Source organism: Phocaeicola oris, from assembly GCF_021295095.1.
In the GTDB taxonomy this organism is placed as follows: Bacteria; Bacteroidota; Bacteroidia; order Bacteroidales; family Bacteroidaceae; genus Phocaeicola; species Phocaeicola oris.
This window is the reverse complement of sequence record NZ_JAJLQX010000011.1, coordinates 1-102347: the sequence shown is the minus strand read 5'-3', so window position 1 is coordinate 102347 and position 102347 is coordinate 1. Positions and strand designations below refer to the sequence as shown.

At 38.9% G+C, this 102347-nt stretch carries 78 protein-coding genes and 1 pseudogene; 42 read left to right on the top strand and 37 right to left on the bottom strand.

Annotated elements, in window-relative coordinates; all coding sequences use genetic code 11:
* Positions 1–89: 89 nt before the first annotated feature.
* The 4 genes from LO761_RS07285 to LO761_RS07270 form a co-directional block, all read right to left on the bottom strand.
* A complete protein-coding gene (locus LO761_RS07285) occupies positions 90–1133 on the bottom strand; it encodes a TonB-dependent receptor (RefSeq protein WP_272817624.1) in 1044 nt (347 codons plus the stop codon).
* Between the two features lie 605 nt (positions 1134–1738).
* A complete protein-coding gene (gene metH, locus LO761_RS07280; protein WP_272817623.1) occupies positions 1739–4480 on the bottom strand; it encodes a methionine synthase in 2742 nt (913 codons plus the stop codon).
* A 3-nt stretch (positions 4481–4483) separates the two neighbouring features.
* Positions 4484–4936: an SsrA-binding protein gene (gene smpB / locus LO761_RS07275; protein ID WP_272817622.1), complete on the bottom strand. Its 453-nt coding sequence runs from the start codon at positions 4934–4936 to the stop codon at positions 4484–4486.
* Positions 4936–5505, bottom strand: a complete 570-nt coding sequence (locus LO761_RS07270; RefSeq protein WP_272817621.1) for a YIP1 family protein — start codon at positions 5503–5505, stop codon at positions 4936–4938. The genes smpB and LO761_RS07270 overlap by 1 nt, the downstream gene beginning before the upstream one ends.
* 206 nt (positions 5506–5711) lie before the next feature.
* Between LO761_RS07270 and LO761_RS07265 the strand changes: the two genes are divergently transcribed.
* Both LO761_RS07265 and LO761_RS07260 read left to right on the top strand, forming a co-directional pair.
* Positions 5712–8948 (top strand): FAD-dependent oxidoreductase, encoded by a 3237-nt coding sequence (locus LO761_RS07265; RefSeq protein WP_272817620.1) that lies wholly within the window; start codon positions 5712–5714, stop codon positions 8946–8948.
* A 686-nt stretch (positions 8949–9634) separates the two neighbouring features.
* Positions 9635–11962 (top strand): outer membrane beta-barrel family protein, encoded by a 2328-nt coding sequence (locus tag LO761_RS07260; RefSeq protein WP_272817619.1) that lies wholly within the window; start codon positions 9635–9637, stop codon positions 11960–11962.
* Positions 11963–12073: 111 nt separating this feature from the next.
* Here LO761_RS07260 and LO761_RS07255 read toward each other — a convergent pair whose 3' ends face one another.
* A complete protein-coding gene (locus LO761_RS07255; protein WP_272817618.1) occupies positions 12074–12814 on the bottom strand; it encodes a hypothetical protein in 741 nt (246 codons plus the stop codon).
* A 121-nt stretch (positions 12815–12935) separates the two neighbouring features.
* Positions 12936–13451, bottom strand: a complete 516-nt coding sequence (locus LO761_RS07250; protein ID WP_272817617.1) for a DMP19 family protein — start codon at positions 13449–13451, stop codon at positions 12936–12938.
* A 117-nt stretch (positions 13452–13568) separates the two neighbouring features.
* On the opposite strand from LO761_RS07250, the gene LO761_RS07245 reads away from it, so the two are divergent.
* Complete coding sequence (locus tag LO761_RS07245) at positions 13569–14738, top strand: DUF3843 family protein (RefSeq protein WP_272817616.1); 1170 nt, start codon at positions 13569–13571, stop codon at positions 14736–14738.
* Here the strand turns inward: LO761_RS07245 and LO761_RS07240 are convergent, their stop codons facing one another.
* Together LO761_RS07240 and LO761_RS07235 are read right to left on the bottom strand one after the other, a co-directional pair.
* On the bottom strand, positions 14739–15323 hold the full coding sequence (locus LO761_RS07240; protein ID WP_272817615.1) for a Maf-like protein: 585 nt from the start codon (positions 15321–15323) through the stop codon (positions 14739–14741).
* A 12-nt stretch (positions 15324–15335) separates the two neighbouring features.
* Positions 15336–15854, bottom strand: a complete 519-nt coding sequence (locus LO761_RS07235; RefSeq protein WP_272817614.1) for a KdsC family phosphatase — start codon at positions 15852–15854, stop codon at positions 15336–15338.
* A 303-nt stretch (positions 15855–16157) separates the two neighbouring features.
* Between LO761_RS07235 and LO761_RS07230 the strand changes: the two genes are divergently transcribed.
* The 6 genes from LO761_RS07230 to LO761_RS07205 all read left to right on the top strand — a co-directional run bounded on the left by LO761_RS07230 (position 16158) and on the right by LO761_RS07205 (position 22632).
* The gene (locus LO761_RS07230; protein WP_272817628.1) at positions 16158–17249 is read left to right on the top strand and encodes a BPL-N domain-containing protein; all 1092 of its coding nucleotides are present in this window, start codon (positions 16158–16160) and stop codon (positions 17247–17249) included.
* A gap of 1076 nt (positions 17250–18325) precedes the next feature.
* The gene (gene rpsA, locus LO761_RS07225; RefSeq protein ID WP_272817613.1) at positions 18326–20113 is read left to right on the top strand and encodes a 30S ribosomal protein S1; all 1788 of its coding nucleotides are present in this window, start codon (positions 18326–18328) and stop codon (positions 20111–20113) included.
* 134 nt (positions 20114–20247) lie between these two features.
* Positions 20248–21162 carry a ribonuclease Z gene (locus LO761_RS07220; protein WP_272817612.1) on the top strand — a complete coding sequence of 305 codons (915 nt, stop codon included), beginning with the start codon at positions 20248–20250 and terminating at the stop codon, positions 21160–21162.
* Between the two features lie 9 nt (positions 21163–21171).
* On the top strand, positions 21172–21723 hold the full coding sequence (locus tag LO761_RS07215) for an RNA polymerase sigma factor (RefSeq protein ID WP_272817611.1): 552 nt from the start codon (positions 21172–21174) through the stop codon (positions 21721–21723).
* Positions 21724–21766: 43 nt separating this feature from the next.
* Positions 21767–22165, top strand: a complete 399-nt coding sequence (locus LO761_RS07210; RefSeq protein WP_272817610.1) for a hypothetical protein — start codon at positions 21767–21769, stop codon at positions 22163–22165.
* An 11-nt stretch (positions 22166–22176) separates the two neighbouring features.
* Positions 22177–22632: a hypothetical protein gene (locus tag LO761_RS07205; protein ID WP_272817609.1), complete on the top strand. Its 456-nt coding sequence runs from the start codon at positions 22177–22179 to the stop codon at positions 22630–22632.
* Between the two features lie 219 nt (positions 22633–22851).
* On the opposite strand, the gene mazG is transcribed toward LO761_RS07205, so the two are convergent.
* Positions 22852–23637, bottom strand: coding sequence for a nucleoside triphosphate pyrophosphohydrolase (gene mazG, locus LO761_RS07200; RefSeq protein ID WP_272817608.1), 786 nt, complete (start codon positions 23635–23637; stop codon positions 22852–22854).
* Between the two features lie 108 nt (positions 23638–23745).
* Here mazG and LO761_RS07195 point away from each other — a divergent pair, with 108 nt between their 5' ends.
* Complete coding sequence (locus tag LO761_RS07195; RefSeq protein WP_272817607.1) at positions 23746–26424, top strand: valine--tRNA ligase; 2679 nt, start codon at positions 23746–23748, stop codon at positions 26422–26424.
* A gap of 269 nt (positions 26425–26693) precedes the next feature.
* Here the strand turns inward: LO761_RS07195 and LO761_RS07190 are convergent, their stop codons facing one another.
* The 7 genes from LO761_RS07190 to LO761_RS07160 all read right to left on the bottom strand — a co-directional run bounded on the left by LO761_RS07190 (position 26694) and on the right by LO761_RS07160 (position 36637).
* The gene (locus tag LO761_RS07190) at positions 26694–27131 is read right to left on the bottom strand and encodes a M13-type metalloendopeptidase (protein ID WP_272817606.1); all 438 of its coding nucleotides are present in this window, start codon (positions 27129–27131) and stop codon (positions 26694–26696) included.
* Positions 27047–28738, bottom strand: coding sequence for a M13 family metallopeptidase (locus tag LO761_RS07185; RefSeq protein ID WP_272817605.1), 1692 nt, complete (start codon positions 28736–28738; stop codon positions 27047–27049). Before LO761_RS07185 ends, LO761_RS07190 begins: the two co-directional genes overlap by 85 nt.
* 92 nt (positions 28739–28830) lie before the next feature.
* Entirely contained in the window at positions 28831–29283 is a 453-nt protein-coding gene (locus LO761_RS07180) for a hypothetical protein (RefSeq protein ID WP_272817604.1), read from the bottom strand.
* Positions 29284–29359: 76 nt separating this feature from the next.
* Positions 29360–30376 (bottom strand): DUF6340 family protein, encoded by a 1017-nt coding sequence (locus LO761_RS07175; RefSeq protein ID WP_272817603.1) that lies wholly within the window; start codon positions 30374–30376, stop codon positions 29360–29362.
* A gap of 122 nt (positions 30377–30498) precedes the next feature.
* Positions 30499–33807, bottom strand: a complete 3309-nt coding sequence (secA, locus tag LO761_RS07170; RefSeq protein ID WP_272817602.1) for a preprotein translocase subunit SecA — start codon at positions 33805–33807, stop codon at positions 30499–30501.
* A gap of 83 nt (positions 33808–33890) precedes the next feature.
* On the bottom strand, positions 33891–35474 hold the full coding sequence (locus LO761_RS07165; RefSeq protein ID WP_272817601.1) for an alkaline phosphatase family protein: 1584 nt from the start codon (positions 35472–35474) through the stop codon (positions 33891–33893).
* The gene (locus tag LO761_RS07160) at positions 35471–36637 is read right to left on the bottom strand and encodes a lipoprotein N-acyltransferase Lnb domain-containing protein (protein ID WP_272817600.1); all 1167 of its coding nucleotides are present in this window, start codon (positions 36635–36637) and stop codon (positions 35471–35473) included. Before LO761_RS07160 ends, LO761_RS07165 begins: the two co-directional genes overlap by 4 nt.
* A 328-nt stretch (positions 36638–36965) precedes the next feature.
* On the opposite strand from LO761_RS07160, the gene LO761_RS07155 reads away from it, so the two are divergent.
* From LO761_RS07155 to LO761_RS07120, 8 genes and pseudogenes are all read left to right on the top strand, one after another.
* Positions 36966–38267, top strand: coding sequence for a hypothetical protein (locus tag LO761_RS07155; RefSeq protein ID WP_272817599.1), 1302 nt, complete (start codon positions 36966–36968; stop codon positions 38265–38267).
* Between the two features lie 48 nt (positions 38268–38315).
* Complete coding sequence (locus LO761_RS07150) at positions 38316–39668, top strand: tetratricopeptide repeat protein (RefSeq protein ID WP_272817598.1); 1353 nt, start codon at positions 38316–38318, stop codon at positions 39666–39668.
* A pseudogene (gene lptC, locus LO761_RS07145) lies at positions 39668–40315 on the top strand (LPS export ABC transporter periplasmic protein LptC); the annotation flags it as partial. The gene LO761_RS07150 and the pseudogene lptC, both read left to right, overlap by 1 nt.
* 110 nt (positions 40316–40425) lie before the next feature.
* Positions 40426–41688: a hemolysin family protein gene (locus tag LO761_RS07140; RefSeq protein WP_272817597.1), complete on the top strand. Its 1263-nt coding sequence runs from the start codon at positions 40426–40428 to the stop codon at positions 41686–41688.
* A 104-nt stretch (positions 41689–41792) separates the two neighbouring features.
* Positions 41793–43928 (top strand): peptidylprolyl isomerase, encoded by a 2136-nt coding sequence (locus LO761_RS07135; RefSeq protein WP_272817596.1) that lies wholly within the window; start codon positions 41793–41795, stop codon positions 43926–43928.
* A gap of 151 nt (positions 43929–44079) precedes the next feature.
* Positions 44080–44547 (top strand): nucleoside deaminase, encoded by a 468-nt coding sequence (locus LO761_RS07130; protein WP_272817595.1) that lies wholly within the window; start codon positions 44080–44082, stop codon positions 44545–44547.
* Entirely contained in the window at positions 44547–45191 is a 645-nt protein-coding gene (locus LO761_RS07125; protein WP_272817594.1) for an HD domain-containing protein, read from the top strand. The genes LO761_RS07130 and LO761_RS07125 overlap by 1 nt, the downstream gene beginning before the upstream one ends.
* A gap of 4 nt (positions 45192–45195) precedes the next feature.
* Entirely contained in the window at positions 45196–46320 is a 1125-nt protein-coding gene (locus LO761_RS07120) for a TlpA disulfide reductase family protein (RefSeq protein WP_272817593.1), read from the top strand.
* 217 nt (positions 46321–46537) lie between these two features.
* Here the strand turns inward: LO761_RS07120 and LO761_RS07115 are convergent, their stop codons facing one another.
* Both LO761_RS07115 and LO761_RS07110 read right to left on the bottom strand, forming a co-directional pair.
* The gene (locus LO761_RS07115) at positions 46538–47545 is read right to left on the bottom strand and encodes an endonuclease/exonuclease/phosphatase family protein (protein WP_272817592.1); all 1008 of its coding nucleotides are present in this window, start codon (positions 47543–47545) and stop codon (positions 46538–46540) included.
* Positions 47545–49002, bottom strand: coding sequence for an aminoacyl-histidine dipeptidase (locus LO761_RS07110; protein WP_272817591.1), 1458 nt, complete (start codon positions 49000–49002; stop codon positions 47545–47547). Before LO761_RS07110 ends, LO761_RS07115 begins: the two co-directional genes overlap by 1 nt.
* A gap of 191 nt (positions 49003–49193) precedes the next feature.
* Between LO761_RS07110 and LO761_RS07105 the strand changes: the two genes are divergently transcribed.
* Both LO761_RS07105 and LO761_RS07100 read left to right on the top strand, forming a co-directional pair.
* Complete coding sequence (locus LO761_RS07105) at positions 49194–49400, top strand: hypothetical protein (RefSeq protein WP_272817590.1); 207 nt, start codon at positions 49194–49196, stop codon at positions 49398–49400.
* 31 nt (positions 49401–49431) lie between these two features.
* Complete coding sequence (locus tag LO761_RS07100) at positions 49432–50037, top strand: OmpH family outer membrane protein (protein ID WP_272817589.1); 606 nt, start codon at positions 49432–49434, stop codon at positions 50035–50037.
* Positions 50038–50179: 142 nt separating this feature from the next.
* On the opposite strand, the gene LO761_RS07095 is transcribed toward LO761_RS07100, so the two are convergent.
* The gene (locus tag LO761_RS07095; RefSeq protein WP_272817588.1) at positions 50180–50731 is read right to left on the bottom strand and encodes an NADH peroxidase; all 552 of its coding nucleotides are present in this window, start codon (positions 50729–50731) and stop codon (positions 50180–50182) included.
* A 33-nt stretch (positions 50732–50764) separates the two neighbouring features.
* Entirely contained in the window at positions 50765–51190 is a 426-nt protein-coding gene (locus LO761_RS07090; protein WP_272817587.1) for a Fur family transcriptional regulator, read from the bottom strand.
* Between the two features lie 152 nt (positions 51191–51342).
* Here LO761_RS07090 and LO761_RS07085 point away from each other — a divergent pair, with 152 nt between their 5' ends.
* Positions 51343–53271, top strand: coding sequence for an NAD(+) synthase (locus LO761_RS07085; protein WP_272817586.1), 1929 nt, complete (start codon positions 51343–51345; stop codon positions 53269–53271).
* Here LO761_RS07085 and hisB read toward each other — a convergent pair.
* The 5 genes from hisB to LO761_RS07060 all read right to left on the bottom strand — a co-directional run bounded on the left by hisB (position 53266) and on the right by LO761_RS07060 (position 58246).
* Positions 53266–54381, bottom strand: coding sequence for a bifunctional histidinol-phosphatase/imidazoleglycerol-phosphate dehydratase HisB (hisB, locus tag LO761_RS07080; protein WP_272817585.1), 1116 nt, complete (start codon positions 54379–54381; stop codon positions 53266–53268). The genes LO761_RS07085 and hisB overlap by 6 nt on opposite strands.
* A 171-nt stretch (positions 54382–54552) precedes the next feature.
* Positions 54553–55593: a histidinol-phosphate transaminase gene (hisC, locus tag LO761_RS07075; RefSeq protein WP_272817584.1), complete on the bottom strand. Its 1041-nt coding sequence runs from the start codon at positions 55591–55593 to the stop codon at positions 54553–54555.
* A 1-nt stretch (position 55594) separates the two neighbouring features.
* Positions 55595–56875 (bottom strand): histidinol dehydrogenase, encoded by a 1281-nt coding sequence (gene hisD, locus LO761_RS07070; protein ID WP_272817583.1) that lies wholly within the window; start codon positions 56873–56875, stop codon positions 55595–55597.
* Positions 56876–56885: 10 nt separating this feature from the next.
* Positions 56886–57737, bottom strand: coding sequence for an ATP phosphoribosyltransferase (hisG, locus tag LO761_RS07065; RefSeq protein WP_272817582.1), 852 nt, complete (start codon positions 57735–57737; stop codon positions 56886–56888).
* A gap of 209 nt (positions 57738–57946) precedes the next feature.
* Positions 57947–58246, bottom strand: coding sequence for a Dabb family protein (locus tag LO761_RS07060; protein ID WP_272817581.1), 300 nt, complete (start codon positions 58244–58246; stop codon positions 57947–57949).
* Between the two features lie 76 nt (positions 58247–58322).
* Between LO761_RS07060 and udk the strand changes: the two genes are divergently transcribed.
* From udk to LO761_RS07045, 3 genes are all read left to right on the top strand, one after another.
* Positions 58323–58934 carry a uridine kinase gene (gene udk, locus LO761_RS07055; protein WP_272817580.1) on the top strand — a complete coding sequence of 204 codons (612 nt, stop codon included), beginning with the start codon at positions 58323–58325 and terminating at the stop codon, positions 58932–58934.
* Entirely contained in the window at positions 58931–60313 is a 1383-nt protein-coding gene (locus LO761_RS07050) for an MltF family protein (RefSeq protein WP_407951550.1), read from the top strand. Before udk ends, LO761_RS07050 begins: the two co-directional genes overlap by 4 nt.
* Positions 60314–60619: 306 nt before the next feature.
* Complete coding sequence (locus LO761_RS07045; RefSeq protein ID WP_272817579.1) at positions 60620–61150, top strand: nitroreductase family protein; 531 nt, start codon at positions 60620–60622, stop codon at positions 61148–61150.
* A 10-nt stretch (positions 61151–61160) separates the two neighbouring features.
* On the opposite strand, the gene LO761_RS07040 is transcribed toward LO761_RS07045, so the two are convergent.
* On the bottom strand, positions 61161–62078 hold the full coding sequence (locus tag LO761_RS07040; RefSeq protein ID WP_272817578.1) for a DMT family transporter: 918 nt from the start codon (positions 62076–62078) through the stop codon (positions 61161–61163).
* A gap of 86 nt (positions 62079–62164) precedes the next feature.
* Here LO761_RS07040 and LO761_RS07035 point away from each other — a divergent pair, with 86 nt between their 5' ends.
* Positions 62165–63424, top strand: a complete 1260-nt coding sequence (locus tag LO761_RS07035; protein ID WP_272817577.1) for a putative DNA modification/repair radical SAM protein — start codon at positions 62165–62167, stop codon at positions 63422–63424.
* Positions 63425–63436: 12 nt separating this feature from the next.
* Positions 63437–64210, top strand: coding sequence for a TIGR03915 family putative DNA repair protein (locus tag LO761_RS07030; protein WP_272817576.1), 774 nt, complete (start codon positions 63437–63439; stop codon positions 64208–64210).
* Here the strand turns inward: LO761_RS07030 and truA are convergent.
* Positions 64207–64953, bottom strand: coding sequence for a tRNA pseudouridine(38-40) synthase TruA (gene truA / locus LO761_RS07025; protein ID WP_272817575.1), 747 nt, complete (start codon positions 64951–64953; stop codon positions 64207–64209). The two genes, LO761_RS07030 and truA, sit on opposite strands and share 4 nt — an antisense overlap.
* A complete protein-coding gene (locus LO761_RS07020; protein ID WP_407951551.1) occupies positions 64950–65534 on the bottom strand; it encodes a DUF5715 family protein in 585 nt (194 codons plus the stop codon). Before LO761_RS07020 ends, truA begins: the two co-directional genes overlap by 4 nt.
* Before the next feature lie 231 nt (positions 65535–65765).
* Here LO761_RS07020 and LO761_RS07015 point away from each other — a divergent pair, with 231 nt between their 5' ends.
* From LO761_RS07015 to LO761_RS06970, 10 genes are all read left to right on the top strand, one after another.
* Entirely contained in the window at positions 65766–66809 is a 1044-nt protein-coding gene (locus LO761_RS07015) for a PhoH family protein (RefSeq protein WP_272817573.1), read from the top strand.
* 30 nt (positions 66810–66839) lie between these two features.
* Positions 66840–67784, top strand: a complete 945-nt coding sequence (locus LO761_RS07010; RefSeq protein WP_272817572.1) for a phosphoribosylaminoimidazolesuccinocarboxamide synthase — start codon at positions 66840–66842, stop codon at positions 67782–67784.
* Positions 67785–67849: 65 nt separating this feature from the next.
* Positions 67850–68584 (top strand): bifunctional demethylmenaquinone methyltransferase/2-methoxy-6-polyprenyl-1,4-benzoquinol methylase UbiE, encoded by a 735-nt coding sequence (ubiE, locus tag LO761_RS07005; protein WP_272817571.1) that lies wholly within the window; start codon positions 67850–67852, stop codon positions 68582–68584.
* 12 nt (positions 68585–68596) lie between these two features.
* Positions 68597–69340 (top strand): shikimate dehydrogenase family protein, encoded by a 744-nt coding sequence (locus tag LO761_RS07000; RefSeq protein WP_272817570.1) that lies wholly within the window; start codon positions 68597–68599, stop codon positions 69338–69340.
* A gap of 15 nt (positions 69341–69355) precedes the next feature.
* Complete coding sequence (locus LO761_RS06995; protein ID WP_272817569.1) at positions 69356–70306, top strand: alpha/beta hydrolase; 951 nt, start codon at positions 69356–69358, stop codon at positions 70304–70306.
* Between the two features lie 183 nt (positions 70307–70489).
* A complete protein-coding gene (locus tag LO761_RS06990; protein WP_407951549.1) occupies positions 70490–71395 on the top strand; it encodes a TPM domain-containing protein in 906 nt (301 codons plus the stop codon).
* A 40-nt stretch (positions 71396–71435) separates the two neighbouring features.
* Positions 71436–72014 carry a LemA family protein gene (locus tag LO761_RS06985; protein ID WP_272817568.1) on the top strand — a complete coding sequence of 193 codons (579 nt, stop codon included), beginning with the start codon at positions 71436–71438 and terminating at the stop codon, positions 72012–72014.
* A gap of 9 nt (positions 72015–72023) precedes the next feature.
* Positions 72024–73100, top strand: coding sequence for a chorismate synthase (aroC, locus tag LO761_RS06980; RefSeq protein WP_272817567.1), 1077 nt, complete (start codon positions 72024–72026; stop codon positions 73098–73100).
* 498 nt (positions 73101–73598) lie between these two features.
* Positions 73599–76889: a hypothetical protein gene (locus LO761_RS06975; protein ID WP_272817566.1), complete on the top strand. Its 3291-nt coding sequence runs from the start codon at positions 73599–73601 to the stop codon at positions 76887–76889.
* A gap of 85 nt (positions 76890–76974) precedes the next feature.
* Complete coding sequence (locus LO761_RS06970; RefSeq protein ID WP_272817565.1) at positions 76975–77319, top strand: hypothetical protein; 345 nt, start codon at positions 76975–76977, stop codon at positions 77317–77319.
* A gap of 282 nt (positions 77320–77601) precedes the next feature.
* Here LO761_RS06970 and LO761_RS06965 read toward each other — a convergent pair whose 3' ends face one another.
* Complete coding sequence (locus LO761_RS06965; RefSeq protein WP_272817564.1) at positions 77602–78948, bottom strand: tetratricopeptide repeat protein; 1347 nt, start codon at positions 78946–78948, stop codon at positions 77602–77604.
* Between the two features lie 27 nt (positions 78949–78975).
* The gene (locus LO761_RS06960; RefSeq protein ID WP_272817563.1) at positions 78976–84774 is read right to left on the bottom strand and encodes a DUF4011 domain-containing protein; all 5799 of its coding nucleotides are present in this window, start codon (positions 84772–84774) and stop codon (positions 78976–78978) included.
* Between the two features lie 468 nt (positions 84775–85242).
* On the opposite strand from LO761_RS06960, the gene xpt reads away from it, so the two are divergent.
* The 5 genes from xpt to LO761_RS06935 all read left to right on the top strand — a co-directional run bounded on the left by xpt (position 85243) and on the right by LO761_RS06935 (position 90340).
* Positions 85243–85815, top strand: a complete 573-nt coding sequence (gene xpt, locus LO761_RS06955) for a xanthine phosphoribosyltransferase (RefSeq protein WP_272817562.1) — start codon at positions 85243–85245, stop codon at positions 85813–85815.
* A 130-nt stretch (positions 85816–85945) separates the two neighbouring features.
* Positions 85946–86833, top strand: a complete 888-nt coding sequence (fabD, locus tag LO761_RS06950; RefSeq protein WP_272817561.1) for an ACP S-malonyltransferase — start codon at positions 85946–85948, stop codon at positions 86831–86833.
* 143 nt (positions 86834–86976) lie between these two features.
* On the top strand, positions 86977–87747 hold the full coding sequence (locus LO761_RS06945) for a patatin-like phospholipase family protein (RefSeq protein ID WP_272817560.1): 771 nt from the start codon (positions 86977–86979) through the stop codon (positions 87745–87747).
* A gap of 7 nt (positions 87748–87754) precedes the next feature.
* Entirely contained in the window at positions 87755–89455 is a 1701-nt protein-coding gene (locus LO761_RS06940; RefSeq protein WP_272817559.1) for an alpha-amylase family protein, read from the top strand.
* Between the two features lie 426 nt (positions 89456–89881).
* The gene (locus LO761_RS06935) at positions 89882–90340 is read left to right on the top strand and encodes an Hsp20/alpha crystallin family protein (protein ID WP_272817625.1); all 459 of its coding nucleotides are present in this window, start codon (positions 89882–89884) and stop codon (positions 90338–90340) included.
* 61 nt (positions 90341–90401) lie between these two features.
* Here the strand turns inward: LO761_RS06935 and LO761_RS06930 are convergent, their stop codons facing one another.
* From LO761_RS06930 to LO761_RS06915, 4 genes are all read right to left on the bottom strand, one after another.
* Positions 90402–91424, bottom strand: coding sequence for an esterase-like activity of phytase family protein (locus LO761_RS06930; protein WP_272817558.1), 1023 nt, complete (start codon positions 91422–91424; stop codon positions 90402–90404).
* Between the two features lie 54 nt (positions 91425–91478).
* Positions 91479–93368 (bottom strand): heavy metal translocating P-type ATPase, encoded by a 1890-nt coding sequence (locus LO761_RS06925; RefSeq protein WP_272817557.1) that lies wholly within the window; start codon positions 93366–93368, stop codon positions 91479–91481.
* 130 nt (positions 93369–93498) lie between these two features.
* The gene (locus LO761_RS06920; protein ID WP_272817556.1) at positions 93499–94659 is read right to left on the bottom strand and encodes an AAA family ATPase; all 1161 of its coding nucleotides are present in this window, start codon (positions 94657–94659) and stop codon (positions 93499–93501) included.
* Between the two features lie 135 nt (positions 94660–94794).
* A complete protein-coding gene (locus LO761_RS06915; RefSeq protein WP_272817555.1) occupies positions 94795–95019 on the bottom strand; it encodes a hypothetical protein in 225 nt (74 codons plus the stop codon).
* A gap of 206 nt (positions 95020–95225) precedes the next feature.
* Here LO761_RS06915 and LO761_RS06910 point away from each other — a divergent pair, with 206 nt between their 5' ends.
* Positions 95226–95705, top strand: coding sequence for an alanyl-tRNA editing protein (locus tag LO761_RS06910; protein WP_272817554.1), 480 nt, complete (start codon positions 95226–95228; stop codon positions 95703–95705).
* A 241-nt stretch (positions 95706–95946) separates the two neighbouring features.
* On the opposite strand, the gene LO761_RS06905 is transcribed toward LO761_RS06910, so the two are convergent.
* The 3 genes from LO761_RS06905 to LO761_RS06895 all read right to left on the bottom strand — a co-directional run bounded on the left by LO761_RS06905 (position 95947) and on the right by LO761_RS06895 (position 102139).
* The gene (locus tag LO761_RS06905) at positions 95947–96630 is read right to left on the bottom strand and encodes a hypothetical protein (RefSeq protein ID WP_272817553.1); all 684 of its coding nucleotides are present in this window, start codon (positions 96628–96630) and stop codon (positions 95947–95949) included.
* Between the two features lie 81 nt (positions 96631–96711).
* Entirely contained in the window at positions 96712–98601 is a 1890-nt protein-coding gene (locus LO761_RS06900) for a SusD/RagB family nutrient-binding outer membrane lipoprotein (RefSeq protein ID WP_272817552.1), read from the bottom strand.
* 37 nt (positions 98602–98638) lie between these two features.
* Positions 98639–102139 carry a SusC/RagA family TonB-linked outer membrane protein gene (locus LO761_RS06895; RefSeq protein ID WP_272817551.1) on the bottom strand — a complete coding sequence of 1167 codons (3501 nt, stop codon included), beginning with the start codon at positions 102137–102139 and terminating at the stop codon, positions 98639–98641.
* Positions 102140–102347 lie beyond the last annotated feature (208 nt).

Here is a 102347-nt window from a genome sequence, read left to right as displayed (position 1 = left end):
CTTTGCTTTCGGTGATCATAGCGATTGTTGTTAGTATTTTTTGTATTTCAGCACTATAAAAATATAACAATTTTCGCTAATCACCAATTTTATAGACAGTTATAATTCATCGAACTCACGTTAAATAAGGTATTCGAGTATAGTGCTTTGGTCGTGAATCGTTGATAATGATCATAGCTTTCTGTCGGATTTTTGATATTATAAGCATAGTCACCACTGAGGTTGAGGATACCTCCTCTTTTTCCTAATCCGATACCGGAACCTATACTTCCTTGATAAACATTTGGATTAGCCTTTGCTTTGATATGGAGAGGCTCTTTTCCTGCTTTAGAATGAATAATGACCGCGCCGGAAGTTAAATCTCCGTATTCTGCTGAGGGTATTCCTCGAATGATTTCTACCTTTTCAACGTTTTCTATGGATATCGACCGTACGTCAAAGCCTGAGTTCGGAGAACTTCCTCCTGCCAATGCGCCGGCAGATCCATTGACGGTTGGGTTTAGGGCACTGAGGTTGGCATTGTTTGAGATGGGCGAACCGTCTTGAATAATAGCTGCTCCCAGCGAATTCAGTGTTGTTCCTGCCCCTCCCATTACCTGACGGATTTTAATAGTTTTGGAATTGTTTAAATCATAATTCTCGCTAATGCCTCCGGGGGCCAACGACAACAAATCAGAAAGACTTGTTGCTTGCAGGTGATCCATCGCTTGACGAGAAATACTACTCGATGTAGCTTTACCGGAAACATTATTCTTTGCCGTAACGACCACTTCTTCCAATCGGAAGTCCTCATCCTTCATAACAAAACTTAAGTCTGTTATATTGCTTTGGATGGAGACGTGTGTCTCAATTTGAATTTTACCCACGTACGATATGGTTATTTTTGCCATGCCTGCCGGCAGATTGTTAATCGTGAACCGACCGCCTTTAGCTGTCGTGGTTGCTGCCCCGTAATCGGGGAGATAAACCGTAGCAAAATCTAAAGGTATTTGTTGTCCTTTGGAGAGTTCATACACAACCCCTGATATGCTGTACTTTTGTTGGGCATTGGCTGTAGAAATGAAAGCGAACATTAGCAGTATCGCTATCAAAGGGAATGCCCTCATTTTGTTCCAGTTGTTCTTTTTTATCATACTGAATCTGTTTTTAGAGATGTATAATTTATGTTTATTTCAAAATTTTTGCAAAAATACAGGTTTTTTATCTTATTTACAATACCTATTATTAGGTATTTCCTGATATAGGCTTACCTCTGTTCAGAATAAGAACGAATGATATAGTTTCTGTAAAAGTTAGTAATCATGCCAACTCATGTTATTCTACTCTGAACTTTTACAATAGAACGTATTTTATGGTAATTTCACAAAAAAGAATTACATTTTATACATTATCAACAGAAAGGAAGTACAGGACTCAAACATTAAATAAAAACGATCTTATAATACATTTAAAAGATGTTTTTATCCTTTCGTCAGGTCTATTAAGTTTGTCATCAAAAGAATCTGAAAAAGTGACGCGTATAAGCCGAGAAAGTCATCAGCATGAATCAGCAAACTCATCCGCATCAATCGAGAAAGTCATCAGCATGAATTGAGAAACTCATACGTATCACTTTCCATGTTCCTACGTATCGGGATAATAACTTTCTATGATTGATTTTCAAAAAGACTTAGTAATAAACGACATGCATTATTTTAAATTCGCGGAACTCGTGTTATCTTCAAGAAGACGCATGAGTTTACTCAAACAAATTGAGTCGTTTTCTTCTTGCCTCTTCAATGGCAACTGTTTTATCACCTTTCCGTGCATTCTGTTCGCGAAGCTCTTCGTATTCCTTATTCAACTGAGAGACAAAAGATTCTTTCTGCTTAGGATTCAACAACTTCTGAGCAGCAAGCGCATTCTGAGAAGCATCTTTTATATATACTACCGGACCACCGTAAACGGGAGCAATCTTCAAGGCTGTGTGCAATTTAGAGGTTGTGGCGCCACCAATCATAATAGGAATGTCGAGTCCGGCTTTACGTAACTCGGAAGCCACATGAACCATTTCCTCTAACGATGGGGTTATCAATCCGCTCAAACCAATTATGTCTACCTTTTGCCGTATAGCTTCTTCTACAATTTTATCAGCAGGAACCATTACCCCCAAATCAATTATTTCATAATTGTTACAAGCCATCACAACCGCCACTATATTCTTTCCAATATCATGCACATCGCCCTTTACAGTCGCGACAAGTACTTTACCGTTACTCTTCGCGTCTTCCTGCTTATCTGCTTCAATTAAGGGTTGTAGAATAGCGACAGCTTTCTTCATGGTTCGGGCTGTCTTTACCACTTGTGGAAGAAACATTTTGCCCACTCCGAACAGTGTGCCTACTGTATTCATACCATCCATCAGCGGACCTTCTATAATGTCGACAGCTTTTGGATAGCATTTCACTGCCTCAGCTAAATCCTGCTCCAAATAATCACCAATTCCCTTAACCAAAGCATATTGTAATCGTTTATTGACATCTTGTTCCTCACGCCAAGCATCTTTTTTATTCGGGTCTGATTGCATATTAGCCAACTCGTTCTTCTGTTTTTCCGCAAACTCTATCAACCGCTCTGCTGCATCGGGACGGCGATTAAGTATCACATCTTCAATACATTTCAAGACTTCATCAGGAAGTTCGCTATATAAAACCGAAGTTGACGGGTTCACGATGCCCATATCCATACCTTTTTGAATGGCGTGGTAAAGAAACACAGCGTGCATAGCTTCCCGAATATAGTTATTCCCACGAAAAGAAAAAGACAAATTGCTTACCCCACCACTGACATGAGTGCCAAGGAGATTCTTCCTAATCCATTCGGTAGCAAGAATATAGTCGACTGCGTATTTGTTATGTTCCTCCATACCGGTCGCGACAGACAAGACATTAGGATCAAAAATAATATCGTATGGATTGAAATGTACTATTTCTGTAAGAATTTTATAAGCTCTGGCGCAAACTTCTATCTTCCGTTCATACGTTACAGCCTGTCCTTGCTCATCAAAAGCCATCACAACCACAGCCGCGCCCAAACGTTTTATCTTTCTCGCGTGATCAATAAACTTTTGCTCACCTTCTTTTAACGATATAGAATTGACTATTGACTTTCCTTGCAGACACTTAAGTCCGGCTTCTATCACTTCGAACTTAGAAGAGTCAATCATAATCGGCACTTTCGCAATATCAGGATCCGACATCACCAGATTCAAGAAATTGACCATCTCTTTCTTTGTGTCAAGAAGTCCGTCATCCATGTTTATATCAATAGCAAGTGCTCCGTCTTCCACTTGTTTTCTGGCAATACTCAGAGCCTCCTCATAATTTTTCTCATTAATTAAGCGGAGGAACTTTCGAGATCCGGCTACATTGCAACGTTCTCCCACGTTGATAAAATTAATTTCCGAATTCTGTTCCAACAATTCCAAGCCGGAAAGCCAAAGTGTTTCCGGCTTCTTCACCGGAATATGAGGTTTTACATTCCGAGTTAACGGAACATATTTCTCAATATATTTTTCTGTTGTACCACAACAACCACCTATTATATTAACTATTTCCTTATCAAGATACTCTTTTATTTCCGAGGCCATGTGGTTCGGAGTCTCATCATATAAACCAAGGCTGTTTGGAAGTCCGGCATTCGGATATACACTTATATAATAAGGAGCTTTCTCTGCCAAATGTTCTAAAAATGGAAACATTTGCTTTGCTCCAAACGAGCAATTCAATCCGATCGAAAATATATCGGCATGCATTACAGAAGCGAGAAAAGCATCCAGTGTTTGACCGGATAAAGTCCTTCCCGCAATATCAGATATGGTAGCGGAAAGCATCAATGGAACTTTTCTCCCAGTGCTCTTCATGGCATCTTCGGCTGCGTAAATAGCAGCTTTCGCATTCAACGTATCAAAAATAGTCTCTATTAATAAGGTATCAACACCACCTTCAAGAAGTGCTTCCATCTGCTCACGATAAGCCTCAACCAACTCATCAAAGGTGAGAGAGCGGAATGCCGGATTATTAATATCCGGACTGATGGAACATGCCTTATTTGTCGGTCCGACAGAACCGGCAACAAAACGAGGCTTATCGGAAGTAGAATATTTATCTGCCATTTGACATGCAATTTTTGCTGCAGTCAAATTTATTTCACGTACCAAATGTTCTGTATGATAATCGGCCATAGAAATACGCTGGGCATTAAACGTATTCGTTTCAATAATGTCCGCCCCCACCGATAAATATCTGCAATGAATCTCCGTTATAATATCCGGACGAGACAAACAAAGCAAATCGTTATTACCCTTTTGAAGTCCAGGCAAATCTTTAAATCGCTCACCACGGAATTCTTTTTCAGATAAATTATAAGTCTGTATTAACGTGCCAATAGCCCCGTCAAGAATCAGGATACGTTGTTTGATCAACTCCTGTATTGTAGCCATAAATCAATGTTTAAACATACGAGCCATTTCTCGTTTATCATCCTGTTCCCGCAGAGATTGACGCTTATCATATTCTTTCTTTCCTTTAGCTAACGCTATGACCATCTTAGCTAAGCCTCGCTCATTGATAAACACTCTAACCGGAACAATCGTGAATCCCGGATTTTTCTCTGCCTCTCTCAACTTACGAAGTTCTTTTTTAGAAAGTAATAATTTACGATCACGGCGGGTGGAGTGATTATTGTAAGAGCCGTAGAAATACTCTGAAATATGCATATTCTTCACCCATAGTTCTCCACCTATAAAATAACAATAGGTATCGACAAGGCTCACTTTCCCCAAACGAATAGACTTAATCTCAGTACCTGTCAATACAATACCTGCCGTATAAGTATCTATAAACTCGTAATCAAACGAGGCTTTCTTATTCTTAATATTTATATCTGACGATTTCATCAATTCAATATAACAGACAATTCATTAAAAATAAATAAAATAATCTTCGGGCATAACATGATTGCCAATGCAGTGACAATAGCATACAGATTAATTTTCGAATCTTCTACCCTTACCAATACTTTCGCTCCCTGATAAGTCACGTAAACCGTATAAAACATCAAAATCCAAAAGAATATTGATATACTGAAAAACCCGCTGACAAATAAAAGAACAAACAGAACTACCATAGAATAACCAACATAACACTGTGCCTGAACAGTATTCTCTTCTCTATGCAAATATCGTTGATTTAATTTTTGAACGATATAAGAAACTAAAAAGAAACCTGCAAACAATGATACAAACAGCCCTCCTACTTTCATCAATGCAGATTGGAAGACTGATGGTCCTTCTGTATTACCTATCAAACAACCAATAAAAGCTGAAATACCGCATAATGCGATGAGCGGAAATACAAAATTTCCTTGAACGTTTCGATAATCGTTCTCTTTATATATTTCTTTCCACGCTTTCTCAGGGTCAGAAACTAATAAGCTTATTCTCTTAAATAATTGGATATAGTTCAAAATCGTACTCTATTATAACATTTCAATGTGAATGCAAACTTACATAAAAAAAATACGATTCGTGAGAATTTTTCCATCTTAATTATATAAAATGTCTAAAAAGTTTATATTTTTGTCATATTAAATCTCAATAAGACGCAGTAAACCTTTTTGACTTTTAAAAAGATTAAAAAATAAATCTATAACTAATTTGTAAAACGCACTATATGAGTAACAGAATTACAAAACATCCAATTCTTCAAGTTCCGGATGGCAAAGAATGTACCTTTATTTATAATGGTACGGAAATAAAAGGAATCAAAGGAGAAACTATTGCCGCTGCTTTGCACCAAGCAGGATTTCCCGTCCACAGTCATAGTGTTGAAGGGCGTAACCGTTCAATGAATTGCGGTATCGGTAAATGCGGTGCTTGTCAGATGTTAGTTGACGGTGAAGTCAAAAGAATCTGCATCACCAAAGTCGATGATGTGAAGGAAGTAGCAGAAATTGATCCGAAAGCTTACGATACAACAAAAGCGCCAAAAATTCCGGAAGAAGCTACAAAGGTATATATGACCGATGTAGCAATCATTGGTGCCGGACCTGCCGGATTAGCCTGCCGTGAGGAATTAAAAGAACTTGGAATCAGTTCCATCGTTGTTGACGCAAATGAGAAAATTGGCGGTCAGTTTATTATGCAAACTCATGCGTTCTTCTTCTTCGAGAAAGAGAAACGTTTCGGCGATATGCGCGGATTCGATATCGCTACCAAACTTGCCGGAGACAATCATGATGGAATTCTCTTGCATTCAACTGTTTGTGATATTCTCCAAGACCGCCGTCTGATGGTTAAAGACATTCTATCCAATGAGACATTCTATATAGACGCAAAAGCATTGGTTGTCGCTACCGGTGCTGTTCCATTTATGCCTACTTTCGAAAACGATGATATCCCAGGTGTATATACCGCCGCTGTCGTTCAGAAAATGATGAATGCTGAATTCACATTGCTTGGCAAAAATGTCTTAACTGTCGGTGCCGGTAATATTGGTTATCTGACTTCTTATCAGCTAATGCAGGCCGGTGCTCATGTGAAAGCTATTATTGAAGGAATGGACCATGAAGGCGGATTTCCTGTTCAAGCCAATCGTGTACGTCGTTTAGGAATCCCTATTTATACATCGCATACACTTATAAAAGCTATCCCTAACGATGATAAGACCGGTATTGTTGGCGCGGTCATCGCGGAATGTAAGAACTTTAAGCCCATCCCCGGGACTGAGAAAGTAATTGACGGTATTGATTTAATCAATATATGTACAGGTTTAATACCTGATAATCAGTTGCTCAGCAAAGGTGAATTAGCCTTTGGAAAACGTTGTTTAGGCGCAGGAGATTCCGTCCGTATTGGAGAAGGTACAAGTGCTGTACTTCGTGGTAAACAAGTAGCGTATGAAATAGCTCAAGAATTAGGTACGCGCTTTAACTATAATGATTATCTGGCCGTCTCCAAACAATACATCGATTCTCAGCAACGTCCTATTAAATTAAAAGAAGAACCGGATTTGCCAACTCTGGAACGTCAAGCTGCCAAACCGTTTGTCCGCATGGATTGTTTGTATGGATTTGCTTGTAATCCTTGTTCTTTTGCTTGTCCGCATGAAGCTATTACAAAAAGTTCTACTTCGGTCACTCCATCCATCGATTATACTAAATGCATCGGTTGTATGCAATGTATTTCCCAATGTCCGGGTTTGGCCATCTTCGGATACGATACCAATAAAGATATGCTCTTCTTGCCGGTTGAATACGAAATTTACGAAGGCACAGAAGTTTATCTCGTCAACAACCAAGGGCAGAAAATGGGTGAAGGTGTCATTGAGAAAATTCTGAAGAAACCTACGAAAACAAATGTTGCTCGTATAAAAGCCCTGAATGTCGATAAAGATACTTTCTTAAAAGTGACCGGATTCATCGCCAAAGAGAGCTATCCGGAACCTATCGTATTCAAGCCTGTAACAGAATGTGATTCAAAGACCTATGTATGTCATTGTGAGGATGTATCATTAGACGCTTTACTTACCGCCATCGGTGATAGAAAATATATATCTATTGATGAAATTAAACATATCACTCGCTTGGGAATGGGACCTTGTCGCGGCAAACGGTGCATTCCACGTCTGCGTTCCAAATTGCGCGAATATGGAATCGAGTTGGTAGGCGATTCAACTCCTCGTGCTCCGCTGTCAAACCGTTATACCTTAGGTGAGGCTTATCCTAACCGTACAATAGCCGACCATTATGTAGTAGAAAACAAAGAGGAGAAACATATTGAAGTTCTTATTGCCGGAGGTGGCATGGGGGGCAGCTCGCTATTCCGTTACTTCTGTGAAGCCGGGAAAAAGACTGTTTTAATCAATGCTAACTGTGGCTCTTCATGGCGATGCATTGCCGGTGGACGCCCAGCTTTCTCTGTTCCTGAATTGGCTGATATTGCTAAACATAATCAAGCCATCTTTAAGGAAAATCAGGAAGAATATGATATTAATTATCGAGAAATCAGATACATCACTTTTGCTCACGATGACGCTACTTATCAATCATTGGAAGCAAGTTGCGCATGGTCAAACGCTTATCTCGTTGACAAAAAAGATTTTGTAAAAGAAGTCTCTCTGTATTTCAATCCGAACCAAAAAACTTATTTCGCCGCGCAAATCAGTGAGCATTGCTGGCAAGCAACACCCGGACGTACCATCGACTTTATCCGTAATAAAGGCGTTGAAAAGGGAGGTACTGTTCTGGAAGATACCACATTAATCGAAGTCCATCGGGATGGCAAAAAATATCGTGCTTTAGTTTATACACACGATCATAAATATGTGGAATATGTATGTGACCACTTTGTGAACGCATTAGGTTACAACGCGGAAAAATTCTGCCAGATGTTGGGCTATAACACCGGATTCTATCCGGTAAAGCATCAGGCGTTCATTACTCATCGACTTCCTATGTTAGGCAAAGATGGAGATATTCTTGACATGTTGATTGACCGCCAAAACAGAAACGATTTCTCCGCGGTATATGGGCAGCAATTGGCGAGCACCGGTCAAATTATTGCCTGTGCCTCTCCTGCAGTTGACGCAAAAGCTGCTATAAGCAGTTACAATCAGATGAAATTTAATACACGTGAGTTCCTGAATATAGTCAGTGAAGTCTTCTGCGATTGGATTCCTTCCTTAGCCGATATTCCATTACAAGCTTGTTGGTCGGGCAACTACTTGGAGCCTCATTATGTCATTGACCCGGAACACGGACTGTTTGTAGGATTACAAGGACATGGATTTATGTTGGCACAATATTTGGCCAAGTTGTATGTCGACAAGGCTTGTGGCAAGAATGTTCCTGAATACATGGACCGTTTGGTTCTCGGAGGTAAAGGTATTAGTGAGAATGCTTTTAAATAAAAAGAGTGTGGTAAAATAAAAAGCTTTCGAAAATTGAACGTTCAATTCAACGTCAATAACTAAGTTATCTACATTGAGCTCGGTATTTATGCCGGGTTCAATGCTTTTTAATCTTTCCTTTATCCTCTATCATTTATACTAACATGGGCTCAATGAAATAACAGAGAGATTACGCAGAAACCTACGAAGGTAGAATATGGCCTTATAGCAGGTTGGTGAGGCATTTTTCCCTTTTTGTTTGGTTCATTGACATGGTCATAAAGAGATGGATAAAAAGTCATACGTATGAATCAACCAACTCATCCGCATCACTTGAGCAACTCATACGCATGAACCGAGCAACTCATACGCATGAACCGAGCAACTCATACGCATGAGCTGAGCAATACTTCTGATGAATATGGCAACTCAACCGATTCTCTTTACCCCGTATTCAGGATAGATAATACAGCCCAATAAGTGTGTCTGCTTATAGAGAACAAAATAAGGCTCACCCTTCGAGTCAGCCCTAAAGTTGGTAATTGAAGATTACATCAACAATTTCCGCCATGCTTCTTGATGAACAGTGAACCGGAGTGGAGCTTTTACTTTATAAATTGATAATTATTAAGAGACATAAATGGTGTAATGATCGAAATTTATCACTATATTGGGAACAAAGAGTTTAATACTTAAATTTTGTAGCAATGAAAACAATCTCCTATCTTTTTATGATGTTTTTTACAACATTTCCTTTCGTTGCCCAAGCACAACAAATCAAAGGGAAATTAGTTGACAAAGCAGGCGTAGGCATAGCTAACGCCACACTTGTATTTCAACAAGTACAAGATTCTACATTCATCTGTGCAACGACAAGCAATCAGGTAGGAGAGTTTGCTGTTTCACAAAGCATAATTCCTTGCCGGATTATCATACAGCATCTTGCATTCAATACCAAAATCATCACCGGAGAGAAAAATGAATTGGGGAATATTACTTTGGACGAGAGAGCGGAACTGTTGGACGAAGTAGTGATAAAAGCCTCACGTCCCATAATGAAAGTCAGCGACGACGGAGCATTGGCATACAATACCAAAGAAATAAGAAGGAATCGCCCCGTACGGAATGCGCTGGATATACTTGATGAAGTCCCTATCATACAAAAGACAGAAAGCAATTACGAAATCATCGGCGCAGGAAAGACTTCCGTCATATTGAACGGACGAAAAAGCAACATGAGCGCAGAACAGCTAAGGCAATATCTTATGACCGTTCCCCCGGAGCAAGTGAAAAGCGTCGAAGTCTTTTATAACACTCCTCCACAATATGGTGTGAAAGGAGCCTCTATTAATGTCGTTTTAGAAAAACAAAGAAGTGACAAACTGCAAATAAAAGGAGACATCTATACCACTTTGAGCCAGAAGTTTTATTATTCGCAAAATGGAGGATTTAACTTATCCATGTCGCAAGACTGCTGGTCGTGGAATTTAGGGTATTCCATAGACAAGTCGGTAAGCCACTATGAATTACAACTGAATTCCCTGCACACGATAAAGGATGAAACGACATACGATATTGCCCAAAGCACCCATCAAAAATATGACCATTTGTCTCATCGCATTTACTCGGACTTTAGCTTTGATTTAAAAAACAAAGATTCATTCCGACTGTTATACACCGGAAAATTCACTGACAATCAAAATAAAGCTCTTTCAGACATGAGCATCACGAATATAAAGCAAATGAAAAGCGAAAACAATATTGACGGGAACAATGGATTACATAATATCAGTGCCGAGTATGCACATAAATCGTGGAATATCGGACTCGATTATATGCACTACCAACAAGAAAGTAATCAGAATCTTGCCAATACGGATGCCGAGACAGATAAAGACAGACTCCTTTCCGGATCGGAACAGAAGGTCAATAAAGTAAACTTATATGTACATCACGGAACCCAATTGAATAAAGGTCGTTTGTCCTATGGGATAGATGCTTCCTTATCGAACACCGACAACACCCATGATGTCATTTCCAATGCAGAGATTTATGATGATGGTTCATTCCGGACGAGCCAGAAAGAAAAATCTTTTTCCGCTTTCATCGGGTACAACCAACACATAGGCAAGAAAGGGATGTTCAACATTGCTTTAAAGGGTGAATATTTCAATTCAAAGATTGAAACAGAAAAGCAAAAGAGCACGCTCTGGAATGAATTTCATCTTTTCCCGAGCCTGACATTCGTATACAAAGTACGTCCAGACAGAACATGGCAAATATCTTTTTCCAGCCAAAAAAACTATCCTGCCTATTGGAAAACAACTCCCAGCAAAATCTATATGAATCCATATTGCATATCAGAGGGAAATCCGTCATTAAAACCTTATGAAACTTATCAACTCAATGCAAATCATATCATCAAAAACAAGTATATCATTGGAGTGTTCGGGGATATAAATCCTAATTACTCAACCCAACTAATGTATCAAAATCCTCAGAGGCTATGGGCTGTTTATAAATATGTCAACTTTGACTACAGCGGAAAAGTAGGAATTATGGGAATTGTCCCTGTCAAATGGAACGACTACATCAATACACGATTAAGCATGACTTTCTTTGCCATGAAGCAAAAAGGCGAACTGGAAAACATATCGTTTAATCGGGATAAAATCAGTGGAAGAATCAACATGGCGAACAATGTCACATTAAACCGATCCCGTACCCTCTCCTTTCAACTATCCGGATGGTATCAGCTGCCAATGATACAAGGCATATACGATGTGGAAAATATGTATAACACTTCCGCTGCTCTTTCTTGGCTGTCCAAACAAGGGAATTGGAATGTTACACTAAAAGCCGAAGACCTGTTCAACTGCTATCGGATGAAGACAAAGGTTGAAGGATATTCGCAACACTACTCCTTCAACAATCAAGTTGACAGCCAATCGTTTTCATTGACAGTCCGATACATCTTAGGAAAATATAAAGAGGGGAAGAAGAAAGAAACAGATGCATCCAGATTGGGAATTTGAAAGTCCGTTGGATACATATCAGCATTATGAGACCAACATAAATACCCCCGAAAGTTGGATGTAAACTTTCGGGAGGTGATATCAATCTTTTTGTTCCAAAAGTAAATCTGATTATAATACAGGAACTCTCACCGTACGAGATTCTTCCCTATTGCTTCCTTGTGGTTGCACAAATTCAGGGGAATTTATCTTCACAGTTACATAAATAGAATCCTGTTTGGGAACAATCTTCTCATATCCTAAAGAATGAAGCGTAGTGATATCCTGCAAATCATAACAATTCAGCTGATTGCCGGAAGTGTACGCGTTTCCTTCCTTTTTAATTAATAAATCAAGATAGATGGTATCGTTACTCACATGATTAGCATACATCGCAGTATTCCCCACTTTATTCGCATAATAATTATAACCAACGTTTAAGTAACGTCCCTTTGCCACATTAACTGCATGATAAGTATAATAACCGACAACATAATCAACGAAACCGATAAAAGCTCCATTGTAAGCACTTAACGTATCCTTCACCGTTGTAAACTTTGACATTTTCACCGCTCCGCTATTCGAAGTAAGAACGATTTTTAACGTTGGAGAAGAAGTATCCTGTCCTTCAACAAGTGAATAAGAAATCACCGCTCTTTTCGCGTTATCAAAATCGTTTGTCGCATTGGTAGGAACCAACATCTGTTTGGGGCTTTCATCCGGATAAAATACTACGCCAGACGTGGCATGTTCCACCGTACACAAACTCATAAATGTATTAGAGTTGCTATCATTGTCACTGTTAAGACAAGATGTAAATACAAATGCAGCAACGAACGCAACTGCAAACATTAAGAATTTCATTTTTTTCATTGCTATTATATTTAATTGTTTTCTATGTATAATCTTTTCTAACTTTATATCCATGTAAAGTAAACACAAACCTTATTGAAATACTGCATCTATATTTCAACTTTAACTATAATAAACATTTCTATTCGTTCTTTACCGTGGCAAATTCTCCTATATGTTCATCAACAAAATGTGCCAACATTTCCGTAACATCATCTTGCATTTCAAGGAACTCATCATCTAAATCACCTAATTTATCGTATTGTTCATACATAGCCATAAACTCTTCTTCCGTCCGTTCCTTTTCCAAATCTTCCTTATGCTTATCATAAATGGCTTTAGCATCATATATTAATTTAGAGAAATCCTTTGCTCCCATCAGACGCATAGCTTTGGCAAAAGGGTTATCAAAGATATATGGTCCGTAACCATTCTGAATTAATTGGATAAAACCTCCCGTTTCCACTTCATCGACAAAAATTCTAAAGCTGAGCAACGCATGTTGGTATCCGTTAAGTAAAGACATGGTTTGAGTATTAATTTGTCCACCTATAGTCTCTAAGTATTTATCCGTAAATACTTTAAGGAATGCAGACATGCTGTCTTCCGCTGCATGCTTCAAAACCTTATCGGACACTTCTATTCGACTTGTCACCATATAGTTTGATTCTTGATTTTTAATTCTTTTTCTCACGCACAAATGTAGGAATATTTTCTCATACTCTTGAATCTTTTATTTGGAAATCCTATATTTGCGTAAAAATATAATTAAGTAATGAGCAACATAAAAATATTTATGAACGATTGGTTGGAAATACATCCATACAATCGGCAACAAGATTCAGATATCTATTTCGTAGAGTTAGCTAACGACTTATATAATACCTATTATTTTACCAACGTTCCTCCTTTCTACCATAAAAAATTATGCTTGAATGTAGCAGCATACTTCGAGGATGTCATCTCAAAATTCGGTTTATGGGCGGCTTTCATTAAGAAGCATAAAGAACTTTACGGCAAACCTCTTCCTTTCTTTCGCATAAGCAATGACTATCTGGAAGACGAAATTAACGAAGAAGATATTCGTTTCATCATTTGGAATACTATTATTAAGATTCCCGGAAACCAAGGATATGTAAATCCTTTAGCATCCGAAATCAAGGAAATGGCAAAAGCATACTATCAGGTATTACGAGAAGAGTATGAGTCGGCTCCTGCAAACGATGTACTTACTAATTATTTAAACGATTTTAGTGACCGTAATGAAGCAAACTATAAACTGTTTTGGCTATTTGCCCGAACTTATCTAAATCAGCCTTCAGTGCAAGAATTCTCAGGAAGAGTTACGGTACAAGATAAGTTTGTCATTCCCTGCGGACCACTTGCGCTTTATCTGAAAGAATGGATGGAACTGCTTGTCCCCGATTATTTGTGTCAATGGAAAACTGTAGATGGGCTATTCTTTGAAACTCCTCAAATATCAGATGACATAAAAAACAGAAGCAAAGAAACGTATGAAAACTTTATCGAAGGAACGAATGGGAATACGATTAAATATTTTGTTAGCTACGATGAATTGAAACAGTTCTTTGTGGAAGTTCTAAAATGGCCAAACAATGATGACCATACAATGCCACAGTTGAAAAGCTCACGAAACTTTATAATGATGACCCATCCTGAAAAAGGTGTGTTGTTAGCGAAAGATCTGAACGAATATATAAAAGATCCTTTGAATGCTCAATATGATGAACAAAAAGCTAAGAAGAACGCGTTTAAACTTTTAATCACTCCAATGCTTTGTCCACCCGATTTGCTTCGTTATATTTTAAGCAATCATTTTCTACCCGATGCAGAGCTACCGGTCAATGGTGAAAAAGAAATGGTTCAAAACAACGCGGACTTTATAGCCAGACATACCTTATTATACTATTATCGTGGAGATTAATCACTCCATTTTCTTCAATTCCTGATAAAGCCGATGGATAGGAAGTCCCATGACGTTGAAATATGATCCGTGGATACTTTCTACTCCGGCATAGCCTATCCATTCTTGAATGCCATAAGCGCCTGCCTTGTCTAATGGACTGTACGTTTCAACATAATAACCAATCTCATCATCCGATAAATCCGCAAACTTTACATCTGTTGCCGACGTAAAGCTACGACGATTGTACTTCGTCATCAAAGTAACTCCCGTATACACCTGATGTACCTTACCCGATAATTCCCTAAGCATACGCTCGGCATCTTCCGCGTTCTTTGGCTTACCCATGATTTCTTTGCCAAGCACAACAACAGTATCCGCGGTAATCAGTAATTCGTTTTCCTCTATTTGGTCTTTATAAGCCATGGCCTTTTCCAGAGAAATATATTCCGCCACTTCTGAAGGTGGTAACGTGTCGGGATACGACTCTTCTATTCCCTGCAATGTCTTTACTTCATACGAAATGCCCAATCCTCCTAACAATTCCTTTCGCCTTGGAGAATTAGAAGCTAAAACTATATGATACTTCTTTAAATTATCCAACATACTCGTTCTATTTTACCAACCAAAAGCTTTCGCATGAGCCATCCATTTACCTTGAGCTTTCAAAACTTGCTCAATGACATCACGTCCGCAACCATGACCTCCCTTTTTATGAGAGATATAGGTTGATATCTCTTTTATTTCAGGCGCGGCATCCGCCGGACAACAAGGGAGTCCACACTGTTTCATCAACTCATAATCAGGAATATCATCACCCATATACAAAATCTCTTCATCTTTCAATCCGTATTTCTTTTTCAGTTGATCATATTCCTTCGTCTTATAGGCGGCTCCCATAAATATTTCTTTTACTCCAAGCCCCTCATATCTATGTTGTACTGCTTCCGAACGTCCTCCTGAAATAATAGCGACAACAAATCCTAACTTAACAGCCAACTGAATAGCATATCCGTCTTTTATATTAATAGTACGAGCCGGTTGTCCATCTTGGTATATATTGATCGTTTCACAACTCAACACTCCATCCACATCAAACACAATGGCTTTTATTTTGTTTAAATCGTAATTAATCATTTATCTTAAATTTCTCAGTCAGTAAATTCCAGCCTATTCTCATTATCTGATTGGTATAATTCTCCGACAAATATAACAAAAATTACTATATCTGTTCACTCCTGTCCGTTGAAATCCATTAACCTATCCTATGACACCATGAAAATACTGTGAAATACCGCTATACTCGGCAATCCTTTCGTCGTGTTTTAAACATAATTTTCCCATAAAGTAATGCATTTTTTCCCGAATATACTATCTTTGCACTTAAACCTTTTAATAATTACCATTATGAGAAAAAGACTACAGCTACTAATTGTGGTTATGCTATATATTCTTCCGCTTACCGCCCAGTCAGTTAAACAAAAAATCAGAGTAGGCGTCTTTGACGGGCACGGTGGAGCACAAACCTGCGTTTGGGAGGCTGTAGATGCTTGCAAGCTCGATGCTGATATAGATGTACGTACCATCACTACGGCAGATATTGCCGCGGGCGTGCTTTCGCGTCTCGATGCCATCATCGTGCCGGGCGGTGGCGGTTCTACCCAATACCTCAACATGGGTGAGGAAAATGTAAAGCGTATCAAAGCATTTATCGCGTCAGGCAAGGGAACTGTGGGTATCTGCGCAGGTGCTTACCTCTACTCCGACACGCCGGAATATGCCTGTATGCGTATCAATGGTGCCAAGGCAATAGATATCGAACACGATAATCGCGGACATGGCATCGCGGCCTTCTCCCTCAATGATGAAGGAAAAAAGATATTCCCTGAGATAGCCAACCGCCCTCTTTCCTATGTACTTTATTACGAAGGACCGATCTTTGTGCCTGCCGACAATGCACCAATCAAGTATCAATCGTTTGCCACCATGGAAAGTGATGTCCACGAAGAGGGCGATGCTCCTACCAACATGACCAATGACAAACCCTTCTTCATAGGTAATGAGTATGGCAAAGGACGTGTATTTAGCAGCATCGCTCATCCTGAAGCTACCCCCGGCATGATGTGGATGATACCTCGAATGGTACGCTGGACATTACACTTACCTTACAAGAAATATGGCAACAACGTGGTGCGCCCTGATGTTTACAACAAGGAAATGCTCATGACCAAAGCTGATTTGAAACAGGAAAGCAGCTATTACAAAACATTTCTCTATGGCAAACCCGAGGAAAAAGTATCAGCACTCGACTGGCTGCAAGCTCACCGATCGTGGGATGCCAAACGATGGGTGCAAGGGTTACTGTTCGATAATAGTCCGATGGTACGTGTGCGGGCAGCCAAATATATTGCCGAAACCGATTATATTCGCTATCTCCCCGACATGGAGGCTGCCTGGCAGACAGAACAGGATGGCAACTCCAAGGCACAGATTAAACACTATCTTGAAATGCTTAAGGCATTGATGCCATAGTCAATAAAACAACTACCACTCCGATACGTATGAATGTTTAAAATGATACGTATGAATTGTTTTATTGATACGTATGAGTTCCCGTATTCATCAGAAGAATTTGTCCGCTCACGCGTATAAGTAAACCGATTCATACGTGTCAATTTCTCTCCGTCTACGGATAATAAATTTAATAAACAAATAGGTTCGCAAGGTTCGGGAGGTTCACTTATGCACCTTTCGGAAGTAGAAAACCGTATAGAAAACACATAAAATATTGAATAAGAATAATATACAACATATAGACTATTAGTACACTGTCTTACATGTCAGATTCTATTTGGAGCAATATTAATCATTTTTTTCTTACAATAAAAAATGCTTCGAACATTAAAATGGAACAAGGTGGTTTGTTTTGTGCCCTGCACGATTCATCATGCTGTCTGCGGGAATAAAGAAAATGCAGCCAGCTAAAAATCAAAGGGAATATTTTCTCAGTCTTATTATCTATGACGGATAAATTTTATAGGGTGAATTCCGGATTACCTTGAAAAAAGCACTTTTTCTTGAGAAATGTTTACAATATAATTTTGAAATAATTTGTCAGAAAATAAATTTATCACACCCAATACAGCAAGTATATAAAGAGCAAAAAAGTTCTAAAAATAGCAATAAAAAGTGCATAGGTGAACCTCCCGAACCTTGCGAACCTAAAAAGATGCAAAAATGATGTTTTAGTATATTCAGAGTACGCTTTTTCGGAAATTAGAAAAAAATCGAACGGGTTATGCTCTTCGTTTACGAATACGGACCCCAACCTAAAAATCTGAAAAAGCAGGCTCTTCAACGACAAGGCGTGATGGTAACGAATTTTGATAAATAGAGAGATTGTTACACATTCATGTAAGTTGAACGAATTGATTTCTTCGAATTCACGATAATCAAGATTCAACAAACAGCTATAATAATATCGGGGTAACAAATAAAAAAGAAGAACACAAATAATTTGGAAGTCAATAATTTGTTATATCTTTGCACCCGGATTTATAGCAATATAATGTCTAACATAATTAAATTATTAACTAACAAATTTTTTAATGGCAGATTTAAAAGAAATCAAACCTGTTGGAGATTTCAACTGGGATGCTTACGAACATGGTGAAACAAACACTACCGTAAGTCGTGAAGATCAGGAAAAAGCGTATGATAATACGCTAAACAAGGTGACTGACCGTGAGGTTGTTGAAGGCAAAGTCATCGCAATGAACAAACGAGAAGTAGTCGTTAATATAGGCTACAAATCAGATGGTATTATTCCTCTAAACGAGTTTCGTTACAATCCTGAACTGAAAGTCGGTGATACTGTTGAAGTATATATCGAGAATCAGGAAGACAAAAAGGGACAATTAATCCTTTCTCACAAGAAAGCTCGTGCAACTAAGGCTTGGGACCGCATTAATGCCGCTCTTGAAAATCAAGAAATTATCAAAGGCTTCATAAAATGCCGTACTAAAGGCGGTATGATTGTGGATGTATTTGGTATTGAAGCATTTTTACCGGGATCACAAATTGATGTAAAACCTATTCGCGATTACGATGTATTCGTAGGCAAGACCATGGAATTCAAGGTTGTAAAAATCAATCAAGAATTCAAGAATGTTGTTGTTTCTCACAAAGCTCTTATCGAGGCAGAATTAGAACAGCAGAAGAAAGAAATTATCGGTAAGCTGCAGAAAGGTCAGGTTCTCGAAGGAACAGTCAAGAATATCACATCTTACGGTGTATTCATTGACCTTGGTGGTGTAGATGGTTTGATTCATATAACCGACCTCTCTTGGGGACGCGTAAGCGATCCACATGAAGTCGTACAGCTTGATCAGAAGTTGAATGTCGTTATCCTTGATTTCGACGAAGACCGCAAGCGTATTGCATTAGGCTTGAAACAGTTAACTCCACATCCATGGGATGCTTTGGATGCTAATTTAAAGGTTGGCGATGTTGTTAAGGGGAAAGTTGTTGTTATGGCCGACTATGGTGCTTTCGTTGAGATTGCTCCGGGAGTAGAAGGTTTGATACACGTATCAGAAATGTCTTGGTCACAACACTTACGCTCAGCACAAGACTTTTTGAAAGTTGGTGATGAAGTAGAAGCTGTTATTCTTACTTTAGACCGCGAGGAGCGTAAAATGTCTTTGGGCATCAAACAACTTAAACCGGATCCATGGGAAACCATTGAAGAGAAATATCCGGTTGGATCTAAACATGTAGCTAAAGTACGCAATTTCACCAACTTCGGTGTATTCGTTGAATTAGAAGAAGGCGTTGACGGATTGATTCACATCTCCGACCTTTCATGGACTAAGAAAATCAAACATCCGAGTGAGTTCACTCAAATTGGCGCGGACATCGACGTTATCGTTCTTGAGATAGATAAGGAAAATCGTCGTTTGAGCTTAGGACATAAGCAGTTGGAAGAGAATCCTTGGGATGTATTCGAAACAGTCTTCACAGTAGGTTCTGTTCATGACGGTCAGATTGTTGAAATGCTCGATAAAGGTGCTGTAGTTTCTTTGCCTTACGGTGTAGAAGGTTTTGCTACTCCGAAACATTTGGTTAAGGAAGACGGAACTCAAGCACACATGGATGAGAAATTACCATTCAAGGTTATTGAGTTCAACAAAGACGCTAAGCGTATTATCCTCTCTCACAGTCGTACTTGGGAAGAAGCTAAGGGTAGCGAGCAAAAGGTAGAACGTAAGTCAAAGAGAGCTTCTAAGAAAGATGAAACTCCACAGATCCAAAACCAAGCTGCTACAACAACTTTAGGCGACTTGGATACATTGGCTGCTCTGAAAGAACAAATGGAAAAAGATAATGCTAAATAATTAAGTTTTCCACACATATATAAAAAGGCTGTACTATTGACGTGCAGCCTTTTTTATATTCTATAAACTCCCCTTAACGATGTTTTCCTCATATTTGCCTTTCAGAGTAAAGAAAAAGAATTATATTTGTGCACATGGAAAAATTCGAAGTAAACATTCTTGGGTGTGGGTCTGCCCTCCCTACCATCCGTCATTTCGCGTCATCTCAGGTTATAAATATCCGCGAGAAGCTATTTATGATTGATTGTGGTGAAGGAACTCAAATGCAGCTTCGGCGTAGCAATCTGAAGTTTACCCGACTCAACCATATTTTTATCTCGCATCTCCATGGCGATCATTGCTTTGGTTTAATTGGCATGCTGTCAACATTCGACCTGTTAGGAAGAATCGCGCCGATACACATCTATGCATATAAGGATTTGGAAACACAACTAAAACCTCAACTCAATTACTTTTGCAAAGGAATGAGCTATAAGGTGGAATTCCATCATATAGATCCAAACAAAACGGAAGTGATTTATGAGGACCGCTCAGTCAGTGTTACTACTATTCCTTTAAAGCATCGTGTACCGACTTGCGGATTTCTCTTTCAAGAAAAGAAAACACCTGATCACATTAAACGCGATATGATAGACTATTATGAGATACCCATAGCCTACATCAATACCATTAAAAATGGCGGAGATTATACACTCCCCGATGGCAGAGTGATTTCACATGAGGAATTGACCACCCCATCGAATGAACCTCGCAGCTATGCGTATTGTTCAGACACCATATACTACAAAAAAATAACGGAACAAATAAAAGGTGTTACCCTGCTCTATCATGAAGCAACCTTAGCAAATGAAGATTTAGCACGAGCAAAAGAAGTGTTTCACACCACAGCCGGACAAGCCGGAAAAATTGCAAAGATCGCAAAGGTAAAGCAATTGGTCATTGGTCATTTCTCTGCCCGTTATCAAGATGAAAGTTTGTTGTTGGAAGAGGCTAAAGCCGTTTTTCCAAATACGATATTAGCCTCCGAGAATTTAAAGATTATATTATAGCAACCGACGATGGATGACTTTAACGAAAAAGAAGTGTTAGCTCTGCTTCAGGATCCGGCTCGATACCGCGATGCCTTTGAAAAGATTGTAAAACATTACAATGAACAGTTATATTGGCAGATTCGTCGTATGGTACTCGATCACGATGATGCCAACGACATTCTGCAAAATACATTTCTTCGGGCATGGGACAATATTGAATATTTTCGTGGCGAAGCTAAACTTTCTACATGGCTCTATCGAATCGCATTTAATGAATGCCTCAGCTTTCTGAATAAGAAAAAGGCCGAAAATAATACTTCCATTGATGATCAAGGAGCACAGATGGTCAATCAATTGGAAAGTGATGCTAATTTTGAAGGTGATGAAATACAAATACTCTTTCAAAAAGCTCTTCATACCTTGCCTGAAAAGCAACGTATAGTCTTTAACATGAAATATTTTCAAAATATGAAATATGAGCAAATTTCCGATATTGTAGGCACCAGTGTTGGAGCCTTGAAAGCATCGTATCATCATGCAGTAAAAAAAATTACAGATTTTTTAAAGGAACAAGTTTAAACCTTTTGCCATAAAATATATCATAAGATTATAAAAGAAAAAAATGAAACAAGAAGATGATTTGCTGAAAAAGGTTGGAACGAAGAATCCTTTCAAAGTTCCAGACAACTATTTCGAAAACTTCAACAAAAATATTATGGAGAAGCTTCCGGAGAAGAATGTTACGCCTGAGAAAGAAATTACTCTTTGGGATAAAGTAAAACCGTGGATATACATGGCAGCTATGTTTGCCGGTATCATGCTGATGTTCAAAATGTTTAATTCCATCAGCGAAAAAGCTCAGGTCGCAAATAATAAAGAAACTGCTCCCATTGAAGCAGTGGATAGTAACAATACGATAACGGATATCTCAGATCAATATATTGAGACAATGACCGACTACGCTCGAATGGACGATTATACATTATATCAATACCTCACAGAGGCTGATACCAATTATTGACAATTAACGATATGAAAAAATTAGTTTCACTTATTTGCATGTTGCTTTGCTGTATTTCTCTGACAATTGCACAAAATAAGCGCTTAAGTAAAGAGGAATTCAGAGCAAAACAAGAAGCTTTTCTTACCGAAAAAGCAGAATTGACTCCCGACGAAGCTAAAGCATTTTTCCCTGTTTATTACGAGTTGCAAGAGAAAAAGCAAAAAATCAACGATAGTGCCTGGCATAAAGGAAAAAAAATGAAAGAAATGTCAGACTCTGAATGTGAAAAAGCAATGAAAGATATGGCCAACTCAAAAATAGAGTGCGCTAAGCTTGATTTAGAGTATATCGACCAATTTAAAAAGGTCCTTCCCATAAAGAAAATTTGCGCTATTCAGTGGGCAGAAGTCCAATTCCATCGTCACATGCTAAAAATTATGCATGGTCGCGTACAAGGGCGCGAAGCGAAAAACAAACACAAATAAAACAGCAATAAATAAAAATTTTTTCAAAATCAGAGCCGATACTGTCGAGAGAAAGGATCGGCTCCATTTTTTATATAATACCTCTGTTCGGGATAAGGGAATTATTATATTATGCATTCTTATAATTTACAATCAATAAGTTATAAAAATACACGATAAAATAGCCTTTCCTAATCACCCGATTGATAGATACTTATATCCCATCGAACACATGTTAGTCTATTTCTCCTTTCTTTTCGCTTCGTCCCAAATCTTATCCATCTCTTCAAGCGACATATCTTTCAGGTTCTTTCCTTCTTTAATAGTATGTTGTTCCAGATAATTAAAACGACGGATAAATTTCTGATTAGTATGTTCCAACGCATTATCCGGATTCAAATGGTAAAGACGAGCTGCATTAATCAGACTGAACATCACATCGCCCAATTCCGCCTCTGCTTTCTCCTTATCCATACTCTCCACCTCTGTCTCAAACTCACGAATCTCCTCTTTCACTTTATTCCACACCTGAGAGCGATCTTCCCAATCGAATCCCACTGCACGAGCTTTATCCTGAATACGGTACGCTTTGATAACCGATGGTAATGATGACGGCACACCACTCAACACCATTTTATTACCATCTTTTTCTTTCATCTTCAGCTGTTCCCAATTATTTACGACTTGCTCGGCTGTATCGGCAGCAGCCTGACCGTAAACATGCGGATGGCGATAAATTAGTTTATCACAAAGCTTGTCACATACATCTTTAATATCAAAATCGCCACTCTCGCTACCTATCTTCGCATAGAAAACGACATGAAGCAACACATCACCTAACTCCTTACAAATGTTTCTTTCATCCCGATTAAGAATGGCTTCACTTAATTCATACGTCTCTTCTATCGTATTCGGACGCAAACTCTCATTTGTTTGCTTATGATCCCACGGACACTTCACACGAAGCGTATCCATAATATCTAACAGCCTTCCGAAGGCTTGCATTTGTTCTTCCCTTGTATGCATATCTAACTTTATTTGTTAAACAAAAGTAGCAATAATTTCTCCAATTATGCGCCATTTTTATTAATTTTGCAACTTGTTATGTGATAATCGTTATTAACAATATACAAAATGGAATTAGCAAGTAAGTACAATCCCACGGATGTGGAAGGGAAATGGTATCAGTATTGGCTGGACCATAAATTGTTTAGTAGCAAACCCGACAGTCGTGAACCTTATACCGTCGTCATTCCTCCGCCAAACGTAACAGGAGTGCTCCACATGGGACATATGCTTAACAATACTATACAAGATATCTTAGTCCGTAGAGCCAGAATGGAAGGCAAAAACGCATGTTGGGTTCCGGGTACCGACCACGCTTCTATCGCTACCGAAGCTAAAGTTGTAAATAAACTTGCAGAACAAGGTATCAAGAAAACCGACCTTACCCGCGATGAATTCTTAAAACATGCTTGGGCATGGACCGATGAACACGGAGGCATCATTCTGAAACAACTTAGAAAACTCGGTTGCTCGTGCGACTGGGATCGTACATCTTTCACCATGGACGAAGTTCGCAGTAAAAGCGTTATCCGCGTATTTGTCGATCTATACAACAAAGGGCTTATTTACAGAGGCGTACGTATGGTCAACTGGGATCCGAAAGCACTAACTGCACTAAGTGATGAGGAAGTTATCTATAAAGAAGAAAACAGTAAACTGTACTACCTGAAATATTACGTTGCTGAAGATGACGGTACCGGTGAGACCGGTGACGAAAAGGAAATAGTTCATCGCGACGCAAACGGAAAGCGGTATGCTGTGGTTGCGACCACCCGCCCTGAAACTATCATGGGTGATACCGCTATGTGTATCAATCCGAACGATCCGAAGAATCGCTGGTTACGAGGAAAGAAAGTCATCGTTCCATTGGTTAACCGTGTTATTCCGGTTATTGAGGACGACTATGTTGACATTGAATTTGGTACAGGCTGTTTGAAAGTTACTCCTGCTCACGATGTAAACGACCATATATTGGGTGAAAAATATAATCTGAAAACCATCGACATCTTTAATGATAACGGAACCATCAGCGAGGAAGCCGGAATATATGTCGGCATGGATCGTTTTGATGTCCGCAAACAGATTGAACTCGACCTTGAAGCTGCCAACTTGATGGAAAAGGTGGAAGCTTACACCAATAAAGTTGGTTTTTCCGAAAGAACCAATGTGCCTATCGAACCCAAACTTTCTATGCAATGGTTCCTGAAGATGCAACATTTCGCCAATTTGGCAACCGATCCGGTGATGAATGATGATATTCAATTTGTTCCGGCTAAATATAAAAATACATACAAGCATTGGATGGATAACATTAAAGACTGGTGCATCAGTCGCCAACTTTGGTGGGGACATCGCATCCCTGCGTACTTCCTTCCACAAGGGGGATATGTGGTTGCCGAGACAAAGGATGAAGCCGTAAAGATAGCCCAAGAAAAGACCGGCGATAAAGAATTAAAAGCTTCCGATTTGCGTCAGGATTCCGACTGTTTGGATACATGGTTCTCTTCATGGTTATGGCCTATATCGTTGTTCAACGGTATACTCAACCCTGATAATGAGGAAATAAACTACTACTATCCGACATCCGATTTGGTAACCGGTCCGGATATCATTTTCTTCTGGGTTGCCAGAATGATTATGGCAGGTTACGAATATCAGCACAAAATGCCTTTCAAAAATGTATACTTCACCGGTATTGTTCGTGATAAGTTGGGCAGAAAGATGTCTAAGTCGTTAGGCAACTCACCCGACCCGTTAATGCTGATGGAGAAGTACGGGGCTGATGGAGTCCGTATGGGTATGATGCTCTCCGCTCCTGCAGGAAACGATATCTTATTCGACGAAGCTCTTTGCGAACAAGGCCGTAACTTCAATAACAAAATATGGAATGCTTTCCGTCTGGTTAAGGGATGGCAAGTTGCTGATACTGAACAACCTAAATATAATGAGTTAGCTGCCCAATGGTTCGAAAGCATACTAACAAAAACAGCTGCCGAAGTTGCCGACTTGTTCAGTAAGTACCGTATCAGCGAGGCTTTAATGGCTATATATCGCCTGTTCTGGGATGAGTTTTCGGCATGGTACTTGGAAATGATTAAACCGGCTTATGGCGCGCCTATTGACAAAATCACATACGAAAAGACGTTAGAATTCTTCGATGGATTATTGAAGTTATTGCACCCGTTTATGCCATTCATCACGGAAGAGTTATGGCAGCATTTGGCCGACCGTAAAGACGGCGAAAGTTTAATGATAGAGAAGATGGAATTTGCTTCATCTTGGAATGAGCAAGTTATTAACGAGTTTGAAATGGTTAAGGGTATTATCAGCGGTATTCGTAACATCCGTACTCAAAAGCAGATTGCTCAAAAAGAAGTGCTCAACCTGCAAGTGGTTGGCGATAACGCCGTTGCAGAATATAATGACATCATGACCAAACTTTGTAACTTAAGAAGCATTCAAGTTGTTGAAAACAAGGCTGATGGCGCTGTTAACTTCATGGTTGGGACGACAGAATACGCTGTTCCGTTGGGCAACTTAATTGATGCCGACGAGGAGATAAAGAAGCTTGAAGCAGAATTAACTTACGAGGAAGGCTTCTTAAAAAGCGTTCTGAAAAAGTTAAGCAACGAGAACTTTGTAAGCAAAGCCCCGGCTAAAGTCATTGAAATGGAGCGCAAGAAACAGAGCGACGCGGAAAACCGTATCGCTGTTATTAAAGAGAGTATTGCCGTATTGAAAAAGTAATCTTATAATAGAACTTACTGTTGGCCGTTACTTGGCAAAGTGATGCGTATGAGTTGCTAAACTCATACGCATCATTCACTGAAAAGATACGCATAAACTCACTCACTGATACGCATCACTTTGACGGATGATACGCATCACTTGGCTTTACTCTCTTTTTAAACCTTATGCGTTATAAAGTCCTATTGTTGCATTCATTTAGAACAGCATAAACGGAATTGCCGGTCATCTGCCCTTAGAGACTATACAAAAGACTAAAACAAGAGCCTTTACCAAAGGCTGACACGCTCTGATTCCGAACGCCACATCTTATCGCCTTCCCTTACATTAAAAGCCTCATAGAATGCCGGCATAACAGACAACGGACCCAACACACGCCATTTCGCAGGGGAATGTTCGTTACTTTTAACCTGCGATGCCATAGCTTCAGGACGCATCTGCTCCATCCATGCCAATGCATAACCCAAGAAGAAACGTTGTGCAGGGGTATAGCCGGAAATAATCTCATTATGCTTGTATTGTGCCGTACGTTGAAAAGCCTCAAATGCCATGATTGTACCACCCAAATCTGCAATATTCTCACCCAAGGTGAGCTTTCCGTTGATATGCAAACTGTCAACTGTTACATAATCACTATACATCTTAACCACCTGCTCGGCTTTGACATCAAACTTTTCCTTATCTTCCTTTGTCCACCAATTACGCAAGTTACCTTGCGCGTCATAATTACAACTCCATCATCGAATCCGTGGGTAATCTCATGTCCGAAAGTACTCCCGATAATAGCATACAAAATAGCATCGTCCGGCATACGATTGCCGAATCCGGGAACAATAATATTACATCCCGGAATACAAATTTCATTATTCGACGGACTATAGTAAGCATTATAAGTCTGCGGCTGCATACCCCACTCCCATCGCTCAACCGGTTTACCATATTTACTTATCATACGGGCAAAACTCCATTGACGAACATTAATCATATTCTGTACATAAGAATCACGAGTAATCTCCAACTTGCTCATATCTTTCCAACGGTCGGGATAAGCCAATTTTTCATTCATGGCATTCAATTTCTGAAGTGCTTTCTCTTTGGTGGAATCACTCATCCAGTCGAGTTTCTTGATATGCTCAGCAAAAACTTCTTTCACTGCATTGCCTATCTCTGTAAACTTTTCCTTTACACCCTTCGGTAAATATTTCTCCACATAAACTTGGCCAACCAAATCTCCCAATGTTCTGTTGGTAGTGTTGACAACCCGTTTCCAACGAGGTTGTGGTTCCGGAATACCGTTCAAAGTCTTGGAATAAAAATTAAAACTCTTCATGTAAAGATCATCATTCAGATAATTGGCATAACCATCGATCAACATAAACTTCATAAAGTTCTTCCAATCTTCTATCGGATACTCGCGAAGCGTCATATTCAGCGCGATAAAAAATTCCGGTTGCCCGACAATGACCGTATCCACTTTCTCTAAACCTGCTTCTTTAAAATAAGTAACAAAGTCGAACGACGGAGTCATGGCACTGACTTTGGCCGTTGTCATTTTATGATAGTTCTCGTACGGATCACGCATATCTTCAGGATTTCGCGAAGCCTTAGCCATAGCAGTTTCTATCTCCAATTGTTTCTTTGCGGCAGCCTCAGCCTTATCAACATCATATCCCATCAACCGAAATACACTCTTTGTGTAGGTAACAAAGGCATCACGTATAGCTTTCGACTGATCATCCTGATTAAAATAATAGTTCTTACTCGGAAGAGATGTTCCTCCCTGCCCTAAAGAAACAGCTATGACATCACTGTTCATATCATCCTGTCCGACATAAAAGCTGAAGAATGGATTTTCACTAATAGAAGACAAATAGGCTGTCAACGCGCCGAGATTCCTCATATCCGACCATTGGTCAATCCTATCCAAATAATCTTTTAGCTCTGAAAGTCCTTTTTTATTCAGATTGACACTATCCATTCCGGAATAGTATAAGTCACCTATTTTTTGCTCGTTGCTTCCTTTTTCAAAATCCTTTCCGGATAAGCTCCTGCAAAGTTCCAACACCTGAGCTTTCACCGTATCGGCTACTATCGTAAAGATTCCATTCTCCTTCTCACTTGAAGGAATAGGATTCTCTTTAAACCACTGACCATTGGCAAACGACCAGAAATCATCTTGCGGACGAACCGTAGTATCGATATGCGCCACCAACGGATCAATAAAAACCTGTTGATCGCTCTTTCGGAGAGAACAAGAGAAAAAAGAAGCTGATAAAGCACAGCACCCTAACAAATAACCAATATTCTTCTTCATTATTATATACGTGTCTTTAGTAAAACCATTTTGAAAAGAGAAGGCATTTGTTCCGAACGGATCAAATGCCTCTCACTTATTTACATTCAAACTTATTTCTTCATCAAATCATCCAAGAATTTATCCAAATCCTCATCCAATCCTTTCATCAATTCTTCGTCTATTACAACCGTATCATTTTCATCCATAACAAGCAATTCGGTAACACTTTCTTTTTCATCGTCAACATAAACGAATGAATAAGGTTTCATTATATTCAAATCATCGAATGCTCCGCCCGATTTCATCTCATTAAGGATATTTCTTAAAATACGCTCTACCTCTGTATCGAAATCATCCTCATCATAGTCAACCCAGTCTTCAACAATGGCACGTGACAATTCACTATCATCATCATTATATATAATCAGTTCACCCACATCCTGCCTTGGCTGCAAATGGATATCGGTCACCACTTGATTTTCCTCAGAACCTCCCATGTATCTGCTGATAGCTTCTTTGATACATGAAATGATTGAAGCTTTAGACTGCTCACTGAATTTCATACTTAACTCCTATCTGTTAATCAATTCTCAAAAATACAAAGAAAAAAGGGACTTGCAACAAACTTTATCATTTTTTTTAATTTGACGTATCATTCTGTTTATTGAATCGTCGCATTTGAATATTCAATTGCACGATATCCTTTTGACGACTCAACAAAGCCACTTTATAATAATGAATCATATTCCGATCATTATCATTCAGTTCCTTTACCAACGATTCTGCCTTGCCAATAAACTCAACAGCCTTTTCTAAATCATCCTTCATCTCATAATAGAGCGCAATGTTAAAAGCCGCACGTGCCTTTATTTTCCCTTTCTTTGACGTATATACCTTGTTCCAAAGACGGTATGCCTCATCTAAATTATTCTCACGAAAAGCAACTCCGGCATCACGCATATCACTTATTCCTCCATCGTAATATGTACGTTGAATATTCAACCAGTAAGGAATCAGCGCGTCCGACAGTTTATACCCTGCATGCTTAGCTACCTCATCGGCAATTTCCCTATCTTTCAAACTTCCATATAAAACAAAAGTAAGAGAATCTTTTTCTGTTAAAGTCATAAAAGGTTTCTCTCTTCCCGGAATATACAGATGCACCAAAGAAACATATTTGGCCTCAGCAGCAGATTCAATAGAATCGAATAAATCATCATATACCTGAACATCCTTATTTTTAATATACAGGCGGTCGGCAGATATAATCATATCCGCGTCCAAATCATTCACCAATTGTTCCACTTGTTCTTGATGCAAAGGGTGATAGGTTTGCGAATCCTCAAGACTGTTTTGATAAAGTAAAGAATCACAGATAACCACTTTATCAAAATATTTTCCTTCAGCCAAAGCTGTTGCCAAATCTTGCGTTAACACACTTCCATTTCCCTCATACTCCCGTTTTCCGGAACGAACATAATAAGCTGAATCATATTCAGCCGGAGGCACATTATTTACGACAGCCACATTCCTCACCTGTTCGGGAAACGCGATTTTTGCCGGTTGAAGCTGGTCTATCTGAATCAACCCAATACTTCCACACGATGTCAACATTATGGCAACCACAGCAGCAATAAGAAACTGTAATCTCCTCATATATGCATATCTTTTCTTATTTTTCACAAATGTAATTCATTTATGATAAACAATGCGTTAAAAGGATTTAAAATGAAAAGAGCGGGCTAAATAACCCGCTCTTCTTAAGTATATAACTTCTATTATAAACCTCTTCCGTGACAATTCTTATACTTCTTACCACTTCCGCAAGGACAAGGATCGTTTCGTCCAATCTTCTTTTCAACACGAATCGGCTCCCGTTTAATATCCTGCTGGTTACGGGTATCCTGTGCAGCAGCTGCCTGCTGATTTGGATCGTTCAAGTCAACCTTAGTTTCATGATATTGTTGACGAGGAGTCGGCTGTTCAGGAGCTGCTGCCCTTATCTGTTCCGGTTCTTGCTGAACCGGAATTTGTCCACGCATCAATACGGAAATGGTATTATTATTGATGATATTAACCATATTATCAAACAAGTTGACAGATTCCAACTTAAAGATCAACAGCGGATCTTTCTGCTCATAGCTTGCGTTCTGCACAGAATGACGAAGATCATCCAACTCACGCAGATTCTCTTTCCATGCCTCATCAATGGTATGTAGCAGAATAGCTTTTTCAAAGCTCTTAACAATCTCTTTACCTTCTGTATTATAAGCGTCTTTTAAGTTAACCGGAATATTATACATGTGACGCCCGTCGGTAATAGGAATCAGGATATTTTCATACATCTCACCCTGATTTTCTTCTACCTGCTTAATAACCGGATAAGCTATTTGAGCCATACGGTCGGTCTTACGTTTAAAGTTGGCCATAGCTGTATCAAAGGTCTTTTCTGTCAGCTTATCATGATCGGTCTCATTATATTCATCCTCTGTAAATGGAATCTCCATCGCTAAAGTATGGAACATTTCTTCACGTACATTATTATAATCACCCAACTCAACTGCATACGCGCAACGATCCCAAATCATGTTGACAATATCCATACCGATACGCTCTCCCATCAAAGCATGACGACGTTTCGCGTAAATGACAACACGTTGCTTATTCATGACATCATCGTACTCCAACAAACGTTTACGAATACCGAAATTATTCTCTTCAACTTTCTTCTGAGCGCGTTCAATAGACTTGGATATCATCTTATGCTCTATCATCTCACCTTCCTTGAAACCTAATTTATCCATTACACCGGCTATTCTATCGGACGAGAAAAGACGCATCAGGTCATCTTCCAAAGAAACATAGAATACAGATGATCCCGGATCGCCTTGGCGTCCTGCACGACCACGCAACTGACGGTCAACCCGACGGCTTTCATGACGTTCAGTACCAATGATAGCCAAACCGCCGGCCTTACGGACCTCTTCGCTCAGTTTGATATCTGTACCACGACCCGCCATATTGGTAGCAATAGTTACCGTACTTGACTGACCTGCTTTAGCAACAATATCCGCCTCTTTCTGATGTAACTTTGCATTCAATACGTTATGAGGAATTTTACGCATATCAAGCATCTTACTCAACATTTCAGAAATCTCAACTGAAGTTGTTCCAACTAAAACAGGACGCCCCTCAGCAACAGTCTTCTCAATTTCCTCAATAACAGCTTTATATTTCTCACGCTTCGTACGATATACGCGATCGTTCATATCTTTACGTATAACCGGACGGTTAGTAGGAATGACCACTACATCCAGTTTATAAATATCCCAAAACTCACCGGCTTCAGTCTCTGCTGTACCTGTCATACCTGCCAACTTGTGATACATACGGAAATAATTCTGCAAAGTAATCGTCGCGAAAGTTTGAGTCGCGGCCTCAATCTTCACACCTTCCTTGGCCTCAACTGCCTGATGTAAACCATCTGACCAGCGGCGACCTTCCATAATACGCCCCGTCTGCTCATCAACAATCTTCACCTGACCATCAATAACAACATACTCATCATCCTTATCAAACATAGCATACGCTTTCAACAGCTGAAGAATAGTATGAACACGTTCCGATTTAACAGCATAGTTCGTGAGTAACTCATCTTTCTTTGCCAACTTATCCTCTTCTGAAAGGTCTTTTTCATTCTCCAGTTCCGCTAACTGGGCTGTAATATCAGGTAAAACGAACAAATATGGATCCGGATCATTACCTGTTAACTTATCAATACCCTTATCTGTCAAATCTACACTGTTTAGTTTCTCATCAATAACAAAAAGTAAAGGATCAGTAACCTCATGCATACGTTTATTGTTCTGCTCCATGTAAATCTCTTCAGTCTTCAACATTCCGGTTTTTATACCCGGTTCACTCAAAAACTTGATGAGAGCTTTGTTTTTCGGATAGGCCTTATGACTGCGATACAAAGCTAAAAAACCATTATCTATATCTTTTTGCTCAGAAGAAGCAATCAAACGCTTCGCTTCAACCAAATAATTTGTCGCTAACTGTTTCTGTAGTTCAAACAATTTCTCAACCACCGGTTTGTATTGTTCATACATCTGATCATCACCCTTAGGAACAGGGCCTGAAATGATTAACGGAGTACGGGCATCATCAATCAATACAGAGTCAACTTCGTCGACAATGGCATAGTTATGCGCACGTTGAACCAAATCCTTTGGGCTAATGGCCATGTTATCACGCAGATAGTCAAAGCCAAATTCATTATTAGTACCAAATGTAATATCTGCCATGTAAGCCTTACGGCGAGATTCAGAATTTGGCTGATGTTTATCAATACAATCGACACTCAATCCATGGAATTCATAAATTGGCCCCATCCACTCAGAATCTCGTTTTGCCAAATAATCATTGACCGTAACCATGTGAACACCATTACCGGTCAAAGCATTTAAAAATACCGGTAAAGTAGCTACCAACGTTTTACCTTCACCGGTTGCCATCTCCGCAATTTTTCCCTGATGAAGGACAACGCCACCAAATAACTGTACGTCATAATGAATCATATTCCAAACGATTTCATTACCTCCGGCCATCCAATGGTTAACATAAATAGCCTTGTCCCCTTCTATACGCAAAAAGTCCTTACCTTCTGCCGCCAACTGACGGTCAAAATCAGAAGCCGTAACAATAATTTCTTCATTCTCTGTAAAACGGCGGGCTGTATCCTTGACAATAGCAAAAGCCTCAGGCAATACTTCATTCAAAACCTTTTCATAAATTTCAAGGACTTCTTTTTCTAACTTATCTATCTCATTGAATACAGGCTCACGTTCTTCAATCTCCAGCGTTTCAACCTTAGCCTTTAATTCCACAATTTTCTTCTTATCATCCACTACAGGAGCTTGAATACGTTCTTTCAACTCTAAAGTCTTGGCACGAAGCTCATCATTACTTAATTTAGAGATATTAGGATATACAGCCTTTATCTTATCAACCCACGGTTTAATCTCTTTCATATCGCGGGTAGCTTTGTTTCCAAACAACTTCCCGACAAATTCATTAAATCCCATTGTATGTATTATTTTTATTTTCTAATTAATTTTGAGAGCACAAAGTTACAACAAATTACAAATAATAGCTTGATGTAACTCGCTTATTTTTTGAAATTTGAAATCGGAGATAAAGTAGAAGCGTTGGGTGCCCGTATTCTTAATGATTGTGCTACGGTAGGTGCTATATGACCTATTTTAATCGGAGTCTCAATAATTTCAGGTCTTACATCCCACCCCACTATATATAAAGGTACAGATGTATAAGCATGACGAACAACTTGTTTTATTCCTGTCTGATCATTAACAATAACCCATCCCGGTAATATTTCAACCCAAATATCACCCGAACAGGCAGCATTATAATGATTTTTTATTTTTTCCAAATCAGGAGTCCATGACCCCAATTGCATACGCTGTGAGGTATATACTTCTTTTACACCACTGAACTGCACCAAAAAATCTGCGCACTCGTTCATAATAGCTGTCAGATTCAGATTTTTCCTCTCCAACAATTTATGATTCAGATATATTTCCTGATTAGTAAAAGTTTCTACATATTGTCCATCTCCATGAAGTGCTACTAAATACATATTTAATAACGCAGCACATCGATTCATGTGAAATTCTCCACCGGGAATTCTATATTGAACAGGATAAGCAGATTCAGAATCCGAGAATCCGGTAGAAGTAATAAAAAACAATATATTACGAAGCCCCACCCTCCTATCAAGCATTTCTAACAAATCAGCTAAACTATTATCCAAACGCGCATACGTGTCCTGCATCTCCATTGCATAATCTTCTGCAGGGAGGTGATTATAATTTCCTGCGTAATATGCGATTGAAATAAAATCGGGAACTTCATCATTACCTATATTCGCCCCGCTTAAACAAGCATTAACCAATTTATTCACCTCGTCATTAACCATCGGGCTTGTTTTAAATCGGCGGTACTTATTCACCTTTTCATCTTTAAAATTATGCTTGAATGTTTGTTGATTAGCCTCCACCGTAAGATAATGATAGACCCCGACAGGTAAAGAAGGTACCCAACTTATATTGTCAATCCGAGTATCCAAACCATCATTGTCATTGATATTAGTCACCCAATTTGGAAAAGAACCATAAAAAGTACTACCACTCCATTTTCCTGTATCATCATTAATCCAAAAGGCGCCTTTCGCGGCATGTCCGGCAGCAATAACTGCCATTTCACGAGTCGGAGCAATAGAATACACTTCCGACTTACCTTGAGTAGCAACCATCAGTTCATCAGATAAATTTGACACTTTTAAATTTACAGGAGACGTAGACTCTGACGAATAAATTCCCATATAATGTGAATCATCAACACAGTCTACATTTCGAAGTGTATTACGATCCATATACATATTCCCCACAATACCATTCATGTAAGGAACTGTTCCTGTATGAATTGCAGCAACTGCAGATGCCTGATCTACACCTATAAAATCATACTCAACATGCTGATAAATCCGTGCCTCTTTTTTTAAACGCTTGAACCCTCTAGAGCCATACAATGCCTGAAATGCATCCAAATAATCTGACCGTAATTGGTCAATAGTTAATCCGACCACCAATTTTGGAACTTCAGACACATTTTGTGCTTGTAAGCTCAAAGCAAAAAAAGCAAAAAGAGACGTGAGTATATAATCCTTTTTCATTTATATATTCTGTAAACAATCAAATGACCTATCGAAGTAACAAGCAAGCTACATGCCAAAAGTATAACGGAAGCGTTAAAAGTTTGTGGCACAAGGCTCATTAAAATCAAAAAAATTATTAAATAGACAATGTTTATATAATGATATCTATCTTTTTTCTTCTTTATATCCTTATATATCATCCATGGGAGATACATTAATGGAATAGGATTAAGCAATACAAACAACCAATTACTGTTCACTGTTGGATGGGAAGAAAAGAACATGAGAAAGAATATTATTCCCCCCGCAATACCCTGCAGACCAAAGAAGAATAGATCCCAAATCCATATAATTTTTTTTCGTTTCCACTCTATAGCAACAATTATTATGGTAATAATCAACAATAGTATAGTACATATCAATGGAGAGAAAACAAACCCTTGGGGTAAAGATTTGTTAGTAAAAAGTTCTAAATATCCTTCACTTAGAACCAAATTACGAGTAGCAACAGACGTTACAATTTGAGCATCCCTCATATAGCTTAACAGATAAAATGGAGCAAACATTTGTAAGCGCATATCTATTGGCTTGTCTGCATCTTGTCCTAATAAAAGGTCAATGCCAAATTCATCCCATTTACTATCCTTTGTAAATTCATGAATAATAGAACGAAACGACTTCACTTCCTCTCTCTTTTGATAAACAACATTTCCATCTATACATGCTTCAAACATATCGCGAGCACGAGTAGTACAATTGTTATAAAAATAATTATACCTATATGTCCGGTTCTCTGGTTTATAGTTTTCTATTAATCCATTCCATAGCCGGGCAGACTCACTTTGGGTTAAATTTAAAGTCTGATAATAGATTCCCGTTCCTCGAAACTTATATTGGGAAACAAAATCACAGAATTTTTCCACACCCAATTCATAATCAGTCTTCCCTTCTACAAAACGTATCACGAAATTCGGCGCATTAAAACTGAACATACCATAATTGAATACGACATCCATCTTTTTAGTAAAGTTCTGACATCGTAATGCAGTATGACCAAAGAGTTGATATATCTCCTGCCCGGGTTGGCATGTCAACAAGCTCCACTGCAAACTATCTTGTTCAATAGCATAAATCGGTACGAATGAGAAGAAATAAACTATATATAGGATAAGCTTTTTCATGCAATAAGACATTCCATTTTAAGAAGACAAAGATACTTCAAACGTTTGATTTTTGCTCTATGCTTTAGTTAAAATCTATCCTATCGAACTAAAAAATCCATTAAAATATCATTAAATCTACACAAATAGTCAAATTTGATGCCCAAGTTATTCATTTTTTAATTTACTTTGTATCCGAATTAAATTCAATTTTAGAAAAAAGAATAATAACTCTTTTTGTTTTTTTAACTGAGAGGAAGTGTTTTTTTTTGATAGAAAGGTAAAAAAGTAGCATATTTGCAACTAAATTTATTTTTGAGTTGTTTATAGATAGAAAGAATATAAGGTAATGATCAATTTAAAAAAACTGATAAGTGCTGCGCTCCTAAGCACATTAGCATTAACAAGCTTTGCACAAAACGGAGTGTCTCCAAGCACAAATTCACCTTATACCCGTTATGGATTTGGTCAACTGACAGACCAAGGATTTGGTAGCAATAAGGCAATGGGAGGTATTGGCTATGGTTTACGCAATGGTTATCACATAAATGCAATGAACCCTGCGTCCTATTCTGCAGTTGATTCATTAACTTTTATTTTTGATGTAGGATTTTCTCTTCAAAATGCAAATTTTAAAGAAAAAGCCTATCAATCGAATGTGAAGAATGGTCGTTTTGATTACGTTGGTATGCAATTTAGACTATTAAAAGGATTGGGTATGACAATTGGATATTTACCCTACTCGAATGTAGGTTATAATTTCTCAACGTCGAAAAACATAACCGATAAAGCTACAGATGAAGTAATAACTTCCACTTCCACCTATGATGGTAATGGAGGCTTGCAACAAGCTTTTGTGGGATTAGGTTATAATGTTTTGAAAAATTTATCGATAGGAATAAATACAGCATATTTCTATGGGACAATTGATCATACTATAACTAACGGATTCAGTAATTCGAATGCGTACTTAAGTATGAAAGGACATGAAATAACAGTGCGTGACCTTAAATTTGATTTAGGTCTTCAATACACTCAGAACATTAATAAAAATAATAAGTTCACTATTGGCGCAATTTATGGAATAGGGAAAAAATTGAATAGCAAAGGCATAAACTTCAATGAATTGGAATACTATAATTCTAAAGGCTCCTTGTCTGTGCTTAGCTATTCTGCCGATACATTAAAAAATTGTTTTGAAATACCTAAAACAATCGGCGCAGGTTTAACTTATATATATAAGGACAAGCTGACTATTGGAGCTGACTTCACTTTACAGAAATGGGGAAATGCATTGTTTTTCAATAAAAGTGGAGAATTTGTTGATCGCAAGAAAATATCTCTTGGCATTGAATACCTTCCAAATAAAATTGGAAGGAAATACTTTAAAAGAATATATTATAGAGCCGGTGCTTATTATTCACAGCCATATACAAAAATCAATGGCAAAGAAGGCACAGAAGAATTTGGTGCCAGTATTGGGTTAGGTTTGCCGTTATTCTTATATAACTACAAATCTTTCTTGAACATCTCTGGACAATATGTACATATAAAATCTAAAGTTAGTGGCATGCTTGAGGAAAACTATTTGAGAATCAACATCGGATTAACGTTCAATGAACGTTGGTTCATGAAATGGAAAGTTGATTAATACGAAAGAATTTGAGTGAATTAATAACAAATTAAATTTAATATAACGATGAAAATGAAGATTTTTACAGCATTGTTTATCCTGTCTTTGGGAGCAACAAGTGCATTTGCTCAGACTGGAGCATCTGATGGTTCTCGTTTCGGTCATGGCGAAGATAGCTTAAGATGCTTACAAAACATTAGTATCTATACAGAGTACGTAAAGACTGAAAACTACAAAGACGCTTACACTCCATGGAAAACAGTATTTACCGAAGCTCCTTGGGCTCAGGTAGCGACTTATACTAACGGTGCCAAAATTTTACGTTGGTTCATTGCCAATGAAAAAGAGGCTGCTAAACAGAAAACATACTTTGATGAATTAATGAATGTATACGATCAACGTATTAAATATCTGGACAAGTTGAACTCCATTATTAAGAACCCTCAAACTGAAGGTGAAATCTTAGGAATGAAGGCTCATGATTATTATACTATGGGGGGGACGGATGTTAAAACTGCATACAATATGTACAAGCAATGCTTAGACCTTGAGAAATCCAAAGCAGAATACTTTGTAATGACTGAGTTCATTGATATATCTTCCCAGTTAGTTAAAGCTGACCCGAATCATAAAGAACAATTTATTCAGGATTATTTGCTTGATTCAAGTTTAGCAGATGAAGCATACAATAATGCTAAACCTGCAAAAAAAGAACAGATGAAGCAAACTAAAGAAAATATCGATGCATACTTTATCAATTCCGGAGTTGCTACTTGCGATAATTTACAGTCTATTTATGGTCCTAAAGTGGAAGCTAACAAGACTAACCTTGAGTATCTGAAACAAGTCATTAGTGTTATGCAGATGTTAGGATGCACAGAACAGGATGCCTACTTTGAAGCGTCTGAAGCTGCACATGCTATCCAACCAACTTCAGCTACAGCTCTTGGTTGCGGTTATATGTATTATCAGAAAGGCGACCTTAACAAGTGCATTGATTACTTTGATCAAGCCATTGACCTTGAATCAGACAATGCTAAAAAAGCAGATATCTCATACAAAACTGCTGTTATTCTTCTTTCCAAAAATCAATTGTCTCGTGCTAAGTCATATTGCCAAAAGGCTATCAGTTTAAATTCTAATTATGGAAAACCATACTTACTGATTGCTCAGATGTATGCTCAAAGTCCACGTTGGAGTGATGAAGGTGCATTAAATATGTGTACTTATTTCGTTTGTATTGATAAATGTCAACGAGCAAAATCTGTTGACCCAAGTTGTACAGAAGAAGCAAATAAGTTAATCTCAACTTATTCTCGTCATACTCCTAAAGATGAAGATTTATTCTTCCTTGGCATGAAAAAGGGTGATTCAGTAACAGTTGGCGGATGGATTGGTGAAACAACAACCATCAGATAATGAAACATACGGTTGATACACATAAGTTAAACCTATTTATATTAAACATAACAGTCACTTGCTGGGTGGCTGTTATGTTTATTTTATTCCCAGCTTGTTCTGGCAAAAATAAAAACCTTATAAAAAATCTTTCTATAAAAGATACTTTGCCGACAATGACTACTCTAGGTGTTACGACTTATATTTCCGATTCCGGCTTAATCAGATACAAAATTGTAGCAGATAAATGGGAAATATTCAGTACAAAGAATCCACCTTACTGGTCGTTTGAACATGGGATTTATTTAGAAAAATTCGATACCTTATTTCATATTGATGCCAGTATTAAATCAGACACTGCCTATTACTATAATAAGACAAGACTTTGGGAACTTAGAAACAATGTCCACATTCAAAACTTACAAGGGGATAAGTTCGATACACAATTACTTTTTTGGGACGAAGGCAAACAAAAAATTTATTCTAATAAATTCATTCATATCGAACAAGCCGACCAAAGTATGATTGACGGACAATTTGGTTTTGAATCAAATCAACAACTTACAGAATATACTATATATAATAGCTCCGGTATGTTCACTGTTGCTAATTCTGATAGTACTCAAAACAATAACTCTGAAACTAATACAACCTCTGACAGTTTAAATATCAGACCATCAAGCATAGCCCGACCTTCAATAAGAAAAGACTATGGAAGTGAGTTGCGATCGCTGAAAGATACCATCAACGCCAAAACTCCTTCTAAAAATTAATATATATGAGTCTCTTTATAGAATTACTGATTACAATGGCTTTTTCTGCATTCTTCTCAGGAATGGAGATTGCCTTTGTATCTTCAAACAAGCTTCTCTTTGAAATGGATAAAAGCGGAAGTAACAGTCTCACTTCAAAAATTCTGTCCATATTCTATAAACGCCCTAATGACTTTATTTCAACTATGTTGGTTGGCAATAATGTGGTTCTGGTTATTTACGGCATTCTGATGGCCCGACTTATTGACCAACATTTTCTGTATGGTTTAATATCGAATGACTTCCTTAAAGTTCTGATTGAGACAGTTATCTCTACACTAATTATTCTTGTTACCGGAGAATTCATGCCAAAAGAACTTTTTAAGATTAATCCGAATTTTACATTAAATCTATTCGCTATACCTGCCTATATATGCCATATCTTGCTCTATCCTATCAGTAAAATATCATCCGGATTATCCGGAATCTTTTTAAGAATGACCGGAATAAAAGTAAATAAAGAAGTAAGTGATAAAGCATTCTCAAAGGTAGACTTGGATTACCTTATTCAAAGCAGTATCGATAATACAGATAAAAAAGAAGATATTGATACTGATGTGCAGATTTTCCAAAATGCACTCGACTTTACTAACATCAAAATACGTGATTGCATGGTTCCACGTACTGAAATTGTTGCAGTCCCATATAGTGCATCAACAGATGAACTAATGGCAAAATTTGTAGAGAGTGGAATCAGCAAAATCCTTATCTTTCAAGATAATATTGACAATATCATCGGATATATTCACTCTTCTGAAATGTTTCGTAATCCAACTACATGGAAAGAACATCTGCGGAAACTCCCCATTGTCCCGGAGACAATGGGTGCCCATAAATTATTAAAGTTATTTATCCAGCAAAAGAAATCCTTGGCAGTGGTGGTTGATGAATTTGGTGGAACAAGTGGTATTATAGCATTGGAGGATTTAGTAGAAGAAATTTTTGGCGACATAGAAGATGAACATGATACAAGTAACTATGTAGCAAAAGATTTAGGTAATAACGAATATGTTATGTCCGGACGTATGGAAATAGAAAAAGCCAATGAGATGTTCTCCCTCGATTTGCCTGAGAGTGATGAATATCAAACCATTGCAGGACTTATTTTAGATCAATATCAGAGTTTTCCAAAAATGTACGAAGTTGTGAAAATCGGTAAATATGAGTTCAAGATTATCAACGTTTCTACTACCAGAATAGAATTAGTTCGATTAAAAGTAGTTGAATAAACTATTTTTTTAAGAAAAATATAGTTAGTAAGTTCCTTTTTTTGTATCTTTGGGCGCGATTTACGGATTTTAATAAGAAATAATAATAAAAATTAATTCATAAAATGGCAACATTACAGAAAATCAGATCTCATGGCCCACTTTTGGTCATCGTAATCGGTTTAGCCCTCTTTGCTTTCATCGCGGGCGATATGTGGAAAGTTATCCAACCACATTCACAGAAACAGGATGTGGGCGTTATTAATGGTAAGACACTTAACGTTCAGGAGTTCCAACAAATGGTTGATGAGTATACCGAAGTCGTCAAAATGGCTCAGGGGGTAAATGCATTAAATGATCAGCAACTTACACAAATAAAAGATCAGGTATGGCAGACTTATGTCAACAATCAGTTAATTTCTACTGAAGCAAAGAAGCTGGGCTTAACGGTAACAGATAAAGAAATACAGAATATCATTGACGAGGGAACAAATCCTTTGTTGACGCAAACACCATTCCGTAACCCTCAAACCGGTGCTTTCGATAAAGATGAATTAAAGAACTTCCTTGTTCAATACGCAAACTTAGGCAAGAACAATAATATCCCTGCACAATATGCTGAATATTATGAGAAACTGGGTACATATTGGAAATTCATTGAGCGTACTCTTCGTGAATCTACTTTAGCAGAGAAATATCAAAACCTAATTAATAAGTCTATTCTTTCTAACCCGATTGATGCACAGAACAGTTTCGATGCACGCACTATTCAGACAGATGTTTTATTGGCTGCTGTTCCTTTCTCTTCTATTCCAGATTCAACAATCAATATTACAAAGGAAGAAATTCAGAAACTTTATAATCAGAAAAAAGAAACATTCAAACAGACTGTTGAAACTCGTAATTTCCAATACATTGATGTAACCGTTGTTCCATCCGATTCTGATCGTGCTCAAGTAAAAAAAGAAGTAACTGAATATGCTGAACAATTGGCAAGTCCAACGGCAGATTTAGCAACATTCATCCGCTCTACAGGATCTACTATAAACTATAGTAATATTGCAATTAACAAGACTGTTTTACCGACTGACGTAAGTTCGCACCTTGATTCTGTAGCTATTGGTGAAGTATTTGGTCCTTACTATAATCAGGCTGATGATTCTTACAACGCATTCCGTGTTATTGCAAAGGTTTCATCTCCCGATTCCATTCAGTTCCGTCAGTTGCAGGTTGCTTTAGAAACGTCTGATAAGACTAAGGCTTTAGCTGATAGCATCTTCGGAGCGCTGAAAGGTGGAGCAGATTTTGAAAATATCGCAAAAACATACGGCCAGAATACGGAATCAAATTGGATTTACACTCCTGCATTCGAAGGTTCTGCCATCAACGAAGATAATGCTAACTTCCTCAACTCTTTGATTAACGCAAGCATTAATGAGTGGAATATGCAGAAAGTCGGTCAAGGTTTCATTATCTCTCAAGTTCTTGATAAGAAGAGTTATAAAGATAAGTATAACATCGCAGTCGTAAAACGCCCTGTTGAATTCAGTAAAGACACTTATAACAAGGCTTACAATGACTTCAGCCAGTTTGTGGCTCAGAATCCTAAGAAAGAAGATGTACTGAAAAACGCGGAAAACAGTGGATATAATATTTTGGAACGTAGCGATTTTAATAGTGCAGAGCATTATGTTGGCGGCGTCAGCAATACCCGCGAAGTTATTAAATGGATTTTTGGCAATAAAGAAAATGAAGTTTCTCCTTTATTCGAGTGTGGTAACAATAACCACTTAATGATTGTCATTTTAAACAGAATCAACAATGCGGGATATCGCAACATTAATTCTGTTGCTGACGTGTTGAGAGCTGAAATTGTTCGTGGCAAGAAGGCAGAACAGATCATGGGCCAGATGAAAGGTGTAGATTTTGCTGCAGCAAAGGCCATTCCTAATGCCCTTTCCGATACTGTTAAGCATATTACATTCGCTGCTCCTGTTTACGTTGCAGTAACACGTGCAAGTGAACCTGTCCTCAGTGCTTATGCCAGCAAAACAGAAGTTAATAAGACCACAGCTCCTATTAAAGGTAATGCAGGTGTTTATGTTATGCAAGTCATTAACCGTGAGAAAGGTACAGAAACATTTAATGATGCTAACGAGGAAGCATTAGTAAAATCTAATCTGAACCGTTATGCAAGCATGTTCATTTCCGACCTTTATGAAAAAGCAAAGGTGAAAGATGAACGTTATCTGTTCTTCTAAAGAAAATAAAATATATTATTATAACGAGGGGGCTGCTTCTTTTGAAGCAGCTCTCTTCTTTTTATATCCCTCTATGTTTTAATCTGCAAAAATACTTTTAAAGGAGAAATTATTTTTGTTTCTTTGTATGTTCAACGTTAAAGACATTAGTATGACTAAAGAGGAACTGATGCGCAAAGCCATTCGGCTCTCCATTGAGAATGTTAAAAAAGGTGGTGGTCCTTTCGGTGCTCTCATCGCACGCAATGGTGAGATTATCGCTACAGGAGTAAACCGCGTGACGGCTAAACATGACCCAACAGCACATGCCGAAGTCTGCGCTATTCGTGCCGCTTCTCGAAAATTAGAAACATTCGACTTGAGTGGATGCGAAATCTATACATCTTGCGAACCATGCCCAATGTGTTTGGGAGCTATCTATTGGGCTCATCTTGATAAAATTTATTATGCCAATAATAAGACTGACGCGGCAGAAATCGGATTTGACGACTCTTTTATATACGATGAGATGGCATTAAAACCGAGTAATCGACAGAAACCTTCAGAAGCTCTTTTAAGAGACGAAGCTATTAAGGCATTCAAGGACTGGATGAACAAATCTGATAAAATAGAGTACTGATGGACATTGACTCTTCCCTGAAGAATTATATAAAAAAAGAAATCATTCCCCTGTACGATCAGTTTGATAAAGCACATCAACGCTCACATGTCACAGATGTAATAAACGAAAGTTTAAAAATTGCTTCGTACTACCAAGTTGACATCAACATGGTCTATACTATTGCAGCCTACCATGACATCGGGCTTTGTAAAGGAAGAGACCTGCATCATCTGGTATCCGGCGAATTGATTAGAAAAGACCGTAAGTTACGTCAATGGTTCTCGGAAGAAGAAATTGAAATAATGGCGGAAGCAGCTGAAGATCATCGTGCATCCAATGATTATGTCCCCCGCTCTATATATGGAAAAATAGTTGCTGAAGCAGATAAAGAATTAGAACCTATGATATGTATCAGGCGTGCTGTACAATATAATATGACACATTATCCGGAACTCAATTTTGAAAGAAAATATCAGCAAATTATCGGCCATCTGAAAGAAAAATATGGAGAAAGCGGGTATATGAAGTTATGGATTCCAGAATCGAACAACGCAACATATCTTTCAGAACTCCGTCAACTCATCAAGAATGAAATTAAAATTCGCCCTATCATCGAGAACATGATAAACGAGGAATTAGAAAAAGAATTATCATATAAATAGAAAAATGAAAAAGCTATTACTCACTTTATGCTGCGCAAGTACACTCTTTGCCTGCAGCAGTTCTAAAACAGGAGGTGTCATCAGCGGACAGTTAGACAGTCTCAACGTAAAACGACTCTATGCCTGCGTCGTAAACGATGACTTTACAGCACTTGCCCGTATGGATACTATTGCCGTTACAAACGGTCAATTCACCTATAACTTTACCGATTCTGTCGCACGTATCATTACTATTATGCCCGATCGTTCAGAAAATCCTGAAGGTCAGGTACTCGGTGCTGTTGAATTGCTCTTCTGCCCCGGAGAACAAGTTAACATTACGGGAACATTAGCAAATCCTACGCTTAGCGGATCCAAATTCTTTACGGAATACAATGAAGTAGATAGTAAAGTTAAACCTATGTTTGAAAAATTGGATGAGAAATATCAGAAACTCATTAAACAAGAAGCACCTCAAGATTCCCTTTCAAAAGCTTACCAAGCTGATTACAATAGTGTTATGAAAGATGTTCAGAATATAGTACGTGACTTTCTAAACTCTCATCAAGATGAAGCCGGTGTTTATTTAGCTGCCAAATATATGGGACCGGAAATGCTGGACTTTTATGCCAAATTACCTGAAAAAATCAAGAATGGTCCGTTACGTTCATTCATCAACACTACCACTATTCGTGCACAGCAAGAAAAAGAAACAAAAGACGCTGCCGATAAGATTAAAGAAGGCAATATCGCCCCCGACTTTACTTTGAAAGATCAAAATGGAAAAAACGTAACTCTCTCATCCTTATATAACAAAGGCAAATATACCATGCTCGATTTTTGGGGAACTTGGTGCATTTGGTGTATGAAAGGCATTCCTTCTATGCAGGAACTCTATAAAACTAATACAAACAAACTTGAAATTCTTAGTATCGACTGCAACGATAAGGCCGAAGACTGGAAATACTTTATTAAAAATAACAATGTTCCATGGACCCACGTAGCTGATACCGCAGAACAGGTTGTCTCCCAATATGGCATTCAAAGTTTCCCGACAAAAATTCTCCTCGATCCAAACGGAAAAATCATAAAGATTTCCGTTGGAGAAGAACCGAATTTCTATAAAGAAATAACCGATATCATAAAATAATCATGAGGCTTTTTATGAATAGATAGCTGATACGGATCAACGTTAGATTTGATACGGATCAGTGTGAAGCTTTATACGTATGAATCGTCCAACTCATCCGCATGAGTTGAGCAAGTGATGCGTATGAGTTGAGCAGGTGATACGTATTAAATTATTCATTGATACCCATAAAAAAGAAAACGCTTAAGGACTATGACTATTTCCTTAAGCGTTAACTTTAATAATTTATTTCAAAGTCGATACAAACGGGCAAATGATCACTATACCCTCCGTGGTATTTCTTCCCCAAATATGTTCTCGACGGGATCTCTCCACCATACCGGTCATCCTCTTCCAACAAAAAAGGATAACGCAATATCTGAGCATTCTCATATCGTGTACGAACAGCATGCCCTGTCAATAAATATCCTGAGACAATCAATTGATCGAGCACTCCCCATTCGCCACGATAACGATAAGTACCTTCTTTCCGCCTGTCCATCAGATTATATAACTTACGCGATTTTATAAATAGTTTCGGTTTCTTTGCTTCTAATATTTTATAAATGGCTTCATCCTTCGGATAGTCATTGAAGTCTCCCATTATCAACACATTAGGATGATGGCGGATATTCATAACCGAATCTGCTTTGGCGCGAAGTATCTGTGAAGTAAGTCTGCGATAGGGTTTACTTTTCTCCTCTCCTCCTGCTCTCGATGGCATGTGACAAACAAATACATCCAATGTATCGCCTGATAAAACCTGACCAACCACATGAAGGATATCACGGGTAGGCGGAAGATTCACTATTCCCAATGGAATTTGAATTATTTCTTTATCAATAAACTTGAATGTGGAACGTTGGTATAGCAAAGCCACATCAATGCCACGTTCATCACGCGATTCAGTCATCACATAGCGATAACCGGCTTCACACAAAGGCGAATGTTCGGTCAAGTCTGTCAGACAACGGTCATTCTCCACCTCACAAAGTCCTACCAAATCGGGCACATTCTCTTTACTCGTCGCAATAATTACCTTTGCTATCTTATTCAGTTTGTCCTGGTAACGGGCATAAGTCCATGCTTTAGGTTTATCAGGAAGAAATTCATAATCGTTCTTCCCTTCATCATGTTGCGTATCAAAAAGATTCTCCACATTATAGAACATCACGCGAAAAGGCTGTCCGGCATGCAAAGATGCAGTCAGACAGCACATATATATCAATAAAACCAGTTTCTTCATCAATTTTTTACAGGGATATTCTTCAAGACATCAATAAGATGTTTCCAAAACATGTCTACGGTTTTAATTTCCAATCGCTCATCCGGAGAATGTACGCCACGCATAGTCGGTCCGAATGAGACCATATCAAGTTTCGGATAACTCTTCAGGAAAAGCCCGCACTCCAGACCTGCGTGAATAGCCCTTACTTTTGGCTCACGACCAAAGATATTCTTATAACTCTCGACAACAATCTTCAGAATCTCAGAATTAGGATTCGGCTCCCAACCGGGATATCCATCGCCCGTAACAACTTTTGCCCCGCCTAACAAGAAAGCAGAGCGGACAGTCTCGGAAACATCCGCACACTGTGACTCGATAGAGCTGCGCTGACTTGTCACTACGTGAATTTTCCCATCTATCATTTTTATAGATGCCAAATTGGTAGATGTTTCAACAAATCCTGGAATACTCTGACTCATGGCATAAACTCCATTGAACACAGCATACAGCGAACGAAGTATCTTCTTACCTGCTCGCGGATCAATTGCTTCTTTCGGACGACGGACAGTATTCAAATCCATAGCCAATCCCTTTTCGGTAACGGCAAATTCTCTTTCAACTTCTGCGATATAAATATTCAAATCGGCACGGACATGCTCCTTAACAGCTGTAGGAACAGCACAAACAGCATGAGCCTCACGAGGAATAGCATTATGCAAACCACCTCCATCAATGCTGCACAAATAGAACGGATACTTATCAGCCAACTTCAGCAAGAAACGAACCAACAATTTGTTAGCATTCGCTCTGCCTTTATTAATATCATCACCCGAATGACCACCGTTCAAACCTTTAACCTCTACCTTAAAACTATAGAAATCTTCAGGAACAGGAACCACTTTATATTTAAAATCTGCTTCAGTGCTGGCTCCACCCGCACAACCAATGAACATCTCACCTTCATCCTCAGAATCCAGATTAATAAGAATATCCCCATCCATAAAGTCGGCTTTCATACCAAAAGCACCAGTCATTCCGGTCTCTTCATCCCGAGTAAATACGCATTCTATAGGTCCGTGTTCAACATCTTTCGATGCTAAGATAGCCAAACAAGTAGCAATGCCAATACCATCATCGGCACCCAGCGTAGTTCCTTTAGCACGAAGCCATTCTCCATCGACATACGGTTCAATAGGGTCCTTAGAAAAATCATGTTTTACATCCGCATTCTTCTCGCACACCATATCCTCATGGCATTGCAAGATTATCTTTTTACGATTTTCCATACCCTTTGTAGCAGGAGCATCTATCTTCACATTTCCGACTTCATCCACAGTAGTTGCCAAACCATGCTCTTTACCAAATGCTTTTAAAAAAGCAATCATCTTTTCTTCCTTTTTAGAAGGACGAGGCACCTTACAAATCTCACTGAAATAGTGAAAAACCTCTATAGGCTTCAATTCTTTTATTTCCATATTCCTATATGATTTAGATGTTGTTAATTACTTTCACTGCAAAAATTAGTTAAATTCGCTCTTTTCTTTGATTTTCAAAATTATTTTTACTGAAAAGACAAAGTTAAGTTCGTGTAAAAGTTTATATTTGCACCATAAATACAGTACAAGAAATAATCTTTGTATTTTTTTGTACTACAAATTTAAATATAATGATTGAAACTCTGCTTATAACTTTGTTAATAGTTGCAATCTGTTTCGGATTATTAGGTATTGGAGTATGGATAAAAGGAAAATTCCCCAATTTCCATGTCGATGGGAACAAAGCTCTAAATGATCAGGGCATTCGTTGTGTAGAAGCTCAAGATCAAGAAGCACGAGCAGAAAATCAGCACGCTATAGCAGAACGTGAGTGTTAATAGAATAGAAATAAATAAAAACAAAATAGTTATGAAAATGAAAAACTTCCTTTTTAAAGGTCTTCTGATGTTGGCTGTCGCGTTATCATTCTCTGCATGCCAAAATCAAGGAACAAGTACATCTGCTGCACCTTCAACAACAAAAGAGGCAGCTCCAAATGGAAATTTGAAAATCGCTTATGTTGAAATTGATTCTTTACTCAGTAAATATAATTTCTGCAAGGATTTGAATGAGATGATGCTTCAGAAAGAAGAGAATATCCGTACTACACTAAATGAGAAAGCTAAAAAACTTGATGCTGATGCCCGTGAATGGGAGCGTAAAGTTCAGAATAACGGATTCACTTCTCAGGAACGTGCTCAACAAGAACAGCAGCGAATCTTAAAACAACAGCAAGATTTACAACAACAACAACAAAATCTAAGTGATGAATTTGCGTCTATGCAGCAGAAGAATAATTTAGAATTGCGTGATTCTATCTCTTCGTTCTTAAAAGAATACAACAAGACTCAGAATTACGATTTAATTCTTAGTAATTCCGGTTTAGATAATTTGCTTTATGCAAAAAAAGCATTCGATATTACGGATGAGGTGGTTAATGGTTTGAATGCCCGTTATACTCCCAAGAAGAAATAATTTCCGAAAGTATATATAAAAAAGGCTGTTTTAATTAGCAGCCTTTTTTATATATACTTTCTCTTAATAAAGCCTCGGCATTGGGTATGAAAGCCGCGCTGAATCAATCAGCACGGCTTTCATACCCAATGAATCAATCTTTTTACTTCTTAAAGTAACGGTTATATAAACCTTCAAAGCCCTTGCCATGACGGGCTTCATCTCTGGCCATCTCATGGACAGTGTCATGAATAGCATCCAGATTCAACTGTTTAGCACGAACAGCTATACGCTTCTTATCTGCGCAAGCACCCTGCTCAGCCAACATACGTTTCTCAAGATTAGTTTTAGTATCCCAAACTACATCGCCTAATAATTCAGCAAACTTAGCTGCATGCTCAGCCTCTTCAAGAGCATAACGTTTAAAAGCTTCTGCAATCTCAGGATAGCCTTCGCGATCAGCCTGACGACTCATTGCCATATACATGCCAACCTCACCACATTCACCATGGAAATGTGAATTCAAGTCCTTAATCATTTCATCGTCACAACCTTTAGCTACACCAAGAACGTGCTCATCAGCAAACTGTAAATGATCAGAGTTCTCGTCTACTTCCTTAAACTTTGAAGCCGGAGCTTTACAAATAGGACACTGCTCAGGAGCTGTCTCTCCTTCATGAACGTAACCACAAACTGTACAAATAAATTTCTTCATATCTTTATAAATTAGTCAAAAAACCACAAATTATTAATTCTTATTTAATTTCTCTTTCTTTAAACAATTAGGGCAAGTTCCTCTATAATATAACGCAACCTCATCAACCTTATATTCATCAACCCCTTGCATTGATCTCTCCAAAAAGTCTTCACTTAATGGCAAATCATAAATTTTATTGCACTTTGAACAAAGAAAATGCGCATGCGGATGAATGTCACCATCAAAACAAGCATACTTATCATCTATTGTCAGCATTAAAGCCGCGCCATGTTCAACAAAGAGACGTAATGTATTATAAATAGTTGTCTTCGATAAAGTAGGCATTGTCTTATTTAAAGCCGAATATATCTCATCAATATTAGGATGTGTTTTATGGGTTAACAAATAATCCATAACTGCGATCCTTTGTACTGATGGCTTTATATTAAAACTTAATAAGTACTCTACCGTATTCATACTAATTTCAACTTTGTAATAATTACAAATTTTATTTTGATGCAAAGGTACATACATTTTTGAGACGACCAAATGCATTGGGAACTTTTTTTCGTTTTTATATGTTAAATATAGAATTAATCGTTAAATTTGTCACATAAATCAAATTAAATATGAAATACGGTTTTGTTAGAGTAGCTGCTGCTATACCTATGGTTAAGGTAGCCGATTGTAAGTACAATGCTCATCAAATAGAAAATCTGATTGCTATTGCTGACGGTAAAGGTGTAGAAATAACAGTATTCCCTGAGTTGTGCATCACCAGCTATACGTGTGCAGATTTATTCCAACAAACTCTTTTGCTGGAAGAAGCAGAAATTGCACTCATGAAAATACTGAATGATACACGTCAATTGAACATCATTTCTATTATAGGAATGCCTTTATCTTATGCAGGGGTACTGCTTAATTGTGCAGTAGTCATTCAAAAAGGTAAGGTATTAGGCATTATTCCAAAAACATATCTTCCAAACTATAAGGAATTCTATGAACAACGCTGGTTCGCATCGGCCGACAGCGTTCCTAAAGGAGAGACGCGTCTCTGCGGACAAATAGTTCCTATAGGCTCACACCTGCTATTTGACTCTCCTGAAACAACATTTGGAATCGAAATATGCGAAGATTTATGGGCTCCAATTCCTCCAAGTTCTGTATTAACATTGAAAGGGGCAGAAATTATATTCAACTTATCAGCCAGCAATGAATGCATTGGCAAGCATGAATATTTGTCCTCATTGCTTGCCCAGCAGTCAGCTCGATGTTTGTCAGGTTATGTTTACTGTTCGTGTGGATACGGTGAATCAACCACCGATATGGTTTTTGCCGGCAACGGACTCATCTATGAATGTGGCAATGAGATTGCTACAGCCAAACGATTTCAATATAAAGAGCAACTGATTATCAGTGAAATAGATGTTGAGCGCATTCGAAACGAACGTCGTGCTAATACGTCTTTCACAAAGAGCATTGGAGCATATCAGAATACAGACATGCTTCATGTCAATACAGAATTCTTGAGTCGACCTGACTTGATCTTAACCCGAACATATAAGCCACACCCATTCGTTCCTGAAGATCAAGACAGATTGGATGAACGGTGTGAAGAGATTTTTGCTATTCAAGTGGCAGGACTAATAAAGCGAATGGATCATATCAGAGCGGAAAAATTGGTATTAGGTATTTCCGGTGGATTGGATTCTACTTTAGCCCTATTAGTTTGTATTCGAGCTTTCGATCAACTTAAGATGGGACACGAAGGTATCATTGCTGTCACAATGCCTGGGTTTGGAACTACCGACCGTACCTATTATAATGCTATGAAGCTGATGAAATCTCTGGGAGTAACTATACGTGAAATTAGTATTAAGAATGCTGTAATTCAACATTTTAATGATATAGGACACGATATAAATATTCATGATATAACATATGAAAACAGTCAAGCTCGTGAACGGACCCAAATATTGATGGATATCGCCAATCAAATGGGTGCCTTAGTTATTGGAACCGGTGACCTTTCAGAATTAGCATTAGGTTGGGCAACTTACAATGGTGATCACATGTCAATGTATGGCGTCAATGCCAGTATCCCAAAGACATTAGTACAATATTTGGTTAAATGGATTGCAAATAATGAAGTTGATGAAGAAACAAAAAACACGTTACTCGATATTGTAGATACTCCAATCAGTCCGGAACTTATCCCAGCTGATGAGAATGGAAACATTAAGCAAAAAACGGAAGATTTGGTCGGCCCATACGAATTACATGACTTTTTCCTTTACTATTTCTTCCGATTCGGATATCGCCCGAACAAGATCTTCCTTCTGGCTAAAAATGCCTTTAAGAATCAATACACAGACGAGGTCATAAAAAAATGGCTATACACCTTCTTTCGTCGTTTCTTCCAACAACAATTCAAACGGTCTTGCCTGCCGGACGGTCCAAAAGTCGGGTCTGTAACCCTTAGTCCTCGTGGTGACTGGCGAATGCCAAGTGATGCCAATGCCGGCTTATGGCTAAAGGAATGTCAAGAATTATAATGTTCCTTTGCTTGAAGGTACTTCAAAATGATTAATGTCTCTTCGCACGGCCATTTTTATGGATCGTGCGAAAGCTTTAAATATACCCTCTATTTTATGATGCTCATTCTGCCCTTCTGCCTTAATATTCAAGTTCATTCTTGCAGCATCGCTTAAAGACTTAAAGAAATGAAGAAACATTTCTGTTGGAACATCTCCTATTTTCTCGCGGTGAAATTCTGCATTCCATACCAACCAACTGCGTCCACCGAAATCAAGCGCGACTTGAGAAAGACAATCATCCATGGGAAGACAAAAACCATATCGCTCCATACCTCGTTTACTTCCTAATGCCTGATAAATACATTCGCCTAAAGCTATTCCTGTATCTTCAATAGTGTGATGTTCATCTACATTCAAATCACCTTTTACTTTCACGCATAAATCTATGCTACCATGCTTTCCTATCTGCTCGAGCATGTGATTAAAAAATCCCAATCCTGTCGCAATATCACAAGCTCCATTACCATCAAGATTCATTTTAACATAGACATCAGTCTCCTTAGTCACTCTATGGACTTCAGCAATACGCTCTCCTGCAAATAAAAATTCGGCAACTTTATCCCAATCCGATGAAGCCAATTTACAAATGTCTCTCAAATCTTTATCCAATTGATCCTTTGAATCCTGCAATAGAATGGCTTTACAGCCTAAATTTTTCGCTAACTCAACATCTGTTGACCTGTCGCCTATGACAAAACTGTTTTCTATATCGTAATCTCCATTCAAATATTTGCCCATCATGCCTGTTCCCGGCTTACGAGTCGGCAAATTATCCTGAGGGAAACTCCGATCAATTAAAACATCATCAAAATGAATGCCCTCTCCTTCCAAAGTTCTCATTATCAAATGATGTATGGGTTGAAACTGTTCTTCTGGGAAAGAGGGTGTCCCTAAACCATCCTGATTAGTTACCATAACCAATTCATAGTCTAATTTCGTAGAAATAAAATTCATATTACGAAACATCTTTGGATAGAATACCAGCTTGTCGAATGAATCAACTTGCTCGTCTGAAGGTTCCAAAATCAAAGTTCCGTCTCTATCCACAAATAACACTTTCTTTTTCATACCTTATTTAACGTGAGTTCAAAGAAATATATGTATCTATAAACTTGATGATTTGCATTGAAGACAAAATTACAGAAATTATCTTTATGGCAGATGAGTCATATCAAGTTTTTAATATTGTAATGACACACGGATCACATGATAGAAATTCATCGAATTCACATCATGTTATCACGAATTATAATGTTTCAATGCTTCCAACAATTCATCGTTCTCCGAACGATCACCAATTGTTACTCGAAGGCAATCCTTACAAAGCGTTACTTTAGTTCTATTACGGACAATAATACCTTTCTCCACCAAATAACGATAGATAGCAACCGCATCCGTCACTTTGGTGAGAAAGAAATTAGCATCCGTCGGATAAACCTTGGCGCAACAGGATAATTTAGCAAACTCACCCATCATTCGCCCTCGTTCCTCGACCAGCGTTCTAATCCACTGATCAACCATACCATTACGTTGAATAGCCTTTAATGCTTCCTGCTGCGTAAGTGCATTAACATTATATGGATACTTCACCTTATTAAATATATCGATAATATCTTTTTGAGCAAATGCCATCCCCAAGCGGATAGCCGCACATCCCCACGCTTTACTGAATGTATTAAGAACAATTAAATTAGGGAATTGGTTCAGTTCCTCCCTGAAAGGCTTACAATCAGAAAAATCGGAATAAGCTTCGTCCACTATCACCAATCCATTAAATTGTTGGAGAATATTTATCACCTCCTCTCGATTCATATTGTTACCGGTAGGATTATTGGGACTACATATCCATATCAGTTTCGTGTTTTCGTCCACAGCTGCCAATATTTTGCCGGCAGAAAGTTGAAACTGTTCATCCAGTAAAACAGGGCGATACGCTATGTCATTAATATCAGCACAAACCTTATACATACCATAAGTAGGTTCAATAGCAACCACATTATCTATCCCCGGGCGGCAAAAACATCGATAAGGTAAATCTATAGCCTCATCACTTCCATTCCCTAAGAAAATCTGTTCCTCAGAAACCTTCTTTATACGCGCAATTTCTTTCTTCAACTCCAACTGAAGTGGATCAGGATAACGATTAAACGGATGATTATATGGATTTTCATTAGCGTCAAGAAATACATGAGCCACATGCCCGCTATATTCATTCCGTGCCGAAGAATAAGGTTCCAATGCCAAGATATTCTGTCGGGTGAGTTCTTTTAATGATTTCATATTACAAATCTTTTAGACGAATTGATACTGCGTTTTTATGAGCTTTTAATTGTTCATTATCCGCCATCACCTCTATAGCCGGACCTATTTTCTTCAGTCCCTCTGCACTTATCTCTTGGAAAGTCACTTTTCGAATAAAACTATCCAAGTTTACTCCATTGTAAGCCTTTGCCCATCCTTTTGTCGGCAAAGTGTGGTTTGTTCCCGAAACATAATCGCCGGCACTTTCCATAGAAAGCTGTCCAAGAAAGACAGAACCGGCATTAATCACCTTCTCTGCCAATGTCGCATAATTCTTTGTTGAAAGAATAAGATGTTCCGGTGCATACTCGTTCGAGAGTTCCATCGCTTCATCATAATCGTGCACCAACACAAACTTACTGTTCTCTAAAGCTCTCGAAGCAATTTCTTTACGCGGAAGTACTGCCAACTGCCTATTCACTTCCTTTATAGTGTTCTCCAACAGTTCTTTTGAAATAGAAATCAACATCACCTGACTATCTGTTCCATGCTCTGCTTGTGAAAGTAAATCAGCAGCTATATATGCCGGATTTGAAGTCTCATCGGCTATAATTGCTACCTCTGACGGTCCGGCAGGCATATCAATGGCAACATCACGTAATGCCACACGTTGCTTTGCTGCCTGAACATATTGATTTCCGGGACCAAATATTTTATCTACTTTTGGAATGCTTTCCGTACCCAAAGCCATTGCTCCAATAGCCTGAACGCCACCTGCCTTAAAAATATGATTTACTCCGGCAACTTTAGCGGCAAACAGAATGGCCGGATTCACTTTCCCTTCCTTATTGGGAGGAGTACAAAGCACAATCTCCTTACACCCGGCTATTTTCGCCGGAATAGCAAGCATCAGCACTGTAGAAAACAAAGGAGCTGTCCCGCCCGGAATATAAAGTCCCACCTTTTCTATCGGTATAGCCTTCTGCCAACAAACCACCCCTTTCTGAGTCTCCACCGTTTTACTCTCAAAAAGTTCAGACTCATGGAATGTTCGAATATTAGAAGATGCTAATATGATAGCTTCTTTCAGCTGATTAGAAACAAGATTTTCTGCTTCTGCGATTTCATCTTCTGTCACGGCCAAAGTCTTTAAATCTACTTTATCAAACTTTGCCTCGCATGCTTTAACAGCATGATCACCTTCTAATTTGACATAATTCAAAACCTCATCAACGATATTAAATAACATTTCTATATTTAATGAAGGACGAGAAGTCAATTCTTTCCACTCTGACTTAGACGGATATACAATTATATTCATAATCACTTCTTTATACTATCATTTTCTCTATAGGAATAACCAAAATACCTTCAGCCCCTAACGATTTCAACTTGCCAATAATCTCCCAAAAATATTTATCACTCAAAACGGTATGAACAGAGCTCCATCCTTCCTGAACAAGAGGCATCACCGTCGGACTACGCATACCCGGCAGTACTTTTACTATCTCCCGCAATTTTTCATTAGGCGCGTTCATCAAAACGTATTTCTTATCCTCTGCAGTTTTCACAGCCTCCACACGAAAAAGCAGCTCATCGAGTATTGTTTTCTTTTCGGCACTCATATTTTTATTGCCGATAAGCAAAGCCTCACTCTTCATAATTACCTCTACTTCTTTCAAACTATTACTTACCAGCGTAGAACCAGAACTAACAATATCGAATATAGCATCTGCCAAATGAATTCCGGGAGCAATCTCCACCGAACCGGTAATAACATGAATATCGGCATTAATATTATGTTCTTTCATAAAACGACGAAGGATCCCCGGATACGAGGTGGCTACTTTCTTACCCTCAAACCATTGCAAACCCGGATACTCCACATCTTTAGGGATTGCCAAAGACAAACGACATTTGCTAAATCCCAATCGCTTGATGATCATAGCATCTTCCTGACGCTCTACAAATTCATTCTCCCCAACGATACCTAAGTCGGCCACACCGCCCGCGACAGACTGCGGAATATCATCGTCACGAAGAAAAAGAACCTCAATAGGAAAATTTGTACTTTGTACTAAAAGAGTGCGTTTAGAAGAAGGAATCTTTATGTCGGCTTCTTCTAACAAAGCCATTGTATCATCATACAAACGGCCTTTTGATTGTACTGCAATTCTTAACATTATCTCTCGTTTAATAGTTGACGTAAACAAAAAAGGCTCACCTATCGGCAAGCCTTTATATCTTAATCATAGTAACACAGCCCACCGGAATTACTCTGTTGGTCCATGATGATGATGTGACAAAATTCTTTTCATTTTAATTCTTTAACGGGTACAAATATAAAACATTCTTTGCAAAACTCCATCAACCAAAGATTAAAATTTAATAGTTAAATATCGTAATCAACACAAGCTCTATCTACTTTAACATCTTTCAAAATACCCGCGGCCTTAATATGACTTGGATGAACAGAATATTCCTTTACCTCTTCAAGTGTACGAAACTCACTTTCCAAACAAATATCCCACTTCTCGTCTGAATTAACATTAAAACCTACGAATATCTTTTTAATAAAAGGTATCACTGCAGGAAGCGCCTCAATAGCTTCCTTAAACTGTTTCATATAGACCTCTTTTTCGTCCAGCGACAAAGTTTCTTTCAACTTAAATAAAACAATATGCTTTACCATAGTTTGATATCTAATTAAATTATTATACTTTTGTGACAACAAATATACGTAATTTGTTTTAAATAGAATCTTTATCATGATAATAATCGGTATTGCCGGAGGAACCGGTTCCGGTAAGACAACAGTCGTTAAAAAGATTATAGAGAGTCTGCCAACAAACGAGGTCATACTCCTACCACAAGACTCTTATTATAAGGATAGTAGTAATGTCCCTGCTGAAGAAAGACAAAATATCAACTTCGACCATCCGAATGCTTTCGACTGGGCACTTCTTTCCAAACACATTTCCATGTTAAAAGAAGGGAAAGCGATAGAACAGCCTACCTATTCGTTCCTTACTTCCACCCGACAAAAAGAAACCATTCATATTGAACCAAAAGATGTCGTTATAATTGAAGGTATCCTTGCCCTTTGGGATAAGAAACTCCGAAGTCAGATGGACTTGAAACTTTTTGTTGATGCTGACCCTGACGAACGACTTATTCGAGTCATTCAACGTGATATAATAGAACGCGGACGTACTGCTGAAGCTGTTATGGAACGTTATGTACGTGTGCTTAAACCCATGCATTTGGAATTTATTGAACCCTGTAAACGCTATGCCGACCTTATCATTCCTCAAGGGGGCATGAATACGAAAGCTATTGAAATACTTCGCCTATACATCGAAAAGATTTTAGGTAAATGAAGAAAACGGCTATACTGTTCATAATTATCTCTATTATCCTTTGTTGTTGTAAATCCAATCATAAACAACAGGAAGTACCGAATATTGATCTGATGCAGATTCAAGATAGCGGCCGAATAGTAGCTCTCACTATGTACGGATCTACTTCTTACTTCCTTTATCGAGGTCAACCTATGGGATTTGAATATGAGTTAATGGAACAGTTGGCTAACTCATTAAATTTACAACTAATCGTAAAGGTTGCTCGCAGTCAGCACGAAATGGTAGAAATGCTCGAGCGTGGCGAAGGCGACATCATCGCATACAACCTTGCCATTACTAAAGAGTATAAAGACAGCGTGCTTTTCTGTGGTGACGAACATATCACTCATCAAGTGTTAGTTCAACGGAATGGGCTTGGCAATAAAAAACCGATCACTGATGTAACACAACTCGTTGGCAAAGAAATATATGTGGAACCCGGACGCTATCATGACAGACTGAATAACCTCAATGAAGAATTAGGAGGCGGCATCGTTATCCATCCTGTAAACACAGACAGTCTCTCTACCGAAGACCTTATCGAACAGGTTGCTCACGGAGTGATTGATTACACCATTTGTGATAATACACTTGCTAAACTGAATCAAACATATTATTCCAATATTAATATTGATTTAGCTGTCAGCTTTGACCAGAAGTCTTCTTGGGCTGTACGTAAAACATCTCCGCTTTTAGCCGCTTACGCAACCCGCTGGCATCAGTTAAATATCAAGACTATGGCTTATAAAGCCAGCACCAAACGATATTTTGAAGTCAGCAAAATGATTCCCCACTCTCCGATGCTTGACTTGTCGAAAGGCATCATTTCACCATACGATCACCTCTTTAAGAAATACGCAAAAGACATCAATTGGGATTGGCGATTATTAGCTTCCTTAGCTTATACAGAATCAAACTTCGACACCACTGCTGTATCTTGGGCAGGAGCCAGAGGATTGATGCAACTGATGCCGGGAACAGCCCAAAGAATGGGAATACCTAAAGGAAAAGAGCACTATGCTGAAGAAAGTGTCCGTGCGGCCGTTAAATACCTTGGCCTTACTGCCGACCAATTTAAAACCATTCCCGACCCACAAGAACGCGTCAAATTCGTATTGGCCTCTTATAATGCCGGTTCCGGACATATTATTGACGCTATGGCATTAGCTGAAAAATATGGAAAAGATAAGTACAAATGGGACCATAATGTAGAAGAATTCATTTTGCTTAAAGGCAAAGAAGAATACTACAATGATCCGGTTTGCAAATATGGCTATTTCCATGGAGAAGATACCTATCGTTTTGTAAAAGATATACTTAGCCGTGAGGCTGAATACAAAGATAAAATAAAGAACTAACCCTCCAATACCCAAAAGTCCATTCGGTTCTGAGAGTAATGTGTGCTTTTCCAATCCTATACAGATACGGAACAAGATAAATGGTTTCTTTACAAGAAGAGATTTTTGGAGAGACAAACCGGATGAACCACGCACGTGACGCACGTGTACCACGCACGTGATGCACATGTACCACGCATGTGACGCACATGTATCACGCACGTGGTACACCTATCTTATAAAGAAAAAACCGAACTATATAAATAAAAAAATAGAATTTATGACCATAAATCATTATCTTTGTCAAGAATAAAATATAAGATAATAATGGAAAATAAAGCATTAGAAGCGCTGATGACGCGCAGAAGCATCCGTCAGTACAAGAAAGAACAAATAAAAGATGAAGAATTAAAAGCTGTTTTAGACGCGGGGAGCTATGCCCCAAACGGAATGGGCAAACAAGACTCATGGATTGTTGCTGTTCAAAATAAAAACATTATTGACCAACTAATCAGAATGAACGCTGAAGTGCTGGGTGTAAACAGTAACCCATATTACGATGCTCCAACCATTGTGTTGGTATTCGGTTCAAAGCCCGATAGTTGGGCAAATACTTACTACGATGGCGCCTTAGTACTCGGTAACATGATGAATGCCGCTCATGCGCTTGGTTTGGGCTCCTGTTGGATTAACCGTGAAATTCAAATGTTCGATACTCCTGAAGGAAAAACATTAATGAAGAATTTCGGATTACCCGATGGGCTGATGGGAATCGGATCTATCGCGCTCGGCTACCCTGCCGGAAAAGCTCCGGAACCGAAGCCACGCAAAAAAGACTATTATCGTGTCATTAAATAATTTAAACACGTTATTTGCTCCCTATATAAAGGAATACCATTCCTATAAGAACTAAAGCCAAGTCAACAGCCTTGCTCTTGAGATTCTTCTCTCGGAATACCATAGCGCCGAACAGAAAAGAAACGATGACACTGCTTCTTCTTATCATCGACACAATGGATATCATTGAACCATCCAAACTTAATGAATAGAAATAGACAAAATCGGCGGCTGAAAGAAAGATGGAGATAAGTGGAATACTCCAATTCCAATGAAAAGGAGAATTTTTGCGGTGCGGATACCATAAAACGCATAACATGAGAAGCATCATAAACATCTGATAGATGTTATAATACGACTGAACCACCATTCGGTCTAAACCTATTCCGCCCTGATTTACCGGAGCTAAAAGAAACTTATCGTATAGTCCGCTGACCGCTCCTAAAAAAGCTGCCAAAACAATAAAATAAATCCATTTATTATGCTTGAAATCAATACCTTCTTTCTTACCACTACGACTCAACAAGAAGAAAGAAATGATAGCTAATATAACCCCTATCCATTGATAAAAGTTTAGCCGTTCGCCAAATACTATCAACGCGCCAACCAACACCATCACCGGACGGGTTGCATTGATAGGCCCGACAATCGTTATCGGCAAATTCTTCATCGCAAAGTAATTCAGAATCCACGAGGAGAGAACAATGACCGATTTCAATATAATATACTTATGAACCTCCCATCCCACTTGCGGGACAAAAAACATCCCACCGGACAGAGTCTCAGGATGATAAGAAGAAATCAGAATAAACGGGAGGAATATCAGGGAACAGAAAACGGTATTCAGGAAAAGCACAGGAATGACTGCGTTTTCGCTCAACGACACCTTTTTAAACACATCGTAAAAGCCAAGTAAAAAGGCGGAAAGAAAAGCAAAAAACAACCACATATCTTTTATACCATTTAACCTATCAAATGACAAAGTTACAACAATTATTAGTAATTTTGCTTTGTAAGAGAAAAAGAATATTACCAATGAACGCACAAGTACTTGATAAACTAAGAATTCTTGCCGAATCAGCGAAATACGATGTTTCCTGCTCCAGCAGCGGAACGGTTCGAAAAGGGAAACCGGGGATGGTAGGGAATACTGTCGGAGGCATTGGCATTTGTCACAGTTTCTCAGAAGACGGTCGTTGCATTTCATTATTAAAGGTAATGTTAACTAATGTTTGTTTGTACGACTGCGCCTATTGTGTTAATCGCCGAAGCAATGACATTCCGCGTGCTACCCTGTCGGTCAGCGAATTAGTAGAGATTGTAATGGAGTTCTATCGCCGAAACTATATCGAAGGACTCTTCCTCAGCTCAGGAGTAGTACGTAATCCCGATTATACTATGGAACGATTAGCGCGTGTAGCAAAAGATCTGCGCACCATTCATAAATTCAATGGCTACATTCATCTGAAAAGTATTCCAGGAGCCAGTAGAGAATTGGTTGATGAAGCCGGGCTCTATGCCGACCGTATGAGCGTGAATTTAGAAATACCAAAAGAACAGAACTTGAAACTTTTAGCTCCCGAAAAAGATCACAAGAGCGTTTACCAACCGATGCGGTTCATTCAACAAGGAATGCTGGAGAATAAGGAAGATCGAAAGAAATATCGCTATGCTCCAAGGTTTGTTCCGGCCGGACAAAGCACACAAATGATAGTCGGTGCTACTCCCGATTCCGACAAAGATATCCTAAACCTCTCCTCTGCCCTTTACCATCAGCCCACTATCCGGAGAGTGTATTACTCGGGATATGTATCGGTGAATACATACGACAAACGTTTACCTATTTTAAAACAACCGCCTTTGGTTCGTGAAAACAGACTTTACCAAGCCGATTGGTTACTTCGTTTCTATAAGTTCAACGTGAACGAAATAGTGGATGAATCCCATCCGAATCTGGACTTGGATATAGACCCTAAGTTAAGTTGGGCGCTCCGACATCCGGAACTATTTCCTGTGGACATAAACAAAGCCGATTATGAAATGCTGCTTCGTATACCCGGCATTGGAACTAAGTCGGCTATGATGATTTGCACATCCCGCCGATTTCAAAAATTAGGTTCGTATGAGTTGAAAAAGATTGGCGTGGTGATGAAAAAAGCCAAGTATTTCATCACCTGTAAAGAACTCTCTGTCCAAACAGTGAACGAACTCACGCCCCAAGGTGTGCGGAAATTACTTATTCCACAAGTAAAGAAAGCAGATCTACAGCAATTAGATCTTCCGTTTGATGAGTAAAAGACCTCGGAAATGAACATCTTCTATTACGATAAAACGTTTGAAGGCATACTCTGCTGCATTTTTGAAGCATACTCTCGAAATCTGTTCCCTGATCAATTAATGTCTGTCGGTTCCATTCCGCCGATGTTTATTAATAATCAAATTACTATTCTTTCAAATGAGACAAAAGCATTGCGTGTATGGAAAGGATTGGAAAGATACCTCTCCCCTTCCGCTATGTCAATGCTCACCAATGATTGGCTGTCTGAACTCCCGGAAATAGATATTGTTCTCTTTCGCTATATGCGGAAAACTTTTGACGCGAAAAAATCCATTGAAATGAATTTCTCTGATCCAGATGTACTTTACCTCTGCCAAATTTATAAGAAAGTCCAATACGAACGAATGAACATGCTGAAGTTTATCCGTTTTCAAAAAGCTGTTGACGGAACTTATTTCGCGGCCGTTGAACCACAGTTTAATGCGTTACCGTTAGCTATCCCACATTTTAAAGATCGATTTAACGACCAGCCCTGGCTTATCTACGATATCAAACGGAAATACGGATACTATTACGATTTGAAAGAAGTAAAACAAGTAACATTTGATGACCCACATTTAGAACATTTAATTACCGGAAAACTAAACGGAAGCATCATGGATAAAGATGAGAAACTTTTCCAACAATTATGGCAGACTTATTTTAAGGCCATCTGTATTAAACAGCGATGGAATCCAAAGAAGCATCGAAAAGATTTACCATTTCGATATTGGAAATATCTAACCGAAAAGCAACAAGGCTAAAGAAAAATATCCTTCGGATAAGTAATATCAACTAAGAACAACGCATTCCCCGGTACAGAACTTCCTGCAGCACAACGATCTCTCTGTTCAATTATCTGACGGAAACCGTCAACCGTCAATTTTCCCCGTCCCACATCAATTAACGTTCCTACTATTGCACGAACCATATTTCGCAGAAAACGGTCTGCCTGAATAGTAAACACCCACTCAAATTCAGCTACTTGCTTCCATTCTGCTCTTATTATCTTACAATTGTTCGTCTTTACATCGGTGTGCAACTTACTAAAGCTGGTGAAATCTGTATACTCGAACAACACTTTCGCGGCTTCATTCATCGCGTTAAAATCCAACGGGAAATAAACTTGCCAAGCATAACGACGCAAAAAAGGGTCTTTTCGTAATGTAACATGATACTGGTACGTACGCGATATGGCATCAAAACGAGCATGCGCGTCATCTCTCACCTTATATATATGATAAACAGCAATATCGTGTGGAAGAATCTTACATAACTTCTTTTCCAAGAGTGAGCTATCGAAAGGTTTATCAAAATCGAAATGGGCAAACATTTTAGAAGCGTTGACACCGGTATCCGTCCGTCCAGCTCCTACAATTTCAATTTCTTCCCGCAAAACAGTAGAGATTGCCTTTTGAACAGTAGCCTGCACACTATTCCCATTTGGTTGGACTTGCCAACCATGATAATTTATTCCATCGTAAGCCAATTCTATAAAATATCTCATCGTGTAGTAATATGGAAACACCCCTGTTTCAATTCATACTTTACATAGCACTTATCCGTCTTTTTCAGGTCATATAAGACTTCGGCCAACACCATCTTCAGTGTATCCGGACTCACAGCTTCTGTAGGATATCCTTCCGGATCTTCCAACTTATTAAATCGACGATATGAAATATCAAATGTAGTCCCATACGAATGGGCGGAATTCTCTGTCGCATTACCATTCCTGCGACGCAATTTCTTCTGATCACTCTGCGTACGCAAAACAGAAGTAACTATAATCTGATTCTGATTTAACCCTTTATTTATCAACGAATCTTGAAAGTTATCACCTATAACAGATAACAATTCTGAAGCTCTCGGAACTAAAAAAGGAATGGAATGTGTCAATGTATCAAGCAAATAAGATTTACAACTTTTTATTTCCACTAACTTATTTCCTAACTTCTCCGCTTCTACTCTCGACTCTACCGGCTGAACTCCAAAATTCTGAGCGGCAACAAGTTGTGTATCATTCATATCATTAAAACAACGCTTATAACTTATTACTCCCTTGATATTATGTGGATTGTTGTACTTCATCTCCTTTTCTCTATTATGGCAACTGCCAAATACTATCGAAGAAGAAAGAAACAATACAACTTCGATACTATAAACCCACTTGTTCATATAAAAAATCTTATTTTAAATAATTGGTGTAAAGTTAACGCAAAATTCTTTTATTACCGATAGGCAAAACAAATAAATTGCGTCAAAACGAAAAATAAAACAAACCATTTATTAACTTTGCAGAGTAATACATAAAATTTGTAGATGATAGAAAAGAATATTGTATTAGAGGATGCTGATCCCGTCATTTTTTATGGAGTGAACAATACCAACATGCAAATAATTGACGCGCTTTTTCCGAAGCTGCGTATTGTAGCGCGCGGAAACGTGATAAAAGTAATGGGGGATGAGGAAGAAATGGCAGCATTTGAAGAAAGCATCTTGACTTTAGAAAAATACTGTTCAAAACACAATTCACTGAACGAGGAAATCATCTTAGACATTATAAAAGGAAATAAACCGGCCGAGACAAATAACTCAGACGTAATTGTCTATGGCGTGAACGGACGCCCTATTGTCTCGAGAAGCGCGAACCAAAAAAAATTGGTTCAGGACTTTGATAAGAATGACATGATCTTTGCCATTGGTCCTGCCGGTTCAGGTAAAACATATACAGCTATTGCATTAGCTGTTCGTGCATTGAAAAACAAAGAGATAAAAAGAATTATCCTCAGCCGTCCTGCTGTGGAAGCGGGAGAAAAGCTCGGATTCCTTCCCGGAGATATGAAGGAGAAAATTGATCCGTACCTGCAACCACTTTACGATGCATTGGAAGATATGATTCCTGCCGCAAAATTACAAGAGGATTTAGAACTGAACATTATTCAGATAGCTCCACTTGCCTTTATGCGCGGACGAACACTAAACGACGCGGTCGTTATTTTGGATGAAGCGCAAAATACTACACCGCAGCAGATTAAAATGTTCCTTACCCGTATGGGCATGAATACAAAGATGATTATTACCGGTGATGTTACTCAAATTGATTTGCCTGTTTCTCAGAAATCCGGTTTAATTCAAGCTATGCATATACTAAAAGGCATCAAAGGAATCAGCTTCATAGAAATGAATAAAAAAGATATTGTCCGCCATAAATTGGTTACCCGAATTGTTGAAGCATACGAAAAATATGAAGAAGGACAGAAAACCATTCATGAACAGTTGAATGCTAATAAACCGGAATCAAATGAAAAGAAAGAAGTGAAGATGATTGATAAATTCCACCCTGACTTCTCTGAAATGAAATAATAAGATATACATTATTAAAAAGATATAATTATGAGTGTAGCATTAACTAAAACAGATTTCCATTTTCCTAAACAGAAATCCGTTTATCATGGCAAAGTTCGTGATGTATATAACATCAACGATGAGAAGCTAATAATGGTTGTAACCGACCGAATTTCTGCTTTTGATGTTATTCTTCCTAAAGGAATTCCGTTCAAAGGACAAGTTCTGAATCAGATTGCTTCTAAATTCCTGGATGCAACAACGGATATCTGCCCTAACTGGAAACAGGCTTCTCCTGATCCAATGGTAACAGTCGGCGTCATGTGCAAAGGGTTCCCTTTGGAAATGATTGTTCGTGGCTATCTTTGCGGTAGTGCATGGAGAGCTTATAAGAGTGGTGTCCGTGAAATTTGCGGTGTCCGTTTGCCGGAAGGCATGCGTGAGAATGAAAAATTCCCGCACCCTATCATCACTCCTACTACAAAAGGAGAGATTGGCACTCATGATGAGGATATCTCTAAGGAAGAAATCTTGGAAAAAGGTTTGGCTACTCCGGAAGAATATGCCATACTTGAACAATTCTCCTTGGATTTATTTCAGCGTGGAACAGAAATTGCAGCTGAACACGGCCTAATTCTTGTGGACACGAAATATGAATTCGGAACACATAACGGTAAGATTTATTTAATGGACGAAATTCATACACCTGATTCAAGTCGTTACTTCTATGCTAATGGTTATGAAGAACGTTTCGAAAAAGAGTTACCACAAAAACAACTCTCTAAAGAATTTGTTCGCGAATGGTTGATGAATAATGGTTTCCAAGGGAAAGAAGGTCAACAGGTTCCGGAGATGACTGACGAAATCATTGACCAGATTAGTAACCGTTACATCGAACTTTATGAGCATATCACCGGTGAAAAGTTCGTAAAAGAAGCAGGCGTTGACCTTATCGCTCGAATTGAAAAGAACATAAACAGTTACTTGAAATAATTAGTTCATAATCATAAGCTGCTTCCTCCAAATAAAAGAAGGAAGCAGCTTTATACATTATATAAATGGGTTACGCACAAGAGAATATAAAACCTTATAACGAGGAAGAGAAAAAGTCGGTCCAAGTAGAGAAGATGTTCAACAGTATTGCTCCTCACTACGATAAATTGAATCATACGCTTTCATGGAATATCGATAAATATTGGCGGAAAAAAGCTATCAGTTGTTTGAAGCAAAAGAGTCCGCAGTCGGTACTTGATATCGCTACAGGAACAGGTGATTTTGCCATTCTTTCCTATAAAATTCTTCAACCGAAAGAGTTAATCGGAGTGGATATATCCGAAGGTATGATGAATATTGCAAAAGAGAAAGCAAAAGCATTAGAATATGAGCATATTTCTTTTCAAAAAGAAGATTGTACGTCACTTACATTTCCTTCCGACAAATTTGATGCTGTGACAGTAGCTTTCGGCGTGCGTAACTTTGAAGATCTGGATGCAGGGCTACACGAGATGTATCGGGTTTTAAAACAGAACGGAATGGTGGTTATCATAGAACTATCCGAGCCACAATGGTTCCCGTTCAAACAATTATATCAACTTTATTCCGGGATATTCATTCCGTTCATTGGGAAATTCTTTTCAAAGGATAATAAGGCTTACCATTACCTGCCGAATTCCATTAAAGCGTTTCCTCAAGGTGAAGTCATGTCGGGAATTATCAATAAAGCCGGATTTAAAGAGGTGAATTTTAAGAGATTGAGTGGAGGTCTTTGTACATTATACATAGCAACAAAATAAAGAGAAAAGCAAATGAAAAAATATGGACTTATAGGTTATCCGCTCGGACATTCTTTTTCTCGCAATTTCTTTAACGAGAAATTTGAGTCTGAGATAATTGACGCAAAATATCTTAACTTTGAGATTCCGACAATAGACGATTTAACGAAAGTTATTGAAGAGAATCCGGATATATGTGGGCTGAATGTTACTATTCCTTATAAAGAAAAAGTTATTCCACTCCTAAACGACTTGAGTGAGGACGCAAAAGCTATTGGCGCTGTCAACGTCATCAAATTTATCCGAGAACCAAAAAAGAAATTAAAATTAGTGGGTTATAACTCCGATTATATCGGGTTTACTCAATCTATTCAACCTTTACTCAAACCGTATCATATAAAAGCATTAATACTTGGCACGGGCGGCGCGTCAAAGGCTATCCGTTATGCGTTACAAAAAATGAATATCGAATCTAAATTCGTTTCTCGAACAAAGAAAGAAGGAATGCTTACATACGAGGAATTGGATGAGAAGATTATGGACGAGTACAAGATTATCGTCAATTGCACTCCCGTAGGAATGTTCCCAAATACAGATGTATGCCCCAATATCCCATACGAATCAGTTACACCGAAGCATCTGCTTTATGATTTACTCTATAATCCGGACGTTACACTCTATATGAAGAAAGGTACCGAACATGGAGCTACTACAAAGAACGGACTGGAAATGTTACTTTTGCAAGCATTCGCGGCATGGGACATTTGGAACAAATAAATATATGACATGCAAATGAAAAAGAAGATAAAATACAGTGCCTTTATTGTTATTATATTAGCCATAATTTTAGATATTGGCACTGCACAATACATGATTAACTTTTCTCTGAAACCTGACGTAACAGCCTCACGGAACATTGAAACATCATGGAATAATTTAAAGAACAATAACGCAGACATTGCGCCGTGGATAGACAGTATCCGAACAAACCATATTTTAAAAGATACATTTATCGTTTCACCTGATGGATGTAAACTTCATGCCTTTTACAAAAACGCGGTATATCCGACCGGAAATACGGCTATCTTAATACATGGATACACATCTAATGCTATCTTTATGATGAATATCGGACATATCTATAGTGAATATTTACGATATAACATTCTTCTTCCCGATAACCGATTCCATGGTGAAAGCGAAGGTTCTCATATTCAAATGGGATGGAAAGACAGGAAAGATATTCTTCAATGGATGAAAGTGGCTCAGGCCATGTATGGTGACAGTTTGGCAATGGTTGTTCATGGTATTTCCATGGGTGGCGCAACAACCATGATGCTGTCGGGAGACAACTTGCCAGGTTATGTGAAATGTTTCGTTGACGACTGTGGATATACCAGCGTATGGGATGAGTTCAAAAATGAAATGAAAGCGCAATTCGGTATACCTCCTTTCCCTATATTATATACAGCAAGTGCATTAAACAAAATTGAGCATGGATGGGGATTCAAAGAAGCATCATCTTTAAAACAGGTAACCAAATGCAAACTGCCTATGCTGTTCATTCATGGAGCAGAAGACGACTATGTGCCGACTGACATGGTATATCCGCTATATAAAGCAAAACCTGAGCCGAAAGAACTTTGGATAGTACAGGGAGCTGCTCATGCCGAAGCATATATTACTGACCGGCAAGCTTATCGAAAAAGAGTTTATGACTTTGTTAGCAAATATATGAAATAAGTCATAAAGTTAAACAGCCCGTTTCATCAGCATGAATCACTCAACTCATCAGCATGAATCACTCAACTCATCAGCATGAATCACTCAACTCATACGCATCACTTTTCACTTTTATAAGCATCATCCAAAAAAAATTGCTCATTGTTCTTCTTCTCTTTTCATTTTGCACTATCTTTGCACTCAATGAGTAAAGCCAAACACATTATCACCATCATATTGCTCCTTCTTTTCATCGCACAGGCAGGAGCAAAAGAGTATACTGTCAAAGATATTCTAATGGTACACCTTCAAGACCGTACAAGATATGTGTCCAATCCGGATGGTATTCTATCCGCTTCGACTGTGTCAACCATAGATAGTGTGCTTTATGCACTTGAACAAAGGACAGGAATCCAAACAATTGTGGTTGCTGTTACAGGAATTAAAGATGGTGACTGTTTTGAATTTGCCTATCAACTGGGCAAGCAAAACGGAGTTGGTCAGAAACAGCGTGATAATGGCTTAGTCATCTTACTTTCCACCGAAGAGCGATGCATTCAATTTGTCACCGGATACGGACTGGAAGGGACATTGCCTGATGCAATCTGCAAAAGAATCCAAACCCAATACATGAATCCGTATTTTGCCAACAATCAGTGGGATGAAGGTATGGTAGCCGGAATCAGAGCGGTCGGTGGTATATTGGATGGTTCTATGGAGAATATTGCTCAAGACGAGGACGACGATGCCGATTTAACCGGATTAGCCGTATTCATGCTCATATTCTTAGTAATTATGTTATCTATCAGATATTCTATCCGGAAAGCATCAGCCTGCCCGAAATGCAAGAAACACCATATTCAACGCATGACATCCCATCTGCTATATAAGAAAAACGGAGTGAAACGCGAAGAAGTCACTTACTTATGCAAGAACTGCGGGCACGTGTTTAAAAGAATTGTTGAGTCATCGGATGAAAGCTATCGCGGCCCACGTGGTGGAGGTGGCATTTTTATCGGTGGCGGAAGCTTTGGCAGAGGAGGAGGCTTCTCAGGTGGCAGTTTCGGTGGTGGCAATTTCGGTGGTGGTGGCGCAGGAAGTCATTTTTAATCCTTATTATAATTATATACAAACTAAAATATAAAAGAAAATGAAAAAGACTGTTATTCTAATTATTGTTCTCGCTGTAATAGCCATGTGGGGAATAAGTCAGTACAACGGACTTGTAACCAGTCAGGAGTCGGTCAATACTGCTTGGAGCAATGTCGAGAACCAATACCAACGTCGGGCTGATTTGATTCCAAACTTGGTAAACACCGTAAAAGGATACGCAGAACACGAAAAAGGAACATTCGAAGCTGTTGTAGAGGCACGAAGCAAGGCAACATCCATTAAGATTGACGCTAACAATCTGACAGAAGAAAAATTGAAAGAATTCCAAGCTGCCCAAGGGGATGTTACCAATGCATTAAGCCGTTTGATTGCTATCTCGGAAAACTATCCTGAGTTAAAAGCAAACGAGAACTTTAAAGAATTGCAAGCTCAACTGGAAGGAACGGAAAATCGCATTGCTGTTGAACGCCGTAACTTTAATGAGACAGCCAGAACATATAATACTACTATCCGTCAATTTCCTCGCAACATCATTGCAGGCATTGGCGGATTCAATGCACGCCCATATTTTGAAGCTGCCGAAGGAAGTGAAAAAGCTCCTGAAGTTAAATTCTAATCTGTAATCATGTCCAATACATTTGGAAATATTGTTCGTCTGACTACATTTGGCGAGTCTCACGGGACTGCCATCGGAGGTGTAATCGACGGTTTCCCGGCCAACATCACTATTGATGAACAATTCGTTCAAAAAGAACTAAATCGTCGTCGTCCAGGTCAGTCGAACATAACTACCGGTCGTGAGGAACCGGACTCCGTTGAATTTCTCTCAGGAATATTCGAAGGCAAATCTACCGGCTGTCCAATCGGCTTTATTGTCCGGAATCTCAACCAACGTTCAAACGACTATACTAACATCATGAATGTATTCCGCCCATCGCATGCCGACTACACCTATGCAGAAAAATATGGGTTACGCGACTATCGAGGCGGAGGTCGTTCGTCGGCACGCGAAACTATCTCACGAGTAATAGGGGGCGCTTTAGCAAAACTGGCATTGAAAGAATTAGGCATATCAGTTACCGCGTATACATCTCAAGTTGGCAATATCCAATTAGACAATGACTATAAGAAATACAATCTCAATAAGATAGAAGAGAATATTGTTCGTTGTCCGGATACGGAAAAAGCCGATCAGATGATAAAACTCATTGAAGAAGTGAAAGCCGATGGTGATACCATCGGAGGAGTAGTTACCTGTGTTATTAAAGGATGTCCGGTAGGATTGGGAGAGCCGGTGTTTGGAAAACTGCACGCGGCATTAGGATCAGCCATGCTCGGTATCAATGCAGCTAAAGGATTTGCATACGGTGAAGGATTCGACAATATGAATTTACGCGGTAGTCAACAAAACGACATCTTTTATAATAATAATGGAAAGATAGCTACAAAAACCAATAACTCTGGAGGCATACAGGGGGGGATTAGTAACGGACAGGACATTTACTTCCGCGTAGCCTTCAAACCGGTCGCTACCATTTTAAAAGAACAACATTCCGTAACAAAAGACGGAGATGATACTACCCTACTGGCTCATGGTCGGCATGATCCGTGCGTATTACCAAGAGCTGTTCCCGTAGTTGAAGCAATGGCTGCCTTAACCGTATTGGATTATTACCTTTTAAATAAGACTATTCACTTATAAATAAGGTATATTATCAAAGATAATTAGACTAATTCAAACTGAAATCTACAAAAAGTGTGGAAAACCTATAAAAAAAGTTCAATTAATTTTGCCGAATTATAAAAACTCCTTATATTAGGCGTATTTATTAAACAATATAATAAAACAAGTATAAATAATAAATTAACAATTAACCATACACATGAAAAGCATATTCTTTTCCGCAAATAAGGACAGACCTTTACCTATATATAAATAGAAAATAATATCGCCCAAAGAAAGGAAATATTAACCCAAAAGGCCAAATAATTCTTTCTGATTTATTTTTTTTATTTTATTATGAAAAAAAAGTCCTATTATTTGCTTATTTATGGAAAATCATTTAAGTTTGCAGGGTAAAAAACGTACCATATATATTCGAAAGCTATGAAGAGAGATACGCTTGGTAAGCGTTATGATTTGGAAATAGATGAGAAATATACTTTTTATTTTTAAATTTATTAATTAAAAGTTTTTGTTATGAAAAAAAAGTTTTTAAGTGCAATCCTGTTTGGTGCTCTTTTAGCAACATCTACAGGAACATTTGTCTCTTGTAAGGACTACGATGATGACATCAAAGACTTGCAAGGGCAAATTGACAAGAAAGCTTCAGCCGACGATTTAACCACTAAGGTTAGCGCGTTGGAATCGTCAATTAGCGCGGCAAAGGGTGATGCTGGAACAGCTCTCGCAACTGCAAAAGAGGCATTGGAGAAAGCAAACGCAGCTGATCCGGAAACAGTTAAAAAATTGAAGCAAGCTGTTGAAGACGCAGAAAAGAAGTACGCAACTATTGAAACTGTAGAGGCTAAAGTTAAAACAGTAGCAGATGAGGTTGATGGGTTGAAGAAACAAATTTCATCTGAAGGTTTTACTCCTGCACAGCAAAAAGTTATTGATGAAAAGATTGCTAAAGCAACATCTAAGGTAGATCAAGTATCTGCTGAAGTTGCCGCTTTAATTGGTCACCGTTTGACAAGTTTGTCTGTTATCACAACTCAACACATCAACGGTATTGCAGCTATCACATTAACATCTTTACAGTACGTTCCACAATCTTACTTCGCGCTTCCTAAGCATGAGGTAATGTACAAGAAAGACCACGCGTCTCGTCCGGTATTGGATCATATCAGCATCGCTAAGGCTCCGGAAGTGTACATCTCTACTGAGAAGAACAAAGCTTACTTCCACGTAAGTCCAAATCTTGGCGTTCGTAATCAGGATATTACAATGCCTTCATTTGAAAGTATCACATCAACTAATGTTACAAGAGCTGCCGGTGATTTGGTTAAAGTTAACACCCCAATTAAACCAACTGCTTATAACATCAACAAAGATGTTTTGGAAGTACAGTATAAGAAGACTGTTACAGGAAGGATTACTACTAAGGGTAGCGCTCACAACGATGGAAAAGAAACATTCACAATGGTTTCTTTAAAAGCTCCTATAGCAAAAGCTAACTTGGCTAAGGGTGAAGAAGCCGCAGCAGTTAACTCTGAATACGTACGCGTTGAAGAATATTTCAAAGCTCCGTATATCGCAAATGCTAAACATTCATTCAATAAGCACATACCTAACCTCTTCGCTGACGAAGTTGAAATAACATCTGACCCTGAAGTTGGAAAAGATGGTCTCTTCGTTCACTATCATGACTCTATTTGTGCTTATGAATCAGAAGTTGACAGATATGTTGACATCAAAGCTGATTACAGCAAAGAACTTGATTTGAAGAAATATGTTACAGTTTGTGTAAACGACGTTGATAAATTCAAGAATCATGCAAATCATGAGAAGTTGGCAGACTTCGCTGATTATGGCTTAGGCTTTAAGTTCTATTTAGCTAAGGCTCCATACATCACATTAGGTGGTCCTGAAGGTAACTCTAACAAGACTGACCAGCAGCAATTTGCTAATCTTACTGAAGATGGTATCATGACTTCTAAAGTTTATACTATTGACGGTGGATCTGCAACAGCTGTAGGACGTGAACCTCTTGTTCGTGCTGAATTATGGGATCTTGTAAACAAGAACCTGATTGCTATCCGTTATATCAAAGTTAAATGGGTTAAAGAAGTTGGCGAAACTAAGCTTGCTTACACATTCCCAGAATCACTTTATGAATGCAATGATTTCGTAAGTATCATCGGTACTCAAGAAATGAATGAGCAGATCTATGATAAGGCTAAGAAAGGCGGTATGACTAAGGCTGAATTCCACGCAACTTATCTGGATTCCGGTTTCGATCCTAATGACAAGGCTGATTGGGGTAAAGTTGAATTGATTAAGAATACAGAAGGTGATGTAGAATCTTATAACATTAAGTGGACTATCACTCATGCTGACATTGTTAAGAAATATCCTAACTGGAATACTTGGAACAACAGCAAACCAATGGAATTCACTAAGACATTCTTCTGGAAGAGCGGTACAACCAATACATTGGTTATCACTGTAACTAAGAAGATCTACAAACCTGAATTCGTTCTTTGGGGCTATGATGGTCGTTATTGGAGAAATCAAAACGAATGGACTGTATTCAATGTCAACCCAATCGTTTACGATACTAAGGAAGCTAACCCGGCTTGGGCAGCTAACACTAAGAACAACCCAACATGTAACATCTATACTGACCTGTTGAATGGTTTCTTGGATGATATGGGTAAGAAACCGACAACCGGCGCAGACGGTGCTATCTACTTCACTGTTGATCGTCAGTTGGTAAATGCAACCTATACTTACAAACCGGGTAACAAGTATTACTATGCTGCTGATTACCAGAATGTAGCTTCTGGCTTCAAGGGTGTTGACCGTAAAAAGAACACATACTTAAGCTATGCTAAGGAAGGCGTTCGCTTTACATTTGACGAAGAGAAGTTGAAGAGTGGTAAAGAGTATGTATACACTTACTTCGATAAAGCAACAAAGAAGACAAAGAAAATGCGTGCGACAGTTAAGGATAACGATACCAAATCACCGAAATTGTATATCAATAAGGAATTGGCTGCAACTATCGTTAACTACGAACCAAATCAGTTGAATGCTGCTGAGTTGACATACAACATCAAGTTGCAAGAAGAGAACCCAACTCACGCACCTTGGGCAAAGGATGGTGATAACGTTTCATTCCCAACAGAAGCCGCAAAGGCACTTGTAGGCGAATTGATTCCTATCAAGTTGGTTGCTGATCTTTGCAATGATTCAGAAACACATCCGGTAAATGCAAGATATGCGCACACTGTTGTTATCAAAGCATACGATGCATTCATCATCGAACCGTTGAAGCACAACAATCCTAAGACTGATAACTTCACTGACGCAACTATCAAGGGTAGCACAATCAGTGTAAAAGAAGCTAACAAATATCTGTCTTGGAATGCTGACGAAAAGGGTAAATACTATCCGGTTGTTAAACCAAAAGTAAAGAACGCTCCAGCAAACTTGGCTGAAGAATTAGGTGACTTCTATGAGGCAGAAGATGCTATCTGGGATGTTGACAATATTAAGACAAACTTGAAACTTATCAATGGTAACTTAATTCCTACAGAAGGTGTTATGGATGGTCCGATGCCGGCTAATACAAAAGTTGAGGCTGCTCCAAGCAAGGTAAATGCTGAAACTTTGACTTACCACAACTATAGCGGTACTCCTGTAAACAACGATTATAAGATGTATATCCCTGTAACTTACGGTTACAAATGGAAGACATTCGTTGTATACAAAGAAGTTCTCGTTAAGAGCAACAAGGGTACTGACGATAATCAAGGTAAATAATCTGAATAAGATAAACTAAATTAAAGAGGGTGTTCCCTTACGGAACACTCTCTTTTTTACATAATAGAAATTAGATTTGAATAAGATGAAAAGATTATTAAAAGCTTTACTCGTTATTTGTACATTGGTACTGTTTTCATGCGGTGGAGGATCAAGTTCAAGTCCAAAACATCCATACGCCGGAACATTCACAACTCAAGATAGTATTAAGTTTGAATTAAAGAACGACTCTACTGCATTGATTTCATTCCCCAATGGAAAAACATACGACAGCACGTGGAAAATCGTTAAGAATGATGATCAAGAGTGGGTTAATATTGAATTCTTAGGAAATCAAGAATATTTCTATCTACAAGAAAACAATATCTATCACAGTCGTCGTGATATGGATCACAAACATTTACCTAACAAGGTTACCTATCAAGACTGATATTCATTCAAACGTGACAAATAAAAAGAAAGCTGACTCTAAAAAGAGCAGCTTTTTTATTGCCTATACCTCAATGGTTACATCGGGGAAAAAATAAGTCACCTTGGTAATTCAAAATTCCATAAAGAAACAGGGAAAAAATGATACGCATGAATCGCTCAACTCATACGCATGAATCGTTCAACTCATACGCATGAGTTTAACAAATGATACGCATGAACCGAGCAACTCATACGCATCATTTTCCACATTTATACGCATCGAATTGAGATTAGTTTCCTATCACTTCTGAAGTTTATCTTTATCGGTAAATCCATCTCTGAAGAACTTCTCCTCCTTTATTTCCTTTATACGCCGTTCCGCAACCTGATAATTTGAAAGCGCGTTCTCTACAAGTGTACCATCTTTCAGGCGAGCCACTCTCCGCTCCTCAGGAACCATGGACATATACTTTTCATAAGCAGCAACAGCCTTTGAATAATCCTTTAAGCCATAATCATACGACCGACCTATGCGATAATAGATATAATAATCTTTCGTTAAAGAATAAAGTGCTTTCAAACGCTCAATCTCTTCTTTATATCTTCCGGCTTTAGCATCGCAAACAGCCGAAGCATCAATCACTTTACACATCACACTGTCATTCGGCATAGAAAGTTCAACTGCTTTATCAAGCATATCAGCCCCCTCATCTTTCCACGACGTTGACGCAGCCGACATTCCATAATAATATAGCACACCCACATCATTAGGGCTCAAGCGATGTGCCTCTTTCAAATTATCATAAGCCCCATAATACCAGTTATCACCATAATACGACATTCCTAAATAGTAATAAGTAGTAAAACTGCGATCACCGGCTCGTTTAAGACTTTCATACCGCAGAATGGCTGTCTTAAAATCTTTATTAAGACAATATGCTTTGGCGTTCTGACGATTCACATCTATACCGGTGGTATCCGACTTTCTATAATTCTCTGTCAGATCGATAGCATCCTGTACCTGATTGTTATCCAAGAATATACCGGCGATATGAGCTACCGTCTGCTGATCCAATGAATCCAAGCGATAAGCCCGATTATATGCAAGAAAAGCATTAGCCACATCATCCTGTCCCTCATAAGCCATACCTAAATACTTAAAAGCCTCTGCCGAAGTGGAATCTCTATCCAGCCACTGATGTGTTGCCTCAATAGCCGTTTTTAAATCGTTGGCATTTAAAAGAGAACGTACATGCAGCGAACGGAAGAAACTGTTTTCAGGTTTTAAATCAGACACCCGATGATAGTAATTCGCGGCTTGCAAATAATTACCCATAGAACGGTAACAATCACCAATATGAACTAACGATTGAATATTAGAATCGGCATCAGGCAATGCGCTCCATGAAGAAATAGCATCTCTATACCGATTAATAGCCATCTGAGCCTTTGCTTTATAGGTTAGCAAAAGCGAATCCTGCGTATCCGCGGAAACTAAATTAATAACTTGCTCATAATTGTAATCTTCCATTTCCCGAACAACTCTGTCCTTTAGTAACGGGTATGAATCGGAAACAATCTGAGCAGGAACAGGCAACACATAAAGTAGAGCAAGCATTGCCATTGTCACAAAAATTTTCTTTTTCATCATCATTCGTTTTTTTATGTTCAATAATTAAACTATTCCTGATTTCACATTATCGCCTTCTATAACCAACACCTTCTTAGCAATCAACGCATTCACTGCTTTTTCAATAGCCGTATCAGCAATTGGAGTACGACGGGCATAGCCAAACAGTTGAGAAGTCAGCTTTTTCACATCGTCCATTGGAATAGCCATTTGCTGATCAATGATAAATTGAACGGCATTCATATATTCTATCAATGGAATATCGCCTGCGTCGCGTTTGGAATTAATTCTGTAATACGGGTAATGATTATACATAGAAGAATCCAACCAAATAACTCGATTATCAGCAGGCGACATCGGATCCACGATACAAGTACTAAGGACTCGGTCGTCTACGATGCGCTTGAGTTTTACGGTAACCTTTGTTTCCCAAATAGAAGCGACGCGCTTATATATTAAAGACATGGTCATCGGCTGTTCCACTTGTAGTATATCCTTGATATATTTGCTCATTCGATCAGCGTTTTTTTCGAGATTTTCCATTCCAATCGCTTTCAGAATCGGCATTTTAGCAAATTTGTAATCAATTTCCTTGTCGTTTTTCAATTCAACGACCGGTTCATCGGAAATATTGAAAGCCTTAGCCTTGTAAATCGGAGCTTCTTCTACCTTTTTATCCATAGGTCTTTGTAAACTCTCTAATTTATCCACCACTCGATTCAAAACTTTCTCTTTATTCTCCAGCCAGTCGACCGACCAGATTCGCATGATATTCCACTTCAGCATACGAAGCACATTCGGCTGACAAATCTCCCTATCGCGAGTTGTCTTGGTCTCATAATAATTCTTTCCATCTGTAAGAATTCCCAACAGATAAGTATCGGAATGCTTAGGATCGAGCACAGCCAAGTCAATCTTGAAGTTGGAACGTCCAACAAACGTATCCACTTTATATCCCTTAGCTTCCAGTTCTTTCGCGATAACCGAAACCATTTCACTCTGCCGCGTCAACTTCGACTGACTGATAGATATAGAAGAAGTTCCATGATCGGCAAACTCCAAAAATCGTTTCAGTCCCTCTACTCCTTTTGCCTTAGAACGCTTTAAATCAATCTGTTCTGCACGAAGTGTAGAGAATATAATCATTTCGTAACGAGCACGAGATACGGCAACATTCAAACGGCGCTCGCCACCCTCATTATTCAATGGACCAAAGTTCATGGAGACATGACCACTTGCATCCTGACCATATCCCACAGAGAATAAAATTACATCACGCTCATCACCCTGCACATTCTCTAAATTCTTTATAAAAACAGGTTCTTCACCTTGATAAGCAAGTGTTTCTAAATCAGGATACTTCGACAACTCATCGGTAAGCATATCCTCTATCAGGTTCTGTTGAACAACACTGAACGAAACAATACCGATACTTAACTTCGACAGTTCAGGATCCTGCAAGCGACGGAGGACTTCTTTTACAATAGCTTCTGCCTCCGCCTTATTACTACGAGTCCGGCCTTTATCGTAAATTCCGTCCACCTTTACCAAACGGACTTTAGAAACGCGATCGTCAACAGAAGGGAAAGTATATAGTTTTCCATCATAATACTGCGAATTACTGAATGCAATCAGACTTTCATGCTTACTACGATAATGCCATGTAAGATAATGCGAAGGCATGGATAGTGAGATACAATCATCTAAGATACTCTCCATATCATCCACATCAGCTTCCTCTTCTTCTACCTGAGTGGATAAGAAGAAACTGGTAGGCGGCATCTGCTTCGGATCACCAACAACCACCAATGTCTTACCACGAGCAATCGCTCCGACAGCCTCACTGGTAGGCATCTGCGAAGCCTCATCGAATACAACAATATCAAATTTATCACGGTCCAAATCAATATATTGAGCCACAGAAATAGGACTCATCAGCATACAAGGACACAGCTTCGGCAAAAGGTTTGGAATCTGATCAATAAGACGACGAATGGTTGTACCACGACCACCATTGGTAATATTCCGCTTCAAGATTCCCAACTCCGAACTATTCACCGCCTCCATTAATAAATTAGGAACACGCGAAGCTAATTTGTAATAAAGTTCTTTCTTTGTAACTTCCTGAAAGTCGGCAGTCAACCGGCGGTACTTGTCTATCACACCCTCGAACAGCAAACCATTAAACAACTGTAATGACTTATCTGTATTCACCACCTTCATAGTCATCTGATGACTAACGCCCTTAAATAAAGCATCGGCAGCCTCCTTACCTGTTTTATGTTTGTCAAGAATATAATCCATTGCTGCCCCTAACTTCCGAGCAACAAAATCACGCTCCCTGTAACACCACTGATACCAATCTTTCAACTCACCCAAATGATTTATCCATTGATCAATCAAGGCAGGTATCTTAATATGAATCTGTTCTTGTGGGAACTTTGCTTCTGCCAATACCTGAAGATCCACATTTGCGGCATCCAATTGAGCAAATAAGTCATTAATCCGCTTAAGCGTATCTTCATAAGACTGCTTAAACATATTCCAGTCCGTTCCTATTTGACGATTGAAGCCGGAAAGTACTTCAACAAGCGGAACCTCTGTGTTTTGAGAATACTCTTGAAGAAGATGATAAACTTGAGGAGCAACTTCCAATACCTTATGAATATCTTCCCATTTTTCATTATCTCTCCGCCCAAGCAGGTCAAATATCTCTGTCAATTCATTCGCGTGCTTCTCAACTATCTTATTCTCTCCTTGATAATCAACCAATTGTCGCAACAATAGAGAAACAGCATCCGCATTTAACGACGGATTATAAGCCTTCAATCGGCTGACAAACGAGCGTTTAGCAAAAAATCTCGGCAAGAACCACTTGTTTAATATTGCATTCCATTCCATTTGCAACGCGAAAGCATCTAAATCAAAGATTTGAGAAACAAAACTCTTCGACAAACTGCTCTTTATTGCTTCTCTCTTCATTCCACTTGCAGTCACATGCTTCCATTCATCAAGCAATCCCTGATTCGCACATATATCTAAAATGGATTTGTTCAGCAAAGGCAAGTTAACCAATAACCCGCTCATTTTATTCATCCAAGCTAATCCGTTCAATGTATCAGGGACAACTATCAAGAAATGGTCGGCAAAGAACTGCTTGTACTGAAGTATATCGATAAACAGTTTTTTAAATCCCTCTAATAAATTCTTTATTTTAGTTGCCGAATCAGGAGTGACATCCCGAGGTTTCAAGTAACGGAGAGGATGCTCCTGAGGATGTCCGATTACTTTCATTACCGTATCCAAATCTGTCATTTCATCCCTGAGCTTATCCAACTTATCTTTCGTCACAGAGTCAATAAGCTCTGTTGGAATTTGAACCTCCTCCCCATTAACGGATAGATAATTAGCAATACAATCATAAAGAGAAAACCCAGACTCCCGCGATTGATGCAATGACTCCATATAACGGATCAACTCCTTACGTCGTTCAAACAGTTCCTTTGAAATCTTCGCAAATTCTTCCGGTTCTTTAATATGAACTGCTTCGATAGCCTGATTCATCTGCTCTAAGAAATGTGACTTGGTCGCTTTGTTTGAATGCATCTCTAAGCAAAACGGATCCAACCCGATTTTCTTCAATCGCTTTTGAACAACAGACAAAGCGGCCATCTTCTCTGCCACAAACAATACACGCTTTCCTTTATATAAAGCATTCGCAATCATATTGGTAATAGTCTGAGACTTTCCGGTTCCGGGAGGACCGTGCAGAATAAAGCTCTTCCCTTCACCTGAATCAATAACAGCTTCCATTTGCGAAGAATCCACATCCAACGGAATAGCGAAATTAGAAGGCTCCATCTCTTTATCCACCTTTCGGGCATCCACACCTTTACCATCCTCTTGCCATTGAATACGACCATCCATTAAACTGGATATCACTTTATTCTCACGAAGTTTTTCTGCGTTAGAATGAATATCATTCCACATCACAAACTTATTAAATGAGAAAATGCCAAGCATAGATTCCTCCAAAACATCCCAACCTTTCATGTTACGAATACAAGTCCGGACAATGGCAAATATTTGTTTGATATCCAGCCCGCTGTCATCTTTCGGCAATGGATCGAGATTGGAAAGCTTTAAATCAAATTGCTGCTTCAACAACTCAACCAATGTAATATTCAGCATTACGTCTTCATCGCGCATACGAATGACATAACCGGTGGTACCTCCTTTTCTAATGATATCAACCGGCAACAAAAGAATGGGAGCGAACCGCGGCTTCACACTCTTTGCAGTCTCAAACCATTTCATGACACCCAATACGACAAAAAGAGAATTGGCACCATTTTCTTCCATTGCCGTTCTGGAAGTACGATAAATAAACTTCAGTCGATTCTGCAGTTCTGCTTCCGTCATATAAGCATGCAATTTTTTATCATCCAAGTCCTTAACAATCAACTCTTCCACCTGTTGCTTATACTTACTCGAATCATACATACCGGAAGCATCTGTCTCCACCTCCTGTTTGAATGGTGATGGAAGTATCTGATAAGTCTCTCCTTCCTGAAGGTGATCCTCTAAGTGATCGATATCAAAGGAGACAAATGGAATAGTCCGTTTCCCTAAGCGGATGCTTATCAAGTTATTCCGTAATGAGAAATCCAACAGCTTACGTTCCCAAAGCATTTGTTTGGTCACTTTCCCTTTACTGTCATCTATTTTTATATCGTAACGACTAAGCTGTCCAACTTCTTTGGTTGCGTTCTCATGCTCCACTCCGTCGTTCTCAATTATCCAATTTCCATCCTTATTAATACGTTGCGGCAATGGGCGGATGTTATTCAGCCGGCAACGATAAACATCAACAAATAACTTGAAATCACCTTCTTTCAATTCGTTTTGAGCTTTAACAACAGCCGTTTCAAAATCTATATGATGTGAATCGGTCAATGCTGTTGACTCAACCAAAACGATATCATTAATACCATCTGCACTGCCTTTCAACAGATAAGACGCATCATCGCCCACTGTCTGAGTATAAATATCGGTGGTCAATCGGGCTCCCACAAAAATATGTCCTTTCAACAACACAAGCAACGGATGAATTCCTATGGATTCCAAAGCCGAAGCATATAATAAGGTAAGGTCTATACAAGTTCCCAATTTCTCGGACAACACCTTATCAACCAAGCGGATTCTTTGACCGGCTTCCTCAAAACTCGCAGGAGGCGCGGCATAAACCAACGACTCCGAACGAAGAGCCTCGTAAACTGCGGCAACTTGTTGACGAACTCGATTGGGATCCTGCGTCTGATACTCATCTAAAGCCGAACTCTCTGTCCACTGTTCCATGAACTTCGATGCATTCACTGCCACTCTTGATAAAACAGGCGCGTTCGGAGTAACAAAACTTGCCAATAATTCCGGAAGGATGGCAGATCCCGTCCACTGGTCGTATGCCATCAGATAAATAGGATATGCTTTCTTTACTGCCTCTTCGCCATCAATCAGAACGGTTAACTGAAAAGTTGTATGGACTCCTTCCGTCAACTCCATCAACCGGCGAACATCCGGCTCTAACTCCAACTGATTAATTTGAACGGTCTGACCTTTTGGAACGACATCCATCACCACCTCCGAATGCTTCATCATCGTTCCATCTACCATTATTCGCGCATTATGCCAATCGGTTTCATCATTATTTCTCAAATCACACGAATTAAAAGCGGCATAACGATTATGAATCATCGCGTAATTTATGCAAGGCAAGTAATCTAAACGGATGCTTCCGTTATGATTCCCGGTAAACAAGCAGTCTTCTTCTGTACTCTCAACCATAGTATATATAGAAATATCATATTAAATGCCTCAAATATACAAAATAGAAAAGAAATAATCGTATGATGGCAGATTAACGTTATATAAAACAAAGTTAACCAATAAAAGAAATTTTTATACCCATGGAAATACACTATAATCAGTACCGCGTTTCAAGTTAATTTGATGAAGTTACCTGCCTCACCGTATGGTTTTATTATTCGATACGTATAAGGCAATCAACTCATGCGTATCAAACGATAAAGTCATACGCATCAAACGATCAACTCATGCGCATCAAACAATCAACTCATACGCATCAAAACGTTGATAGATACAGATTGAATCTATTCCGACGAATTATACAGAAATCGATCGGTCGTGTAAAATACCTCAGGCATATTAATCGTTAAACGAATTGCACAAGTTTACATGCAAACCAACTTTATCACACGATAATATGTTATCTTTGCAACCAAATTAAATACCATGAAAAAGCTCAGAGACAGAATATTAAAAGATGGTAAATGCTATTCCGGCGGAATTCTGAAAGTAGACAGTTTCATTAACCATCAGATGGACCCGAATTTAATGAAAGAGGTAGCCGTGGAATTTATACGTCGTTTTGCGTCAACCGAAATCAACAAGATTCTTACCATTGAGGCCAGTGGAATCGCCCCAGCTATTATGACCGGCTTTTTGATGAACCTGCCGGTAGTGTTTGCCAAAAAGAAGAAGCCGTCGACCATGGAAAAAATGATCACCACAACCGTTCATTCGTTTACAAAAGACAGGGACTACAGTGTTTGCATCAGTCAGGATTACCTGACTCCGGACGACAAGATACTCTTTATTGACGACTTTTTAGCATACGGAAACGCGGCAAAAGGAGTTATTGATTTAGTCCGGCAAAGCGGTGCTCAGCTGGTCGGCATGGGATTTATTATAGAAAAAGCATTCCAGCATGGCGGCGATTTTCTTAGAAATGCCGGCATCCATGTGGAATCATTGGCCATTATTGAAAGTTTAGACAATTGCGAGATTAAAATCCGTGAGGAATGATATGTTAAGTAAACGTAAAATCCGTTATATCTTCATGACACATCTTCGATAAAAAACTGAAAATTTGGAAGATATAGTTAGAATAAATACCTTTGCGGTCGAATTTCTAACCAATATAGATAAAAGAAAGATGAAAGCATTTGTTTTCCCCGGACAAGGAGCCCAATTCCCGGGTATGGGCAAAGACCTTTACGATAATTCAGCATTAGCAAAAGAACTTTTCGACAAGGCAGATACTATTTTAGGTTATAAAATAACAGATATAATGTTTCACGGCTCTGATGAAGATCTTCGTCAAACAAAAGTTACACAGCCGGCAGTATTCCTCCATTCAGTTATTTCAGCCCTCTGTTTAGGCGACGCGTTCGTACCGGACATGGTAGCAGGACATTCACTTGGTGAATTCTCCGCGTTAACTGCGGTAGGCGCGTTAACTTTCGAGGATGGTCTGAAGCTGGTTTATGCCCGTGCCATGGCCATGCAGAAAGCTTGCGAAGCAACTCCATCAACCATGGCTGCCATTATTGGCTTGCCCGATGAAAAAGTAGAAGATATCTGTGCCGAAGTTAACAAGGAAGGCGCTGTATGTGTACCGGCTAACTTTAATTGTCCTGGACAATTGGTTATCAGTGGCGACATTGATGCCATAAACACCGCTTGCGAAAAAATGAAAGAAGCCGGAGCCAAACGCGCGTTAGTGCTGAAAGTTGGAGGCGCATTCCATTCTCCGTTGATGCAACCGGCAAAAGACGAGCTTCAAGCCGCTATTGAAAAGACAGTCATCAATACTCCTAAGTGTCCTGTTTATCAGAATGTGGATGCCATGCCACATACCGATCCGAAAGAAATCAAAGCTAATTTGATAGCTCAGTTGACTTCTGCCGTTCGTTGGACAGCCAGTGTTCAACACATGATTGCCGACGGCGCGACCGACTTCACGGAATGCGGTCCGGGTAAAGCATTACAAGGTATGATTACCCGTATAGACAAGAATGTTACTGCACACAGTATAGAATAAAGTACATTTTATATCAAGAGAAACGGATGCATCGGTTGATGTGTCCGTTTTTTTATAACATATCAAACACTTACTTTTTTATTACTCATAAAACATTTTCTCATAATATTTCAGTACTTTTGCAAAAAGATAACACGTAACAAATGAAACCACATTATGACATAGGATATGCCTTAAGCGGCGGATTTATAAAAGGATTCGCACACTTTGGAATGATACAGTCTCTGATAGAACATGATATTCATCCGGGCATCATCTCCGGAGTAAGTGCCGGAGCTTTATGCGGAGCTCTACTGGCTGACGGAAGAGAGCCCTATGAATGTGTTAATTTATTTGATAATCAATCGTTCAAAGATTTTACTTCATTCTCATTAAGCGCCAGCGGATTACTCGACTTGAAGAACTTTAAAGAATTCCTAAAAGAAACACTTCACGCGAAAAATATCGAAGATTTGAAAATACCTTTGATTATCACCGCGACAGATTTAGATCATGGCGTAAGCGTTCATTTTACCAAAGGCAATTTAGTGGATAGAATAGCAGCCTCTTGCTGTATGCCTATTCTTTTTACTCCTATTACCATCGGAGAGACCCATTATGTAGACGGTGGAATACTCATGAACCTGCCGGTTACGACTATCAGAAAGAGTTGCAAAACAATCATCGCGCTGAGCGTCAGTCGATTGATAGCCAACGAGTACAATATGAATGTGATATCTATAGCAAACCGTTCGTATAACTTTATTTTTCAAGCAAACTCATTACCTCAAAAAGAAATCGCCGACTTGGTCATTGAGCCTACCGGACTTGAGAAATTCAGTAATAATCAACTGGAAAAGGCAGACGAGATCTTTAAAATAGGATACGATGAAGCAAATAAAGTATTAGGCAAATTAGAAAAAGAATTAACATAATATCATTATGGATATAAAAGAAAAGAAGATAATTATATATGCTGTTCTTCCACGCCTTTTTGCTAATAGGAACATAAGTCATATCAGAAACGCTACACTGGAACAAAATGGTTGTGGCAAGATGAACGACTTTAGTGTAAAAGCCTTGAACGAGATAAAAAATCTTGGAGCAACGCATATCTGGTACATCGGACTTATAGAACATGCCACAAAGACAAACTATTCACCGTATGGAATTCGGGTCGATCATCCAGCTATTGTAAAAGGGAACGCAGGGTCGCCGTATGCCATAAAAGATTATTACGATATTGATCCGGACTTAGCAGAGAATGTTCCTGAACGAATGAAAGAATTCGAATGTTTAGTACAAAGAACACATGCTGCCGGATTAAAAATGGTGATGGATTTTGTTCCAAATCATGTAGCTCGGCAATATCATTCCGATGTGAAGCCTGAAGGTGTGACCGATTTAGGAGAGAATGATGATACATCGAAAGCGTTCAGCCCACAGAATAACTTCTATTATATACCGGGAGAAAAGTTTCAAGGGAATTTTGATTTGTTTAGCGGATGTCCTAAGCCTTACGAAGAGTTCCCTGCAAAAGCTACGGGGAACGACCAGTTTGCTCCCTGCGTAAATACAACCGACTGGTACGAAACGGTCAAACTAAACTATGGAGTAGATTATATTGATAATCGCTCAAAACATTTCAACCCTATTCCTGATACGTGGAATAAAATGCTGGACATTCTTCTGTTTTGGGGCAGTAAAAAAGTTGACGGATTCCGCTGTGATATGGCTGAAATGGTACCTGTTGAGTTCTGGCATTGGGCTATTCCTCAAGTAAAAGAAAAATATCCTCATATTATTTTCATTGCGGAAATTTATAATCCGGGTGAATATCGCAACTATCTGTTCTACGGAAAGTTCGATTACTTATATGACAAAGTCGGACTATACGACTCTCTTCGTTCCATCACTTGTGGACGAGAATCGTGCACCGTTTTAACCAGTCGCTGGCAAAGTCTGAACGGTATACAAAGTCGGATGCTTAACTTCCTTGAGAATCATGATGAGCAACGCTTGGCTTCCGACTTTTTTGCAGGTAACGGATTCAATGGTATTCCCGCCATGATTATCTCGGCAACCATGAATACCAATCCCATCATGATATACTTTGGTCAGGAGCTTGGCGAAAGAGGCATGGACTCTGAAGGATATAGCGGTCGCGATGGCCGAACTTCTATTTTCGATTACTGGACTGTCAATACCATTTCCCGTTGGTGTAATAAAGGACAGTATAATAACAAGTATTTAAACGAGAATGAAATAAAACTCCGTTCCTTCTATAAGCGTCTGTTGAACATTTGCAATTCAGAAAAAGCCATCCGAGAAGGAGAATTCTTCGATTTGACCTACGCGAATTGCAATGGCTGGACGTACAATGAACATAAACAATTTGCATTCTTACGTAAAAAAGATGATGAACTGCTACTAATAATTGTCAACTTTAAAGAATTCCCTGTCAATATCGGAGTAAACATTCCGAAGCATGCTTTCGATTTCTTTGGAATATTCCCCATGGCCAATATTCAGGCTATTGATTTGCTTTCAAACACGACGGAACATTTGTCGCTTCTTCCGGATAAGACTACACCAATTTCTATAGAAGGAAGAAATGGCAAGATTTTTAAGATAAAGGTCTGAACACTTAAAATATTTTAAGAAAGGAAGATAACTATTGGGGTAAGCTATTAAAGAATGTTACGGAATAGAACTTTTCTATCTAAAAAACTTGCAAATAACAATTATAGCCTTACCTTTGCAATGTGTTTTTCATAGTATTAGATTTAAGGTTAACAAAGGTTGGGATACAGCGGTATCCCTTTTTTTATGTCCTGATAAGATGTAACCATGTCGTTAAGAGCCTATATTAAAAAGTCATTTTGTCAGCTTTTATTACAATTTGTCCGAATAATGAAGTTCTTTTCTCATTCACTTGCGTGAATCATCATAAAAAGAAATTGGCATACCGTTTGCTGTATATTAAGTGAACTCCGAAACCCAAAAGAGCGGAAGAGTTCTAAACATAAATTGATTAATAAACAAATAAAATAGGAGGATACAATTATGATGACACCGAGTAGAAGAAATTACAATGAGAATTGGTTACCAACATTTTTTGATGACTTTTTTGATAATGATTGGATGATTAGATCAAATGCTACAGCTCCGGCAATGAACGTTATTGAAAATGATAACGACTACCAAGTAGAAATTGCTGCTCCGGGTATGAATAAGGATGATTTCAACATTCATTTGGATCAAGACAACAACTTAGTCATTTCTATGGAGAAGAAGACAGAGCATAGAGAAGATAACAAGAATGGTGAGAATGATAAGAAACAACACGGTCGTTACTTACGCTGCGAGTTCTCATATTCAAAATTCCAGCAGACATTAGTTTTGCCTGACAATGTAGACAAGGATAAGATTTGCGCAACAGTCAATGATGGTGTATTGAATATTGAATTGCCAAAGTTAAAACCGGAAGACAAAGCTAAAGCTGTTAAAGTTATCGAAATCAAATAACTAAAGCCACTAAATGATTGAGAAATAGGACAGATTCGTGAGAATTTGTCCTATTTTTATTTTATCTAACAACTAAAACCTTTAACCAATCTTTCAAAAGACCCATATATTGATCTTGAGAGTCAGCGACAAGAATGATAACTTGACTTCCGTCTCTCAGTTTTGGTCCCAAACACATTCCTTCGTAATTGGCTAAATCGTACGAAAGTAAAGATATATCTGTTTTCCATTCATATAAAAGTGTCTTTTGCAAATAAGGAGATGTATCGGATAATGCTATGGTGGAATTGATTTTCTTTTCTTTCAATGGATTCACTACATACAATTTCTCATTTATCCAACTCCCAAAATATCCTTCAACAAAACAAAATTCCCGTTCCAGAACAATCAATCTGCCATCATCCAAAGCAATCATTGCACTGACACCCGTCTGTGAGTTGATGGCTGATTCTTTTGCTATCGGTTTGTCCATCAAATACGCATATTGTCCAATTGGTTGAAGTGTTTCATCAAAAGCCTGAATACGAATACGGTTCTCTGTACGCCGCGTAGAAGTCGCGATTTCTCCATCCTTAGGCAATGGTCCTTCGGTTGATGTCCAGAAACAATGTGTTTCTGCGTTATAAGTCAGCGCCTCAAAGCCTAAGTTTTTCCGAGCTGTTGAAAAAAATTGTGGAACATTTAATTCTCTCCCCGTCAGTGAACCATCCAAATTGTATTCTATAATCTTCTGATCCGATTCTCCCGAAACAAATACAGTATTCGACTTTGGACAATAAGCAATCCCCTCTTCATCTCGATTCGGTTCCCCTGAAGTAAGCAAAGAATCCATCTTCACATTAGTAATTTCTCCGGTAATGGAATCGATGTCTATATTAAAAAGATAGAATCCCGCCAAAGGGCTTTTATCACTCACCACAGCATATTGATTTCCTCTAATATGAGTAATCCCACTGTAATTACCGGCTTTCACCATCTCAGGAAAAGCCTGTTGAGGAAAAGCCCTAACCACTTCAAGTGTCTTTTGTGCATAAGAAAACGCTTGAATACCGACAAAAAGAATCAAAAATATAAGCTGCTTCATCTTTGATCTATGATAAGTATTCACAAAGATAACTCTTTTTCCTTCTTAAGCATACTAATCTTTCACAATTAATGTCCGCATAGCGTTTAAAATACAAAGCACTGTAACGCCAACATCGGCAAATACCGCCATCCACATATTTGCTATACCAAGAGTAGCGAGAACAAGAACCGCAAGTTTTACCCCGATAGCAAAGAATGTATTCTGAAAAGCAATCTGCATTGTTCGTTTTGCTATATAAATTGCTTTAGATATTTTTGAAGGTTTATCATCCATCAGCACAACATCGGCCGCTTCGATGGCCGCATCCGAGCCGAGCGCGCCCATTGCTATTCCTATATCCGCACGAGCCAGAACGGGCGCGTCGTTAATGCCATCACCGACAAAAGCTAACGACTTACCTCGCGGCTTATCTTTTATAAGTTGTTCAATATAAGTAACTTTATCTGCAGGAAGAAGCTCTGCATGATACTCATCCAAATCAAGTTCCGCAGCCACAAATTTACCAACTTCTTCCCTATCTCCGGTTAGCATGACGGTCTTATCCACTCCTTCTTTTTTCAAAGACAAAACAGCATCTTTCGAATCGTCCTTTATTTTATCGGAAACTACAATATGACCGGCATAAACTCCATTGATTGCAACGTGAACAATCGTACCCGCATGAGAACAATCTTTCCACTTAACACCAAGCGATTCCATCATCTTTGTATTGCCTACACAAACAATATCATTATTAATTTTAGCACGAATACCATGCCCGGCTATCTCCTCTACATTCTCAACACTACAGTCATCCGATTCATTCGGATAAGCATGTTTCAAAGAAAGAGCAATAGGATGAGTGGAATAACGCTCAACATGAGCCGCTAAATGAAGCAACTGATTGGGAGTAATCTCATCAGGATGAACAGCTACCACTTCGAACACACCTTTTGTCAGTGTACCTGTCTTATCGAACACCACCACTCCTGTTTTCGACAAAGTCTCTATATAATTCGATCCCTTAATCAAAATACCACTACGTGAAGCACCGCCCAATCCTCCAAAAAAAGTCAATGGAATAGAAATAACAAACGCACACGGACATGAAACAACCAAGAATGTCAATGCCCGATAAAGCCATGTCGGAAAGGCTTCCGAAAAATTACCCGACAATAACGGAGGAAGAAATGCCACTATCACCGCGGCAAATACTACAATCGGAGTGTACACTCCGGCAAATTTGGAAATGAAATTCTCACTTTTCGATTTATGCTCTCCGGCGTTCTCCACAAGATCTAATATCTTCGAAGCCGTAGACTCTCCAAATTCCTTTTCTACTTTTACTTTCAGAACACCATCAATATTCACACAACCGGAAATAATTCCATCGCCTGCTTTTATCTCTCTTGGCACACTCTCACCGGTTAAAGCAATCGTATTCAAATTCGAATTCCCATCCGTCACCACACCATCCAATGGAACTTTCTCGCCCGGCTTAATTAATATGGTCTCTCCTATTTTAACGGTATCGGGACTAACGGTCAACACGTTACCATCTCTCAACACATTGGCGGTATCCGGACGAATATCCATCAAACCGGAAATTGACTTACGACTTTTTCCTTCAGCTATATCCTCGAACAACTCACCAATCTGGAAGAATAACATAACAAACACCGCCTCCGGAAATTCATTGGACGTATCCGGAAAGAAACCGATGCATAATGCGCCAATAGTCGCGACAGACATCAAAAAATCTTCGTCAAATACTTCACCATGACAAATATTCTCAGCCGATTCCATCAACACATCGTATCCGGCAATAAGGTAAGGTACCAAATAAATAAGGAGTAATTGCCAAGTAGGTAAACTTATTAACTTTTCAATGATAACTGCGGTAATCAGTAAAACGGAAGAAATTATAATCCGTACAATCTTTATTTTATGTTCTCTTTCCATACTATTTTATTTTATGTAACAAAGGTATGAAAAGAAAAATGCAACTTAGTTGCAAAGTTAATGATGCCTCAAATTTCTCTTTAACACAATATGCATACCTTGCTTAGCTTTTACCTTTCCGGAGTGACAACTATATCAACTCATATTTCGAAGCATCTCCAAATTGTCTGTTAATCCAGATGGCAAAGAATTTATCGGTCAACGAATAAATCTTATCGACTTCTGTTATTAAATCCTTATCCAACAACTTATTAACAGCCGACTGTACTGAGCTTGAAGATGTTAACCGATGATTTTTGACAAATTCCGCTGAAGTTACATGAGTTGCTTCTCCTTCATTGGCAATGGCATACAAAACTTCTTTCTGCTTTTCCGGAATATTCGAAAGAATCTCCCTATAAACCGTGGCATTCAATTCTATAACCGTATCAATGGCCTTCTGCATTATACCAATAGTGCATGCTGTTCCCTCCGGAGTATTCGCAAAAGTTTCATTAAATGTCTTTTGAATATAGTAAGTATGACCGTTAAACAATTTATATACCTTTTCTACATCATCTTTTTGAATATCACGATGACGATTTTTAAAATGATGGATAATAAACGGAATATATTCTTCCGGAATGATAGCTTTCAATTCCAACATATCCGCGCTATGATAGAATGGGCGGGCTGCCGATGAGAACATTTCTTGCATAAGATGACGCTCACTTCCCGCAAAAATAAAGTTACTGTTAGTCATCTTTTGAATATAAGTCCGCAACAAAGCTTCTATATTCTTTTCCGGATATTTCGCTATCTGCTGGAATTCATCAATCGCTACGATACAAGGTTTATCGGCTTGAGACAAATAACGGAAAATTTCATCCAAAGTATACTCAGGACGATCAATATCTCCTAACTCTACATTAAAGACGGGCATTCCCGAAACAGGATCAAAGCCAAATTTCCCGCTAATCGACCGAATAGTCTGCACAAAAAGCTGAATCATCTTCTTACTTTTGGGTAAAAGCGCTTCATATATTTCTCTTCCCAAAAGATAGGTGAATTCGCGTAAACTTGAAGTATGCAGTATGTCAATAAAAAAAGTATAATATCGCTTACTAATCTCCGGTTTGTCATAACAAAATTGAATTAGTCCGGTCTTCCCCATTCTACGGGGAGAAATAATAACCAGATTATTCCCATTGGTAACAGACTTTATCAAACGAGCAGACTCCTCTGTACGATCGCAGAAATATTCCTGCTCAATTTTTCCTATCACTATAAAAGGATTTCTATTTTTAATCATCACATTTTCTTTTTTACAAATATAATTATTTAATTCGAATTATGCAAATCAAATAATATAATCCATATAATTTAGTTTTATTGTCACCATCATAAAGTCGTTTTACGTGAAAAAACAGATGAATCTTCTGATATATTAGGTGTACCACGTGCGTGAACCATGTGCACCACGTGCGTGAGCAATGTGTACCACGTGCGTGAGCAATGTGTACCACGTGCGTGAGTAATGTGTACCACGTACGTGAATCAGTTTCTTCTCTTGATTATACTTATAACCGCAAAAGATGATAAAAGAAGAGAATCGATAAGACACCGACTCTCTTCCCACTCGTTTTAAATAGATACAAAATAACTTTTCCACTTAACGATAACAACTTAAGTTTCCACCGTTATTCTGCAAAAGGGAATAACATTTCACCGGTAAATATATAATATTATCACTCACTTTATTCTATTCATAAGAAATAATGTGACTTATTAACGCCCATTATGTAAATAATGATTATTAGTGCTATCGGTTTGTTAAATCAAGATAATACATTACCTTTGCCTGAAAATCAATTAAATATGGAAAAACAATTAGAATTCAACCTACATAATAAAGAAGAGTTTCCTCCCATGCATACTACCGAGCACATTGTTAACAGAACAATGATGAACTTGTTCCATTGCGGTCGTTCGGTTGAAGCACATATCGAGAGAAAAAAAAGCAAACTGGACTATGCGCTGAAAGAAGAGCCGACAGCCGTCCAAATACAGCAGATAGAAGACGCAGTAAACGAAGTCATCAGCCGCCATCTTCCGGTCACTATGGAGTACATCACACAAGAAGAAGCGGTCGGACGTTTCGATATGGAACGTCTTCCGGATGACGCGTCTGAAAATGTGCGCGTAGTGCATGTAGGTGATTATGACGAATGCCTGTGTATAGGGAAACACGTGGAAAACACCTCCGAGATTGGCACATTCAAAATAATCAGTCATAGTTACGAAAACGGTATTCTCCGTCTTCGCTTTAAGCTTATAACAAACGAACAAGCCAAATGAAATTCTTTATCTTCATTTTATTAGCATTAACGGTACTGATGTGGCTCCGTTATTACTCTATTCGCTTAATGCGGAAAGGTCATAAAAAGACACATAGAAAAAACATTAAATAAACAGGTAGCTAATTTCTTGCCTCTCTTTAATGAATTGTTTTTCGATAGACGAATTGTAAATAACAAAAGCCGTGTATCATTACTTCTCTGTAAATGAATACACGGCTTTTTGAAACACTAATGATAGATTAACTGTTTTTCCTCATTAAGAAATCGATGATTTCCAACGCTTTCTCTGCGTTCATCATGTCAAGCTTTTTATCGTGTACAAACATCTTTATCTCCTCTTTCCTTTCGGGAAAAGCCTTATAAACGCTTTTCAAAGAAGTAAGAGCGTATTGTTTGTCGCCTATATTAAAATAGTATGTATTATTGTTTTTTTGCTTCCATACATCAAAATCGGCATTCCATGAGTCATACTGCGCAGCCTCCATACCTGCATTCATATTCTGCCCGTTTTGCGCTCCCGCAAAGTCAACAGCCCTTAGTTTTTGCACGTGAGCCTGGGTTGTCATGCCTAAAGCGCCTTTTTGCCCCTTATATACATTCTTCATGACCCAACCAATAAGTATTTTGTTTCCATTCTCACGCTGTATAACCTCACAAAACTGTTGGTTGTGATACACCCATGTTCTTCCGCCTGTGTATATTGTATCGACCGTTTGCGGATTGATTAGCTCCATCATTTGGTCATCTTGCATGTATAACATCTTCTTATTGGAAGCATCGTAGTTGAGCATGACAACAAATTTTGCCTTGTTCTTATAAACTATCTTGCTCTTTATAAACTCTGGGAAGAAATAAATTCTTTTCTGTTGTGCCATTGTCGAAGAACAGAGAAAGACGAAAAGAATAAAGAGTATTTTGCGCATGACATATTATCTTTAAATAGTGACAAGCAACTATTACAGCTGCCTGTCACATAATTTTATTTATATTAATCAAGAGAAGATTTATTCTCCCTTTGGAGTTCCCCACTGCGGTGCATTCTTGTCTTGCCACAAACGCTCTGTGTTGAGCGCTGTACCCTTATTGTTGAATGCGGATCCTGAGTTATTAGTGCCCAGTGTGTTGAATCCTTGCTGTTTATAAGCCTCCATCTTGTTATCGAACATGAGGTCGGTCGGTGATGGTGAAGCAATCTCGAAACGACGTGGGATAGCCTCTAATACCACTTCATCGAACTTAACAAACGGTAACAAATCAGATCCAATCTTCGGATAACCGGATCGACGAGATGTAACAAACTGATCATCCGGTAACAAAGAGAAGTGGACAAGCTGCTGTAAGTAAACCTTCTCAAGCTGTTCTTCCTTGCTTCCTGTTAGCTTTATAGCAGGTGTAGCCATCATCACATCAAGCTCATCTTTCTGTAAATCGATTGGCTTTTCATTTGGATCATAGCCATAAGTCTCACCATAGTAAGGAATCTTATTGTTCTTTGCCAATGCGTCATACTCCTGCACAGAGAGCTGAACACCTTTGTTGTAGTATTCCTCTGCCGATTTTGGAAGGTCAGCGCCTAAGAGTTTAAACTCCGCAAGATAGAGATTTACCTCGGCAGAAGTGAGATACATGGTGTAAAGAGGATTGTCCTCCGTGTCTTGTATAACCTTTTCCTTGCCCACAGTTGGCAAAGTGAAGTCTTCACGACCTTTCTTCATTTCAGGTGTTTGATAAGAGAATGGATAATAATCCTTCACTCCATCGCCTGCCGGAAGCTGATAATCGTTACCATACTTAAAGAATTGCTTGTACTCATCTTTAAGATGTCCGTCGTAAACAACAGGGAGTCCTTGATAGCGTACCCATGGTTCGCCCATGCCACCCCATTCTTTAAAGTTACCTTTCTCATCGAGTACCACTACATCTTTAATACACTGTGGAAGTTTATCGAATGTCTTGTTGTCGATGAAGCCTTGAATAACCTTCGAGTTAAGGCTGTTTTTAGTATAGATGAAACGTACTCGTGGATCTTTACAAGCAAGGAAATAATTGAGAACGTTCTGGCTTAGACCAGGAGTAGCAAGACCGTTTCCTGTACCGTAAACGTAGTCATTATTGGAATCACTGCCTGCTTTAACAGCCTTACAGAACAACATGTCGTCTGAAAGTTCATCCAAGTAACCAACATTATCGACTACCACTGCCTTAGCGATTTCCAAAGCCTTAGCTTGGTCATTGTTGTATAGACGTACAGCAATCTTCAGTTTGAGAGAGTTTGCAAGCTTAGCCCACTTCTTCCAATCACCGTTATAGATCTGATCTTCGCGCGGCGTTGATTCCGAATTAGCGTCTGTGAAATACTTCACAGCTTGGTCAAGCTCCTCGAGAAACACCTTGTAAAGCTCTTCTACCGTGTTATACTTTGGAGTTGTAATACCATTGTCGTACTGACAAGCCTCTGTATAAGGCAGCGAACCATACATATCACTGTCGAATAAACCAAGATAAACAGTGAGTACAGTACATGCTGCTTCGTAGCCACGTTGTGTCTCATCACCGGTTTTATCAATAAATTTGCGGATTTCATTACGGCATCTCAGCGTCTCAAGATACTGCGACCCCTGACCTCCGGACTCTCTCATCTCGGTGAAAGACTCACTGTAGCTGCCTGTCGGAGTTGCCATCTGGTCCCAACGAGTCAGATAATTTACGTTGTAGAACCACAACAGATAGTCGTTAGGTTGAAATTTCATTACCGCCTGAGCCATAAGTCCCTTAGGATCGGTAACGGTTACGTTTGCAGGGTCCTTGTTTATGTCCTTATAGTCGTCAGCACAACTTATCAAGGTCAAGGCAGTTGCAAATGCAGATGCGAATAATATTTTATTGAATTTCATATTCATTTTTCTTTTTGAAAAGTTGATAGTCATTTGATTAGAATGTAGCATTCAATGTGAACGTGAAGTTGGTGGTTACACCTGAGAACTGACGAACACGGAACTCCGCGGCTGTTGTTCCTGCCACTGCCTCCGGGTTTTCTCTGTTAGGCATAGAGTTGAGCAGGTAACCCAAGTTATGCGCTGCCGCTGTCAGGCTAAGGTTTCTTGCGCCGATCTTAGAAGCGAGACTCTTATTGAAAGCATACGATAATGAGAGGTCACGGAATGCTATGTAGTTGAGATTAACAAACCAATTGTCGTTTACAACACCTTGTCCCCATGAGTTAGTGAAGTACATATAAGAACTTGCATGTGTTGGTTCGATTACACCTTTCTTATATAGTTCCGCATAAGTTTCACCATTTGGAGAAACCGCGCCTTTAGTAACTGTATAAGTAGAACCATCATGCTGATTGATAACAGTACCTGTGCTTAAGACACCATTAGGTATTACACCATCGTTATAAGTCTTTCCATCCCACTTAGATGTCCATGTCACACCACCATTAGCTGCGTCTCTGCCTGCCAAAGACTTCTTTGTGTAGCCATAAGCAGTACCATAGTGTGAAGGATAAGATGCCACTTTGCCGCCAAAACGCATATCGAAACTTGCGCGGAGAGTAATGTTCTTATAACGGAACGCTGTATTCACAGAACCCAAGAACTTAGGCATCATGGTACCGATTTCCTCTACCTTGCCTGCACGTTGTACGAAAGCCATGCGACGTCCATTAGAATACTGAAGAACAGGAAGGCCCGAACCACCGGTGATATTGCCATTATCGTCGTATGTGTAGTCTCTCTTTGGAGCGGCGTCAGACATAAGCAGACCATATTCACCACCGACTTTAGCCACCGAACCAACACGATAGTTACCGTAATCCGGCGATCCTGCCAATACGATATAGTTGGCTACGAGGTCAGAAAGCTCAACAATCTTCGACTTGTTCTTAGTGTATGTGAAGTTCAAATCCCAGGAGAAGTCCTTTGTTTCAACCGGTGTGGTGTTGAGAGCAACCTCTATACCTTGGTTTTGAATGTTACCTGCGTTGATCAAAGCCTGTTTAAAACCAGACACACTTGGTATATCTACGCTCATAATCTGGTTCTTTGTATTCTCCTTATAATATGTAAAGTCGAGACCGACGCGATTGTTCAGGAATCTCCAATCCAAACCTACCTCCCATGAAGTTTTACGTTCCGGTTTTAAATCTTTAGAGTATGTCTTATCAGGAAGCGCTGTTGTATAGAATGAAGTATTGCCAACGCCTGTATAAGAAGCAAGGCTGTAAGCTGAGTTAATGTAGTATGCTTCCGTATCGTTACCTACTTGTGCCCAAGAAGCACGTACTTTTGCGAATGAAATCCAACTTGGAAGCTTGTCGCGGAAAGTCTCATGGATGAGCCAAGAAGCCCCTACCGATGGATAGAAATATGAGTAATTTCCATGTCCGTCAGAGTAAACGAGAGATGAAGACCAGTCATTGCGTCCTGTGATATCGAGGTAAAGTTGGTCTTTCCAGCTGAATGAAGCCTGTGCGGCAACAGACTGTATGGTCTTCGTTCCGCTAACTCCTGCTGAAGTTTTATAGCCTTTTGAACCGTTAGCAAGGAAGTACTGGTTAGGCATAATTAGGTCTCCTTCAGTTTTGGTGCTTATTGCGCTGTAACGGTTATGGAATATTTCGTAGCGTAGGAATCCGTTAAAGTGAAAGTCCTCATTGATGTCTGTGTCGAACATAAGGTTGGAGTTGAGATTTGTTTGCTCTTTTGTTGAAGAGCCGATCTCATACGAACCGCCTTGATTACGATAGCCTGTACCCGGTACTTTCGATTCTGCGTTAACATAATAGTAGTTAAGGCTTCCCTCTGTAATCCACTTCATCCAAGGAGTAAGTTGCGCTGTAAGTTTGAGGTTAGGGCGTACAACAGTTTCTTTCTGTTTATACTCGTTCTCCCAAATGTTCCACCACACACCGCGCCCCGGTACATACGCGTATTTGTCGCCATAGGCTACAGCAGCCAAACCACCATGTTCACCTTTATATTTATCGCGGTAATACTTTGCGTCGTAGGTTCTGTCCCATGTTCCATCGATAAAGTTTTCACCGATGTTAGGCTGTGCATTACGTGGAGTAGAGTTGGTAAAAGTAACTCCAGCCTCAAGTTCCACATCCTTGGAAATCTTGTGCGATGCCTTAGCAAGCAAAGAGAAACGGTCGAAACTGTTATTTGGCAATGTACCGTTAGAATGCTTATACGACAGAGAAGTATAGAACGTAGTTCTTTCATTACCTCCACTTACCGCTACGTTAGTATTGGTATTGAATCCTGTTTGGTAAGCATCTTTGAAGTTATTCTTATAAGCGCGAGAGTTGATTATAGATCCGTCCCACCACTCAAGACCGTCAAAGTTATCAGCTAACCATGAAAACGAAGGGCCGAAAGAGACTCCTGTTCCGCCAAAAGTTAAAAGCTTCTTATACGAAGGACGTACTTTTGAGTTGGGGTCGTTAGGATCTGTTGGCACGCCCCAGAACATATCATAGCTGTCATACGGATTTGATCCGGGTAAAAATCCCGAGAATAAACCCTCAGCATAATCATTCTGCAAGTCAGGCTGGCCTGTCACGCAGTCGAAACCAAGTGTCTGAGAAAAACTGATACCCAGTCCTTGCTTGCTCTTACCGCTCTTTGTGGTGATTACCACAGCACCATTCAAGCCGCGTGAGCCATAAAGCGCAGTAGCTGCCGCGCCTTTAAGAACGGAGACAGTCTCAAAATCGTCAGGGTTAAGATTCTTTAGTTCGTTACCATAATTTTGACCTCCTGATCCCCAGTCAGCATCATTCTCCACAATGGCATTGTCAAGTATGATTCCGTCAATCACGTAAATAGGCTGGTTGTTCTTTCCAAGAGTAGAGGCACCACGTATTAATATCTTTGAAGCACCGAACATACCGCCGTCTGATGCACTAATGTCTACACCGGCAACCTTACCTTGCAGTGCCAGCACAGGATTGATCAGATTGGCGTCAAGTTCATCTCCTTTAAGCTCAGTAGCGGCATATCCCAGAGCCTTAGAAGATCTTTTTATACCCAAAGCAGTAACAACCACTTCGTCAATAACCTTAGAATCATCTTGCATAGTCACGAAGTAGTTTTGTTGAGTACCTATTGTTATCTCTTGAGTAACGTATCCCATATAGGATATAACAACGATACTTCCAGTCGGTACATCAAGTGTGAAGTTACCATCTATATCGGTTATTGTTCCGTTAGATGTTCCTTTCTGCATCACAGTTGCGCCTATTACAGGGGCACCGGATGCGTCTATTACTGTACCAGTAATTTTCTTTGTCTGTTGTGCTTGTACATTCACATCAGGAATTGCCGCAAACGCAACATTTCCAAATGAGAGCATGAACAAAGCAACTGTTCCTGTCAGAATTTCTTTAGATAGAATTTTCTTCCACCAAGATTTGCTTCTCTCCATAAACAAAAGTTATAAAATGTACTGGGAGTATTTATTTCAGCATTATAAGGCACTCCCACATTACACCTTAATATGCTTTTTAGGCGTAATGGACATTTGGTAGGCTGAAACCTCTCAAATGTCCTTTATTCATTACCTTTGCAGCATTTGAAAGCTTATGAATAAAAAAACTGTATATTCTGTAACAGTTCAAATGTTAAAAAGAATG

Excerpts from the sequence above, each read along its gene's own strand:
- LO761_RS07285 (WP_272817624.1), bottom strand. The coding sequence starts at position 1,133 with ATGATAAAAAAGAACAACTGGAACAAAATGAGGGCATTCCCTTTGATA.
- metH (WP_272817623.1), bottom strand. The coding sequence starts at position 4,480 with ATGGCTACAATACAGGAGTTGATCAAACAACGTATCCTGATTCTTGAC.
- smpB (WP_272817622.1), bottom strand. The coding sequence starts at position 4,936 with ATGAAATCGTCAGATATAAATATTAAGAATAAGAAAGCCTCGTTTGAT.
- LO761_RS07265 (WP_272817620.1), top strand. The coding sequence starts at position 5,712 with ATGAGTAACAGAATTACAAAACATCCAATTCTTCAAGTTCCGGATGGC.
- LO761_RS07260 (WP_272817619.1), top strand. The coding sequence starts at position 9,635 with ATGAAAACAATCTCCTATCTTTTTATGATGTTTTTTACAACATTTCCT.
- LO761_RS07255 (WP_272817618.1), bottom strand. The coding sequence starts at position 12,814 with ATGAAAAAAATGAAATTCTTAATGTTTGCAGTTGCGTTCGTTGCTGCA.
- LO761_RS07250 (WP_272817617.1), bottom strand. The coding sequence starts at position 13,451 with ATGGTGACAAGTCGAATAGAAGTGTCCGATAAGGTTTTGAAGCATGCA.
- LO761_RS07245 (WP_272817616.1), top strand. The coding sequence starts at position 13,569 with ATGAGCAACATAAAAATATTTATGAACGATTGGTTGGAAATACATCCA.
- LO761_RS07240 (WP_272817615.1), bottom strand. The coding sequence starts at position 15,323 with ATGTTGGATAATTTAAAGAAGTATCATATAGTTTTAGCTTCTAATTCT.
- LO761_RS07235 (WP_272817614.1), bottom strand. The coding sequence starts at position 15,854 with ATGATTAATTACGATTTAAACAAAATAAAAGCCATTGTGTTTGATGTG.
- LO761_RS07230 (WP_272817628.1), top strand. The coding sequence starts at position 16,158 with ATGCTATATATTCTTCCGCTTACCGCCCAGTCAGTTAAACAAAAAATC.
- rpsA (WP_272817613.1), top strand. The coding sequence starts at position 18,326 with ATGGCAGATTTAAAAGAAATCAAACCTGTTGGAGATTTCAACTGGGAT.
- LO761_RS07220 (WP_272817612.1), top strand. The coding sequence starts at position 20,248 with ATGGAAAAATTCGAAGTAAACATTCTTGGGTGTGGGTCTGCCCTCCCT.
- LO761_RS07215 (WP_272817611.1), top strand. The coding sequence starts at position 21,172 with ATGGATGACTTTAACGAAAAAGAAGTGTTAGCTCTGCTTCAGGATCCG.
- LO761_RS07210 (WP_272817610.1), top strand. The coding sequence starts at position 21,767 with ATGAAACAAGAAGATGATTTGCTGAAAAAGGTTGGAACGAAGAATCCT.
- LO761_RS07205 (WP_272817609.1), top strand. The coding sequence starts at position 22,177 with ATGAAAAAATTAGTTTCACTTATTTGCATGTTGCTTTGCTGTATTTCT.
- mazG (WP_272817608.1), bottom strand. The coding sequence starts at position 23,637 with ATGCATACAAGGGAAGAACAAATGCAAGCCTTCGGAAGGCTGTTAGAT.
- LO761_RS07195 (WP_272817607.1), top strand. The coding sequence starts at position 23,746 with ATGGAATTAGCAAGTAAGTACAATCCCACGGATGTGGAAGGGAAATGG.
- LO761_RS07185 (WP_272817605.1), bottom strand. The coding sequence starts at position 28,738 with ATGAAGAAGAATATTGGTTATTTGTTAGGGTGCTGTGCTTTATCAGCT.
- LO761_RS07180 (WP_272817604.1), bottom strand. The coding sequence starts at position 29,283 with ATGAAATTCAGTGAGCAGTCTAAAGCTTCAATCATTTCATGTATCAAA.
- LO761_RS07175 (WP_272817603.1), bottom strand. The coding sequence starts at position 30,376 with ATGAGGAGATTACAGTTTCTTATTGCTGCTGTGGTTGCCATAATGTTG.
- secA (WP_272817602.1), bottom strand. The coding sequence starts at position 33,807 with ATGGGATTTAATGAATTTGTCGGGAAGTTGTTTGGAAACAAAGCTACC.
- LO761_RS07165 (WP_272817601.1), bottom strand. The coding sequence starts at position 35,474 with ATGAAAAAGGATTATATACTCACGTCTCTTTTTGCTTTTTTTGCTTTG.
- LO761_RS07160 (WP_272817600.1), bottom strand. The coding sequence starts at position 36,637 with ATGAAAAAGCTTATCCTATATATAGTTTATTTCTTCTCATTCGTACCG.
- LO761_RS07155 (WP_272817599.1), top strand. The coding sequence starts at position 36,966 with ATGATCAATTTAAAAAAACTGATAAGTGCTGCGCTCCTAAGCACATTA.
- LO761_RS07150 (WP_272817598.1), top strand. The coding sequence starts at position 38,316 with ATGAAAATGAAGATTTTTACAGCATTGTTTATCCTGTCTTTGGGAGCA.
- LO761_RS07140 (WP_272817597.1), top strand. The coding sequence starts at position 40,426 with ATGAGTCTCTTTATAGAATTACTGATTACAATGGCTTTTTCTGCATTC.
- LO761_RS07135 (WP_272817596.1), top strand. The coding sequence starts at position 41,793 with ATGGCAACATTACAGAAAATCAGATCTCATGGCCCACTTTTGGTCATC.
- LO761_RS07130 (WP_272817595.1), top strand. The coding sequence starts at position 44,080 with ATGACTAAAGAGGAACTGATGCGCAAAGCCATTCGGCTCTCCATTGAG.
- LO761_RS07125 (WP_272817594.1), top strand. The coding sequence starts at position 44,547 with ATGGACATTGACTCTTCCCTGAAGAATTATATAAAAAAAGAAATCATT.
- LO761_RS07120 (WP_272817593.1), top strand. The coding sequence starts at position 45,196 with ATGAAAAAGCTATTACTCACTTTATGCTGCGCAAGTACACTCTTTGCC.
- LO761_RS07115 (WP_272817592.1), bottom strand. The coding sequence starts at position 47,545 with ATGAAGAAACTGGTTTTATTGATATATATGTGCTGTCTGACTGCATCT.
- LO761_RS07110 (WP_272817591.1), bottom strand. The coding sequence starts at position 49,002 with ATGGAAATAAAAGAATTGAAGCCTATAGAGGTTTTTCACTATTTCAGT.
- LO761_RS07105 (WP_272817590.1), top strand. The coding sequence starts at position 49,194 with ATGATTGAAACTCTGCTTATAACTTTGTTAATAGTTGCAATCTGTTTC.
- LO761_RS07100 (WP_272817589.1), top strand. The coding sequence starts at position 49,432 with ATGAAAATGAAAAACTTCCTTTTTAAAGGTCTTCTGATGTTGGCTGTC.
- LO761_RS07095 (WP_272817588.1), bottom strand. The coding sequence starts at position 50,731 with ATGAAGAAATTTATTTGTACAGTTTGTGGTTACGTTCATGAAGGAGAG.
- LO761_RS07090 (WP_272817587.1), bottom strand. The coding sequence starts at position 51,190 with ATGAATACGGTAGAGTACTTATTAAGTTTTAATATAAAGCCATCAGTA.
- LO761_RS07085 (WP_272817586.1), top strand. The coding sequence starts at position 51,343 with ATGAAATACGGTTTTGTTAGAGTAGCTGCTGCTATACCTATGGTTAAG.
- hisB (WP_272817585.1), bottom strand. The coding sequence starts at position 54,381 with ATGAAAAAGAAAGTGTTATTTGTGGATAGAGACGGAACTTTGATTTTG.
- hisC (WP_272817584.1), bottom strand. The coding sequence starts at position 55,593 with ATGAAATCATTAAAAGAACTCACCCGACAGAATATCTTGGCATTGGAA.
- hisD (WP_272817583.1), bottom strand. The coding sequence starts at position 56,875 with ATGAATATAATTGTATATCCGTCTAAGTCAGAGTGGAAAGAATTGACT.
- hisG (WP_272817582.1), bottom strand. The coding sequence starts at position 57,737 with ATGTTAAGAATTGCAGTACAATCAAAAGGCCGTTTGTATGATGATACA.
- LO761_RS07060 (WP_272817581.1), bottom strand. The coding sequence starts at position 58,246 with ATGGTAAAGCATATTGTTTTATTTAAGTTGAAAGAAACTTTGTCGCTG.
- udk (WP_272817580.1), top strand. The coding sequence starts at position 58,323 with ATGATAATAATCGGTATTGCCGGAGGAACCGGTTCCGGTAAGACAACA.
- LO761_RS07050 (WP_407951550.1), top strand. The coding sequence starts at position 58,931 with ATGAAGAAAACGGCTATACTGTTCATAATTATCTCTATTATCCTTTGT.
- LO761_RS07045 (WP_272817579.1), top strand. The coding sequence starts at position 60,620 with ATGGAAAATAAAGCATTAGAAGCGCTGATGACGCGCAGAAGCATCCGT.
- LO761_RS07040 (WP_272817578.1), bottom strand. The coding sequence starts at position 62,078 with ATGTGGTTGTTTTTTGCTTTTCTTTCCGCCTTTTTACTTGGCTTTTAC.
- LO761_RS07035 (WP_272817577.1), top strand. The coding sequence starts at position 62,165 with ATGAACGCACAAGTACTTGATAAACTAAGAATTCTTGCCGAATCAGCG.
- LO761_RS07030 (WP_272817576.1), top strand. The coding sequence starts at position 63,437 with ATGAACATCTTCTATTACGATAAAACGTTTGAAGGCATACTCTGCTGC.
- truA (WP_272817575.1), bottom strand. The coding sequence starts at position 64,953 with ATGAGATATTTTATAGAATTGGCTTACGATGGAATAAATTATCATGGT.
- LO761_RS07020 (WP_407951551.1), bottom strand. The coding sequence starts at position 65,534 with ATGAAGTACAACAATCCACATAATATCAAGGGAGTAATAAGTTATAAG.
- LO761_RS07015 (WP_272817573.1), top strand. The coding sequence starts at position 65,766 with ATGATAGAAAAGAATATTGTATTAGAGGATGCTGATCCCGTCATTTTT.
- LO761_RS07010 (WP_272817572.1), top strand. The coding sequence starts at position 66,840 with ATGAGTGTAGCATTAACTAAAACAGATTTCCATTTTCCTAAACAGAAA.
- ubiE (WP_272817571.1), top strand. The coding sequence starts at position 67,850 with ATGGGTTACGCACAAGAGAATATAAAACCTTATAACGAGGAAGAGAAA.
- LO761_RS07000 (WP_272817570.1), top strand. The coding sequence starts at position 68,597 with ATGAAAAAATATGGACTTATAGGTTATCCGCTCGGACATTCTTTTTCT.
- LO761_RS06995 (WP_272817569.1), top strand. The coding sequence starts at position 69,356 with ATGAAAAAGAAGATAAAATACAGTGCCTTTATTGTTATTATATTAGCC.
- LO761_RS06990 (WP_407951549.1), top strand. The coding sequence starts at position 70,490 with ATGAGTAAAGCCAAACACATTATCACCATCATATTGCTCCTTCTTTTC.
- LO761_RS06985 (WP_272817568.1), top strand. The coding sequence starts at position 71,436 with ATGAAAAAGACTGTTATTCTAATTATTGTTCTCGCTGTAATAGCCATG.
- aroC (WP_272817567.1), top strand. The coding sequence starts at position 72,024 with ATGTCCAATACATTTGGAAATATTGTTCGTCTGACTACATTTGGCGAG.
- LO761_RS06975 (WP_272817566.1), top strand. The coding sequence starts at position 73,599 with ATGAAAAAAAAGTTTTTAAGTGCAATCCTGTTTGGTGCTCTTTTAGCA.
- LO761_RS06970 (WP_272817565.1), top strand. The coding sequence starts at position 76,975 with ATGAAAAGATTATTAAAAGCTTTACTCGTTATTTGTACATTGGTACTG.
- LO761_RS06965 (WP_272817564.1), bottom strand. The coding sequence starts at position 78,948 with ATGAAAAAGAAAATTTTTGTGACAATGGCAATGCTTGCTCTACTTTAT.
- LO761_RS06960 (WP_272817563.1), bottom strand. The coding sequence starts at position 84,774 with ATGGTTGAGAGTACAGAAGAAGACTGCTTGTTTACCGGGAATCATAAC.
- xpt (WP_272817562.1), top strand. The coding sequence starts at position 85,243 with ATGAAAAAGCTCAGAGACAGAATATTAAAAGATGGTAAATGCTATTCC.
- fabD (WP_272817561.1), top strand. The coding sequence starts at position 85,946 with ATGAAAGCATTTGTTTTCCCCGGACAAGGAGCCCAATTCCCGGGTATG.
- LO761_RS06945 (WP_272817560.1), top strand. The coding sequence starts at position 86,977 with ATGAAACCACATTATGACATAGGATATGCCTTAAGCGGCGGATTTATA.
- LO761_RS06940 (WP_272817559.1), top strand. The coding sequence starts at position 87,755 with ATGGATATAAAAGAAAAGAAGATAATTATATATGCTGTTCTTCCACGC.
- LO761_RS06935 (WP_272817625.1), top strand. The coding sequence starts at position 89,882 with ATGACACCGAGTAGAAGAAATTACAATGAGAATTGGTTACCAACATTT.
- LO761_RS06930 (WP_272817558.1), bottom strand. The coding sequence starts at position 91,424 with ATGAAGCAGCTTATATTTTTGATTCTTTTTGTCGGTATTCAAGCGTTT.
- LO761_RS06925 (WP_272817557.1), bottom strand. The coding sequence starts at position 93,368 with ATGGAAAGAGAACATAAAATAAAGATTGTACGGATTATAATTTCTTCC.
- LO761_RS06920 (WP_272817556.1), bottom strand. The coding sequence starts at position 94,659 with ATGATTAAAAATAGAAATCCTTTTATAGTGATAGGAAAAATTGAGCAG.
- LO761_RS06910 (WP_272817554.1), top strand. The coding sequence starts at position 95,226 with ATGGAAAAACAATTAGAATTCAACCTACATAATAAAGAAGAGTTTCCT.
- LO761_RS06905 (WP_272817553.1), bottom strand. The coding sequence starts at position 96,630 with ATGCGCAAAATACTCTTTATTCTTTTCGTCTTTCTCTGTTCTTCGACA.
- LO761_RS06900 (WP_272817552.1), bottom strand. The coding sequence starts at position 98,601 with ATGAAATTCAATAAAATATTATTCGCATCTGCATTTGCAACTGCCTTG.
- LO761_RS06895 (WP_272817551.1), bottom strand. The coding sequence starts at position 102,139 with ATGGAGAGAAGCAAATCTTGGTGGAAGAAAATTCTATCTAAAGAAATT.